At 72.0% G+C, this 94,170-nt stretch carries 73 protein-coding genes, 1 tRNA gene and 3 pseudogenes; 45 read left to right on the top strand and 32 right to left on the bottom strand.

Annotation, left to right across the window (positions count from 1 at the left end):
* The first annotated feature begins 132 nt into the window (after positions 1-132).
* Positions 133-1,470 (top strand): M6 family metalloprotease domain-containing protein, encoded by a 1,338-nt coding sequence (locus AC07FT_RS04385; protein WP_479173842.1) that lies wholly within the window; start codon positions 133-135, stop codon positions 1,468-1,470.
* On the opposite strand, the gene AC07FT_RS04390 is transcribed toward AC07FT_RS04385, so the two are convergent.
* A complete protein-coding gene (locus AC07FT_RS04390; protein ID WP_471194559.1) occupies positions 1,436-2,065 on the bottom strand; it encodes a TetR family transcriptional regulator in 630 nt (209 codons plus the stop codon). The genes AC07FT_RS04385 and AC07FT_RS04390 overlap by 35 nt on opposite strands.
* A gap of 148 nt (positions 2,066-2,213) precedes the next feature.
* Between AC07FT_RS04390 and AC07FT_RS04395 the strand changes: the two genes are divergently transcribed.
* The 8 genes from AC07FT_RS04395 to AC07FT_RS04430 all read left to right on the top strand — a co-directional run bounded on the left by AC07FT_RS04395 (position 2,214) and on the right by AC07FT_RS04430 (position 10,496).
* Positions 2,214-2,369 carry a hypothetical protein gene (locus AC07FT_RS04395; protein ID WP_431774860.1) on the top strand — a complete coding sequence of 52 codons (156 nt, stop codon included), beginning with the start codon at positions 2,214-2,216 and terminating at the stop codon, positions 2,367-2,369.
* A 3-nt stretch (positions 2,370-2,372) separates the two neighbouring features.
* Positions 2,373-2,651, top strand: coding sequence for a DUF4190 domain-containing protein (locus AC07FT_RS04400; RefSeq protein ID WP_479173844.1), 279 nt, complete (start codon positions 2,373-2,375; stop codon positions 2,649-2,651).
* 367 nt (positions 2,652-3,018) lie between these two features.
* Complete coding sequence (locus AC07FT_RS04405; protein ID WP_479173846.1) at positions 3,019-4,047, top strand: ABC transporter substrate-binding protein; 1,029 nt, start codon at positions 3,019-3,021, stop codon at positions 4,045-4,047.
* A 48-nt stretch (positions 4,048-4,095) separates the two neighbouring features.
* The gene (locus AC07FT_RS04410; protein WP_479173848.1) at positions 4,096-4,977 is read left to right on the top strand and encodes a siderophore-interacting protein; all 882 of its coding nucleotides are present in this window, start codon (positions 4,096-4,098) and stop codon (positions 4,975-4,977) included.
* Between the two features lie 196 nt (positions 4,978-5,173).
* Positions 5,174-6,757 (top strand): pyridoxal phosphate-dependent decarboxylase family protein, encoded by a 1,584-nt coding sequence (locus tag AC07FT_RS04415; RefSeq protein WP_479173850.1) that lies wholly within the window; start codon positions 5,174-5,176, stop codon positions 6,755-6,757.
* Between the two features lie 33 nt (positions 6,758-6,790).
* Positions 6,791-8,098, top strand: coding sequence for a lysine N(6)-hydroxylase/L-ornithine N(5)-oxygenase family protein (locus AC07FT_RS04420; protein ID WP_479173852.1), 1,308 nt, complete (start codon positions 6,791-6,793; stop codon positions 8,096-8,098).
* Positions 8,095-8,712 carry a GNAT family N-acetyltransferase gene (locus tag AC07FT_RS04425; RefSeq protein ID WP_479173854.1) on the top strand — a complete coding sequence of 206 codons (618 nt, stop codon included), beginning with the start codon at positions 8,095-8,097 and terminating at the stop codon, positions 8,710-8,712. Before AC07FT_RS04420 ends, AC07FT_RS04425 begins: the two co-directional genes overlap by 4 nt.
* Positions 8,709-10,496, top strand: coding sequence for an IucA/IucC family protein (locus tag AC07FT_RS04430; protein ID WP_479173856.1), 1,788 nt, complete (start codon positions 8,709-8,711; stop codon positions 10,494-10,496). Before AC07FT_RS04425 ends, AC07FT_RS04430 begins: the two co-directional genes overlap by 4 nt.
* 96 nt (positions 10,497-10,592) lie before the next feature.
* Here AC07FT_RS04430 and AC07FT_RS04435 read toward each other — a convergent pair whose 3' ends face one another.
* The 3 genes from AC07FT_RS04435 to AC07FT_RS04445 form a co-directional block, all read right to left on the bottom strand.
* Positions 10,593-11,384: a hypothetical protein gene (locus AC07FT_RS04435; RefSeq protein WP_479173857.1), complete on the bottom strand. Its 792-nt coding sequence runs from the start codon at positions 11,382-11,384 to the stop codon at positions 10,593-10,595.
* A gap of 5 nt (positions 11,385-11,389) precedes the next feature.
* A complete protein-coding gene (locus tag AC07FT_RS04440) occupies positions 11,390-11,905 on the bottom strand; it encodes a SigE family RNA polymerase sigma factor (protein WP_479173858.1) in 516 nt (171 codons plus the stop codon).
* Between the two features lie 138 nt (positions 11,906-12,043).
* Positions 12,044-12,745, bottom strand: a complete 702-nt coding sequence (locus tag AC07FT_RS04445; RefSeq protein WP_479173859.1) for an SMI1/KNR4 family protein — start codon at positions 12,743-12,745, stop codon at positions 12,044-12,046.
* Between the two features lie 111 nt (positions 12,746-12,856).
* Here AC07FT_RS04445 and AC07FT_RS04450 point away from each other — a divergent pair, with 111 nt between their 5' ends.
* The 7 genes and pseudogenes from AC07FT_RS04450 to AC07FT_RS04480 all read left to right on the top strand — a co-directional run bounded on the left by AC07FT_RS04450 (position 12,857) and on the right by AC07FT_RS04480 (position 18,858).
* Positions 12,857-14,008: a serine hydrolase domain-containing protein gene (locus AC07FT_RS04450; protein WP_479173860.1), complete on the top strand. Its 1,152-nt coding sequence runs from the start codon at positions 12,857-12,859 to the stop codon at positions 14,006-14,008.
* Between the two features lie 101 nt (positions 14,009-14,109).
* Positions 14,110-14,182 (top strand) — tRNA-Arg (locus tag AC07FT_RS04455).
* A gap of 445 nt (positions 14,183-14,627) precedes the next feature.
* A pseudogene (locus AC07FT_RS04460) lies at positions 14,628-15,068 on the top strand (hypothetical protein); the annotation flags it as partial.
* Positions 15,069-15,273: 205 nt separating this feature from the next.
* Positions 15,274-15,477 (top strand): cold-shock protein, encoded by a 204-nt coding sequence (locus AC07FT_RS04465; RefSeq protein WP_028799214.1) that lies wholly within the window; start codon positions 15,274-15,276, stop codon positions 15,475-15,477.
* Between the two features lie 232 nt (positions 15,478-15,709).
* Complete coding sequence (locus AC07FT_RS04470) at positions 15,710-17,203, top strand: DEAD/DEAH box helicase (RefSeq protein WP_479173862.1); 1,494 nt, start codon at positions 15,710-15,712, stop codon at positions 17,201-17,203.
* A gap of 209 nt (positions 17,204-17,412) precedes the next feature.
* Complete coding sequence (locus tag AC07FT_RS04475) at positions 17,413-17,727, top strand: SCO5918 family protein (protein WP_479173864.1); 315 nt, start codon at positions 17,413-17,415, stop codon at positions 17,725-17,727.
* 780 nt (positions 17,728-18,507) lie between these two features.
* On the top strand, positions 18,508-18,858 hold the full coding sequence (locus tag AC07FT_RS04480; RefSeq protein WP_471194617.1) for a MerR family transcriptional regulator: 351 nt from the start codon (positions 18,508-18,510) through the stop codon (positions 18,856-18,858).
* Here the strand turns inward: AC07FT_RS04480 and AC07FT_RS04485 are convergent.
* From AC07FT_RS04485 to AC07FT_RS04500, 4 genes are all read right to left on the bottom strand, one after another.
* Entirely contained in the window at positions 18,843-19,157 is a 315-nt protein-coding gene (locus AC07FT_RS04485) for a DUF5994 family protein (protein ID WP_479173866.1), read from the bottom strand. The two genes, AC07FT_RS04480 and AC07FT_RS04485, sit on opposite strands and share 16 nt — an antisense overlap.
* 56 nt (positions 19,158-19,213) lie before the next feature.
* Positions 19,214-20,956 carry a serine/threonine-protein kinase gene (locus tag AC07FT_RS04490; RefSeq protein ID WP_479173868.1) on the bottom strand — a complete coding sequence of 581 codons (1,743 nt, stop codon included), beginning with the start codon at positions 20,954-20,956 and terminating at the stop codon, positions 19,214-19,216.
* Between the two features lie 88 nt (positions 20,957-21,044).
* Positions 21,045-22,958: a P-loop ATPase, Sll1717 family gene (locus AC07FT_RS04495; protein ID WP_479173870.1), complete on the bottom strand. Its 1,914-nt coding sequence runs from the start codon at positions 22,956-22,958 to the stop codon at positions 21,045-21,047.
* Positions 22,959-23,104: 146 nt separating this feature from the next.
* Positions 23,105-23,983: an SDR family NAD(P)-dependent oxidoreductase gene (locus tag AC07FT_RS04500; RefSeq protein ID WP_479173871.1), complete on the bottom strand. Its 879-nt coding sequence runs from the start codon at positions 23,981-23,983 to the stop codon at positions 23,105-23,107.
* Between the two features lie 101 nt (positions 23,984-24,084).
* On the opposite strand from AC07FT_RS04500, the gene AC07FT_RS04505 reads away from it, so the two are divergent.
* The 5 genes and pseudogenes from AC07FT_RS04505 (at position 24,085) to AC07FT_RS04525 (ending at position 28,873) form a co-directional block, all read left to right on the top strand.
* Entirely contained in the window at positions 24,085-24,549 is a 465-nt protein-coding gene (locus AC07FT_RS04505; protein ID WP_471203256.1) for a MarR family winged helix-turn-helix transcriptional regulator, read from the top strand.
* A gap of 613 nt (positions 24,550-25,162) precedes the next feature.
* Positions 25,163-26,056: pseudogene (locus tag AC07FT_RS04510) on the top strand (TetR/AcrR family transcriptional regulator); the annotation flags it as partial.
* 331 nt (positions 26,057-26,387) lie between these two features.
* A complete protein-coding gene (locus AC07FT_RS04515; protein WP_479173873.1) occupies positions 26,388-27,275 on the top strand; it encodes a beta-keto acid cleavage family enzyme in 888 nt (295 codons plus the stop codon).
* Positions 27,276-27,332: 57 nt separating this feature from the next.
* Positions 27,333-28,292: pseudogene (locus tag AC07FT_RS04520) on the top strand (3-hydroxyacyl-CoA dehydrogenase NAD-binding domain-containing protein); the annotation flags it as partial.
* Positions 28,293-28,399: 107 nt separating this feature from the next.
* Positions 28,400-28,873: a thioesterase family protein gene (locus tag AC07FT_RS04525; RefSeq protein ID WP_479173875.1), complete on the top strand. Its 474-nt coding sequence runs from the start codon at positions 28,400-28,402 to the stop codon at positions 28,871-28,873.
* Positions 28,874-28,977: 104 nt separating this feature from the next.
* On the opposite strand, the gene AC07FT_RS04530 is transcribed toward AC07FT_RS04525, so the two are convergent.
* A complete protein-coding gene (locus tag AC07FT_RS04530; RefSeq protein WP_471203265.1) occupies positions 28,978-29,370 on the bottom strand; it encodes a VOC family protein in 393 nt (130 codons plus the stop codon).
* 174 nt (positions 29,371-29,544) lie between these two features.
* Between AC07FT_RS04530 and AC07FT_RS04535 the strand changes: the two genes are divergently transcribed.
* The gene (locus AC07FT_RS04535) at positions 29,545-30,462 is read left to right on the top strand and encodes a 1-aminocyclopropane-1-carboxylate deaminase/D-cysteine desulfhydrase (RefSeq protein WP_479173978.1); all 918 of its coding nucleotides are present in this window, start codon (positions 29,545-29,547) and stop codon (positions 30,460-30,462) included.
* A gap of 248 nt (positions 30,463-30,710) precedes the next feature.
* Here the strand turns inward: AC07FT_RS04535 and AC07FT_RS04540 are convergent, their stop codons facing one another.
* Complete coding sequence (locus tag AC07FT_RS04540; RefSeq protein WP_479173877.1) at positions 30,711-31,652, bottom strand: ATP-dependent DNA ligase; 942 nt, start codon at positions 31,650-31,652, stop codon at positions 30,711-30,713.
* Positions 31,649-32,590, bottom strand: coding sequence for a non-homologous end-joining DNA ligase (gene ligD / locus AC07FT_RS04545; protein ID WP_479173879.1), 942 nt, complete (start codon positions 32,588-32,590; stop codon positions 31,649-31,651). The genes AC07FT_RS04540 and ligD overlap by 4 nt, the downstream gene beginning before the upstream one ends.
* 30 nt (positions 32,591-32,620) lie before the next feature.
* Between ligD and ku the strand changes: the two genes are divergently transcribed.
* Entirely contained in the window at positions 32,621-33,712 is a 1,092-nt protein-coding gene (gene ku / locus AC07FT_RS04550; RefSeq protein WP_479173880.1) for a non-homologous end joining protein Ku, read from the top strand.
* A 39-nt stretch (positions 33,713-33,751) separates the two neighbouring features.
* On the opposite strand, the gene AC07FT_RS04555 is transcribed toward ku, so the two are convergent.
* Positions 33,752-34,570: an NmrA family NAD(P)-binding protein gene (locus AC07FT_RS04555; protein ID WP_479173881.1), complete on the bottom strand. Its 819-nt coding sequence runs from the start codon at positions 34,568-34,570 to the stop codon at positions 33,752-33,754.
* A 164-nt stretch (positions 34,571-34,734) separates the two neighbouring features.
* Between AC07FT_RS04555 and AC07FT_RS04560 the strand changes: the two genes are divergently transcribed.
* The 3 genes from AC07FT_RS04560 to otr(A) all read left to right on the top strand — a co-directional run bounded on the left by AC07FT_RS04560 (position 34,735) and on the right by otr(A) (position 37,903).
* Positions 34,735-35,343 carry a TetR/AcrR family transcriptional regulator gene (locus AC07FT_RS04560; RefSeq protein ID WP_479173883.1) on the top strand — a complete coding sequence of 203 codons (609 nt, stop codon included), beginning with the start codon at positions 34,735-34,737 and terminating at the stop codon, positions 35,341-35,343.
* 10 nt (positions 35,344-35,353) lie between these two features.
* A complete protein-coding gene (locus tag AC07FT_RS04565; RefSeq protein WP_479173980.1) occupies positions 35,354-35,785 on the top strand; it encodes a LysR substrate-binding domain-containing protein in 432 nt (143 codons plus the stop codon).
* Positions 35,786-35,935: 150 nt separating this feature from the next.
* Complete coding sequence (otr(A), locus tag AC07FT_RS04570) at positions 35,936-37,903, top strand: tetracycline resistance ribosomal protection protein Otr(A) (protein ID WP_479173885.1); 1,968 nt, start codon at positions 35,936-35,938, stop codon at positions 37,901-37,903.
* On the opposite strand, the gene AC07FT_RS04575 is transcribed toward otr(A), so the two are convergent.
* The 5 genes from AC07FT_RS04575 to AC07FT_RS04595 form a co-directional block, all read right to left on the bottom strand.
* Complete coding sequence (locus tag AC07FT_RS04575; protein WP_479173887.1) at positions 37,900-40,677, bottom strand: beta strand repeat-containing protein; 2,778 nt, start codon at positions 40,675-40,677, stop codon at positions 37,900-37,902. The genes otr(A) and AC07FT_RS04575 overlap by 4 nt on opposite strands.
* 41 nt (positions 40,678-40,718) lie before the next feature.
* Positions 40,719-41,471 carry an IPT/TIG domain-containing protein gene (locus AC07FT_RS04580; protein ID WP_479173889.1) on the bottom strand — a complete coding sequence of 251 codons (753 nt, stop codon included), beginning with the start codon at positions 41,469-41,471 and terminating at the stop codon, positions 40,719-40,721.
* 322 nt (positions 41,472-41,793) lie between these two features.
* Positions 41,794-43,611, bottom strand: a complete 1,818-nt coding sequence (locus AC07FT_RS04585; protein WP_479173890.1) for an alkaline phosphatase family protein — start codon at positions 43,609-43,611, stop codon at positions 41,794-41,796.
* Between the two features lie 113 nt (positions 43,612-43,724).
* Positions 43,725-45,623, bottom strand: a complete 1,899-nt coding sequence (locus AC07FT_RS04590; protein WP_479173892.1) for an MFS transporter — start codon at positions 45,621-45,623, stop codon at positions 43,725-43,727.
* Between the two features lie 199 nt (positions 45,624-45,822).
* Positions 45,823-48,447: a D-alanyl-D-alanine carboxypeptidase gene (locus tag AC07FT_RS04595; protein ID WP_479173894.1), complete on the bottom strand. Its 2,625-nt coding sequence runs from the start codon at positions 48,445-48,447 to the stop codon at positions 45,823-45,825.
* A gap of 254 nt (positions 48,448-48,701) precedes the next feature.
* On the opposite strand from AC07FT_RS04595, the gene AC07FT_RS04600 reads away from it, so the two are divergent.
* The 3 genes from AC07FT_RS04600 (at position 48,702) to AC07FT_RS04610 (ending at position 51,062) form a co-directional block, all read left to right on the top strand.
* A complete protein-coding gene (locus tag AC07FT_RS04600) occupies positions 48,702-49,451 on the top strand; it encodes a GOLPH3/VPS74 family protein (protein ID WP_254743635.1) in 750 nt (249 codons plus the stop codon).
* 343 nt (positions 49,452-49,794) lie between these two features.
* A complete protein-coding gene (locus AC07FT_RS04605) occupies positions 49,795-50,667 on the top strand; it encodes a helix-turn-helix domain-containing protein (protein WP_254743636.1) in 873 nt (290 codons plus the stop codon).
* A gap of 185 nt (positions 50,668-50,852) precedes the next feature.
* The gene (locus AC07FT_RS04610) at positions 50,853-51,062 is read left to right on the top strand and encodes a DUF397 domain-containing protein (protein ID WP_479173896.1); all 210 of its coding nucleotides are present in this window, start codon (positions 50,853-50,855) and stop codon (positions 51,060-51,062) included.
* Between the two features lie 162 nt (positions 51,063-51,224).
* Here AC07FT_RS04610 and AC07FT_RS04615 read toward each other — a convergent pair whose 3' ends face one another.
* Positions 51,225-52,097, bottom strand: a complete 873-nt coding sequence (locus AC07FT_RS04615; protein WP_479173898.1) for a hypothetical protein — start codon at positions 52,095-52,097, stop codon at positions 51,225-51,227.
* Between the two features lie 132 nt (positions 52,098-52,229).
* Between AC07FT_RS04615 and AC07FT_RS04620 the strand changes: the two genes are divergently transcribed.
* Positions 52,230-53,411 (top strand): aminotransferase-like domain-containing protein, encoded by a 1,182-nt coding sequence (locus AC07FT_RS04620; protein ID WP_479173900.1) that lies wholly within the window; start codon positions 52,230-52,232, stop codon positions 53,409-53,411.
* Positions 53,412-53,511: 100 nt separating this feature from the next.
* A complete protein-coding gene (locus tag AC07FT_RS04625) occupies positions 53,512-54,294 on the top strand; it encodes an SDR family oxidoreductase (RefSeq protein ID WP_479173902.1) in 783 nt (260 codons plus the stop codon).
* Here the strand turns inward: AC07FT_RS04625 and AC07FT_RS04630 are convergent.
* Entirely contained in the window at positions 54,269-55,042 is a 774-nt protein-coding gene (locus AC07FT_RS04630) for a TetR/AcrR family transcriptional regulator (RefSeq protein ID WP_479173904.1), read from the bottom strand. The two genes, AC07FT_RS04625 and AC07FT_RS04630, sit on opposite strands and share 26 nt — an antisense overlap.
* Before the next feature lie 162 nt (positions 55,043-55,204).
* Between AC07FT_RS04630 and AC07FT_RS04635 the strand changes: the two genes are divergently transcribed.
* Together AC07FT_RS04635 and AC07FT_RS04640 are read left to right on the top strand one after the other, a co-directional pair.
* The gene (locus AC07FT_RS04635) at positions 55,205-56,698 is read left to right on the top strand and encodes an APC family permease (protein WP_479173906.1); all 1,494 of its coding nucleotides are present in this window, start codon (positions 55,205-55,207) and stop codon (positions 56,696-56,698) included.
* A gap of 86 nt (positions 56,699-56,784) precedes the next feature.
* Positions 56,785-58,440 carry an amidohydrolase gene (locus AC07FT_RS04640; protein ID WP_479173908.1) on the top strand — a complete coding sequence of 552 codons (1,656 nt, stop codon included), beginning with the start codon at positions 56,785-56,787 and terminating at the stop codon, positions 58,438-58,440.
* On the opposite strand, the gene AC07FT_RS04645 is transcribed toward AC07FT_RS04640, so the two are convergent.
* The gene (locus AC07FT_RS04645; RefSeq protein ID WP_479173910.1) at positions 58,441-59,001 is read right to left on the bottom strand and encodes an N-acetyltransferase family protein; all 561 of its coding nucleotides are present in this window, start codon (positions 58,999-59,001) and stop codon (positions 58,441-58,443) included.
* Positions 59,002-59,202: 201 nt separating this feature from the next.
* On the opposite strand from AC07FT_RS04645, the gene AC07FT_RS04650 reads away from it, so the two are divergent.
* Positions 59,203-60,573 (top strand): glycosyltransferase 87 family protein, encoded by a 1,371-nt coding sequence (locus AC07FT_RS04650; RefSeq protein ID WP_479173912.1) that lies wholly within the window; start codon positions 59,203-59,205, stop codon positions 60,571-60,573.
* On the opposite strand, the gene AC07FT_RS04655 is transcribed toward AC07FT_RS04650, so the two are convergent.
* Positions 60,551-61,693, bottom strand: coding sequence for an ADP-ribosylglycohydrolase family protein (locus AC07FT_RS04655; RefSeq protein ID WP_471203317.1), 1,143 nt, complete (start codon positions 61,691-61,693; stop codon positions 60,551-60,553). The genes AC07FT_RS04650 and AC07FT_RS04655 overlap by 23 nt on opposite strands.
* Positions 61,694-62,027: 334 nt before the next feature.
* Here AC07FT_RS04655 and AC07FT_RS04660 point away from each other — a divergent pair, with 334 nt between their 5' ends.
* On the top strand, positions 62,028-62,285 hold the full coding sequence (locus tag AC07FT_RS04660; RefSeq protein ID WP_471203319.1) for a hypothetical protein: 258 nt from the start codon (positions 62,028-62,030) through the stop codon (positions 62,283-62,285).
* A 79-nt stretch (positions 62,286-62,364) separates the two neighbouring features.
* Here AC07FT_RS04660 and AC07FT_RS04665 read toward each other — a convergent pair whose 3' ends face one another.
* Together AC07FT_RS04665 and AC07FT_RS04670 are read right to left on the bottom strand one after the other, a co-directional pair.
* Complete coding sequence (locus AC07FT_RS04665; protein WP_479173914.1) at positions 62,365-64,968, bottom strand: bifunctional FO biosynthesis protein CofGH; 2,604 nt, start codon at positions 64,966-64,968, stop codon at positions 62,365-62,367.
* Between the two features lie 119 nt (positions 64,969-65,087).
* Entirely contained in the window at positions 65,088-65,963 is an 876-nt protein-coding gene (locus AC07FT_RS04670) for a TIGR03619 family F420-dependent LLM class oxidoreductase (protein WP_479173916.1), read from the bottom strand.
* A gap of 235 nt (positions 65,964-66,198) precedes the next feature.
* Between AC07FT_RS04670 and AC07FT_RS04675 the strand changes: the two genes are divergently transcribed.
* The gene (locus AC07FT_RS04675) at positions 66,199-67,731 is read left to right on the top strand and encodes a CehA/McbA family metallohydrolase (RefSeq protein ID WP_479173918.1); all 1,533 of its coding nucleotides are present in this window, start codon (positions 66,199-66,201) and stop codon (positions 67,729-67,731) included.
* Positions 67,732-67,804: 73 nt separating this feature from the next.
* Here the strand turns inward: AC07FT_RS04675 and AC07FT_RS04680 are convergent, their stop codons facing one another.
* From AC07FT_RS04680 to AC07FT_RS04700, 5 genes are all read right to left on the bottom strand, one after another.
* Positions 67,805-69,547, bottom strand: a complete 1,743-nt coding sequence (locus AC07FT_RS04680) for an N-acyl-D-amino-acid deacylase family protein (RefSeq protein WP_479173920.1) — start codon at positions 69,545-69,547, stop codon at positions 67,805-67,807.
* 36 nt (positions 69,548-69,583) lie between these two features.
* Positions 69,584-70,711 (bottom strand): LLM class flavin-dependent oxidoreductase, encoded by a 1,128-nt coding sequence (locus tag AC07FT_RS04685; RefSeq protein WP_471203329.1) that lies wholly within the window; start codon positions 70,709-70,711, stop codon positions 69,584-69,586.
* Positions 70,712-71,043: 332 nt separating this feature from the next.
* Positions 71,044-71,829, bottom strand: a complete 786-nt coding sequence (locus AC07FT_RS04690) for an SDR family NAD(P)-dependent oxidoreductase (protein ID WP_479173922.1) — start codon at positions 71,827-71,829, stop codon at positions 71,044-71,046.
* A 13-nt stretch (positions 71,830-71,842) separates the two neighbouring features.
* Positions 71,843-72,805 carry a TIGR03619 family F420-dependent LLM class oxidoreductase gene (locus AC07FT_RS04695; RefSeq protein ID WP_479173923.1) on the bottom strand — a complete coding sequence of 321 codons (963 nt, stop codon included), beginning with the start codon at positions 72,803-72,805 and terminating at the stop codon, positions 71,843-71,845.
* A 197-nt stretch (positions 72,806-73,002) separates the two neighbouring features.
* On the bottom strand, positions 73,003-74,229 hold the full coding sequence (locus AC07FT_RS04700) for an amidohydrolase family protein (RefSeq protein WP_479173925.1): 1,227 nt from the start codon (positions 74,227-74,229) through the stop codon (positions 73,003-73,005).
* A gap of 169 nt (positions 74,230-74,398) precedes the next feature.
* Here AC07FT_RS04700 and AC07FT_RS04705 point away from each other — a divergent pair, with 169 nt between their 5' ends.
* The 5 genes from AC07FT_RS04705 to AC07FT_RS04725 all read left to right on the top strand — a co-directional run bounded on the left by AC07FT_RS04705 (position 74,399) and on the right by AC07FT_RS04725 (position 84,276).
* A complete protein-coding gene (locus AC07FT_RS04705; protein WP_479173926.1) occupies positions 74,399-77,020 on the top strand; it encodes an ATP-binding protein in 2,622 nt (873 codons plus the stop codon).
* A gap of 89 nt (positions 77,021-77,109) precedes the next feature.
* A complete protein-coding gene (gene afsR / locus AC07FT_RS04710) occupies positions 77,110-80,064 on the top strand; it encodes an SARP-family global regulator AfsR (RefSeq protein ID WP_479173928.1) in 2,955 nt (984 codons plus the stop codon).
* A 178-nt stretch (positions 80,065-80,242) separates the two neighbouring features.
* Entirely contained in the window at positions 80,243-83,170 is a 2,928-nt protein-coding gene (gene afsR / locus AC07FT_RS04715) for an SARP-family global regulator AfsR (protein ID WP_479173929.1), read from the top strand.
* A 204-nt stretch (positions 83,171-83,374) separates the two neighbouring features.
* Positions 83,375-83,671, top strand: a complete 297-nt coding sequence (locus tag AC07FT_RS04720) for a hypothetical protein (RefSeq protein ID WP_479173931.1) — start codon at positions 83,375-83,377, stop codon at positions 83,669-83,671.
* 407 nt (positions 83,672-84,078) lie between these two features.
* Positions 84,079-84,276: a hypothetical protein gene (locus AC07FT_RS04725; RefSeq protein WP_479173933.1), complete on the top strand. Its 198-nt coding sequence runs from the start codon at positions 84,079-84,081 to the stop codon at positions 84,274-84,276.
* A gap of 158 nt (positions 84,277-84,434) precedes the next feature.
* On the opposite strand, the gene AC07FT_RS04730 is transcribed toward AC07FT_RS04725, so the two are convergent.
* Positions 84,435-86,021 carry a FadD3 family acyl-CoA ligase gene (locus AC07FT_RS04730; protein ID WP_479173935.1) on the bottom strand — a complete coding sequence of 529 codons (1,587 nt, stop codon included), beginning with the start codon at positions 86,019-86,021 and terminating at the stop codon, positions 84,435-84,437.
* A gap of 137 nt (positions 86,022-86,158) precedes the next feature.
* On the opposite strand from AC07FT_RS04730, the gene AC07FT_RS04735 reads away from it, so the two are divergent.
* The 3 genes from AC07FT_RS04735 to AC07FT_RS04745 are packed head-to-tail and all read left to right on the top strand — an operon-like array spanning position 86,159 to position 88,519.
* The gene (locus tag AC07FT_RS04735; RefSeq protein WP_471203343.1) at positions 86,159-87,310 is read left to right on the top strand and encodes a lipid-transfer protein; all 1,152 of its coding nucleotides are present in this window, start codon (positions 86,159-86,161) and stop codon (positions 87,308-87,310) included.
* Positions 87,311-87,314: 4 nt separating this feature from the next.
* On the top strand, positions 87,315-87,755 hold the full coding sequence (locus AC07FT_RS04740) for a Zn-ribbon domain-containing OB-fold protein (protein ID WP_479173937.1): 441 nt from the start codon (positions 87,315-87,317) through the stop codon (positions 87,753-87,755).
* Positions 87,752-88,519, top strand: a complete 768-nt coding sequence (locus tag AC07FT_RS04745; RefSeq protein WP_479173939.1) for an enoyl-CoA hydratase/isomerase family protein — start codon at positions 87,752-87,754, stop codon at positions 88,517-88,519. Before AC07FT_RS04740 ends, AC07FT_RS04745 begins: the two co-directional genes overlap by 4 nt.
* 34 nt (positions 88,520-88,553) lie before the next feature.
* Here AC07FT_RS04745 and AC07FT_RS04750 read toward each other — a convergent pair whose 3' ends face one another.
* From AC07FT_RS04750 to AC07FT_RS04760, 3 genes are all read right to left on the bottom strand, one after another.
* Entirely contained in the window at positions 88,554-89,132 is a 579-nt protein-coding gene (locus AC07FT_RS04750; RefSeq protein WP_471203349.1) for a hypothetical protein, read from the bottom strand.
* 175 nt (positions 89,133-89,307) lie between these two features.
* Positions 89,308-91,932 carry a protein serine/threonine kinase AfsK gene (gene afsK / locus AC07FT_RS04755; RefSeq protein ID WP_479173941.1) on the bottom strand — a complete coding sequence of 875 codons (2,625 nt, stop codon included), beginning with the start codon at positions 91,930-91,932 and terminating at the stop codon, positions 89,308-89,310.
* A gap of 197 nt (positions 91,933-92,129) precedes the next feature.
* A complete protein-coding gene (locus AC07FT_RS04760; protein ID WP_479173943.1) occupies positions 92,130-92,999 on the bottom strand; it encodes a VOC family protein in 870 nt (289 codons plus the stop codon).
* Positions 93,000-93,344: 345 nt separating this feature from the next.
* On the opposite strand from AC07FT_RS04760, the gene AC07FT_RS04765 reads away from it, so the two are divergent.
* Positions 93,345-93,992, top strand: a complete 648-nt coding sequence (locus tag AC07FT_RS04765; protein ID WP_479173945.1) for a TetR family transcriptional regulator — start codon at positions 93,345-93,347, stop codon at positions 93,990-93,992.
* Positions 93,993-94,170: the final 178 nt, after the last annotated feature.

Genomic DNA, 94,170 nt, shown 5'->3' on the forward strand with positions numbered 1-94,170 from the left:
GACTTCCCTTTTTTGTGGGGGGTCTCCCCCACCTTCGCCCGTCCTCCCTCCCCCCCCGGACGAACCGTTTTTTCCCCCCCCCCGTCCGTTTTGGCGTGCGCCCCCCCCCCCCCCGACACACCGTGGTCGGCGATGAGCAAGAGCCGTGAGACCTCTCACCCGCGAATACGCCCGCGAATACGCAGGCCCCGCCGGGGCAGTGCGTTCGCCGCCGCAGCCGTGCTCACGGCGGCGGTGGTGGCCCCGGCGGCGACCCCTCATCCCTCGGCGCCCGCCTCCCCCGAGCGGGCGCCCGCCCTGTCCGCCCGTCCGGCAACCGGCTCACTGGAGCCGTGCACCCTGGCCCCGGCGCACGGCCTCCAGATGTCCGAGGGCATCCCGACCCATCGCGGCTACAGCCGCAGCACCGGGACGGTCCACGCGCTCAACCTCATGATCGATTTCCCCGACGTACACGGCAAGGGCACCGCCCGGGAGCGCTTCGAGGAGTTCTTCCCGCAGACCACGCGCTGGTTCGCGCAGAGTTCGTACGGCCGGCTCGACTACCGTCCCGCGATGCCCATCAAGCGCTGGCTGCGGATGCCGCACTCGTTCAAGTCCTACGGGATCAAGCGCGGCAGTCCGTTCGAGCCCGGTTACCGCAAGCTGGTGGCCGACCTCGCCGAGGCGGCCGATCGCAAGATCGACTTCAGCCGCTACGACCTGGTCAACGTCCTGGTGACACCGAACGCGGGACCGCCCGCCGCCCATGCCGTGCTCTCGGTGACCTACGCCGACAACCAGCGCGCCCCCATCGCCGACGGAGTGCCGCTGGCCAACGTCTCCTTCGTCTACAGCCGCCAGGACGACGGCTCCGGCTCACTGCACCGCACCGGCTACCGGGTGCTGCCGCACGAGAACGGCCATGTCTTCGGACTGCCCGACCTCTACACCCGCGGCGGCGGGGACAAGGTGGGCCACTGGGACGTGATGTCCGAGGACTGGGGCGCCGGCAACGATCTGCTCGCCTGGCACAAGTGGAAGCTGGGCTGGTTCGGTCCCGGCCAGGTGGCCTGCGCCTCCCGGTCCGGCGCCTCGGCCCACACCCTGACCCCGCTGCACCGGGCGGACGGCACCAAGATGGTCTTCGTGCCCGTCTCGGCGTCCACCGGCTACGCCGTCGAGGTGCGGACGGGCGGCGGCAACGACGAGGCGGTCTGCAAACCCGGGGTGCTCATCTCCCGGGTGGACACCCGGGTGGACTCCGGCGGCGGCCCGGTCACCGTCATGGACAGCACGCCCGACGGCCGCGGCTGCACCCGGGAGCGCAATGTCCACCCCGAGCTCAGCGACGCGGCCTTCGGCCCCGGGCAGACCTTCACCGGGACCGCGGGCGGCACCCGGGTCACCGTGCGGGTCACCGGCCAGGACGCCGACGGCGCCTACGGCGTGGAGGTCACCCGTCGCGCCAGTGCCGGCGCCCGAGGCTGATCAGCAGCAGCTGCTTGCGGGCGGTGTCGGCCACCCGGCGCTCCTCCTCCGGACGGTCCGGCGGGACCTCCAGGAACGCGGTCGCGGTCATCACCATGTGGTCGACGTACATCTGGGCGAGGATCCGGACGTCCTCGGCGGACCAGCCCTCCGGCGTCAGCTGCGGAGCGAAGGAGTCCGCCACCTCATCGGCGAACCGGTCCAGTTCGGCGGCGATCGCCTCCCGCACCGGACGGACCCCGCCGTGCCGCTCACGCGCGATGAAGCGGATGTGGGCGGGGTAGCGGCGCACCTGCTCGGCGACCGCCTCGACGGTGGCCTCGATCCGCTCCTGGTCCCCGATCTGGTCGGCGAGTATCGCCCGGATCAGGGCGTGGAGACTGCCCAGCGACTCCTCGACCAGGGCGACGCCCAGGTCGCTCAGATCCCGGAAGTGACGGTAGAAGGCGGCGGGCGCGACCCCCACCACCCGGGTCACCTCCCGCAGCCCCAGACTGCTCAGGCTCTGGTCCTCCAGCAGCCGCAGCCCCGCGTCCAGCAGCGCGCGCCGCGTCTTCTCCTTCTGGGCCTGCCGGACCCCGGACGTGTGACTCATATCATTCAGTAAACAGCTGTTTGCTGACTTTGGCCAGGGGTCCGGGGGGTACTCTGGAAGTCAGTGAACAAGTGTGAATCCAATTGTTCACCGAACGACCACCCGCACGCCATCCGCATCCGGATCCACCCCTTCGAGAGAGGCTCATATGCTCTTCATCGTCGCGGCTCTCGCCCTGATGGGGATCCTGCTGGGCGCGGCGGCACACACCCCGCTCCCGCTGTTCCTCGCCGCATCCGCGGCCATCGGCGTCTGGCTGATGGTCTTCTTCATCCGCGAACGCACCGGGCACAAGGGGAGCTGACCCATGGCACTGACCGCACCCACCCGCACCTCGCCGACCCGGGCACGGAGGGACGCCGACGGCATGGCCGTCGCCTCCTTCATCCTGGGACTCATCGGCACCCTGCTCTTCAACGCCGTCTTCGGGCCGTGCGCCATCGTCCTCGGGACGCTCGCACTCGCCCGGGAGACCGGCCGCCGGGGCCGGGCACTGCTCGGTATCGCGCTCGGCGTCGTGGACGTGATCCTGCTCGTCGTCCTGGTGACCCTGGACCAGTCCGTCTTCTGGCAGTTCGGCGGCTGATCCGCGGCAGACCCGCCCAACACCCCGTGAACGGCACACCACGTGTGCCCGTCGCGGGGTGTTGTGCATGTGATGTCCGTCGCGCTCCGGCGGCGGAAACGGACGGGACGGTTTCACGCCATTGCGGCACGGGCACCGTGCGGAGGAGACCCTCGCGTCCCGCCATGCCCTGATTTGTCGGCCAACTGCCCTGTTTAGCCTGCGAATCAGCCCTGAAAGCCCTTCGGCGCCTCTCGATCACCGGGCGATGAGGGGCCCCGCCCACTGGACAATCTAGTTGGTTAGGCTAACCTAACTACGTCCTCGGGCGGCCGTCCCGTGGTCACGTCCGCTGTGCACCTTGCAATTCGAGAGAAGGCCCGTCTCCATGCGCCACGCCAGAGCACTCCCCCTCTCCCGCCGCGGCCTCCTCGCCGCGGGCGGCGCCGTCGGCCTCGGCGCCCTGGTCACCGCCTGCGGCAGCGAGGACGGTTCGGCTTCCGGCAAGGACGGTAAGGGCAGCGGCTCCTGGTCGTTCACCGATGACCGCAAGAAGAAGATCAGCCTCAAGGGACGCCCCGAGCACGTCGTGGCGTACATCGGTGCCGCGGCCGCGCTCTACGACTTCGGTGTCGACAAGCAGATCACCGGTATCTTCGGTCCCAGCAAGCTCAAGAACGGCAAGCCGGACGTCCAGGCAGGCGACTTCCCCGTGGACCACGCGCAGTCCCTGGGCAACGTCTGGGGGCAGTTCAACGTCGAGAAGTACGCCACGCTCACCCCGGACCTGCTGATCACCAACATGTTCGACCCGGGCGCGCTCTTCTACATCCCGGACGACAGCAAGAAGAAGATCCTGGAACTGGCTCCGAGCGCCGCCATCACCACCGGCCGCGTCTCCATGCTGGAGCCCATCAAGCGCTACGCCGAACTGGCCGAGGCGCTCGGTGCGGACCTCGGCGCCAAGAAGGTCACCGACGCGAAGAAGCGCTTCGAGAAGGCCGCCGAAGAGCTGCGCAAGACGGCCAAATCGCACCGGATCAAGGTCATGGCCTGCTCCGCGAGCGCCGACCTCTTCTATGTCTCCAACCCCGAGGTCAACGCCGACCTGATCTACTTCAGCGAGCTCGGTGTCGACTTCGTCCAGCCCCGCAAGACCGACAAGGGCGGCTACTTCGAGAGCCTCAGCTGGGAGAACGCCGACAAGTACGACGCCGATGTGCTGTTCCTCGACAACCGCACGGCCACCCTCCAGCCCGACGCCCTGACCGGCAAGCCGACCTGGTCCAAGCTGCCCGCCGTCAAGGCCGACCAGATCACCCCCTGGAGCAGCGAGCCGCGGTTCTCCTACGCGGGCGCCGCCCCGCTCATCGAGTCCCTCACCAAGGCGATCCAGGACGCGAAGAAGGTCAGCTGACCCGCCGCCCCGGCCGATCCACGGCAAGCGAAGGGAAGTCCCCCTCCCATGACCACCGCAGCCACCACCACCCCCACCGCCGTCCCGTTCCGCTTCTTCGACGCGCGGGTGGTGCGCACCCGTGTCCTCGGACCGTCCATGGCCCGGATCACCTTCGGCGGCGCGTGTCTGAAGGACTTCGCCACCGGAGGCCGGGACCAGCGCTTCAAACTGTTCCTGCCGCATCCGGGGCAGCCCGCCCCCGTCGTGCCCACCGAGCACGGCGAGGGCTGGTTCGCCGCCTGGCGGGCCATGGACCCGGCCGTCCGCGGGGTCATGCGCTCCTACACCGTGCGCGACCAGCGCCGTGAACCCGACGAGGTCGACGTGGACTTCGCCCTCCACGAGGACGGGGGCCCGGCCGCGCGCTGGGCCGCCCGTGCCGAGGCGGGCGACCGCGTCACCCTGCTCGGCCCCACCGAGGCCGACAACGCGGGCGTGGACTTCCGCCCGCCGCCCGGCACCGACTGGATCCTCCTGACCGCCGACGAGACGGCGCTGCCCGCCGTCGCCGGCAGCCTCCGGTGGCTCCCCCCGGGCACCCCCGCCAAGGTGTGGATCGAGGTCCAGCACGCCGAGGACATCCAGGAACTGCCCACCGTCGCCGACGCCGAGATCACCTGGCTGGTCCGCGACGGCGCCCGGCCCGGCACCCCGCGCCACGCCCTGCTGCTGGACGCCCTGCGCGCCGCGGAACTGCCCCAGGGCACTCCGTACGCCTGGATCGCCGGTGAGGCCGGGACGGTGCGCGAGGTGCGCCGGCACCTGGTCCGCGAACGCGGCTTCGACCGCAGAGCAGTGACCTTCACCGGCTACTGGCGCCTGGGCGCCTGTGAGGAACAGCTCGTCGAGGAAGCCGTGTCGGGCACCGCCCCCGCGGAAGACGACTGACCCCCTCCCGTTCCCCCGCTTCCGCTCCTTCTCGTAATCCCCGTACCCGAGCCCATCCCCCACACCGCTCCCCACCGGCCGACGGACCACTGACCGCCGGTGCGCCCCGGCGCGCCCGGCCCCGCCGGCCGGGGCACCCGCACGCCCGCCCGCAGAGGCACTCCCCCCGCATGCCCGCTTCCAGAAGGGACAGACCGTGAGTTTCCTCGCGCAGACCGCTGAGGACCCCTCGTCGGATTCGATACCCGTGGCGGCGGATGGCAGAGCCCACCTCTTCAACGACCGTACGGCCGAGCGCTACCGCCGCTCCGTGACCGACGGCGTCGATCTGGTGGCCTCCACCGTCGCCCGCACCGACCGCCCGTTCACCGGCGTCACCCCCGCCGAACTGGCCCCGGAGATCTCCGGTATCGACCTGGCACGGCCGCTGGGCGACGCGGACGCCGCGCTCGAGGAACTGAGAAGCGTCTACCTCAAGGACGCCGTCTACTTCCACCACCCCCGCTACCTGGCCCATCTGAACTGCCCGGTGGTGATCCCGGCCCTGCTCGGCGAGGCGGTCCTGTCCGCCGTCAACTCCTCGCTGGACACCTGGGACCAGAGTGCGGGCGGCACCCTGATCGAACGCCGTCTGATCGACTGGACCACCGAGCGCATCGGCCTCGGTGACGCCGCGGACGGCATCTTCACCAGCGGTGGCACCCAGTCCAACCTCCAGGCGATGCTGCTCGCCCGTGACGAGGCGTGCAAACTGGTGGAGAAGGAGGCGGCGGCCACCGGAACCGGTGAGATCCCGCCCAAGTCCGCCATCCTGCCGCGGCTGCGCATCCTCACCTCCGAGGCCAGCCACTTCTCCATCCAGAAGGCAGCCGCCATCCTCGGGCTCGGTTACGAGGCCGTCATCCCGGTCCCCTGCGACCAGGACCGGCGGATGCGCACCGTCGCGCTGGCCCGGGAACTCGACCGCTGCCGCCGGGAGAACCAGGTGGTCATGGCCGTCGTCGCCACCGCCGGGACCACCGACTTCGGCTCCATCGACCCGCTGCCCGAGATCGCCGGACTCTGCTCCCGCTACGGCACCTGGCTGCACGTGGACGCCGCCTACGGCTGCGGACTGCTGGCCTCCCCCACCCGCCGCCACCTGCTGAACGGCATCGAGCGCGCCGACTCGGTCACCGTGGACTACCACAAGTCCTTCTTCCAGCCGGTGAGTTCCAGCGCCGTGCTGGTCCGCGACCGCAGCACGCTCAGCCACGCCACGTACCACGCGGACTATCTCAACCCCGAGCGCAGCGCCAGGAACCTGATCCCCAATCAGGTCGACAAGTCCATCCAGACCACCCGTCGCTTCGACGCGCTCAAACTGTGGCTGACCCTGCGCATCATGGGCGCGGACGCCATCGGCGGCCTCTTCGACGAGGTCGTGGACCGCGCCGCCGAGGGCTGGAGCCTGCTGGACACCGACCCCCGCTACGAGGTGGTCACCCGGCCCCAGCTGTCCACGCTGGTGTTCCGCTATGTCCCGCCCGCCGAGGAGAGTTGCGACCCGGACCTCGTCGACCGGGCCAATCTGCACGCCCGGGAGGCGCTCGCCGCCTCCGGCGAAGCCGTGGTGGCGGGCACCGTCGTCGACGGCCGCCACTACCTGAAGTTCACGCTGCTCAACCCGGAGACCTCACTGGGCGACATCGCGTTCGTCCTGGACCTCCTCGCCGAGCACGCCGGTCAGTACCTGGCCCTGCACATCGAGCCCGAACTCAGCCACTCCCGCGCCAGCTGAGCCGCTGACCGCCGACCCCACTCGGAGACCCCCGTGTCCACCCCGCACACTCTCGACTTCATCGCGGTCGGACTGGGCCCCTACAACCTGGGCCTGGCCTGCCTCACCGAGCCGATCGACGAACTCGACGGCCTGTTCCTGGAGAGCAAGTCCGACTTCGACTGGCATCCGGGCATGCTGCTGGACGGTGTCACCCTCCAGACCCCGTTCATGGCCGACCTGGTCACCCTGGCCGACCCCACCTCGCCGTACTCCTTCCTGAACTACCTGAAGGAGTCGGGGCGGATGTACTCCTTCTACATCCGCGAGATCTTCTACCCGCTGCGCGCCGAGTACAACGACTACTGCCGCTGGGCCGCCGGCAAGCTGCGCAGCGTCCGCTTCGGCCACGAGGTGACCCGGGTCGAGTTCGACGAGGCCGACGGCGTCTACACGGTGCACGCGGTCCGCACCGCCTCCGGTGAGACCGCCACCTACCGCGCCCGCCACCTCGTCCTGGGCACCGGCACTCCACCGTACATCCCCGAGCCCTGCCAGGGCCTGGGCGGCGATCTGCTGCACAACGCGCACTACCTGGAGCACAAGGAAGCCCTCCAGGCCAAGGAGTCCATCACCGTCGTCGGCAGCGGCCAGAGCGCGGCCGAGATCTACCAGGACCTGCTGGCCGACATCGACAGCCACGGCTACCGGCTCAACTGGATCACCCGCTCCCCGCGGTTCTTCCCGCTGGAGTACACCAAGATCACGCTGGAGATGACCTCGCCGGAGTACGTGGACTACTTCCACGCGCTGCCCGAGGACACCCGCTACCGGCTGGAGTCCGAGCAGAAGGGCCTGTTCAAGGGCATCGACGCGGATCTCATCAACGGCATCTACGACCTGCTGTACCAGAAGAGCGTGAGCGGTCCGGTGCCCACCCGGCTGCTGACCAACACCGCGCTCGCCGAGGCCTCGTACGACGAGACGAGCGGGACGTACACCCTCGGGCTGCACCACACCGAGCAGGGCCGGGACTTCTCCCTCACCACCCAGGGGCTGGTCCTCGCCACCGGCTACCGCTATCAGGTGCCCGCCTTCCTGGAGCCGGTGCGCGACCGCATCCGCTGGGACGGCCACGGCCGCTTCGACGTCGCCCGCAACTACAGCATCGACACCACCGGGCGCGGCATCTTCCTCCAGAACGCCGCCACCCACGCCCACAGCCTCACCTCGCCCGACCTGGGCATGGGCCCCTACCGCAACTCGTGGATCATCCGCGAGCTGCTGGGCCGCGAGCACTACCCGATCGAGAAGGCCATCGCCTTCCAGGAGTTCGGCGCCCCGGAAGGAGCCGTGTCATGACCCTCTTCACCCGCGACGACGACCGGCTGGGCGGCTTCGCCCTGCGGCCGCTGGACCCCGCGGCCGACGCGGCGCTGCTGCACGGCTGGGTCACCCACCCCAAGGCGTCCTTCTGGATGATGCAGGACGCCGACCTCGCGGCCGTCGAGCAGGAGTACCGGCGGATCCACGAACACCCGCACCACGAGGCGTTCATCGGGCTGCACGAGGGCCGTCCCGCCTTCCTCGCCGAATGCTACGACCCGGCCCATGTGGACCTGGTGGGGCTCTACGAGCCCCAGGAGGGCGACCTCGGCATGCACTTCCTGTGCGCGCCGACCGAGACCCCGCTGCACGGCTTCACGCTCGCCGTCATCACCACGGTGATGGAGTTCTGCTTCTCCGACCCGGACGTCCGCCGCGTCGTGGTCGAGCCGGACGTCCGCAACGGGGCGGTGCACGCGCTCAACGCCGCCGTCGGGTTCGAGGTCGTCGAGAAGATCGCCAAACCGGAGAAGGACGCCTATCTGAGCGTGTGCACGCGTGAGCGGTTCGAGGCCGTGCGTGCCGCCGGTGCCGCCGACGGCTCCGCCGCCGGAACCCGTCCCCGTACCACCCATGGAGTGACCCGATGAGCCCCCGCGACGCCGTCTCCCACCTCGCACCCGGCCTGTGGGAGCGGGCGGGCCGCCTGCTCATCCGCAAGGCGCTCGCCGAGTTCAGCCACGAGCGGCTGCTGACGCCGGTGCTCGAGGACGACGGCCGCTACGCCGTTCCGAGCGACAACGGCGCCTCGACGTATCGTTTCGCCGCCCGTGTGCTGACGCTGGACCACTGGCTGGTCGACGCCGACAGCATCACCCGCCACGGCCGCGACGGCGCAGAACTCCCCCTCGACGCACTCGACTTCTTCATCGAGATGCGCTCCACGCTGGGGCTGAGCGAGGAGGTCCTGCCGGTCTACCTGGAGGAGATCAGCTCCACCCTGTCCGGCACCGCCTACAAACTGGCCGCCGAGCCGGTGGCCGCCGCGCAGCTCGCCAAGTCCGGCTTCCAGGAGATCGAGACGGGGATGACCGAGGGTCACCCCTGCTTCGTCGCCAACAACGGCCGTCTCGGCTTCGGCGTCCACGAGTACCTCTCCTACGCCCCGGAGACCGCGAGCCCGGTCCAGCTGATCTGGCTCGCCGCCCGCCGCGACCGCTCCACCTTCACCTCCTGCGCCGACCTCGATTACGACACGCTGGTCCGCTCCGAACTGGGCGAGGAGACCCTCGCCCGCTTCGCGGACACCATGACCGGCCTGGGCCTGGACCTGGCCGACTACCACCTGCTGCCGGTGCACCCCTGGCAGTGGTGGAACAAGCTGTCGGTCTCCTTCGCCGCCGAGGTCGCCCGGCAGCACCTGGTCTGCCTCGGCCCCGGCGAGGACGACTACTTCGCCCAGCAGTCGATCCGCACCTTCTTCAACACCAGCGACCCGTCCAAGCACTATGTGAAGACCGCGCTGTCGGTCCTCAACATGGGCTTCATGCGGGGCCTGTCCGCCGCCTACATGGAGGCCACCCCGGCCATCAACGACTGGCTGGCGGGCGTCATCGAGGCCGACGACACCTTCCGCGCGGCGCGCTTCTCGATCATCCGTGAGCGGGCGGCCATCGGCTACCACCACCGGCAGTACGAAGCCGCCACCAACCGCTACTCCCCCTACCGCAAGATGCTCGCCGCGCTGTGGCGGGAGAGCCCCGTCCCCACACTGGAGCCGGGCCAGCGGCTGGCCACCATGGCCTCGCTGCTGCACACCGACACCGACGGCAACTCCTTCGTCAGCGCCCTGATCGAGGAGTCCGGCCGCACCCCGGCCGAGTGGCTGCGCCGCTACCTGGACGCGTACCTCACCCCGGTGCTGCACAGCTTCTACGCGTACGACCTCGTCTTCATGCCGCACGGCGAGAACGCCATCCTCGTCATCGAGGACGGCGCGGTGGGACGCGTGATCTTCAAGGACATCGCCGAGGAGATCGCGGTCATGGACCCGTCCGCGGTGCTGCCCCCGGCCGTCGAGCGCATCCGCGCGGACGTGCCCGAGGACATGAAGCTGCTGTCGGTCTTCACCGATGTCTTCGACTGCTTCCTGCGCTTCCTCAATGGGATCCTGGTCGACGACGGTCTGCTGACGGAGGACGCCTTCTGGCGCACGGTGGCCGACTGCGTCACCGCGTACCAGGAGTCCGCCCCGCAGCTCGCGGACAAGTTCGCCCAGTACGACCTGTTCGCCGAGGACTTCGCGCTGTCCTGCCTCAACCGCCTCCAGCTGCGCAACAACAAGGAGATGGTGGACCTCCAGGACCCGGCCGGAGCCCTCCAGCTGATCGGCACCCTGCGCAACCCGATCGCGCGCTTCCGCCCGGCGGACTGAGCCGGGGGAACGAACGGGCCGGGCCCCGCCCCAGGAACGGTCTCCTGGGGCGGGGCCCGGCTCATGCCCGCGCCCGGAGCGGGGCTCTCGGGGACCTCACCGCCCGGGGAAGACCGCCGTCCGCAGGACGGACCGCGTCTGGGCGAGCGTGACGGCGGACGGGCGGTGGAGACAGGCCGAGGCGAGCACCAGCTCATCCCCCGCGCGCCCCGCGCCCTCCTCCACCGGGCGCCAGCCCGTCAACTCCCGCGTACCGCCCGCCGCCCGGCAGGACCGGCCCGGACCTGTGGCCATGAGCTGCGCCCGCGCACCGCCCTCCCCCACATGGCCGCGCTGCAACCGGAAGACGATCAGGCCCTCCCCGGGCCGCAGCGCCGACCGGCGCACGCAGTACCGCTGGACGTCGGGGCACGGGGTGGCCCCGGAGGACGCGGACGACGCCTCCGATGACGACACCTCCGACGACACCGACACGGCCGACGGCCGCGTACCGGCCAGCCCCACCGGATCGCGCCCCGGCCGCACCGGCAGCGCCCGTCCGCTCCAGCCGTCCGGCAGCCGGACCGTCATCCCCGCCAGCGCGGCGAAGCGGAACGTACCGGCGGTGGCCGCCGAGCGCGGAGCGGCGTTCGGGCGGTAGACGGCCTCGTCCCCGCCCCGGACCGGGGCCACCACATTGATGACCGTCAGGGCGGCGACCGCTCCCCCGGCCAGCCCGGCGACCCGCCGGCGTCGGCGCCGCAGCACCCGTTCCCGCACCCGCAGCATGCGGTCGGCGGGCGCGCCGGGCCGCGGAACGGTCCGTTCGAGCAGCGCCCTCAGCTCCCGCTCGTCATGTGTCGCCCCGTGCCGCACCGGCTCGTCCCGCGCCGGTCGCTCACCACCCACGCCCGTCACCACCCTCGCCCTCCGCCTTCCACCGATTCGGTCCGCGGCACCAGCGACTGCAAGGTGCGCAACGCTTTCGACGCCTGGCTCTTGACGGTGCCCGCGGTGCACCCCAGCACCTCGGCGGTGTCCTCGACGCTCAGGTCCTCGAAGTACCGCAGCACCACCACCGCCCGCTGCCGCCCCGGAAGCAGCCGTACCGCGGCGGCCAGCGACTGTTCCAGGTCCACGCTCTCGAAGGGGTCCGGTACGGCGGTCACGTCCGGCAGCTCGTCATGCGGGACCTCGCTGCGCCAGCGCCGCCGCCACCAGGAGGCGTGCGTATTGACCAGGGCCCTGCGGACGTATGCCTCCGGGTTGTCGGCCGCGATCCGCCGCCACTTCGGCCAGACCTTCGCCAGTACGGTCTGGAGCAGGTCCTCGGCCAGATGGGCGTCCCCGGTCAGCAGCCACGCGACGCGCAGCAGCCGCGGTCCGCGCGCGGCCACGAACTCCTCGAAGCCCGGTGTCGCAGCGCTCACCGCGGTCTCCTCGCCTCGTGCCCGTGTCCGCACCGTCACTTCTCCACATGGTGGACGGCGCGGGGCACGAATCGGGGCGGCCCGGGGCCGGGTGTCCCCCGACCGGCGGTCAAGAACACCCGGCGCGGCGGTCGGACGTCAGTCCACGCCCTCGGCCGGGGCCGCCCACGCCCGGCGTTCGGCCGCCGCGAGCCAGCCGAGGTACCACTCGGCGAAGGTCAGCCGTTCGCTTCCCGCACGCTGGATGGGCTGCACCCCCTCGCCGACGGCCCGGACGTCGTCCCACACGGTGCCGCGCTCGGGGCCGGTGACGGCGAGGAGGGTGTAGTAGGCACAGCCCTGGGAGCTGATGTACAGGGCGCCCTCGGTGAGTTGGTCACGCAGCTCGTCGTCCCGCCGGTCCCAGACGTGATGGGCCGCCCGGAACGTCTCGTCGTCGGGGTAGGCGTCGCGCCGCGGCTCGGCCTCCTCGTGGGCGTCGAGGAGTTCCCCCACGGCGGCGGGCCGGAAGGTCCGCCGCAGCTGTCCGGACGCGGTGGCGGCCTTCTCCGCGCCGCCCTCCTCCGCGCCGGGTGCCGGCAGCGGGAACAGTCCGTAGTCCGGCCCGGCCCCGCCCGCTCCGACCTCCAGCAGGAAGCCGCGGTACTCCTCGGGGAGCGTGACGCCCCACACCCGCTCGGTGGCGAGCAGCTCGGCCTCGGTCAGGGGCGGTCGCAGCTCGAAGCCGTGCCCCGACTTCCCCCACGTCGCCCCGAAGACCTTCGACGCCCCCGGCGCCTCCCGCAGCGCGAGCACGCGCTCGCGGACCCCCGTCCATGTCCCGCTCATGGTTCCGCTCATGGACGCGACGGTATCGCCGCAGCTCGGGGCGGGTCCGATGAATTTCCTCCGCGCCAGGGGTCCACCCTTCACCGGCCCGTCCCAGCCCTGCCCGCACTCGAAGGAGCCCCGATGTCCTCCCTGCGCGACCTCCTCCAGTCCCATGTCGACGACGGACCGCTGCCGGGAGCGGTGGCGCTGGTGGCGCGAGGCGACGAGGTGGAGGCGGCGGCCGTCGGCACCACGGAGCTCGTTGGCGGCACGCCGATGGCCCGGGACACGATCTTCCGGATCGCCTCGATGACCAAGCCGATCACGGCAGCGGCGGTGATGACGCTGGTGGACGAGGGCCGGATCGCGATGGAGGACCCGATCGCGCGCTGGCTCCCTGAGCTGTCGTCCCCGTCGGTCGTCCGCACGCCCGCGAGCCCGGTCGACGACGTGGTCCCGGCCGCCCGGCCGATCACCGTGGCCGATCTGCTCACCTCACGTACGGGCCACGGCTTCCCCGCCGACTTCTCCCTCCCCGCCCTCGCCCCGCTCTTCAGCGAACTGAAGCAGGGCCCGCCCCAGCCCCAGCACGTCGCGCCACCGGACGCCTGGATGGCCGCCCTCTCCCGTATCCCCCTGCTGCACCAGCCCGGCGACGCCTGGCTCTACAACCTCTCCTCCGACCTCCAGGGCGTCCTGATCGCCCGCGTCACGGACCGGCCCCTCCCCGAGTACCTGGCGGAACGGCTCTTCGAACCCCTCGCCATGACCGACACCGCCTTCGCGGTCCCACCCCACGCGCTGGACCGCTTCACCGGCTACTACGGCGCCGACGCGTCCGGCGCCCCACAGCTCCTCGACGCCCCCGACGGCCAGTGGAGCACCCCTCCGGCCCTCCCTTCCGGCGCCGGGGGCCTGGTCTCCACCGCCGACGACTGGCTCGCCTTCGCCCGTATGCTCCTCGCCGACGGCACGGCCCCCGACGGCCGCCGCGTCCTCACCCCGGCCTCGGTCGCCCGGATGACCACCGACCACCTCACCCCGGCCCAGCGCGAGGCGGGCGCCCTGTTCCTGGAGGGCCAGGGCTGGGGCTACGGCGGCTCGGTCGACATCACCCCCGCCGACCCCTGGAACGTCCCGGGCCGCTACGGCTGGGTCGGCGGCACGGGTACGGCGGGCCACCTCATCCCCACCACCGGGGCGGTCACGATCCTCCTCACCCAGCTCCAGATGTCCGGCCCCACCCCGCCCCCACTGACCCGCGCCTTCTGGCACCACGCCGCCACGGCCTGACCCCGCCCATCCGCAAACCCCCGCGGCCTCCCGATCACCACCCGCTACACTGTCTGGCGGCGGCACGGCCCTCACCGGCCACCCTGCCGCCAGACCGTCGGGCCTCCGTAGCTCAGGGGATAGAGCACCGCTCTCCTAAAGCGGGTGTCGCAGGTTCGAATCCTGCCGGGGGCACAGCGAAATGCCTGGCCATAGGCCCTTCCGCCCAACAGGCGGGAGGGCCTTCGCACGCGCCGGAGCAAGCAGAGATGCCCGATGCGGCCGGTCGCCCCCGCGACGTGGTCCGGGACGCCGTCAGTGTGCCGCAGGCCCGGAAACCGTTGGCCACGGCGGAGGGTCACGAGCGCGACGGCACCTTCGGCGAACTCCTCACCCGCACGGCGCCACTGGGCCGCGGAGGCCGCGCCCATCCCTCCGGCGCTCAACTTCTCTCGCTCGTCCCGATGATGCCCAACGCGGGGACGAGCGCCCGCCGAAGCGTGTCGCCATGGCACCCGCAACACCACATGGAGAAGCGCTCGCTGCCCGACCACCACGATGAACTCCCGGCCGGCCGGCAAGAGGTGACCACCACTGTCACCCAGCCGGCAAGGTATCCCGCCGGACCGTCCAAGGACGGGGCCAGTGGGCCAGCGCAGGGCACCCGCCGACGATCCTCGTCCACAACCACCGTGTCGCGGGCCGCCTGGACGCCCCGACGCCCCTCCCTGTCGGCCCGGGCGGTGCGGAGCCGCGGATCAGCGAACCGGGACGTGAGCGCGGGGACCGCGTCCTCTGCTTCAGCGACCGGGTGAGGCCGCGTGCCGCCGCGGCGGTGGCCGACGTGCTGCGGGTGCGGGCGGTCCCGTCCGGCTACCTGCCGGCCACCGGCCCTCGCGCTCTTCGCGGGGGATGTGACCTTCATCGCGATAGTGGAGCTTCGGCGCGTTCGGCGCTGTGCCATCCGCTGACGATGGTGGCAGCGGCACATCTCCCGTCGGCGGAGGTCATGGGGCTGTGGGCGGAAGCGCACGGCAGAAGGGCCGCTCCGCGGCGAGCAATATCTATGTCCGCGACATGAGAAATAGACGCCGGGCACGGCAAGTATTCCTCGACCGTCGACCGGCTCGGAATTATCGACCGCGCAGGGCTGGTTGCACCGTGCTACTGTCGATCTCAGTTGCAGGTGTGGTTGCCAGAAGGTTCATTTCCGACGGGTTAATCATCACGGCGACACGGAATTCGCACAGGGCAAATTCCTGACACCGCCCCGAAGGAGAAATAAAATGGCTACTGGCACCGTGAAGTGGTTCAACGCGGAAAAGGGCTTTGGCTTCATCGAGCAGGACGGCGGCGGCGCCGACGTCTTCGCCCACTACTCGAACATCGCCACCCAGGGCTTCCGCGAGCTGCTGGAAGGCCAGAAGGTGTCGTTCGACATCGCTCAGGGCCAGAAGGGCCCGACGGCCGAGAACATCGTTCCCGCCTGACACCGGCGCTGACGCAGACTTCGCAGCTGGGGCCCGCACCTCTGAGGTGCGGGCCCCAGCTCGCCGCTTTTCAGGGCGCGCGACGGGAAGGCTCCGCCACATCACCGACCCGGTGGAGCATTCCCCGTCGCTCCGACTCGCCCCATATCGACTTCGGCCCGTCTCGAAATTCTCTGCGCCGCTCATCTGCTGCGGGAATTCCTTGCTACGTGCCCGTCAAGGAAGGTTCCGCATGCAGCGTGCCCGTACATCCCGCACAAATGACCGCTTCGGAGGAGGCACCGGCGGCAGCCGATCCGGTGGTCCGCGCCGTTCCAAAGGCTACGGAAATCGACAGCCCGGACGAGCCGTACAGGGCGAGTTCGCGCCCCCGAAGACGATCACACCCCCGCTGCCCGCCGTCGGGGCGTTCGCCGATCTCGCCATGCCTGCACAGCTGTTGGCCGCGCTCGGCCACGAAGGCGTGACCGAACCCTTCCCGATCCAGGCGGCGACCTTGCCGAACTCCCTGGCCGGTCGTGACGTACTCGGCCGTGGCCGCACCGGCTCGGGCAAGACCCTCGCCTTCGGCCTCGCCGCACTGGCCCGTACGGCGGGGCGGCGTGCCGAGCCACGGCAGCCGCTCGCCCTCATCCTCGTCCCCACCCGCGAGCTCGCCCAGCAGGTCACCGACGCGCTCACTCCGTACGCCCGCTCCGTGAGCCTGCGGATGACCGCCGTCGTCGGAGGGATGTCCATCGGCAAGCAGGCCGGTGCGCTGCGTGCCGGGGCCGAGGTGGTCGTCGCGACGCCCGGGCGGCTCAAGGACCTCATCGACCGGGGCGACTGCCGGCTGGGCGACGTCGCCATCACGGTCCTCGACGAGGCCGACCAGATGGCCGACATGGGCTTCATGCCTCAGGTCACCGCCCTGCTCGACCAGGTACGTCCCGACGGGCAGCGGATGCTCTTCTCGGCCACCCTGGACCGCAACGTCGACCTGCTGGTCCGCCGCTACCTGACGGATCCGGTCGTGCACTCCGTCGACCCGTCAGCGGGCGCGGTCACCACGATGGAGCACCACGTACTCCATGTTCACGAAGCGGACAAGCACCGGACGACCACCGAGATCGCGGCGCGAGACGGTCGAGTGATCATGTTCCTCGACACCAAGCACGCGGTGGACCGGCTGACCAAGCACCTGCTGAGCAACGGTGTGCGCGCCGCGGCCCTGCACGGTGGCAAGTCCCAGCCGCAGCGCACGCGGACCCTGGCCCAGTTCAAGAGCGGGCATGTGACGGTCCTGGTGGCCACCAACGTCGCGGCGCGCGGGATCCACGTCGACAACCTCGATCTCGTCGTCAATGTGGATCCGCCCAGCGACCACAAGGACTACCTGCACCGGGGCGGTCGTACGGCCCGTGCGGGCGAGTCCGGCAGCGTCGTCACCCTGGTGACCCCTGATCAGCGTCGCGACATGAGCCGGCTGATGACTGCGGCGGGCATCACCCCCCGGATCGCCCGGGTGCGGTCGGGTGAGGCGGAGCTGAGCCGCATCACAGGTGCCCAGGCCCCTTCCGGTGTCCCGGTCGTCATCACGGCGCCGGACGCGGAACGTCCCCGCGGCACGTCTCCCTCGTCCCGGGGCCGTCGGGGCCGCAGGGGCCGCGCCGGACAGGTCCGGCCCGTCGGCGAAGCGGCGCGCCGCAGGGCTCAGCGGCGGCCCGGCTTCGGCTCGGCCGCCTAGAGCCGCTCTTCCGGCTCGCCGTTCTCCGCGGCAGCCCCACCTGCACGGACCGGATCCGTCTACGGGACATCTTCGTCGGGCCGTTCACCGCACCCGGTGCTCGGCCCGATGCCGTCGGGGAGCATGGCCGGACCCCGGGCGTCCTCACCCCTCGCCCGCTGATCCGCCTCGCCCGTTCGGCCCGTTCCCCTTCTCCTCTGTGAGGCATCATGCGCTGTGTCATCGCCCGGTACCCGTTCGAGCTCACCAGGAACGGGGTGCTGGCCTCGATGAAGGGCATCATTCCCGAGCTCGTCGCGGGTGAGTCCGTGACCATCGGCCGTCGCCGCTACCCGGTCAAGCAAGTGGGCCAGGTCATCACCCGACAGGACCGCCGCGACTTCACCAGCGGCGAAGTCGTCCGGGCCATGACCCGCCTCGGTTTCACCTGCACCGCCCACCCCGACACCGCGCCGGTGTGCGTCCCCACTCCGCTCCAGACCGCTTCGGCGCTGCTCGGAGGCACCGCCACCCCGAAGGTGTGAACACAGGCGGCAAACCGCCATCAAGGACCCGGTGAGGGCCCTGCCGACGCGCGTCGGCAGGGCCCTCACCGTCGTATCGCCGCCCCACCCGTACGAAACTCCTGGTCGAGCGGAGGGGCGAAGCGGCGCCTCACGCCCACCGTGGCCGAGACGAACGCAGCCTGCAGGACCGCAGGGCCCACGACCACGCTCTCGCCGCCCACGACCACGTGTTCCACCCGTCATCGCAGGCCACAGGAGACCTGTGGCTCCCGAGCGCTAAAATCTACTCTTGTCAGAGTAGACATCGACCCCTAGCTCGGTTACTGTTTTTCTCGTTGACACGGTCAAGCGAGACCCGGCAGACACGAACTGGCGGGTAGCAGTATGTAAGTCCGCAGGTCAGTGCGGCTCTGGAGCTCCGAAGCCAAGGTGTTCGCAGAACGGTGACGGGGCTGAGAGCCGGACTGGGCAGCCCGCAGGTCGAGGGGCTGCCGAAAGGATCACCGAGCAGTACCGCAGTGCCCGTTCACCCAGTGGTCGGCAAAAAGGACGGAGGAGCAGACGCCATCAGGATCGCCCGGCCGGGGAAGCTCTCGGTCCGGGTACCGCAAGACCCCGGAATGGATGGTGGTCCCCGGTCACGCAGTCACGATCCCCGCACCCCTCCCCTTGCAGGGCCGGGTAGCGGAAACAGAAGGTCGGCAGAGCATCAGCGCCGACAGATGGTGTTGAATTCCCTTCGGGGCCTTGGTGCCGTACGGCACCAGGGCCCCTCGACGCGTTGCACAACGAGGTGACATGGCAGCAAATACTCCACTCAACGGTCGTCTGGACGATGACGACTACCCCGCATACACCATGGGCCGGGCCGCCGAGATGCTCGGCACCACCCCGGGCTTCCTCCGAGCCATCGGTGAGGCTCGCCTGATCACTCCGCTGCGCTCGGAGGGCGGACATCGCCGCTACTCCCGCTACCAGCTGCGGATCGCCGCCCGCGCCCGCGAGCTCGTTGACAGGGGAACCCCGATCGAGGCTGCTTGCCGCATCGTCATCCTCGAGGACCAGCTCGAGGAGGCTCAGCGCATCAACGCCGAGTACCGCCGTGCCGCGAACGAAGCGGCCGACCGCCCCCGTCACGATTCGAGTTGATCACCTGGCACGGGCAGGGGGAGGAGCCGTTCCTCGCGGGTCTGGACCTGCGTTTTCCTGCGGAGTGCACATGGCGTGCCCGTAGAGGCGGCCACGGCCGCGGTGTCCAGCCCGACGCGGGTCACGGGGCCCAGATGTGTGATGCGGGGACCCAGCGGCGCGGGTAGCTCAGCACCGATGTCGCGTGACCGCGGCCACCACGCACCGTCGAGGACACCCTCGCGTGGTTCGGTCGTCTCCAGCGGCTCGTAGAGCACCTGTACCTTCGGGTGCGTCGTGTCGACCAGGAGGGTGGCCACGTCATCGTCACGTGGCGGCTCCGGAAGCGGCAACGGGGGGCGTCAGCCCCCGGCGGTCACGCCCCGCCGTCGTCCCGGCGGAAGTCCGGGGGCCGGCGCGGGGAGCCCGGGGTCTCGAAGGACTCCAGGGCTTCCAGGACGTCCTGGACCCGGGAGATCTCGGCGTTGATGTCCTCACGGCGGCGCAGCACCAACTGCAGCTCCCGGCGGCCCTGTTCGATCGTGAGCTCGGCCTCGCGCTGCGCTGCGATCCGGAGTTCGGCGGCCTCGCGGAGGGCCGCGGATCGCTTGTCCTCGGCTTCCTTGAGCAGGGTCTCGGCCTTCCTCACGGCCTTGATGCGCACCGAGGCGGCCTCGGTCTCGGCGGCTCGGACGACCGCCTTGGCCTTCGTCTGCGCCTCGGCGAGCTCTTCCTCGGCGGCACGGACGAGGGCGTCGGTGCGGTCGCCGGCCGATCTCAGGGACTTGGCGACCTCCCGCGCGGCCAGTTCGCGCAGTTCGTCGATCTCGGCCTGGGTGCGGAGGAGGGCCGTGTCGTCGGCCCTCGCCCTGGCCGGTTTCGAGGAGGACTTGGCCGCCTCCTCGATCCGCTGGACCGCCTCCTGCCACGCCTCCCCGTGCTGCCTCTGGCTCGCTTCCGCCGCCTCACGGAGCTGCCGGGACTCCCGCTCGGCCGTCCCCACGATCTCGTCGGCGCGCCGCTTCGCCTCGTCGAGCAGGCGCAGCGCCTCGGTCTCCGCCTCCACCACACGGCCGCGGGCCGAGGCCAGCAGTTCCTCGCTCTGTGTCCCGGCCCGTTCCGTCTCGTGGTCGGCCTCGGCCCGGAGGGTGGCGCTGTAGGTCTCCGTCGAGCGCCAGACCTGCCACGCACGTTCCAGGAGGCGGGCGGAGAGGGTGTCGGTGTAGCCGAGTTGGACGATGTCGAGGGGGTTCTGTTCGGGCAGGGTGACGACGTGGTCGACGAGCAGGGTGCTCAGTGCGGCGTGGACGGCCGCGGCGTCCTCGGGGCGGTCCTCGGGGCGTTTGGCCAGCAGGCTCAGGGTGAGTTCGTCGAGGGACCGCGGGAGACCCTCGACGAGATCGGCCGGTGCCACCGGTTCGGCCTCCGCCTGCATCCGCAGGACCGCCAGCGGGCTGGTGCCGGTGAAGGGCGGGCGGCCGGTGAGGACGTGGTAGAGGAGGCAGCCCAGGGAGTACAGGTCACTGCGGTGGTCGATCTCGCGCAGGCCCTCGGCCTGTTCGGGGGACATATAGGGAGGCGAGCCGACCAGGGCGCCGGTGACGGTGAGTTCGTGGATGCTCATGGTGTCGCCCAGGAACTTGGCGACACCGAAGTCGAGCACTTTGACGGCACCTTCGGGGGTGAGCAGGACATTGGCGGGCTTGATGTCCCGGTGGATCACGTCCCGGCTGTGCGCGGCGTGCAGGGCCTGGGCGATCTGCCGGGCCCATCCGACGGCGACCGGCCACGGGGGCGTGGACTCCTTGAGCCGCTGGCGGAGGGAGACACCGCGGACGAGCTCCATCACGAAGTAGAGGGTCCGGCGTCCGCTGATGGGCTCTTCGCCCCAGTCGTGGACGGTGACGATGTTCGGATGGGACAGCCGTCCGGCCAGCCGCACCTCGCGCTGGAACCTGGCCTGTGTCTCGCCCTCCTCCCCCAGGGGCAGCGAGTGGACGAGTTTGACCGCCACATCGCGCCGCATCCGTTCGTCCTGGGCGGACCAGACCTCGCCCATGCCGCCGACGCCGAGTCGTTCGCCGATGCGGAAGCGATCAGCGAGAAGTACGCCCTGCACCCCGTTCCCTCCCTCGCCCGGACCCCACGCCGCCGGACGGCGGCGGCCGGTCCGGGTCGTGCCTCAGATACCAGCTCCCTCGGGCGGTTCAGGTTCCCCCCGAGTCGCCCGAGCTTCCGTATGAGCCTCCCGCGAGCCGTCGCAGCCGACGCGACTCCTCGGTGAGGCGGTGCGCGACACCCCCGGAGCCCGCCGCTCCCTCCAGCCCGCTGTCCAGCAGTTGTGCGGCGAGACCGGTGAGGTAGTGGGCCGCGGTGAGGAGATGGTCGTCCGCGTCGACGGATCCGCCCCGTCCCGCGGACACCAACATGGCGTTGGCGTCGTACAGGACGCGCTGGATCTGCTGGACGATCTCGTCCCTGACGTCATCCGCCATCCCCACCGCACGGCCGGTCTGGCCGAGGGTCGAATGGCAGGCGCGGATGAGCTCGCCCAGCAGCCGGACCTCGCGGGTGACCATGGTGGTCCCCAGGGCCGCGGGGCTGATGTACCCCGTGGCGATGCGGCTGCGCGCCGAGGACGGTTCATAGCGGCGGAGGTCGATCGCGCTGGTCGCGCCGAGCGCGGCGCGGAAGCACGGATGGACGTGGAGCTCGGTCTCGTGCGGCTGCACCGGGAGGTCGTCGCCGCCCGCGAACACCACGTCGTTCCCGCGCCGCACCCCGAGGAAGCCCACCCCGTACAGGACGTCGATGACGCCGGAGGGGGTCAGCGCGTGCGCGTACGCCGGGAACAGCTCGTGGAGCGTCTCGGCCGCCGTCTCGAAACGGGCGTCGAAGGCAGCCCGGGTGACCACATAGCCGGTGTTCTGGAAGAGCGGGAAGAGGCGCTTGAGGAAGGGGTGGGCGACGAGGTACTCGAGGGAGAGGTCATTGAGCTTCCACGCGGAGAACTGGCGGGTCGCCTGGAGGACGTCGTCCTCCGTGATCCGGTCGCGGCCGTTCATCAGCCAGGCCGTCTCCTGGCAGAGGTTGAGGAACTGGATGGCGTCCCGGGGGCGGGGCAGACAGCGGTGGAAGAGGTAGGCCGCGGTCTCCTCACCGTCCACGGTCTCCGGGAAGAGCTCCCGCCACAGCCGCTCGGCGGTGAGTCCGGCTCCGGCCGAGGCGCGTGCGCGCGCCAGGGCGAGGTCGCGCAGGGCCTGGTCGGTCCAGGCGATCCGCAGTTCGTCGCCGTGGAACTTGTCGCCCTCCCCGAAGGACAGCGAGTCGTAGATGTCCGAGCGCAGGAACAGCAGGAACCGGATGGCGCGCCCGTAGAGCCCGGCCGCGTGCTTGGCCGCCAGCAGCAGGCCGATGACCATCGAGTTGCTGTCGGACTCCGCGGACCACACCTGCTCCAGCTGGTCGACCATCAGCAGCAGGGGTCCGTGGGCGCCGTCGCAGCCGAGGTCGGTGAGGACCCTGGCCACGCCCTGCTCCACGATCTCCAACTGCCGGGCGGCGCGGGCGCCTTCCGACGGGGAGGACGCCAGGTCGACAGCGGCCCTGATGCCGAACGCCTCCAGGGAGAGGGAGGTCTGGAGGCCCCGTGCTCCCCGCGCCAGCCGGTCGTCCAGCCGTCCGCTGTCGAGTTCGCCGTTCTGCTTCAGGAAGCGGGCCAGCGCCTTGACCGAGCGGGGTCTGTCGGCGTGCGTCCCCCTGGCGTGCGCGACCAGGTGGCGGGCCGCGTGCACGGCGAACACGTACCGCCAGATCAGCGCCTTGGCGGAATCGGCGGGGAGTCCCTGGAGCTCGAACCGGCGGATCTCCTCCCCCGCGGTTTCATCCGGGGTGACGAGGACCTTGCCGTCGGTGTGGACTCCGTCCGCCATCAGCTGCATGCAGATGGCGCTCTTACCGGATCCCTTCCGCCCGATGATCAGCATCTTCCGCCCGGTCACCGCCCCGCGGTAGGCGGCGGTGGGCAGGAAGGCCCCGCGTAACAGCAGTCCGTCGGTCACGTCCCGTTCGGCGTCCTCGCGCCCGAAGTGCAGGTCCGCGAGGAGCGGTCCGTCAGCCATCCCTACCAACCCCCTGGTGTCAGCCCGTCGATGAGCACGGGCCTGCCTGACCCACGGTATCCGTACGGACACTCATCAGGGTCACGAACGCCGGGGACACGGGCGTCCGGGGGTCAAGGGGGCCGCGTCGAGGCGGCGGGGAGCCGTCAGGCGATCCAGGTGCCGGTCAGCCCCTGCACCGCCGAGCCGTCGCCGTCCGCCAGCTTCGTGGCGGTGAAGGCACGGGCCCAGTCGGAGGTCTGGAGACGGAAGGCGGGGGCGTCGGCGGTGAGGGCCTCGAGGACGGTGCCGGCCGCTTCGGCCGGGGTCTGGGCGCCGTTGAGGAACTGGGCGGTGGTGCGCTCCAGGTAGGCGCGCAGGGTGGGGGCGTACGCGCCCGCGGCGGCGACCTCCGCCTCCAGGTCGAGGCTGATGTTGTTGACGAACTCGGTGGCCACCGCGCCCGGTTCGACGACCGAGACCGTGACGCCGAGGGCCCGCGCGACCGGGGCCAGGCTCTCCATGTAGCCCTCGACCGCGAACTTGGCGGCGCAGTACGCCTCGTTGAAGGGCTGGCCGATGACCCCGCCGACGCTGGTCACGGTGATCAGGCGGCCGCCGGTGGCGCGCAGGTGCGGGAGGGCGGCCTTGGAGAGGTGGAGGACGCCGAAGAAGTTGACCTCCATGACCTCACGGACATCGGCGACGGTCTCGTTCTCCAGGGTGCCCAGGTGACCCGCGCCGGCGTTGTTGACCACGGCGTCCAGACGGCCGTAGTCGGCGATCACGGCGTCGACCAGGGTGGTGGCGGCGGTCTCGTCGGTAACGTCGAGACGGCGGATGTCGAGCTCGACGCCCGCGGCCGAGGCCGCCTCGCGCAGGGCCCCGGCGCGGGACGGGTCACGGAGGGTGGCGACGGTACGCCAGCCGGCCTGGGCCGCGGCCACGGCGGCGGCCAGGCCGATACCGGAGGAGGTGCCGGTGATCACGACGACCTGGGAGCCGTCGGTGTGGTGGGAGCCGAGGGAGGGGGTGGAGGAGGACATGGGGGCCTTTCCTTGGGGGCGCTGACGCGACCCGTTTATGTGCGTGCACACACACTTTAAGCATTGTGTGCGCGCACACGCAACCCGGGTATGCTCGGGCCATGGCACAGCGCAAGCTCACCCAGGCGGAGATGCCCGTCGCGGACCACGCCTTCTACGGCCTGGTCTGGGCCGGGACCGTACTCACCGACCGTGTGGACCGCGCCCTGATCAAGGCACACGATCTGCCGGTCTCCTGGTTCGAGGTGATGCTCTGGCTCGCCTCCAGTCCCGATCCGGTCCCCGCCTCCGTACTCGGCAACAGCACGATGCTCAGCCGCAGCCAGGTCTCCCGGGTGATCGACGCCCTGCGGAACCGCGGGCTGGTCACGCGCACGCCCGCCGCGCACGACGCCCGCTCCGTGGAGATCAGCCTCACCCCCGAGGGCCGCACGCTCTTCGAGGAGGCCGACGCCACCCGCCGCGCCTGCCTCGCCCCGGTCTTCACCGACCTCCTCGACGAGGACGACCTCACGGCGCTCAGCCGGGTGTGGAGCAAGCTCAAGGAGAAGAAGGGCGAGGTCTGAGCGGACCGGCCACGCCGTACCGCGCGGCCGCGGGGAAAACGCCTGGAGGACGGCCTGCGGCGGATCTACGCTCGACCCCACGCCGCCGGCGAAATCCTCATGGGTCTGCCTCCCCTGCCGGGCCTCCTACAAGCAGCCAGGGGACTCCCGTCATCCGGAGCGGCGCTGTCCGCGCTGCGCGGAGCCGCTGATCCACGTCGGGGCCGCGTTCGCACCGCCCCCGCGCCGGGACACCGCGGGGTGGCGCACGCTCGCGCTGCTGCTCCGGGAAGGCATCCGCTTCCCCATGGGCTGCAGTTGCGGACCCGGCTACCGGCCACGCACCACGGCCGAGGTACGGGAGCGGATGGCGTACGCGCGGTACAGCGGTGAGCCGTTGGCCGTCGCGCTGCTGCGCGCCGAGGTGCCGTGGCCCGCGCCGAGCGGCACAGCGGGGCGGGGACGGAAGCGCCGGAAGCGGGGACGGTGAGGGGCGGACCCGATAGAACTGATCATTGAGTCAGTCGGGGTACGAACGGCCACCGACGTCAATTAGCTGGCATTCTTCTTCCCGGCACACATAGGCGACACTCGTCCATTGCGCTTATCTCAACACGTCCGTACGGTGACGGCCATGCAGGAGCAGTCCGGCGCCGAAGTGGCCGCACGCGTCCGCCGGGTGATCGACGAAGTCGGTTGCAGCCAGCGGGAGTTCGCGCGGCGGGTCGTGATGGACCCGTCCAAGCTGTCGCGCTCGCTCGGCGGCAGCCGCCGGTTCACCGTCGCCGAACTGGCCCGGATCGCCGACACCGGGAACGTGGACGCGGGATGGCTGCTGGGCACCGCCACGGCCGTCGAGTCCACCGGCCTCGTGGAGACGGCCCCGCCCGCCGGTACCGCCTCCACCGCGCGGCGGTCCGCCGTCGCGCCCGAGGGCGGACGGCCGTTGCAGATCGTGCGGGAGACGGTGCGGCTCATCGCCGAGCACGGGTTCCACGCCGTACGCGTCGCGGACATCGCCGCCGCCTGCGACACCAGCACCGCCGCCATCCACTACCACTTCCCCGGCCGCGCCGAACTGCTGGAGGCCGCGGTGCGCTGGTGCATGGACGAGGACACCGCGCGCCGCTCCGCCCGGATCGCGGACGCCGACGACGCGTACGAGGAGCTGCGGCAGCTGATCGCGCTCCAGGTGCCGTACACCGCGCAGCAGCGCGGACAGTGGCTGGTGTGGATGGACCTGTGGGCCGAGGCCGCGCGGTCCACGGCGATCGGACGGCTGCACGCCGACTTCTACCGGCAGTGGCGGCAGACCGTCGCCGAGGTCATCCGGCGCGGGATCGGGCAGGGCGTCTTCCGCGGTGTGGACCCGGAGTCCACGGCGGTCCGGCTGACCGCCCTGATGGACGGACTCGCCGCGCAGGTGCTGGCCGCAGCCCCCGGTGAGGGCGGTGCGGCGGGGGTCGGGATGACCGCCGAGGCCATGCACACGGCCTGTGTGGACTACGTGGACACCGAGTTGACCGCCGGTGCGGGTGCCGGGCGAGCCTACGGCACGGGTACGGGTGCCGGCGCCGGGTCCGCCCGCGGCACCGGTGCGGGGTCCGTCGCGGCCGCGCCCACCGGTGCCGCAGGCGCCACCGGTGAGCGGACCGCCACGGAGACCGAGGGCGCGGCCCGGGCCACGAAGGACATCAGGACCACCACCGGCCGGGGCACCGGTGCCGGAGCCGGCGGCGGCCCAGCCGCGTCCGCACCGCATGTATACGCCCCGGAGACATCCGAGCCGCACCACCACCCCGCCGACGGGCCCTAGGTTCCGGTTCCGGTTCCGCAGATTCGGAGTGATAGCCATGCCCATGAACGACAGCGTCATCATCACCTGCGCCCTCACCGGCGCCGGTGACACCGTGGGCCGCAGTCCCCATGTCCCCGTCACCCCCGCCCAGATCGCCCGGTCCGCCGCCGAGGCCGCCGAGGCCGGGGCCGCCGTGGTCCACATCCACGTCCGGGACCCCGGGACCGGCGCTCCCGCCCGCGATCCGCGGCTGTACCGCGAGGTCGTGGAGCGGGTGAAGGAGACCGGGACCGACGTGGTCATCAACCTCACCGCGGGCATGGGCGGTGACCTGGTCATCGACCCGGAGGAGCCGCTGCGGCAGCTTCCCGGTACGGATCTGGTGAGCGGGCTCGAGCGGCTGCCGCACGTCGAGGAGCTGCTGCCGGACATCTGCACCCTCGACTGCGGTTCGCTCAACTTCGGCGACGGCAGCAACCTCTACGTCTCCACGCCCGACATGCTGCGCACCGGCGCCCGGCGCATCCAGGAGCTCGGTGTGCGGCCCGAGTTGGAGATCTTCGACACCGGACAGCTGTGGTTCGCCAAGCAGCTGCTGGCCGAAGGGCTGCTCGACGACCCGACCGTCTTCCAGCTCTGCATGGGCATCCCGTGGGGCGCCCCGGCCGAACCCGGCGTCCTCAAGGCGATGGTCGACCTGCTGCCGGAGGGCGCGCAGTGGGCCAGCTTCGCGCTGGGCCGGATGCAGATGCCCTGGGTGGCGCAGTCGATCCTGCTCGGCGGCAACGTACGCGTCGGACTGGAGGACAACCTCTACCTCAGCCGCGGGGTCAAGGCCACCAACGGCCAGCTCGTGGAGCGCGCCGTCCAGATCACCGAGCTGCTCGGCGCCCGTGTCGCCACGCCCGATGAGGCGCGGCAGCGGCTGGGGCTCAAACCCCGCGGCTGAGCCACCGCCGGGCCACTCCCCCCACCCCCGTCCCCCATCGTGAGGAACCTCGCCCCCATGCCCCCTCCCCCCTGCCCGCCCGAGGACGTCCGGCGGGTCGCCTGCATCGGCGCCGGAGTCATCGGCGGCGGCTGGGTCGCCCACTTCCTGGCGCGCGGCTATGACGTCACCGCCTGGGATCCGGCCCCCGACGCCGAGGACCGGCTGCGCCGGCTGGTGACGGCCGCCTGGCCCGCGCTGGAACAGATCGGTCTCGCCGAGGGCGCCTCGGCCGACCGGCTGGCCTTCGCCCCGACGCTCGACGCGGCCGTGGCCGACGCGCAGTTCGTCCAGGAGAGCGCTCCCGAGAAGCTGGAGCTGAAGCGGCGGCTGCTGGCCGAGCTCGACACCGCGACGCCCGCGGGGGTGGTCATCGCGTCGTCCACCTCCGGCTATCCGATGACCGATATGCAGACGGAGGCCACCGACCCCGGCCGCCTCCTCGTCGGCCACCCCTTCAACCCGCCCTATCTCATCCCCCTCGTGGAGGTCGTGGGCGGGGAACGGACGGACACCGCGGCCGTCGACTGGGCCTCGCGCTTCTACGCGGTGGCCGGGAAGTCCGTGATCACCATGGAGCGGGAGCTGCCCGGCTTCATCGCCAACCGGCTCCAGGAGGCGCTGTGGCGGGAGGCCCTGCACATGGTGGCCAACGGCGAGGCGACGGTGCGGGAGATCGACGACTCGATCACCGAGGGGCCGGGGCTGCGGTGGGCCTTCATGGGCCCCTGTCTGACCTTCGCCCTCGCGGGCGGCGAGGGCGGGATGGCCCATATGCTCGACCATTTCGGGCCGTCGCTGAAGTCGCCCTGGACTCGGCTGGAAGCGCCGGAGCTGGACGAGGCGCTGCGTACGGCGATGGTCGAGGGCTGTGACGCGGCAGCCGAGGGCCGCGACATCGCCCAGCTCGTGGCCGAGCGCGACCAGGGCGTCATCAACGTACTGCGGGCCACCGGACGCCTTCCGGGGCGGCGCGGCGACGGCAGCACCACCGCCACCAGCACTACCGGCATTTCCAGCACCACCGACCCCAGCAGCCCGCTTCCGCGGCAGAGCACCATCCACACGCCCCAGGGAGGCGACTCATGAGCACCCCGCTCCCCGACTACCAGCAGACGGTCCGGCCCGAGTGGATCGACTACAACGGCCATATGAGCGAGGCGTTCTACGTCCTCGTCTTCGGCCACAGCACCGACGAGATGATGGTCGAGACCGGGCTCGACTCCAGCTATCGCGCCAGGACCGGCTGCTCGCTCTACACCGTGGAGTCGCATATCCGGTACGTGCGCGAGGTCGCCGAGGGCGCCGAGCTCACCATCCGCACGCGGGTGCTGGGCGTGGACGAGAAGAAGGTGCGGTTCTCGCACGAGATGCACGTGGGCGAGCCGGACGGGGCGCCGGTCGCCACGACCGAGCTGCTCTCCGTGCACACCGACCAGAAGGAGGGGCGCGCGACCCCCTTCCCGGACGACGTCCGGGAGCGGCTCGCGGCCCTGGTCGAGAGGGCACCGGAATGGGCCGGACGGGCCATCGGCCCCGTCCCGCGCGAGGCGGAGTGACCCGCCGACCCCGGCCGGCCCCGGCCGCCCCGCCCGGACGCCCCGGAACCGGCACCCCGCCGGGCCGGGGCGTCCGGCGCTCCGGGCGCCGCGGTCCCTGAACGTCAGGGGCAGCGGCTGGCCAGGACGCAGAACTCGTTCCCCTCGGGGTCGGTCAGCACGACCCAGCTCGCCTCTCCCTGGCCGACGTCGGCGTGCCGGGCGCCGAGGCCGAGCAGACGGCGGACCTCCTCGTCCTGCTCCCTGTCGGTGGGATTGACATCGATATGGAGCCTGTTCTTGACGGTCTTGCCCTCGGGCACCCGCGCGAAGGTCAGCGCCGGTGGCACCGGACCACCGCGCTCCCTGCCCTCGGGCACCAGAGGGGAGCCGATGGTGACGATGCCGTCCTCCTCGTCCTCGTCCCGCACCTCGTAACCGAGGACCGCGCACCAGAACCGGGCGAGGCCCCGGGGATCGGCACAGTCGATCGCGAGCTCGGTGAACTTGCTGGCCATTGCAGGACCTCCCAGTCGAGTCGGGCGCACCCCGGCCATCCTTCCCGGCCGCCCGGCGCAGCGCCCCGCCGGAAAGCCCGGCCTCACTCCACGCATTCAATCGAACGCCTGATCGGGCACGCAACCGCTGTGGACAACGCCCTGTGGACAACCGGTCCGTACACTTCCCCGGTGATGCCGACCCCCGTCCTCCCCTCCCCCCTGACGCCCCTCGACGACCCTGTCATGGCGCGCGCCGGTGTGGAGCTGAGGCTGAAGCGGGACGATCTCATCCATCCGCTGGTACCGGGCAACAAGTGGCGCAAGCTCACGCCCAATCTGCGGGCGGCCGTCGAGCACGGCCACACCCGGCTGCTCACCTTCGGCGGTGCGTACTCCAACCACCTCCGCGCGGTGGCCGCGGCCGGTGCCGCGTACGGGCTCTCCACCGTGGGGCTGGTCCGGGGCGACGAACTGGCCGACGCGCCGCGCAACTGGTCGCTGGCGCGGGCCGAGGCGCAGGGCATGGAGCTGGCGTTCCTGGACCGCACCGGCTACCGCGAGACCCTGCGCACCCTCGGCGACCCGGCCACCCGGGCCGAGCTGGAGGAGCGGTGGGGGCGCTGCTGGGTGCTGCCGGAGGGCGGTACGAACGTCCTGGCCGCGCGGGGCGCCGCGGAACTGCCCGCCGAGCTGCCGGACCTGGGCGGCCGCGACCTCCTGTGCTGCGCGGTGGGCACCGGCGGCACCCTCGCCGGGATCGCCGCCGGGCTCCCCGACGGCGCGCGGGCCCTGGGGGTCGCGGTGGTCCGGGGCGCCCGGTACCTGGACGACGAGGTGACACGGCTGCACACGGAGGGCTGGGGACGGACGTTCGCCAACTGGCGCATCGACCACGACCACCACGGGGGCGGTTACGGCCGGGTCCCCGCCGGGCTGGAAGCCTTCGCGGCGGGGTTCGAGGAACGGCACGGGATCGCGGTGGAGCGGCGGTACGTGGCCAAGATGCTGTGGTGCGTGTACGACGCGGCGGAGCGCCGGGCGCTCCCGCCCGGCACCCGTGTCACCGCCGTCATCACCGGCCCCCCGGACCCGGTCCCTTCGGACGGGTAGCCCGTCACCCGGGGACGGTGACGCCCGGACGCCGCGTCACGCCGCCGCGGGCCCCGGGCTCAGCCGATGCGCCGCCGCCAGGCGGCAAGGGGCAGCGGCCCGCGACACACGGGCCGCGAGGCAACGGCCGGCACCGACACGGTGGAGCGCCGGGCGTTCCGACCCGGCGGCGGGCGCCGCGTCGCGCGGGGTGCCGGTCCGTACTACGGCCTACGCGGCGTTGGGGCGGTGGGCGGCGCCCGGTGGTGTCACTCGCCGCCGCGCAGGCGGATCACCGTGGTCGCCGCGTGCCGCGTCCGGCTCTCCTGGCGGACCTCGACCGTGAGTTCCGGGGCGATCGGGCGGTAGGCGATACGGGTGCCGACCGTGTCGAGGGCGGTGGGGAGGTCGTCCGCCGGGGGCGGGGGGCCGGGTTCCGGCAGGTCGCGCAGGGCGACGGCGAGCTGGGCGCGGACCGCCGGGGACAGCGGGCTGGAGACCAGCGGGGCGTCGTCCCCCGGCAGCACCAGCGCCAGCGAGCGCGGGCGCAGCCGGGGCCCGACGACGCCCACGACCACCGCGTCCCGGGTCTCCGCATGCCGCACCTTCCGCCAGTGGCGGCCCACGCGGTAGGGCTCGTCGAGGCTTTTGACGACCAGCCCCTCGACCCCGATGGCCGTGAGCGACTCGTACCAGGTGGCGGCGAGTTCGGGGTCGGTGGTCATGGGGACGGCCTGGAGTGGTGGGCCGAGCGGTTCCAGGAGGGCCATCAGCCGGGCGCGGCGCTGTTCGTAGGGCAGCGGCCGCAGGTCCGCACCGGCCAGGGCCAGCAGGTCGAACGCCGCGTAGGAGGCGGGGAGTTCACGGGCGAGCCGGGCGGCGCGGGAGTCGGTGGCGGCGAAGGCGCGCTTCTGGACGGAGGCGAAGTCGGTGCGGCCGCCCGCCCACACCACCACCTCGCCGTCCAGGACGGTGCCGGGCGGCAGCGGCCGGGCGGCGGCCTCCAGGTCGGGGAAGGCGCGGGTGACGATACGGCCGGAGCGGGACTGCATTCGCACGGCGTCGTCCAGCCGGAAGATCACCAGCCGGTGGCCGTCGAACTTCGGTTCGTACGCCAGCCGCCGCCCCTCCGCGGGGAGGGGCAAGGAGGGAACGGGGCGGGCCAGGGCCACCTCCACCGGCGGCAGCAGCGGCGGCGCTGGGGAGGTCATCGGTCGTCACCCGCGGGCAGCGGACGGGCCTCGCCGGGGTCGAGGAGCGGGGCGAGCAGATCGCCGTGGCGGTCGAGACGGGAGGGGATGTCGTCGATCCGGAAGACCAGCGGCCCGGCCCCGCCGGAGCCGTCCGCGCCGTCCACCGCCGGCCCGGCCTCCGCCGTCCGGTCGATCTCGTCCCAGGTGACGGGGGTGGAGACGGTGGGTTCGGCGCGGGCACGGGCCGTATAGGGGGCGGCGGTGGTCTTGGCGGCCGCGTTCTGGCTGAAGTCGACGTACACCTTCCCGGTCCGCAGCGAGCGGGTCATCTTGCGGATGACCAGGCGGGGCAGGGCCGTGGCGGCCTCGGCGGCGAGCCGCCGGGCGTAGGCGGTGGCCTGCCGGGAGGGGGTCGGCTCCAGCGGGACCAGCAGGTGCAGCCCCTTGGAGCCGCTGGTCTTGGCGTAGGCGGTGAGCCCGTCGGCGCCCAGCCGCTCGCGCAGCCACAGGGCGACGGCGCAGCAGTCGACGATGGTCGCGGGCGGTCCGGGGTCGAGGTCGAACACGAGCCGGTCGGCGATGCCCTCGCCCGGGTCGATCCGCCACATGGGGGCGTGGAACTCGACGACCAGGTTGGCCGCCCACATCAGCGAGGGCAGGTCCTGGACGAGCACCTGGCGGGCGGTCTCGCCCTCGTGGCGGGTGACTTCGGCCGTCGTCACCCAGGGCGGGGTGCCGGGTGGCGGGTTCTTGGTGAAGAACATCTGGCCGTCGGGGCCGTCCGGGTAGCGCAGGAACGCCAGCGGCCGCCCGTGGAGGTGGCCGAGGAGCGCGTCGGCCACCGAGGCCAGGTAGTGCAGCAGCTCGCCCTTGGTGGTGCCGGTGGCCGGATGGATGACCTTGTCGAGGTTCTTGAGCGCGATCCGCCGCCCCTCCACCTCCGCGATCGGGGACATAGGATAAGAATCTCACGAAAGGGATCAAGCATGCGATCTATCTGGAATGGGAACATTTCCTTCGGTCTGGTGAGCATCCCGATCAAGATGTACCCGGCGACCGAGGACCACTCCGTCTCGTTCCGGCAGATCCACACCGCCGACGGCGGCCGCATCCGGTACCGCAAGATCTGTGAGCTGGAGGAGAAGCAGGTCGAGACGGGCGAGATCGGACGGGCGTACGAGGACGCCGACGGTGCGCTGATCCCGATCACCGACGAGGATCTGGCGGCCCTTCCGCTGCCCACCACCCGCTCGCTGGAGATCGAGGCGTTCGTCTCCGCCGCGGAGATCGATCCGCTGCAAATGGGTGACGCCTACTACCTGGGGGTCAACGGCACGGCCGCGGCCAAGCCGTACGCACTGCTGCGGGAGGCGCTCAGGCGCAGCGAGAAGGTGGCCATCGCCAAGTACGTACACCGCGGGCGGGAGCGGCTGGGGATGCTGCGGGTGGTGGGTGACGCCCTCGCGATGCACCGGCTGCTGTGGCCGGACGAGGTGCGGGACGCCACGGGGGTGGCACCCAAGGAGAAGGTGAAGGTCAGGCCCGCCGAACTGGACCTGGCCGACACCCTGATGGCGACGCTCGGCGAGGTGGATCTGAGTGAGCTGCACGACGAGTACCACGAGGCGCTGGAAGCCCTGGTGGCGGCGAAGGTCTCCGGGACCGCGCCCGTCGCCGGACCCGGTGAGGAACCCGGGGGCGCACAGGTCGTCGATCTGATGGCGGCCCTGAAGGACAGCGTCCGCAGTGCCCGGCAGGCGCGGGGCGAGGCGGCCGGCACGGAAGAGGCGGCCCAAGGAGGCGAGGAGGCGACCGTCACCGAGCTGCGCGGACGCAAGAAGGCAGCGGCGAAGAAGGCTCCCGCGGCCAAGCGGGGCGCCTCCTCGGCGGGCGGCAGGACGGCGAAGAAGACGGCGGCGGGGACGGCACAGAAGAAGACGGAGAAGAAGACGGGTTCGAAGAAGGCCGCGACCAGGACGACGGCGAAGGCGCCGACTGGGAAGTCGGCGAAGAAGACCACCGCCAAGACCACCGCGAAGAAGACCGGGACCAAGCGGGGCCCCCGGGCCGCGTCCTGAACACCCCCGCTCCGGCCCCGCCGCCGTCCGCCGCCCCCGTCAGCTGAAGTCGGCCTTGTGGTCCGCCGCCCACTGGGCGAACGTCCGCCCCGGGTGACCGGTGATCCGCTCGGTCTCCGGCGAGACCTCGGCCGGAACCCCGACCCCCGCCTCGAACATGTCCAGCAGGGAATCCGCGATCTCCGGGGTGGCGAAGCCCCGGAGCATCCCCTCGCGCACCACCTCGCGCGGCAGCTCCTCGTACCGCAGCGGCCGCCCGATGGCCTCGCCCACGATCCGCGCCTGTTCGGCGAAGCTCAGCGACTCGGGCCCGGTCAGCACCGGAGCCCGGCCGACGAGGTCGTCCCCGAGCAGCGCACGGGCGGCGATCTCGCCCATGTCGGCCTCGTGGATCGGCGCGGTCCGGCAGTCCGCGTAGGGGCCGTGGACGACGTCGCCGGACGTGATCTCGTCCGCCCACTGGAGCGAGTTCACCGCGAAGGCACCCGGCCGGATGAAGGTCCACTCCACGTCCAGGGCCTCGATCGCGAGCTCCAGATCGCGGTGGTGGGTGCCGATGGGGTTGCCGGGACCGGGGTCGAGGGCGGCGGACGAGGACAGCAGCACGATCCGCCGCACCCCCTGCTCCGTGGCGCGCCGGAGCAGCGCGTCCGCGCCGTTCCACGCCACGGCGGGGTTGAGGAAGAGCGCCTCGGCGCCGTCGAAGGGCAGGTCCTCGGTACGAGCCGCGGTGACGCCCGAGGGCAGCCGGGCGTTCTCCGGGTCGCGGGTCAGCGCGCGGACCTCCGCACCCGCCTCGGCCAGCTCCTTCACCACGTACCGGCCGACGTTCCCGGTGGCTCCGGTGACCACGATCATGACGAATCTCCTTGCTCGGGTGCTCCGTTGGGATGACGTTGATCCCGCACCGCTAGATTCAACCAACCGGATGAACTTGTCAAACATATAGATGGATGATTGTGTGACCACCACCGTTAGCCTGGTGCGGCCGGTCAGCCGACCCGTCCGGCCGAGCAGAGGAGATGAGCGAGATGCAGGGGACGCCGAAGAAGCCCCGTCGTGCCCCCGCGCCCGAGGAGCGCAAGCTGGACCCGGAGCGCTCCCGGCGGCTGCTGCTGGAGGCGGCCATGGACGAGTTCGCCGAGAAGGGGTACGCGGGGGCCCGCGTCCAGGACATCGCGGACCGCGCGGGCGTCAACAAACAGCTGATCAACTACCACTTCGGCGGCAAGGAGGGGCTCTACAAGGAGCTCGGCCGCGAATGGCTGCGGCGCGAGGCGGACTTCAACGACCCCGGACTCCCCTTCGACGAGCTCATCGTCCGCTATCTCCGGGAAGGGTTCGCCGACCCTCGGGGCAACCGTCTCAAGGCGTGGTCGGGACTGACCGGAGGCACGCCGGAGGATGAGCCCGAAGACCTCTCCGACATGCGGCGGCGCCAGGCGAACGGCGAGATCGGCGAGGACATCGACCCGGCCATGGCGATGCTGCTGTGCGTCTGCCTGGTCTCCGCGCCGCACACGATGCCGCACGCCGTACGCCAGCTCTTCGACGCCGACCCCGGGTCGTCGGAGTTCCGCGAGCACTACACCGAGCAACTGCGGCGGGTGGTGCGCCGTCTGGCGACCTGAGGCGCCGCGCATCGCCACCGGCCCGGTCACCCACACCTCGCCGATCGTGCTGATGATGTCCGCCGACCACCCCTACGCCGACCGCGCATCGGTATGCCTGGAGGACTACGGCGATCTGACCTTCGTATCCCACCGCTCGCCGATTCCGGCCTCCATGGAAGAGGTCTTCCAGCCCTTCCGCACCCCCTCGGGGCACCCCGTGGCCCGGGGACCCGAGATCGCCAACTGGGACGGCCAGCTGAAGGCGGCCGGCGCCGGGCAGTCCGTCTCCGCGGCCGCCGCCGAGGCCGCCCGCTTCTACGCATGGCCCGGCCTGGTCTATGTCCCCGTCCGCGACGCGGCGCCCGTCCGCTGGGCGTTCGCCTGGCTGACCGAGAACCGCAACCCTCTGGTCCGCGCTCTCGCCAGAACGACCGGCGGCAGCCGGCAGGACAGGGCCTAATTCGGTTGCGCCCCCGCACCACCGCGCCCAGGATGTCCGCGACCGGCATCGGTCCCTCATCCGTCACCCGACAGGAGCATGCGATGCGCCGATCCCTCGGAACGAACCAGCGCCCCCACCGGACGACCGTTCTCGAGGACATCAGCATCCATGCCCAGCTCTCCCCGGGTCTCGCGGACCCTGAACATCGGCGTGCTCGCACACGTCGACGCCGGTAAGACCAGCCTCACCGAGCGACTGCTGTACGACGCCGGGGTGATCGACCGGCTCGGCAGCGTCGACACCGGCGACACCCAGACCGACACCGGAACCATCGAGCGGCAGCGCGGGATCACCGTGCGCACCGCCGTCGCCTCCTTCACCACCGGCACCACCCAGATCAACCTCATCGACACCCCCGGACACTCCGACTTCATCGCCGAGGTCGAGCGGGCACTCGGAGTGCTGGACGGTGCCGTCCTGGTGCTGTCCGCCGTCGAGGGCGTCCAGGCGCAGACCCGGGTGCTGATGAAGACGCTGCGGCGGCTGCGGCTGCCCGTGCTGGTCTTCATCAACAAGATCGACCGCGCGGGCGCCCGGGACACCGCGCTGCTCGCGGACGTCCGGCGGAGCCTCGCCCCGCTGCTGGTCCCCCTGACGGCGGTCCGGCGGCCGGGCGCCCGGGACGCCCGGGTCCTCCCCCGCTCCCTCGACGACACCGCGGTACGCACCGAGGCCGCGGAGGTACTGGCGGAGACCGACGACACGATGCTCGCCCGGGTCGTCGACGGACCGCTCCCCTCCCCCGGCGAGGTGTGGACGGCGCTCACCGCCGCCACCGCGGCGGGCACCGTCCACCCGGTGTTCTTCGGCTCCGCGCTGAGCGGTGAGGGGGTCGGGGCCCTGACCGAGGGGATCGCCCGGCTCGTACCGGCCGCGCCCGGCGGCGAGGAACCGCGCGGGACGGTCTTCGCCGTCGAACGCGGAAGGGGTGGCAGGGGCGGTGGCCCCAGGACCGCCTATCTGCGGCTGTTCTCCGGTGAGGTGACCGCGCGCCGGCGGGTGACCCTGTACCGGCGCGAGGCGGGTGGCGGCCCGGTCCGCGAACTCACCGGGCAGATCACCTCGCTGGAGGTCGTCGGACGGGCCGGGGAGACACCCGGCCCGCTCACCGCCGGGAACATCGCCAAGGTCCGCGGGCTCTCCGGCGTCCGCGTCGGCGACCGGCTGGGCCCGCCCGGGGACCCGGAGGACACCGGTGACCACGACCGGCCGCACTTCGCCGCGCCCAGCCTCCAGACCGTCGTCCGCGCCCGTGAGGAGGGCTCCGCGGCGGCGGCCCGGCTGTACGGCGCGCTGCTCGATCTCGCCGACCAGGACCCGCTGATCCACACCCGGGCGCTGCCCGGCGGCGACACCTCGGTACTGCTCTACGGCGAGGTCCAGAAGGAGATCATCGCGGCCACGCTGGCCCAGGACTACGGTGTGGAGGCCGACTTCGAGCCCAGCCGCCCGGTGCTGGTCGAGCGGCCCGCGGGGGTCGGAGAGGCGTGCCACGAGATCGCCCGGTTCGACCACGACGGGCTGTGGGCCACGGTCGGGCTGCGGGTGGAACCGGCCCCCGTGGGCACCGGCGCCGTCTTCGCCTACGAGACCGAACTCGGCGCGCTGCCCCGCGCGTTCCACCACGCGATCGAGGAGACGGTGCACACCACACTGCTCCACGGCTTCCGCGGCCGTACGGTGACCGACTGCCGAGTGGTCCTGGTCCGCTCCGGATTCATCGGCCCGATGAGCACCGCCGCCGACTTCCGCGGTGTCACCCCCGGGGTGCTGCGCGAGGCCCTGGACCGGGCCGGGTGGCGGATCTACGAGCCGTACCACGCCTTCGAGTCGGAGGTTCCGGCGGACGCGCTCGCAGCGGTCACCGCCCACCTCTCCGCCGCCGGGGCGGACATCACGGAGAGCGTGGACGGTGACACGGGCTGGCTGGTCCGGGGTGAGATCCCGGCCCGCCGGGCGCACGGCGTCGAGCGGGCACTGCCCGGTCTGACGCACGGCACGGGAGTGTGGTGGTCCCGGCCGTGCGCCGACCGTCCGCGGTCCGCCACGCACCAGGGGCGGCTGCCGCGGCCCTAGATTCCGGGCCCGGAGACCCTGGTGTAGGTGACGGCATTACTGGTCCCGCCGGGCGAGGTCACCGTGATGGAGACCGGCCCGGGAGACCCGCCAGGGTCCGTCGCGGTGACCAGGCCGTCGGACACCACCGTGAAGGCGACGAGCGTGGAGCCGAAGAGCGCCCCGTTCGTCGCCGCCAGACCGGTTCCGAGCAGCGTGACCGTCGACCCCGGGGTGGTCGGTCCCTGGACGGGGATCACGGACGTCAGCACCGGCACCGGCACATAGGTGTACGGCACTCCGTTGCTCGTCCCGCCCGGTGTCACCACGGTGATCTGGACGGTGCCGGTCCCCGGCGGCGCGACCGCGCCGATCTGGGTCGCGGACACCACCGTGAACGACGTGGCGGGTGTCGAACCGAACAACACCGCCGTGGCGCCGAGGAACCCACTGCCCGTGAGGGTGACCGTCGTGCCGCCCGTGGTCGGCCCCTGGTTGGGGACGACGCTGGTGAGCGCGGGGATGGCCAGATAGATGTAGGTCACGCTGTTACTGGTGCCGCCCGGGGTGGTCACCGTCACCGGTACCGCCCCGGCGCTGCCGGGCGGGACGACGGCGGTGATCTGGGTGGACGAGACCACGGTGAACGAGACGGCCGGCTGGAAGCCGAACGTCACCGCGGTGGCCCCGGTGAACCCGGAACCCGTCAGCGTCACCGTGTTGCCGCCGTTGACCGAACCCTGGCTGGGCGAGATCGAGGTCAGCACGGGCGCGGAGGTGTAGGTGTAGCTCACCCCGTTGCTCGTGCCACCCGGCGTCGCCACCGTGATCTGGACCGTACCGGTCCCGGCTGGAGCGGTGACCGTGATCTGCGTCGGGGACACCACCGTGAAGGAATTGGCGGCGGTCGAACCGAACAGCACCGCCGTGGCCCCGGTGAACCCGGACCCGGTCAGGGTCACCGTGTTGCCCCCGGTGGCCGGACCCTGCGTCGGCGACACGGATGTCAGCACCGGAACGGAGGTGTAGGTGTAACCCACCCCGTTGCTGGTGCCACCCGGTGTCGTCACCGTGATCTGGACCGTGCCGGTGCCCGGGGGCGCGATGGCCACGACCTGGGTCGCGGACACCACGATGAACGACGTGGCCGGGGTGGACCCGAACATCACCGACGTGGCACCGGACAGCCCGGAGCCGGTCAGCGTGACGTTGTTCCCACCGCCCGCGGGGCCCTGATTGGGCACCGCCGAGACCAGTGACGGCACCGCGAGATAGGTGTAGGACACCCCGTTGCTGGTACCACCCGGAGTCACCACCGTGACCTGAACGGTGCCGGTGCCGGGCGGGGCGGTGGCCGTGATCTGGGTCGCCGAGTTGACCGTGAACGACGTGGCAGGCGTCGAACCGAACAACACCGCCGTCGCACCCGCGAACCCGGAACCCGTCAGGATCACCGTGTTGCCACCGGCGGGCGGACCCTGTGGCGGCGACACCGACGACAGCACCGGAGCGGAGGTGTACGAGTACCCCACCCCATTGCTCGTGCCACCCGGAGTGGTCACCGTGATCTGGACCGTGCCGGTGCCGGGCGGGGCAGTGGCCGTGATCTGGCTCGCCGAATTGACCGTGAACGACGTGGCAGGCGTCGAACCGAACAACACCGACGTCGCACCCGCGAACCCGGAACCCGTCAGGATCACCGTGTTGCCACCGGCGGGCGGACCCTGGTTCGGCGACACCGACGACAACGACGGCGCCACCACATAGCCGTACGACACCCCATTACTCGTCCCACCCGGCGTCACCACCGTGACCTGCACCGTGCCGGTGCCCGGGGGCGCGATGGCCACGACCTGGGTCGCGGACACCACGATGAACGACGTGGCCGGGGTGGACCCGAACATCACCGACGTGGCACCGGACAGCCCGGAGCCGGTCAGCGTGACGTTGTTCCCGCCGCTCGCGGGGCCCTGGTTGGGCACCGCCGAGGTCAGCGACGGCACCGCGACATAGGTGTAGGACACCCCGTTGCTGGTACCACCCGCTGTGACCACGGTGACCTGGACGGTACCGCTGCCCGGTGGAGCGACGGCGGTGATCTGGGTCGGCGAGACCACGGTGAACGACGTGGCGTTCGTCGAACCGAACCGCACGGCCGTGGCGCCGGAGAACCCGGAACCGGTGACGGTCACCGTGTTCCCGCCCGCGCCCGGGCCCTGGTTCGGCGACACCGAGGACACCGCCGGGGCGGGGAGGAAGGCGAAGGGCAGACCATTGCTGGTTCCGCCCGGGGTCGTCACCGTGACCAGGACCGTGCCACTGCCCGCGGGGGCGACGGCCACGATCTGGGTCGCCGAGACGACCAGGAACGAGGCGGCGTTGGTGGCGCCGAAGCGCACCGCCGTGGCCCCGGACAGGGACGTCCCCGTGATCGTGACCGCGGTCCCGCCGGCGGCGGGGCCCTGGGTCGGCGTCAGGGACGTCAGCACCGGCGCCGGGGACCCCACGAAGCTGAACGGCACACCATTGCTGGTGCCGTTCGGCGTGGTGACGGTGATCTGGACCGAACCGGTCCCCGGCGGGGAGACGACCGTGATCTGGGTCGCCGAGTTGACCGTGAACGAGGTGGCGATCGTGGCGCCGAACCGTACCGCGGTCGCCTGCTGGAAGTTGGTCCCGGTCAGTGTGACGAGGGTCCCGCCGCCGGGTGCACCGGCGGCGGGACTCACGGAGCTGATCACGGGAGGGGACGCCAGGGCCGCCGTGGGGCCGGTGTCCGCACCTGCAAAGGACATGCTCAACGTGCTTCTCCTTCGGCGGGTCGTCCCACTCGTGATCAGATGCCGGGACCGGCGAGGTAGGTGAACTGGGTCGGGGCAGTGGCGCTGCCCGCCGCGTTGGTGACGGTGACGTTGGCCGGACCGGGCTGCCCGTCCGCCGTGGGCGGCGTCACCGCGGACACGGTGGTGGAGTTGACGACGGTGAACGGCGCGGCGATCCCGCCGAAGGTGACCGACTGGGTGGTGCCGAAGTTGGTGCCGGTGATGGTCACCGCGGTGCCACCGCTGGCCGGACCCGAGGTCGGGGCGAAACCGGTGACGGTCGGCACGTCCACGTAGGTGTACGTCAGACCGTTGTTGCTGCCGCCCGCGGTGGTCACGGTCACCGGAACCGAACCGGCCACGGCGCCCGCGGGGACCGCGACGGTGAGGGTGCTGTCGGACACCACGGTGGGCGTGGCGTTGTTGGCGCCGAAGGACACCGTGGTCGCGGTGGACAGCCCGGTGCCGCTGAGGGTGATGGTGTTGCCACCGACCAGCGGGCCGGAACTGGCGCTCAGGGACGCCTTGAAGGGGGCACCCACGTAGAAGAACTGGAGCGGGTTGCTGGTGCCGCCCGGCGTGGTCACGGTCACGTCGACCACCCCGGTACCGGAGGGCGAGGTGACGGTGACCGAGGTGGGGGTGTTGGCGGTGATGGTGGCCAGCTTGCCACCGAAGCGCACGGCGGTGGCTCCGGCGAGATTGGTCCCGGTGATGGTGACCGTGGTACCGCCACCGGTGGATCCCTGGTTCGGTGAGATGGGCATGACGGTGTCTCCTCGAAGACGGCGTCCGGGGGACGCGGTGCCGAAGGGGATGGGTGACTGACTGCCCGCTCGTCGTGCACCTGGCGCCCGGGACCGACGAGGGATGCGGCGGCCGTCCCCTCGCCGGCATCACCGGCGGGGACCTGCCGCGCACATTCAGTAATCCATCTGACGTAGTCCGCGACAAGAAGGGTGACGGTACGTCACCCGAATGGCCGGGCGCGCGACGCGCGGAGCCCGTCGCGCCGGGTGCTCCGGGTCCGTCGCACCGCCTCTGGTCACCGCCGTCGCGCCCTACCCCGTGGACAACACCCCACCGGGGTCACTTCTTCGAGGGCTTCTCCGAAGGCTTGGCGGACGGCTTGGGGGACGGCTTGGGGGTGCCGTCCGGTCCGTAGGCACGCAGGAAGCGGTCGCGGAAGGAACTCATCTTCCACACCGGAGCCTTCGCACCGGGCTTCAGACCGTCATCCCAGTGCCAGTCGGAGATCCGGTCCAGCACCTTCTTGTCATGGGCGACGATCGCCACCGGTACGTCCCGGCTGGCGTTCTCACCGCTGACCCGGGCCAGCGGCTGGTGGTCGCCGAGGAAGACCAGCACGGTGTTCTTGCTGCCGTACTTCAGCACGTAGTCGATGAGGCTGTTGACCGAGTACTGCACCGAACGCCCGTACTCCGTACGCACCTTGGTGGAGTCGGTGAACACGTCCTTGGGGTCCTCGCCCGCCTTCTCGATGGAGTCGTAGACCGAGCCGTCGCCGACCTCGCTCCAGGGCACGGTCCTGGGGATGGGCGCCCAGGGCTGGTGGCTGGAGGTCAGGATGATCTCCGACATCAGCGGCTTGTCGTGCTTCCTGCCGTGCTCCAGCCGCTCGAAGGCGCTCAGCGCGTACTGGTCGGGCATGGTGGACCAGCTGAACTTGGGCCCCTGGTAGCCCATCTCACGCGAGTCGTAGACGTGGTCGAGGCCGTAGAACCGGGCCTCCGGCCAGCCCTTGGTGACCCCCGGCATGATGCCGACGGTCCGCCAGGCACCGGTGCGCTTGAAGGCGCGGGTCAGGCTGAGGTGGTCGCCCGCGGTGACGGTGCGGTAGCGGCTCTGGTTGTCGATCCACAGACCGGAGAGGAAGGTGGAGTGGCCCAGCCAGCTGCTGCCGCCGTAGGTCGCGGAAGTGAGCCAGCCGCTCTTGGACGCGAAGCCCGCCTCGCGCAGCCGCTCGGTCTGCCGGTCGAGCACCTTGCCCACGCCGGGGGCGATCAGCGGGTCCTCGATGGCCGCGCGGCCGTAGCTCTCGATGAAGGTGAAGATGACGTCCTTGCCGCGCAGCCCGGTCAGCAGCTGGTCACCCGGGGTGCTGCCATAGGCGTCGACCTTGGCCTCCTTGGCGAACTTCCGCTCGTCCTCCAGGGTCTTGTTCACCCGCTCCGCGCGGTCCTGGACGCGCGCGACCGTGGTGCGGGACGCGAACGCCTGGCCCCCCGCGGACTGCACCCCGAACGCCGCGCAGACCACCCACACGGTGCCGAGCACCAGGGTGCCCCGGGTCGCCACGGCGCTGTTGCGGGCCATGACGGTGCTGAGCCGGACGACCGCCAGCGCCATCAGGACGACCACCAGGGCGGCGAGCACCACCGCGCCGATCGAGACGGCGGTGGCGGTCGTCGGACCGAGCGAGTCCTTCATGTACGACTGGGCGTCATCCAGCAGGATCCAGTCCAGCACCACGTTGAAGCCGCGGCCGAGGAACTCGTTGAAGCCGATGTCCAGGGCGTTCAGGATGGTCAGCGCTCCGAGGACCGCGCCGCCCAGCGCCGCCACCACCCGCCGGGGCAGTGGCGGCAGGAGCAGCAGCAGCGCCGCTCCGAAGATCGCCTCCACGGGTATCCGCAGGAAGGTCTCGACGGTGAGCGCGGACAGCGTGGTGGGCATCAGCAGGGCGAGGAACACCAGCGCGGCCGAGAGGCCGGTGACCGTCCAGGCCACGGCCTTCGCCACGGCCGGGTACCGCCGCCGCCAGCCGCCGGGCCCCGTCCGCCGCGGCCGGACACCGCCGGTGTCCGCCGCGGCGCCGTCCGGGCCGGCGGAGGTCGTCTCGTCGGGCGTGGGCCGCTGACGAGAGCGCGAGAAGAGCGGCAGCATGCCGAAGGTCCTTCCGTGCGGAGCCCGGTGGTGGCACGGCGGACCAGGCACGGGAGGTCGGGCCGCCATCATCCGTTACGGCCCGGCGGCGGTCCGCGTTCAATCCCCCGGCGTTACGGAACCATCTCGTCCGGACAGGGCGTGCCACGCGGGAGCTGGTACTTGCCCGCTATCCGGTACGTACCGGCGCGCGGGGCGTGCAGCACGGTCCACTCGTCCTCCGGCTGCCCCTCCTCCACATGCTGGACCTGCTTGGTCAGACAGCCCTGGCGGTTCACCGGGAGCCTGTCGTCGCTCTCCGCCTTCGGGGCGTGGACGCTCTTCCCGTCCTTGTCCACCAGGCCGAGCCACGGCGAGTACGGCACGCGGATCAGCACCGGGCCCCGGGCACGCACCTTGAGCACCAGCTGTTCGGCACCCGCGTGCTCCACGGTGGCCGGCGGCTCGGCGATCGGGGTGGGGTCCTTGACCTCGTACAGCTTCCAGTTGTCGTCGGACCAGACCTTCCGCAGATAGGGCAGGTCGGTGGCGAGGAGCTCGGCCTCCTCCTCGGCGGCGGTGTCCGGGTCGTCGGCGGGCAGCACCACGTAGTGCACGGCCCAGCGCTTGAGCCACCCGTGGTAGCTGGCCGCGTTCAGGGTGTCGTCGTAGAAGAGCGGGTTGCGGTCCAGGTCCCGCTGGCGGTTCCAGCCGCGGGCGAGGTTGACGTACGGGGCGAGCGCGGAGGACTCGCGATGGCTGCGTACCGGGACCACCTCGACCCGGCCCCGGTCGGCCTTCTCCCGCTTCAGCGCGTCGACCAGCGGCGCCAGCTCACGGGCCCAGGACGCGGAGGGGGTGGTGTGGATGATGTCGTCGGCGGTCTTGACCCCCTGCCAGACGGTGACCGTGGTCAGGGCGAGCACCAGGGCCGTCCACCGGCGCCCGGAGGCGGTGGAGCGCAGCTCGGCCCGGGGCGGCCTGCGCAGCGACGGCAGCATCGCGATCAGCACCACACCGCCGAAGATCATGCCGAGCCGGGAGATGTTGGTGCCGATCTGCGAGGGGATCAGCCAGGTGAGCACCACGGCCAGGGAATAGAGCCCGGCACCGACCCGGACCGTCGTCCAGGCCTTGGGCGCGCACAGACAGACCGTGGCGCCCGTGATGAAGGGGAGTATCACCGAGCCGATGCCCATCGGCTGCTCGCCGGAGAACGGGAACAGCCAGGCGGACAGGCCCACCACGACGGCCGGGGTGATCCCGAGCGCGTACGCCGCGGGACGCCGCTTGGTCAGCCACAGCGCGGCGGCCACGAACCCCACGAACAGCCCGGCCACCGGGCTGGACATGGTCGACAGCGCGGCCAGCGCCGCGGCCAGCAGGAACCGTCCGGTCCGGTGGTGCCAGCGGCGGGAGCGCCACTTCGCGGGCCAGGCGAAGATCACGGCCACCGCCGCGAGTCCGAACATGGCTCCGAGGCCGAAGGTCACACGGCCCGAGATGGCGTTGCAGGTGAGCGCGAACGCTCCGTACAGGGTCGGCCACATCGGCCGCCGCACGACACGGCTGCGCACCAGCAGCAGGGCCAGCAGCCCCGCCGACAGCGTCCCGGCGATCATCATCGTGGAGCGGACGCCGAAGACCGCCATCAGATACGGAGAGATGACGCTGTACGACACCGGGTGCATCCCGCCGTACCAGGCCAGGTTGTACGCCGAGTCGGGATGCTGGAGCGCGAACTCCGCCCACGCGTCCTGCGCGGCGAGGTCACCGCCGCTGTTCGCGAGCAGCGCCACCCACATCAGGTGCAGCAGCGCCGCGACGGCCAGGGCCGCGGGCACCGGATGACGCAGGGCCCGCCAGGCGCGCCCGAACGGTCCTCTCCCGTCGGGGCCCCGGCTTCCGTCTGCGGCCCCCGCCGGGCCGTCCGGCTCGGCCGGCCAGCGCTGCGCGGGTACGCGTATTCGCGAGGCGGTGCTCTCCTCCGAGCTCCCGCCTTTGTCGGCCCGTGTCGGATCCACGGTGGTCACTGTGGCTCTCCCCGTCTTCCCCCGAAGTCTGCCCCCATCGTCTGTCAACCCTGTACCGGCATCCCCGGGTTCGCCACGGGCGGGTACAGGCCGGGGACGGAGCGACGCTAGCACGCGTGGCGCGCGGCGAACCGTTTCGGGCCCCGGCGCGCTTCCCGCGCCGGGGCCACTCCGCTGCCTCCGGACCGGCCCCGCCCGGTCAGCCGATACGGGTCAGCTTCGAGGCGAACGACGGCTCGGAGAGATCGTCCTGCAACGCCACCGGCGCCTTCAGCTGCCCCGGACCGGTGCCGACGGTGATGTCACCGACGACCGTGCCCGCCTTGGCCGAGTGCGGAACGGTCTTCCCGCCGTCGGTCAGCTTCAGGTCCACGGTCAGTCCGGACCAGCCGACCGCCGTGAGGTCCTTGGTGGCGACGACCGGGGTCGTACCGCCCAGGCCGTCGTCCACGTGACCGACGACGTCGCCCTTCTTCACCACCGTGGCCGAGGTCAGCCCGTTCTGCAACGCGGTGATGAGCTTGTAGCTGTTGGTCTGCACGAGCTGGAGGCTCTCGTCCAGGGTGCCGCCGCTGCGCTGCTCCAGCACCACACCGAGGATCCGCTGCTTCTTGCCCGCGACGGTCTTCTCGGCGCCCCACATCAGCGCACCGCCCGCCGGGGTGCTGGAACCGGTCTTGATCCCGATCACGCCCGGCTTCACCAGCAGGTTGTTGTTGTTGTAGATCCGGTCGTCGAGACCGGGGATCTCGGTGTTGGGCGTGGCCACCACGGCGCGGAACGCCTCGGACTGCATGGCCGCCTTCGCCAGCTTCAGCTGGTCCTCGGCGGTGCTCTTGGTGCTGGACTTCAGACCGCTGGGGTCGGTGTAGATGGTGTTCTTCATGCCCAGGTCCTTGGCCGCGTCGTTCATCTTCACGACGAACTTCTCCAGCGACCCCGCGTCCCAGCGGGCCAGCAGACGGGCGATGTTGTTGCTGGAGTTGATCAGCAGCAGCTGGACCAGCTGGTGCTGGGTGAAGGTCTGCCCCTCCTTGACCGAGGCGCGCGACTCGTCGGCGGAACCGGACTCATCGGCCGCCGTCTTGTCGATCTTGATGGGCGGGCCCTCGCCGTTGGCCTTCAGCGGGTGGTCCCTGAGCACCACATAGGCGGTCATCACCTTGGTGACGCTCGCGATCGGCACCGGCTTCTGCGCACCGGAGGTGCCCAGGCTGCCCACGCCCTCGACCTCGACGGCGGACTGGCCCTGGCCGGGCCAGGGCATGGAGAGCTTGCCGCCCTTGAAGGAGTAGGTGGCGTCGGCGGTGAGCTCCAGCGCCGGTTCCGGCAGCGGCCGCACGGCCTGGGCGACACCCAGGACGACCACGAGCAGCAGGAGCAGCGGCGTCCAGATCTTGACCCGGCGCACGGCCGTGCGCATCGGGGTCTCGGGCTTGGGCGGCGTATTGGTCAGCTGGGCCAGCAGGTCGAGCGGCGCGGGCTGCTTGCCGTCATCCGTCAGCGGCGGCAGCGGCTGCTGCTTGGTCCGCTCGGCCTCCGTGAGCGCGGGCGGCGGGGCGGAGCCGTCGGCGGCGGGGGCGGACGGCGCTTCGGCGGACGCGCTCGCGGGCTCGGCGGGCTCGGCGGATTTCGTGGACTTGGCGGGCGGTGCGTCGGCCGAGCGGAGCGGTACGAACTTGCTGGTCCGCTCGTTCTCGGACTCGGCGGGCCTCTTGGTGCCGGACTTGTCGGCACCGGACTTCCCGGCGTCCTTCTTGTCGGGGTCCTTCTTGTCGGGGTCCTTCTTGTCGGGGTCCTTCTTGTCGCGGTCGAGCGCCTTGAAGGTCGTGGTCGGCCGGTCGACGGGGTTCGCGCCGTCCTCGCCGCCCTTGCCGTCCTCGCCGTCCTTGGGGGTGCGCTTGCCCGGCAGCACGCCGAAGGCGGCCGTGGCGCGGTCGACGGGCTGGTCCTCGTCGTCCCCGGCCTCGTCCTTGGCCTCGTCCTTGGCGTCGTCCTTGGTCTCCTCCTTGGCGGTGGAGGTGGACTTCAGCGTGCGGAACACCGCGGTCCGCTGATCGACCGACGGAGCGGACGGCTGGTCGCCGGATGTGTCGGCGTCGTCACCGTCGTCCGCGTCGCCGTCTCTGGCGTCCGTGGCGTCCGTGGCCTCGGCGTCCGTGGCGGCGTCCGCATCGTCGTCCGCATCGGAGTTGGCGACCCAGGCCGCCACCGCCTGGCGCAGCCGGGCGTCACGCTCCTCGGGCGCGGCGTCAGTGGCAGCCGCTTTGCCGGAATCATCCGATTTGCCGGATTCGCTGTCCGACGTTGCGCTCTCCGGCCCGGCCGCCCCGGCCTTGGGGCGGGTGGGCAGCCCCGAAGCCGTGGCCCCGGCTTCCGGTTCGGCCTCCGGCCCGGACTCCGCCCGCTCCTCGTCCGTGGCGTCGCCGTCTTCGCCGGATTCGCTATCGCGAACGTCGGACGCCTCGCCGTCACCGTCGTCGGAGGCGTCATCGGCCGTCGCGCCGTCCGCCCCGGCATCCGGTCGCTTGGATTCCGCTTCAGGTTCCGCTTCGGCGTCCGAGGAGCCCTCGGCACCGTCCGCATCCTTCGCGTCCCGCGTGGTGCGGAAGACCGCCGTCGCCCGGTCCGCCTGCGGCGAACCGGTTTCCTCGGGAGCCGACTCGGGCTCGGCCTCCGGGTTGTCGGACGCGACGGCGACCGCCGACGCGCCCCCGGCCGCCTCCCCTTCCTGGAAGACCGCGAGCCGTGGATCACGCTCTCCCCGAGCCGTCTCCCCCGACGACTTCTGCTGCTCCGACTTGCCGGGGGACTCGCCCGCCACCGATGCCTCCTCGTACGTCTCGCGGGACGTACGGCGCCTCCTGGCCCCGCGTCCCGCAGCCCAACCTCTACCAGTGTCCTGTGTGTCCGGCACGCAGCCGCGCAGCGTCACCGTCGGAGAGCGCCTTCAGGGGCCCGCCCACCTGCTAGACGAGAACGACATACCTACTGGTTCCCACCTAAATCCACCAGGCACTCTCGACAGACCAATGTGAGAGGGGTCACCCTGTCATTCATCCACGCGGGGAGGCATGGATGGGCAGGAGCCGCAGAACAATTCCGGAGGAGCTTCTGCTGCTCGCTTTGGACCCGACCACGGGTACCACGGCGCAGCCGCAGTCGCTCGACCTCGGTCTTGCCGGAGCGCAGCTAGTAGAGCTGGCTCTGGCCGGACGGATAGCCCCTGACGGGGATCGTATCGCCGTGGTGCTGCCACGGCCGACCGGAGATCCGACTCTGGACTCCGCACTGGAGCTGTTGCGCCGACGCGGCAGCCCGGTCCGGGCTGTCCACTGGATCGGCGGGCCCCGGCTGGGGCTGCGCCAGACGTACCTCACGCACCTGGAGCGTTGCGGCATGGTGCATGCCGTGGCGGGCCAGATGTGCGGGGTGCTGCCGACCACTCGCTACCAGGCGACGGACACGGCGATCAGCCGGGAGATCAGGAACCGGCTGGACAACGCGATCCGCACCGGCGTACCGCCGGACCCGCGGACCGCCGCGCTTGCCGCCCTGGCCCACGCTGTCGGGCTGGGCAAGCACCTGTATCCCGGGAACGAGGGGCGCTCCTCGCGCTCCCGGCTCCGGGATCTGATCCGGCACGACCCGATGGGCGGTCTCGTGGCGCACGCCGTGATGGACGTGCAGAACGGTGTCGCGGCGCAGCCGCGGCGCGCACCGGCCGGAGGCCGACAGCCCGGGGCACGGTCCGCGGCGGAGCCCGCGGCCGGCGTTCCGGCCCAGCCGTCCCGTCGCGCGGGCATGGCCCGCGTCGGAGCGCGCTGACGCCCCTCGGGGCACCGCGACGCCGCGGACCCGCCAACAGGGCGGCGGGCGCCGTCTCCGGCACCACCGGGCCGTTTCCCGGCAGCGCCGGGGCGTCGAGTGACAACCGCACCACAACGAGCACCACATCCGCTCCACCGACCGCACCGCAGTCCCCACCGACCGGTTCGGGAGCCGCTGAAGCGCGCGGGGTGGTGGGACGGCCGACCCGGACGACGGCCGCCCCACCGCCCCGCGCGTGCGTTCGGCCGCCCCTGTGGAGCCATTTCCCAGCGCGGCACCGGCCGGTAGTGGCAGGCTGAACAGCAGATATCAGCGCTATGAAGCCGGAGGTGCACGTCCCGTGACATCGAACGTCGGGCCCACTGTCAGGCGACGCCGGTTGGGGCAGGAACTGCGCAGACTCCGCCAGGAGAAGGGCATGACGGCGGAGGAGGTGGCGGAGGAGCTGATGGTCTCCCAGTCGAAGATCAGCAGACTGGAGAACGGACGGCGCAGCATCAGCCAGCGCGATGTGCGCGACCTCTGCCGGACCTACAAGGTCGAGGACAAGGCCCTGGTCGATTCCCTGATGCAAATGGCCAAGGAGTCGCGCCAGCAGGGCTGGTGGAACGCGTTCGGTGACGTTCCGTACAGCGTCTACATCGGATTCGAGACCGACGCGGCGTCGCTGAGGGTCTACGAACCGCAGGTGCTGCCCGGCCTGTTGCAGACGCCGGACTACGCGGAGGCGGTCATCAGCGGAGCGCTTCCGGAGGCACCGCCGGACCAGATCGCCCAGCGCGTGCAGGTACGGCTGCGGCGGCAGGAGCGCATCACCGATCCACTGGCGCCGCTGCGGCTGTGGGCCGTGGTGGACGAGGCCGCGATGCGGCGGGTGGTCGGGAGTCCGAAGGTCATGAGCGACCAGCTGGACTATCTGGTGCGGATGAGCCACGAACCGCATGTGACGGTGCAGGCGCTGCCGTTCGGCATGGGCTCGCATCCGGGTATGAGCGGACAGTTCACCATTCTCGAGTTCTCCGACGAGTCGGACACCAGCGTGGTCTATCTCGAGGGGGTGACCAGCGACCTCTATCTGGAGAAACTCAGCGATGTGCAGAGCTACAGCATGATGTACGAGCATCTGCGCGCCCAAGCGCTCAATGTGGACCAGAGCCGTCAGTTCATCAGCGAGGTGGCCCAGGACCACGCGCGTCGGCACGGGGAGGGCTGACGACGCGGCTCCCGGCGGTTGAAGCGAGCGGAGGTTACACCTCCACACCGCCCCGAGGAAGGGGCCAGGGGAATATGCCATCCGGTCGAGTGAACGGCCCCCTGGGCGGACGATGTTGCCGAGTAACGTCGTTCTCGCCTCGGAACTCGGGGTGCACTTCCTCAACACATCGCATCGGAGCAATTGTGTCCATTCAGCAGGGAAAGACGAGTATGTGGGTGAAATCCTCGTACTCCGCAGGAAACGGCGCGTGCGTGGAAATCGCCTCCCCGATCATGGGCGAGATCGCGGTGCGCGACTCCAAGGACCCGCAGGGACCGACGCTCGGCTTCGCTCCCGCGTCGTGGTCGTCGTTTGTGTCCGACGTCCGTCGGGGCGCCTTCGACCTCGACTGATCTCCGCTGCGCACGGCCGCGACAGAGCGGTCGGCGGTGCGGATCCACCGTATTGCCTCCGAGCCCTCTCGACCGGCCGCCGTCCCTGCCGAGAGGGCTCGCGGCATTTCCGGTTTCCGTTCCGGGTTTCCGCTCCGGTTTCCCTCCGGTTCCACTCCGGGGTCAGCGGAGCCGGTCGACGAATTGGTCCGTACCGGGAATCGTCGGAATGAAGGGGGCCACGAATTCCACGCGGCCGAGCCCGGACTCCGCCACCTCGGTGTCGAGTCCGGTCAGACAACTCTCCCAGCATTCGCGTGGATCACGTTCCAGGAACCAGAGCAGGGTCAGCCGGGTGTCGACGCCCTCGACCTGCCGGACGTAGGACATCCGGTCCCCCGGCAACGGGGTGGGAAAAAAGACGGTGACCATCGCGGCGGGTGAGCCCGTCAGCCGCCGCGGCAGATGGCGCGAGCCGAGCCAGTCGAGCAGCTCGGCGCGCCGCCCCGGGCCCTCGGTGTCGATGACCTCCAGGACCAGCCCGGCGTAGGGGTGGTCCAGGGCGTGGTGATCGCGCGGACCGGCCGCGCCGTCGCGGTAGACGGTGAGCGCGTGGTCCTGGAACGCGGTGAACACATGGGTGCGCTCGCGGTGCACCCGCCCGTCGCGGTTCAGCCGCTTGTTGATCGCCACCGTCCACCGCATGTGCTCCGCGTAGCGCCCCTCTGTGATCCAGTAGACGCTGAGGTAGCAGCCCGCGGTGACGGGCCGGGCGACCGCCGAGGGCTCCGGATAGCGCAGCAGCTGGAGATCGCGGGTGGCCACCCAGCGGCGCCCGGCGAAGATCCACGGCATGGCCATCGCGCCCGCGATGTAGTGGTCGTCCTCGTACCAGCGGTTGTAGGCGTACTCATGGCCCGGATGCGGTTCGACCATGGTGATCAGGGCGTGGCCGGGACGTGTCCCGTACGGGCCGGTGGCGGCCAGTTCCGCGTACCGGTCGGGGTGCGCGTCCCCTCCGGCGGCCTCCCGGGAGTCACTGGAATCGCTTCTCATTCCCCCAGGTTTAGCTGACGATCCGTCAGTTGTGGAGGGGGTGCGCGACCGGATCGCGGACGGACCGGCCGCGCACGGCCGGTCCGCCGTAGGCTGCGCGGACCTTCCCCGACGAGAAGTCCGGAGAGTCCCATGCGCGCCGATGTCCCCGCCCTTGCCGCCCGTGCCGCCTCCGTGGCCGGATCGCCGGTACGCGACATCCTCGCGCTCACCGCACGCCCCGAGGTGATCTCCTTCGCGGGCGGACTGCCCGCGGCCGATCTCTTCGACACCGAGGGCATCGCCGCCGCCTTCGGCCGGGTGCTGGCCGAGGAGCCGCACACCGCGCTCCAGTACTCCACCACCGAAGGCGACCCCGGGCTGCGCGGCGCGACCGCCGCCCGTCTGACCGCGCGCGGACTGTCCACCGGGGCGGACGACCTGCTGGTCACCAGCGGTTCGCAGCAGGCACTGACCCTGCTGGCCACCGCGCTGCTGGAGCCGGGCGACACGGTGCTGGTGGAGAGCCCCACCTATCTCGCGGCCCTCCAGTGCTTCGCGTTCGCCGGGGCGCGGGTGGTGCCGGTGCCCGGCGACGACGACGGGCTGGACCCGGACGCGCTCGCCGAGCTCGTCCGGCGCGAGCGGCCGAAGCTGCTCTACACCATCCCCACCTTCCAGAACCCCACCGGACGCACCCTGCCCGCAGCCCGCCGGGAGGCGGTGGCCACGGTGGCCGAGCGCCACGGTCTGTGGATCGTGGAGGACGACCCCTACGGGGAGCTGCGGTTCGCCGGTGAGCCGGTGCCGTGGATCGCGGCCGCCGCGGCCGCCGCCGACCGCACCGTACTGCTCGGCAGCTACTCCAAGATCATGGCCCCGGGGCTGCGGCTGGGCTGGCTGCGCGCACCGGCCGCCCTGCGCCGCGCCTGTGTGATCGCCAAGCAGGCCGCGGATCTGCACAGCCCGACGGTCAACCAGCTCGCGGCGGCCCGCTATCTGGCCGACGCCGATCTGGACGCCCATCTGTCCCGGGTGCGCCTGGCCTACCGGGACCGCCGGGACGCGCTGCTCGACGGACTGGCCGAGGCACTGCCCGAGGGGTCCCGCTGGAACCGGCCGGAGGGCGGGATGTTCGTCTGGGCGTCGCTGCCCGAGCGGTACGACGCGACCGAGCGGCTGCGGACGGCGGTCGCGCACGATGTGGCGTTCGTCCCCGGGGCGCCGTTCTTCGCGGCCGATCCGGATCCGGCGGCGATGCGGCTGTCCTTCGTGACCCACACCCCGGACGAGATCGCCGAGGGGCTGCGCCGGCTGGGCAAGGCGCTGCGCTGACACCACTGCGGCGGCCATCGCGGCCGGCCCCTGGTCTTCTCCGGACGGCACCTTTAATCTGACGCTCCGTCAGAGACATGTCGCCCCGGGGAGGTACGCCATGCTGCTGCGCGGCAAGACCGTGGTCGTCTCCGGAGTCGGCCCCGGTCTCGGGCACCAAGTGGCCGCCGCGGCCCTCCGCGACGGGGCCAACGCGGTGCTCGGCGCCCGGACCGCCGACCGGCTGGCCCGGGCCGCCGCGGAACTGGACCCGGACGGCGGACGCACCGCCTGGCGGGCCACCGACATCGCGGACGAGGGCCAGTGCGACGCGCTGGCGGCCCTGGCCGTCGAGCGGTTCGGCGGTATCGACGCCGTGGTCCACGTGGCCGCGCTGGACGGCCACTTCGGTGGTCTGGAGGACGCCGACTTCGCGGCCTGGACGCAGGTGGTGGACATCAATCTGCTCGGCACCCTGCGGATGACCCGCGCCTGTCTGCCCGCACTGAAGGAACGGGGCGGAGCGGTCGTCCTGATCGGCACCCAGTCGTCGGTCGCCGCCCCCAGCGAGGTACGGCAGACCGCGTACGCCGCCTCCAAGGGCGCGCTGGTCTCGGCGATGTACGGCCTGGCCAGGGAACTGGGCCCGCACCGGATCAGGGTCAACACCGTGCAGCCGGGCTGGATGTGGGGGCCGCCGGTCCAGGGGTACGTCTCCTTCACGGCGCGCTCCGAAGGCGTGTCCGAGGAGGTGGTGCGGGACCGGCTCGCCCGCCGGATGGCACTGCCGGAGCTCGCGACGGACGGCGAGGTGGCGGAGGCCGCGGTCTTCCTGGCCTCCGACCGGGCACGGGCGATCACCGGGCAGTCGTTGCTGGTCAACGCCGGTGAGCTGATGCGCTGACGGGGGCGTCCCCGCTCACCGGCGGCCGGGTCCGCTGCCCCGGCGGGGCACCCGGGGCCTGCGCCACCAGCGCGGACAGTACGAGATCGAGTGCCTCCTCGAAGGAGCTCTCGGCCAGGACGTCCAGTTCACCGCGGACCGTCGCCAGGGTCGGGTACGCGGCGGCGTCGACCGACCGGTAGGCCAGGGTGGACGCCCGCCCGTCGGCCTCCCGCTGGGCCGCGGGCAGCGCCAGGGTGGCCGCGTCCAGGGCGGCGTGGCCGAGCACGGTGTCGACGAAGGCCAGGTAGAGCCGCAGCGCGCGGGCGGGTTCGAAACCCGCCCGCAGCAGGATGCCCACCCCGGTCTCGACCGCGTGGAACTCGTTCTCCCGCCGGGTCACCCGGTACGAGGCCAGGGCGGCGGCCCGGGGGTGGGCGAGATAGCCGTTCCGCACCCGGTGGGCCATCTCGCGCAGCGAGGCCACCCAGTCCGGCCCCGGGACGAAACCCTCCATCGAATCGCCGATGATCCGGTCCGCGACGGCCAGCAGCAGATCGTCGGTGTTGCGGAAGTAGCGGTAGACCGCGCTCGGATCACAACCCAGGGCCGAGCCGAGACGGCGCACGCTCAGTGCCTCGGGGCCGTGCTCCCCGATCAGCCGCAGGGCACAGTCCACGATCAGCCCGGCGGACAGCAGGGTGCCCGAGCGGGTGGGCCGACGGCGTCTGCGCTCGTGGGGGACGCGTTCGCCCGCCGTACCGGTCATGGTGAGCCCCTTTCCACGGCTGCCGCCCGCTCTCGTCCTGGGCAGTGAAGGCCGCGCCCCGCCTTATGTCAACACCATTGACGCAACTTCGGAGACCGTTGTTCGATGCGTGGCACCCGTACGGCTCTTCCCCGTCCCCCTGTCCTCCGTGAGGAGCCCGCCATGTCCCATCCCCCCGCCGAGCTGCGCCGCTCGCTCGGTGTCATCGACGGTGTGGCCATCGCCGCGTCCAGTACGGCCGCCACCACCAGCATCGCCATCGGCATGGGAACGCTCGCCGCCACCGTCGGGCTCCAGGCCCCCGTCCTGCTGCTGCTCGCCTTCCTTCCCGTCCTCGGCATCGCCTGCGCCTACGCCCGGCTGAACCGGTCCGAGCCCAACTGCGGCAGCGGCTATGTGTGGGTGGGCACCTCCCTCGGGCCCTGGCCGGGGTTCCTCGTGGGGTGGGTCAACGTGGTCGGCGTGATCATCTTTCTCGCGTACACCAGCGCGGTGACCGGTTCGGTGATCCTCCAGTTCGCCAACAAGGCACATCTCACCAGCGTCGCGGGGATCACCCTGGACCCCGACTCCACCGCCGTGACCACCGTCGTGGGGCTGGTGGTGCTCACCGGGGTCACCGTCATGGCGGTCACCGGGGTGCGCAGCGCGACCCGTCTCCAGGCGTGGCTGCTGGTCTTCGAATACACGGTGCTGCTGGTCTTCTGCGGCTGGGCGCTGATCACCGGTGAACACTCGGTGTCCCTTTCCTGGTTCAACCCGTTCGCGATCGAGAGCGGTACGGCGTTCGCCCAGGGGCTGGTGCTGGCGGTGTTCTTCTTCTGGGGCTGGGACGCGTCGTTCAGCGTCACCGAGGAGACCCAGGACGTCGGCGACTCGGCGCGCGGCGGCTTCATCGCGCTCTTCGCCATGCTGGGGCTCTTCATCTTCGCCTCGGTCGCCTTCCAGCGGGAGATGAGCCTGCCCGAGCTGATCGAGCAGGGCCCGCAGGGCTTCACCTACCTCGGCGCCAAGCTGGCGGACGAGCCCTGGGCGAGTCTGCCGCTGCTCGCCCTGATGTTCTCGGCAGTGGCCTCCGTCCAGTCCTCCGTCATCCCGACCGCCCGCGGACTGCTGGCCATGGGCCGGGACCGGACCATGGGCCGGGTGTGGACGCGGATCCACCCGCGCTACGGCACCCCCGCCGCCGGCACCGTGCTGGTGATGGCCATCGCCACCGGCTTCGCCCTGCTCGCCCTGGCCATCCCCAGGCTCAACGACATGATCCTGGCCGCGGTGAACTCCATCGGCCTGGTCGTCGCCCTCTACTACGGCCTGACGGCGATCGCCTGTGCCGTGCGCTTCCGCTCCGCCCTCCGCCAGGGGCCGCGCGAGGCGGTGCTCGCGGTCGGGGTGCCGGGGGCGTCGGGGGTGGCCCTGCTCGCGATCGGCGGCTACCTCGGCTACTCGTATCTGACCGGGACCGACCACTTCGAACTCAGCCCGGACAACGGCTGGTTCATGTTCTCCCTGCCCTGCGCGATCGTGGCCAGCGGGCTGGTCATGGCCGCGTGGGCGAAGTACCGGCGGCGCTCGCCGTACTTCGTCACCGGGCGCGGTACCGACGGCGACCGGCTGCGGCTGCCGGTGGACCGCCCGGCCGGATCCGCGCCCTGAGCAACCCCACGGCCGCCGGGCCCCCGGCCGCGCAATGACCTCCCGACCTCCCCCGACCGTCCGACCAACCCCCTGGAGCGCTTCTGATGTCCGACCCCACCGCCGACCTCGTCTTCACCGGTGGCCCGGTGCACACCGGCGATCCGGCACTCGGCCGGGTCACCGGCGTCGCCGTGCGCGACGGCCGTGTCGTCGCCGTCGGCCAGGACGCGGTGGACGAGCTGACCGGGCCGCGTACCGAGGTGGTGGACCTGGCCGGGCGGCTGCTGCTGCCCGGCTTCCAGGACGCCCACGTCCATCCGCTGGGCGCCGGGCTGGAACTGGCACAGTGCCACCTCGGCGACTCCACCGACGCCCACGGCTACCTGTCCACGATCGCCGCCTACGCCGACGCGCACCCCGACGCCGCCTGGATCACCGGCGGCGGCTGGTCCATGGAGGCGTTCCCCGGCGGCACCCCGACCGCCGCGATGCTCGACGCCGTCGTCCCGGACCGGCCGGTCTACCTGCCCAACCGGGACCACCACGGCGCCTGGGCCAACACCCGCGCCCTCCAGCTCGCGGGCATCGACGCCCGCACCCCGGACCCGGTCGACGGCCGGATCGAACGGGACGAGCACGGCAACCCCACCGGCATGCTCCAGGAGGGCGCCGCCGACCTCGTCGGCTCACTGCTGCCGGAGGCCACCCACGACGAACAGCTCGCCGCCCTGCTGCGCGCCCAGTCCCTCCTGCACTCGCTGGGCATCACCGCCTGGCAGGACGCCATCGTCGGCGGCTACGCCAACCTGACCGACCCGACCCCCGCGTACCACGCGGCCATCGACGGCGGGCTGCTGACCGCCCGGGTGGTCGGCGCGCTGTGGTGGGACCGGGCGCGCGGCGCGGAGCAGATACCGGAACTGATCGCCCGCCGGGAGGCCACCGGACGCGGCCGGGCGCTGCGCGCCTCGACGGTGAAGATCATGCAGGACGGGATCGCCGAGAACCACACCGCGGCGATGCTCGGCCCCTACCTCACCGGCTGCGGCTGCGCCTCCGACAACTCCGGGATCAGCTTCGTCGATCCGGGCGAGCTGCCGGGTTATGTCACCGAGCTGGACGCGCACGGCTTCCAGGTCCACTTCCACGCGCTCGGCGACCGCGCGGTACGGGAGGCGCTGGACGCGGTCGAGGCGGCGCGGACCGCGAACGGCCACCGCGACACCCGGCACCACCTCGCCCATCTCCAGGTGGTGGACCCGGCCGACATCCCGCGGTTCCGCGCCCTGGGCGCCACCGCCAACATCCAGCCGCTGTGGGCCGCGCACGAACCGCAGATGGACGAGCTGACGCTGCCGTTCCTCACCGCCGAGCGCGGTGCGCGGCAGTACCCCTTCGGTGCGCTGCTGCGGGCCGGTGCCACCCTCGCGGCGGGCAGCGACTGGCCGGTCAGCAGCCCCGATCCGCTGGCGGGCATCCATGTCGCGGTCAACCGGCGGCTGCCCGACGCGGCGGCCGGGACCGCGGCGTTCCTGCCGGAGCAGCGCATCGGTCTGGCGGCGGCGGTGGCCGCGTACACCTCGGGCAGCGCGTATGTGAACCACGCCGATGACACCGGCACCGTCGCCCCGGGGCAGCTCGCCGATCTGGTCGTGCTGGACGGCGATGTCTTCGACGGTCCGCCGGAGGCGATCGCCGAACGGCGGGTGCTCCAGACCTTCGTGGGAGGTGAGCGGGTGTACGCGGCGGCTGACGCCTGATCAGCCGGTGGGGCCCCCGGCCGCCGTACCGGGTCCGGCCGCCGTCAGGTCGCGCTGCATCAGCACGGTGTCGATCCAGCGGCCGTGCTTGTGGCCGACGGCGGCCAGCCGGCCCGCCGGGGTGAAGCCGAGTCGCCGGTGCAGCGCGACCGAGGACGTGTCACCGCCGTCGGCGATGACCGCCACGACCTGGCGCACCCCCGCCCGCGCGCAGCGGGTGAGCAGGGGCTCGAGCAGGGCGCGGCCCAGACCGGCACCGGTGCGGCCGGGCGCGAGGTAGATGGTGTCCTCGACGGTGTGGCGGTAGGCGGGCTTCGGCCGGTAGGGCGCGGCGTACGCGTAGCCCGCGATACCGCCGCCCGCGCCGCTCCCGGTGTCCGCGACGAGGAACGGCAGTCCGCGCCCGGTCAGTTCGGCCATCCGTCGCTCCCAGTCGGCCACGCCGGGCGGCACCTCGTCGAACGTGGCGACGGTCTCGGTGACGTAGTGGGCGTAGATGGCCGCCACGGCGCCGAGGTCGTCGGGGGTGGCATCACGTATCTCCGCGGCGGGTGCGCTCATGCGGTCACTCTAGGCCGCGGGGCCACTTCGCGCCGGTCAGGCCAAGATCGGCTCATTCCGCGTGAGTGAGCAACCTCTCCTCTGGCCAAGTCGTCCTCCAGAAGGTATTAGGGTCGGCCCTCCGTGCCGACCGCCGCCGATCCGCCGGTCCTGCGACCGCCGTCCCGACCGTCCCCACGGCCGCCTCTGGAGCCTCCCCCCGTGACCTCGACACAGACGCGCCCTCCCGCCGGTGTCCATCCGGCCCGCACCTTCGTCCTGCGCCGTCCGACGCTGTGCGCGGCGGTGCTGTGTCTGCTGTCGTTCACGGGGTTCTGGATCGCCCAGCAGGCGGCCCAGGTGTCCATGGTCGACCTGCTGGTCTACCGGGCCGAGGGCTGGACGGTGCGCAATGCCGCCGACCTGTACGACATGCGGGCCACGGTCCACGGGCTGCCCAACACCTACCCGCCGTTCGCCTCACTGCTGTTCACCCCGCTGACCCTGATGGGGACGGGCACGCTGCGGGCCTTCGGCACCGCGTCGAACCTCGGCCTGATGGTCGCCCTCGCCCACCTCTCGCTGCGGCTGACCGGACTGCCGCGCACCCTGCCGCGCCCCGCGGCCGTACTGGCCCTGGCGGCGGTGGCGGTCTGGTGCGAGCCGGTGTGGACGACCCTGCGCTACGGCCAGATCAACCTGCTGGTCACGGTGGCGGTGCTGTGGGACCTGACCCGCCGGGCGGGCCACCGCGGGGCCGGGCTGGGGACCGGGTTGGCCGCCGGCATCAAGCTGACCCCCGGGCTCTTCGTGGTCTTCCTGGCGCTGGCCGGGCTGGTGGCCGGGGTGCGGCGGCTGCGGATGTCCGTGGGGCCGCTGACCGCGTTCCGCAACGACCACCTGCGCCGCGCGGCCGTGGCCACCGCCGTCTTCGCGGCCACGGTCGGGTTCTCGGCGCTGGCGCTGCCGCGTGACTCGCGGCGGTTCTGGACCGAGGTGCTGTTCGCGACCGACCGCCCCGGGGCGGTCGAGGGCGCGGGGAACCAGAACCTCCGCGGGGTCCTCGCCCGGGTGCTGCACACCACCGACCCGGGACCGTGGTGGGTCGTCGCCGCGGCGCTGATCGGCTGTGCGGGGATGACCGCGGCGGTCCTGGCCCAGCTCATGGACGACCGGCGGCTGCCGCACGCCCGCGCCTGGGCGGCCCTGGCCTGCGCGGTCACCGCCCTCCTGATCAGCCCGGTCCCCTGGTCGCACCACTGGGTCTGGGCGGTGCCGATGGCGCTGCTGCTCGCCCTGGAGGCGGCGCGGCGGCGCACCGGGGTGTGGATCGCCGGGGCGGTGGTGACCTGGCTGCTCTTCTGCTCCTTCATGATCTGGTACGTGCCGCACGCCCTGCCGACCCGGGTCGAGTTGCACCAGAACCCGGCCCAGATGCTGCTGAGCGCGGTCTATCCGCTGATCGGCGTGGTCTTCCTGGGCGTCGCGGCCCGGCTGGCCCTGCGCGCCGCCCGCACCCCCGCCACCGCACCGGACCTCCCCGTCCGGCCGGTGCCCGGCGCGCTGCGCGCTACGCGCGCGGGTAGCGGGTGAGCCAGGCCGCGGAGGAGCCGCCGGGGCCGTGCAGGGCGGGGCCCTGCGTCATCTCCATGGCGAAGTCGTCGGCCAGTTCCAGGATGGTGCCGCGCCCCTCGACCTCGGCCAGCCAGGCGGGCGGCAGCGCCGTCTCACCGTGCAGGACGCCCAGGAGGTTGCCGCAGACGGAGCCGGTGGAGTCGCTGTCCCCGCCGTGGTTGACCGCCAGCAGCAGCCCGTGCCGCACGTCCTCGGCGACCAGCGCGCAGTACAGGCCCATCGCCAGGGCCTCGTCGGCGGTCCAGCCCTCGCCGAGGGAGGCGACGCGGTCGGCGGTCGGCAGTCCTTGGCGCACGGCGCCGAGCGCCTGCCGGAGCGCCTGGGTGGTCTCCTCGTGGCCGGGCCGGGTGGCCAGCTGGGCCAGCGCCCGCTGGACCGCGCCGTCCAGCCCCTCACCGCGGGCCAGTCCGTGCACGATCAGCGCGAACGCCCCGGCCGCGAGATAGCCGGTGGGGTGGCCGTGGGTCTGGGCGGCGCATTCGATGGCGAGCTGGAAGACCAACTGGGGCTCCCAGCCGACGAGCAGTCCGAAGGGCGCGGAGCGCATCACCGCGCCGCAGCCCTTGGAGTCGGGGTTCTTGGGGGCGTCGAGGGTGCCCATCGCCTCGTCGGCCAGCCCGTTCAGACAGGCCCGGCCGGGGGCGCGCTGCGCGTACAGCCACTCCTCGCGCGCCAGCCAGCCCGCGTCCTCGCGGCGCTCGTCCGGGCCCCAGTCGCGCTGGGTGGCGTACCAGCGGCGGTGGGCGGCGTGGATGTCGGTGGGCGGATGCCAGGCGCCGGTGTCCCGGCGCACCTGGGCGCGTATCAGCCCGTCCACGGTGAACAGCGTCATCTGGGTGTCGTCGGTGACCCGGCCGCGCCGCCCGTAGGCGGGCAGGAAGTCGGTGACGCCGTCGGTGCCGTGCTCCGCCCGTATGTCCTCCAGGGAGGAGAACTCGACGGCCGCCCCCAGCGCGTCCCCGATGGCGCCCCCGAGCAGACAGCCGCGGACCCGGCTGCGGAAATCCTGTTGCTCGGCGCGGCCCCATACGCCGGTCGCTGCGCTGGCGGTTGCGGTCACGACCTTTCCCCTTTTCATTCCGTCTGGTGTGTACGGCCCCGGACTGCCATCGCACTGTAATGGACACGGAATGATCGCCTCGTGCCCGCGTCCGAGGTGAAACCGAATGTGAAGGCGTCAGCACGCGGAAACCGGCGGACCAGCTCATTCCGAACCGTGCCCGGCACCGCTATTTCCTCCGCCATATCCGCGCGATTTCCTCACCGTTGGCCATCCCGGGGCCGGAGTGTTCGGAATGCGGTACGGCATGTGTGCGAATAGCGCGCCGCCGTTCCGTGTTCCTCCCGGTCTGCCGGACCGGTGGCATGGACGACAGGGGGCGCTCGCGGCGGCGGGCGGTATCGTCCCCGCCATGGCTGACGGGGTACTGCGATGCGGAGTGTGTGGATCCGGCCGGTTGACCCCGGTCGCCGAGCTCAGGTCCAACGACGGCTGGCACGACAGACTCCGGCTGCGCTTCGCCCGCCGGGGCGCGCTGCGTCCCCGCCCGACCTTCCACGCCGAGTACGCCCGCGCCTGCCGTGACTGCGGTGCGGTGATCCCCTTCCTGGGCGAGGAGGAACGCCGCGGTCTGGCCGATGACGATCTGGCGGGCCACGACGCCCTCTGACCGGACGGCGTCCTCGGACAGCACGGCGGCCGGACAGCGCCGGCGGGCCCGGGCGCCCGCGGGCTCGGCCCGCCGGGGGTCAGTCCCCCAGCACCGGCAGCAGCTCCGGCAGATGGCCGTCCGAGGCGAGCGCCGCGGTACGGCGTTCCTCGGGGACGGGGCCGTAGGTCGTGGTGCGCGGGCGGGCCGGGCGGCCGGCCAGGTCGGCGATGGCGACCAGGTCCTGGATGGAGCGGTAGGAACCGTAGGAGGAGCCCGCCATCCGGGAGATGGTCTCCTCCATGAGGGTGCCGCCCAGGTCGTTGGCGCCGGAGCGGAGCATCTCCGCGGCGCCCTCGGCGCCGAGTTTGACCCAGCTGGTCTGGATATTGGGGATATGGGGGTGCAACAGGACCCGGGCCATGGCCGTGACCGCCCGGTTGTCCCGGGTGGTGGGTCCGGGGCGGGCGATGCCCGCGAGGTAGACCGGTGCGTTGGTGTGGATGAACGGCAGGGTGACGAACTCGGTGAAACCGCCCGTCTCCTGCTGGATGGAGGCCAGCAGCCGCAGATGGCCCAGCCAGTGGCGCGGCTGGTCCACATGCCCGTACATCATCGTCGAGGATGAGCGGATGCCCAGTTCGTGGGCGGTCCTGATGACCTCGACCCAGGTGGCGGTCGGCAGCTTGCCCTTGGTGAGGACCCAGCGCACCTCGTCGTCCAGGATCTCGGCGGCCGTCCCCGGAACGGAGTCCAGCCCCGCCTCCTTCGCGGCCGTCAGCCACTCGCGGATGGACAGCCCGGTACGGGTCGCCCCGTTGACGACCTCCATCGGGGAGAAGGCGTGCACATGCATCCCGGGCACGCGCTCCTTCACCGCGCGGGCGATGTCGAAGTAGGCCGTGCCGGGCAGGTCCGGGTGGATACCGCCCTGCATGCACACCTCCACCGCGCCCACGTCCCACGCCTGCTGGGCGCGGTCGGCGACCTGGTCCAGCGAGAGGGTGTAGGCGTCGGCGTCGGTGCGGCGCTGGGCGAAGGCGCAGAAGCGGCAGCCGGTGTAACAGACATTGGTGAAGTTGATGTTGCGGGTGACGATGTAGGTGACGTCGTCACCGACGGCCGCCCGGCGCAGATCGTCCGCGATCCGGCACAGCGCGTCCAGCGCCGGTCCGTCGGCGTGCAGCAGGGCCAGCGCCTCGGGGTCGGTCAGCCGGGTCGGGTCGTCGGCCGCCCGCGCGAGCGCGGACTTCACATCGGCGTCGATCCGGGAGGGGGCCATACCCGGGGCCGCCGCCTCGCGCAGCGCCTCCCAGTCGCCGTACACCTCGTCGAAGTCCTCGCGGCGGTCGCCGGTGCGGCCCTCGGTGTCGATGGTGTGGTGCAGATCGGTGCGGCCGGAGGAGGTGAACGCCTCCTCCGGCTCCTGCCAGGGCAGCCCGGCCGGAAGGGCGTCCTCGCGGGCCAGTCCGGTGTCCGGGTCGGCCAGCGCCCGGACGTGGGGCAGCAGCCGCGGATCCAGCCAGGGTTCGCCGCGCTGGAGGTACTCGGGATAGACGCACAGCCGCTCGCGCAGGGCGAAGCCCGCGGCCGCCGAGCGCTCGGCCAGCTCGTCGAGCTGGGGCCAGGGGCGCTCGGGATTGACGTGGTCCGGGGTGAGCGGGGAGACCCCGCCCCAGTCGTCGATCCCGGCGCCGATGAGCTGCTCGTACTCCGCGTCGACCAGGTTGGGCGGGGCCTGGATGCAGGCGGAGGGGCCCAGGATGTGACGGGCGACCGCGACCGTGGCCACCAGGTCGGCCAGTTCGGCGTCGGGCATCCCGCGCATCGCGGTGTCCGGCTTGGCGCGGAAGTTCTGGATGATGACTTCCTGGATGCCGTGGTAGGCGCGGGAGACCCGGCGCAGCGCGAACAGCGAATCCGCGCGTTCCTCATGGGTCTCGCCGATCCCGATCAGCAGTCCGCTGGTGAACGGGACGGAGCTGCGCCCGGCGTCCTCCAGGACCCGCAGCCGCACGGCGGGCTCCTTGTCGGGCGAACCGTAGTGCGGACCGCCGGGCTCGCTCCACAGCCGCTCGGCGGTGGTCTCCAGCATCATGCCCATGGAGGGCGCGACCGGCTTGAGCCGCTGGAAGTCGGTCCAGGTCATGGCGCCGGGGTTGAGGTGGGGCAGCAGCCCGGTCTCCTCCAGGATGCGGATGGCCATGGCCCGCACATACGCGACGGTGTCGTCGTAGCCCTCGGCCTCCAGCCACTCGCGCGCCTCCGGCCAGCGGTCCTCGGGGCGGTCGCCGAGGGTGATCAGCGCTTCCTTGCAGCCGAGTTCGGCGCCGCGGCGGGCGATGGCGAGCACCTCGTCGGGGGACATGAACATCCCGTGCCCCGCGCGGCGCAGCTTGCCGGGGACGGTGGCGAAGGTGCAGTAGTGGCACCTGTCCCGGCACAGCCGGGTGAGCGGGATGAAGACGCTGCGCGAGTAGGTGATGATCCCGGGGCGGCCCGCGGCCTCCAGCCCGGCGTCACGGACCCGGGCGGCGGAGGCGGTGAGGTCCTTCAGGTCGTCACCGCGCGCCTGGAGCAGCACCGCCGCCTCGGCCGCGTCCAGCGCGACGCCGTCACGGGCCCGTTTGAGCGCGCGGCGCATCGCGTTGGCTGCGGGGCCGTTCGGGGCGGGCGATGGGGTTCCCTGCGCGCTGGTGGTCATCCTCCGAGGATACGAGCGGTGCGGAGCACCGCCAGACCGCCCGTGCCTGCGGTTTTGTGGGTCTGATCACGGAGGCTCCGCACGGCGGGCGGGAATACGGGGCGGCGCGGCGGGGGCGCTCACAGGTACTGGGCGTAGTCGTCGAGGGTGCGCAGGATCTCGGCGCCGTCCGCCGCACCCGCGGTCCCCGGTCCGGGCGCCGGAAGCTGGACGACGACCTCCTCGATCCCGAGCTCGGCGTAGTGGGCCAGCTTGCCGGGCGAGGGCAGCACCGCGTACGGCACCACCTCCAGCGCCGCCGGGTCCCGGCCCGCCTCCTCCCACACCCGGCGCAGGGCGGGGATCGCCTCCGTCAGTCCGCGTCCCCCGGTGGGCATCCAGCCGTCGCCGTACGCGGCGACATGGGCGAACAGCTTGGGCCCGGCGGCCCCGCCGACCAGGGTGCGCGGGCCGGTGAGCGGATCGGCCGCGGAGCGCCGCCGCACCGGTTTGGGGTGGGCGAGGCTGGCCCGCACCGATCCGAACCGGCCCTGGTAGGCAGTGGGCTCGGGGGTCCACAGGGCGCGCATCAGCGCCATCCGGTCCTGGACGAGATCGCGGCGGTCGGACCAGGAGACGTTGTGATCGGCCGCCTCCTCGACGTTCCAGCCGTAGCCGATGCCGAAGGTGAACCGGCCGTCCGACAGGTGGTCGAGGGTGGCGACGCGTTTGGCGAGGCTGACCGGGTCGTGCTGGGCGACGAGGGTGACACCGGTGCCGACGCCGAGCTGTTCGGTGACCGCGGCCGCCTGGCCGAGCGCCACGAACGGGTCGAGCGTGCGGCCGTACTGACGCGGCAGCGGCTCGCCCATCGGGGCGGGGGTGTCGCGGCTGACCGGGATGTGGGTGTGCTCGGGCAGATAGAGCCCGGCGAACCCGCGCTGTTCCAGCTCCCGGGCGAGCCGGGCGGGGCGGATGGATTCGTCGGTGAGGAAGACGGTGGTCGCGATGCGCATGGGGCTGCACCTCCGCGTCGGCCGGTGGGGCTGCGCGTATGTTCCCCCGTCGCCACGAGGTTATCCACAGGGCTTTCCGTGGGAGTCACCCACGCGTACAACGGTGTCACGCGGGTGTCGGACGGCACCGTGCGGCACGACCGGCGCGACGGCAGGGCAGGGCAGGGCAGGGCAGGGCAGGGACGAAACGACAGGGCACGTTCCGACGGTGGGGGCGATGACGGTGGGGGCACGTATGCAGCGACGCGACGTACTGAGGCTCTCCGCGCTTGCGGGCGCGGCGGGGGTGCTTACGCTCGATCCCGTGACGTTCGCACAGGCCGATGAGCGGGACGACGGCGGTGGTGGCCACGGTGACGGCGAGAAGACGCGGACCGTCTCCGGCCATCTGCCCACCGGGGCACCGGACTTCGTCTATCTGCCGGTCGAGGTGCCCGGCGGGGTCCGCGAGATCGCCGTGTCCTACGGCTACGACAAGCCGTCGGTCCCGGCCGGGACCCAGGGCAACGCCTGTGACATCGGCATCTTCGACGAGCGCGGCACCGATCTGGGCGGACGCGGCTTCCGCGGCTGGTCGGGCGGGGCGCGCACGGAGTTCGCCATCAGCGCCGAGAAGGCGACCCCGGCGTATCTGGCGGGGCCGGTGCGGGCGGGCACCTGGCATGTGGTGCTCGGACCGTACACGGTGGCCCCACAGGGGATGGACTACGAGGTCACCGTCACCCTGCGGTTCGGCGAGCCGGGCGAGACACCCGAACCGGTCTATCCGCCGCAGCGGGCGAAGGGGCGCGGCCGGGCCTGGTACCGCGGCGACTGCCATCTGCACTCGGTGCACTCCGACGGCAAGCGCACCCCCGCCGAGATCGCCGCCGCGGCCCGCGCGGCCGGCCTCGACTTCATCACCACCACCGAGCACAACACCACCTCCGGACACGGTGCGTGGGACGGGCTGTGGGGCGATGACCTGCTGATCCTCACCGGTGAGGAGGTCACCACCCGCAATGGCCACGTGGTGGCCCTCGGCACCGACCCCGGTGTGTTCATCGACTGGCGCTACCGCGCCCGGGACAATGCCTTCGGACGCTACGCCCGCAAGATCCGGCAGGCGGGCGGTCTGGTGGTCCCCGCCCATCCGCACGGCACCTGTGTCGGCTGCAACTGGAAGTTCGGCTTCAACGAGGCGGACGCGGTCGAGGTGTGGAACGCGGACTTCACCCCGGACGACGAGGCCAGCGTCGCCGGGTGGGACAACACGCTGGTGGCCGCCGCCCGGGGCGACGGCCGCTGGCTCCCGGCCATGGGCAACAGCGACGCCCACCGCGAGGGGCAGATCGTCGGACTGCCGCAGACGGTCGTGCTCGCCGACGAGCTGTCCCGCACCGCGATCCAGGAGGGCATCCGCACGGGCCGCAGCTGGATCGCCGAGTCCTCCGCGATCGAGCTGGCCTTCGAGGCGGTCGGCGGCCGGGGCCGGCACGCGGGCATCGGCGGGCGGCTGGCGGTGGACCGCGACGAGGAGGTCACGGTCCGGCTGAAGGTCTCGGGCGCCGGGCCGGACTGCTCGGTGCGGTTCATCACCGACCAGGGCCAGTTGTACGCGACGGCGCTGCCGGGTTCCGGAGCGGGCACCGCGGAGTGGCGCACCACGCCCTCGTACGCCGCCTACGTACGCGCCGAGGTGCGCCACGCCCCGGCCGACGGCGGGGCGTCCGGCCTTCCCGGCCGTATGGCGGCCATGACCAACCCCATCTGGCTCGGCAGACCCTGATGCCCCGCTCCCGGCCCGGGGCTCGCGCCCGGGCCGGGGCCGGGGACGGGTCAGGTCCAGGGCCGGGGACGGGTCAGGTCCGGGTGCTGACGGTGCGGGTGTCGCGGCCGGAGCGGAGCACCGTGCCGGGGACCGCGCCGGTGACGGTGTCGTCCCGGAGCGTCTCCACCCCGCCCACCCGGACGCTCACCACGCCCACCGCCCGCGAGTCCAGCCGCGGACTGTCCCCGGGCAGGTCGTGGACGAGCGTGGCCTGGCCCGCGTCGATCCGCTCGGGATCGAACAGCACCAGGTCGGCGTGGTAGCCCTCGGCGATCCGGCCGCGTCCGCGCAGTCCGAACAGCCGCGCCGGATCGTCGGTCAGCATCCGCACCGCCCGCTCCAGACCGACCAGCTTCCGCCCCCGCAGACAGTCGCCGAGGAAGCGCGTGGTGTACGGCGCACCGCACATCCGGTCCAGATGGGCCCCGGCGTCCGAGCCGCCGAGCAGGACATCCTCGTGCTCCCAGGTCTGCCGCCGCAGCTCCCAGCTGCCCGGATCGTTGTCGGTCGGCATCGGCCACAGCACGGTCCGCAGTGAGTCGGCGGCGCAGATCTCCACCAGGGCGTGGAAGGCGTCCTGTCCGCGCTCGGCGGCGATGTCACGGACGACCCGGCCGGTCAGTCCGGCGTTGGCCTCGCTGTAGGTGTCGCCGATGACGTACCGCTCGAAGGTGGCGAGCCGCCGGAAGACCCCGGCCTCGGGGCTGTTCGCGCGGCGCAGCATCTCCTCCCGTACGGCGGGTTCACGGAGCCTGGCGATCCGCTCGGGGACCGGCAGCCGGAGGACATCGCCCCAGCCGGGGATGAGGTTGAGCGCGCAGAAGGTGCCCAGCGACATGTTCATGGGGGTGAGGATCGGCATGGTGAGCGCGACGATCCGGCCGCCCGCCTTGCGGGCGCGTTCACTGGCCTGGAGCTGGCGTGGCACCCGCTCCGGCACCGCCGCGTCGACGGTCAGCACGTTCCAGTTGAGCGGACGTCCGGCGGCGGCGCTCATCTCCACCAGCAGGTCGATCTCCTCGTCCGCGAACCGGTCCAGACAGCCCGCGACGATCGCCTCGAGCTGTGTCCCCTCGTGGTCGGCGACGGCCCGGGACAGCGCGATCAGCTCCTCGGGCCGGGCGTGCCGGGAGGCGACCGGCTCACCGTCGCCGTCGGCGTGGGTCGAGGACTGGGTGGTGGACAGACCCCATGCCCCTTCGTCCATCGCCTCGTGGAACAGCCGCAGCATCGCCTCCAGCTGGGCCCCGGTGGGCTGACCGCCGATCGCGTCGGGGCCCATCACATGGCGGCGCAGGGCGCAGTGGCCCACCATGAAGCCCGCGTTGACCGCGATCCGGCCCTCCAGCGCGTCGAGGTACTCGCCGAAGCCGTGCCAGTTCCAGGGGGCGCCCTGCTCCAGCGCGACCAGTGACATCCCCTCGACCCGGCTCATCATCCGCCGGGTGTAGTCGGCGTCAGCGGGGCGCTCGGGGTTGAGCGGCGCCAGGGTGAAGCCGCAGTTGCCGCCGACCACGGTGGTCACGCCGTGGTTCATGGACGGGGTGGCGTAGGGGTCCCAGAACAGCTGGGCGTCGTAGTGGGTGTGCGGATCGACGAACCCGGGGGCGAGCACCAGCCCGGTGGCGTCCTCGGTGGACCGGGCGGGCTCGGTGACCGTCCCCGGCTCCGCGACGGCGACGATCCGCCCGTCGCGGAGGCCGACATCGGCGGTGCGGGACGGCGCGCCCGTGCCGTCCGCCACGGTGGCGCCCTTGATCAGGTGGTCGAGCACGGGTGCGTCCCTTCTGGTGGGTGCGGTGTGCGTCGGTCAGTTCCGCCCGGCCTGCCGGAAGCGCGTGGTGCGGTGCACGGGATCGGTGTCGATCTTCGGGATCACATGCTCACCGATGAGCTTGATCGTGTTCATGGTGTCCTCGGAGCCGATGCCGATCGGCAGTCCGAACGAGAGCTGGTCGGCGCCGGCCTGCTCCCACCGCTTGCACTGCCGGAACACCTCGTCCGGATCGCCGCAGATCATCAGCTCCTCGGCGATGAGGAGTTCGATGATCTCCTCCGTGTAGTCCGGCAGCAGTTCCGGCCACTCCGGGATGCCCTCGGGCCGGGGGAAGGTGTCGTGGTAGCGGAAGAGCAGCGACTGGAGGTGGTTGAGCCCGCCGCCGACCGCGATCTCGACCGCCTTGGCGTGGGTCTCCGCACAGATCGCGGTCGAGGTCACCATCACGTTGTCGTTGACGAACCCGCCGACGGGCTCGGCCCGTTCGACGGCGGTCTTGTAGGAGTCGAGCACCCACTCCATGTCGGAGACCTTCTGGATGGAGAAGCCGAGGACTCCGAGCCCCTTCGCACCGGCCATCGCGTACGAGGAGGGTGAGCCCGCCGCGTACCACATGGCCGGGTGCCCGGCCCCGTACGGCTTGGGCAGCACCTTGCGCGGCGGCAGTGACCAGTGCCTGCCCTCGAAGCCCGGGTACTCGTCCTGGAGCCACATCTTGGCGAACTCGCCGATGGTCTCCTCCCAGATCTCCTTGGTGTGGTTCATGTCCGTCACACCCGGGATGAATCCGAGGATCTCGTGGCTGCCCGCGCCGCGTCCGGACCCGAACTCGAACCGCCCGCCCGAGAGGTGGTCGAGCATCGCGACCTTCTCGGCGACCTTCACCGGATGGTTGACCTGCGGCAGCGGGTTGAAGATCCCGGAACCGAGGTGGATGCGTTCGGTGGCGTGGGCGAGGTAGCCGAGGAAGACGTCGTTGGCGGAGAGGTGGGAGTACTCCTCCAGGAAGTGGTGCTCCGAGGCCCAGGCGTACTTGAAGCCCGACCGGTCGGCCTGGATGACGTACTCGGTCTCCTCGATCAGCGCGTGGTGCTCGGCCTCGGGGTCGGCACGGCGCCGCCGCTCCGGTACGTACCCCTGCACGAACAGTCCGAATTCCATGGAGGTTCACCGCCTCTGGCATCGCCCGCATGCGACTATCTGACGGACCGTCAGATTTTGACTGACTCTGACACCGCGGAGGTGGAGCGTCAAGGGTGGAGCCTGGAACGCGGCGGCCAGGCCCTGCCCTGCCGGTCTTCGTGGGCCCGCGACGCCTGGCACGCCCGCTCGCCGCGTGCTCGGGATCATCCGAGGAGGCCCTCCCCGGACTCCGTCATGGGACGCCCCCGGGAGGACGACCCTCCGCCGTGCGATCGCACGCTCCCCCGGCTACCGCCGGGAGGTGCCCCCTGACGCCGCGGGCCGATCCGACGCGACGTCGCGGACACGCCCTAGAACACCGACACCCCGGACAGCCAGCCGCCGTCCACCACGAACGGCTGGCCGGTGATGTACGAGGAGTCGTCCGAGGAGAGGAACAGCGCCAGCCGCGCCACCTCCTCCGGGCGCCCGATCCGCCCCATCGGCACCAGCTTCCGGTACAGCTCGTCCACCGCCGCCGACGCCTCCGCGGGATCCGCGTCGGGGTCGAGCTGGGCGGGGTTGGTCATCGGGGTGTCGATCGCCCCCGGACACATCGCGTTGACCCGGATCCCCCGGTCCGCCAGCTCCATCGCCGCCACCCGGGTCATCCCCACGATGGCCGCCTTGGTGGCGGCGTACGAGGTGAGGAAGGCCATCCCGGTCAGTGCGACGTACGAGGCGGTGTTCACGATCGTGCCGCCGCCCGCGGCCGCCAGCTCCGGGGCGAGAGCCCGCATCCCGAGGAACGCCCCGACCTGGTTCACCCGCACCACGGCCAGGTACTCCTCCAGCGGAGTGCCGGTCAGCTCGTTGAAGCGGAGGATCCCGGCGTTGTTGACCAGTCCGTCCACCGCGCCGAAGGCGTCCTTGGCTGCGGCGACGGCGGCCGCCCAGTCCTCCTCGCGGCCCACGTCCAGCCGGACGTAGCGGGCCCGTTCCTCACCCAGTTCCTTCGCGAGCGCCTCACCCCGCTCGTCCAGTACGTCGCCGAGCACCACCCGCGCGCCCTCCTCGGCGAACAGCCGTGCCTCCTGCTCGCCCTGGCCGCGCGCCGCACCGGTGATGATGACGACCCGCCCGTCCAGCTTGCCCACTTCTGCCTCCCGGTCAGTCGTTGAGGTGCGGAGCGACATCGGCGGCGAACGCCGCCATCTGGTCCAGGAGTTCGGCCCGGCCCCGGCTGCGGAACCGCACCTGGATCTGGTCGACCCCCATGGCCGCGTACGCGCGCAGCGACTCGGCCAGCCGGTCCGGGACGCCGCTCAGCGTCCGCCGCCCCACCTCCCAGCCGGGCGGGCCCACGTACAGCGGTTCGGTGATGGCCCCGATCTCCAGCGGCTCCGCGCATTCGGGATCCTCCTCGGCCGCCCCCTCGCGCAGCACGCGCAACCGGGCGATCTGGCCCGGCAGCAGTTCCCGGGGGTCGCCCTGCGGCAGCCAGCCGTCACCGCGGACCGCTGCCCGGCGCACCGCGGCGGGCGAGGAGCCGCCCACCCAGATCGGCGGACGCGGGCTCTGCACCGGACGCGGCGCCACCGCGAGACCGCTGAAGGTGAACCACTCACCGCGGAAGTCGGGGAACTCCTCCGGCCCCAGCAGGGCCTTGAGCGCGTCGATCGACTCGTCCAGCAGCGGTCCGCGCGCGGCGAAGTCCACGCCGAGCGCGTCGAACTCCTCCCGTACGTGTCCGGCGCCGACCCCGAGGACCAGCCGTCCGCCGGAGAGGTGGTCGAGCGTGGCGTACTGCTTGGCGTTGAGCAGTGGATGGCGCAGCGCGGCCACCGCGACATGACTGAGCAGCCGGATCCGCTCGGTGGCCGCGGCGAGCGCGCCGAGGGTGGCCACCGGGTCGTACCAGACGGTGCCCATCACCCCGGCCAGCCGGCGCGGGATCGCGACGTGGTCGCAGACGGCGAGATAGGCGAAGCCGAGCCGGTCGGCGGCGCGGGCGAGCGCGAGCAGATCGGCCGGGCCCGCCGCCGCCTCCCAGGGCTCGGCGTAGAGAGTGCTCTGCGACTGGACCGGAAGCTGCATTCCGTAACTGAGCCGCCCCGAGGGCAGGACGCGCATGGCGTGCCTCCTTGTCGGTGGACCGCCATCGTCGTATCTGACGGTCCATCAGACAAGGCCCCCGCCCGCACCGGGACGACGGGGGGGCGGTGCCGCCACCGCGACGGGGGACGCCGCCACCGCCGTGGCCGGGACGCCACCGGCCGCAACCGGCCGCGCCCGGCCGCGCCCCGGACCGGGCTCACCGGCTCATCGGCTCAGGAACCCGGCCCCACCCACAGCCCCTCGTCCGTCAGCCCCAGCAGTTCGATGGCATTGCCGCGGACGATCCGCTCGACCACGTCCGGCGCCAGATGGCCCATCTGCGCCTCGCCGACCTCGCGGGACTTGGGCCAGGTGGAGTCGGAGTGCGGGTAGTCCGTCTCGTACAGGACGTTGCCCACCCCGATCGCGTCGAGGTTACGCAGCCCGAAGGCGTCGTCGAAGAAGCATCCGTACACATGCTCCGCGAACAGCTCCGACGGCGGCCGCAGCACCTTGTCGGCCACCCCGCCCCAGCCGCGGTTCTCCTCCCAGACCACGTCGGCGCGCTCCAGGATGTACGGGATCCAGCCGATCTGACCCTCGGCGTACATGATCCGGAGGTTGGGGAAGCGCTCGAACTTCCCGCTCATCAGCCAGTCGACCATCGAGAAGCAGCAGTTGGCGAAGGTGATGGTGGACCCGACCGCCGGGGGCGCGTCCGCGGAGGTCGAGGGCATCCGCGAGGACGAGCCGATGTGCATGGCGATGACCGTGCCGGTCTCGTCGCACGCGGCGAAGAACGGATCCCAGTCGTCGGTGTGGACGGAGGGCAGCCCCAGGTTCGGGGGTATCTCCGAGAAACACACGGCCCGCACCCCGCGCGCCGCGTTCCGCCGCACCTCGGCCGCGGCCAGTTCCGCGTCCCACAGCGGGATGATGGTGAGCGGGATCAGCCGCCCCCGCGCCTCGGGGCCGCACCACTCCTCCACCATCCAGTCGTTGTAGGCCCGCACCCCCAGCAGCCCCAGCTCACGGTCCCGGGCCTCGGTGAAGGTCTGCCCGCAGAAGCGGGGGAAGGTGGGGAAGCAGAGCGCGGACTGCACGTGGTTGACGTCCATGTCCGCCAGCCGGTCGGGCACCGAGTAGGAGCCGGGCCGCATCTGTTCGTAGGTGATGGCCTCCAGCCGGACCTCGTCGCGGTCGTACCCGACCGCCGTGTCCAGCCGCGTCAGCGGCCGCCTCAGTTCCTCGTACACCCACCAGTCCGCGAGTGGTCCGTCGTCCCCGGGCGCGCCCATCTTCGGCGCGAACCGGCCCCCGACGAAGGTCATTTCCTTCAGCGGCGCGCGGACGATGCGCGGGGCGGTGTCGCGGTACTTCGACGGGAGGCGGTCCCGCCAGACGTGAGGGGGTTCGACCGTGTGGTCGTCCACCGAAATGATCTTGGGGAAGCTCTCCATGGATGTCACGGTAGCGCCGATCTGACGGATCGTCAGCTATGCCGGAGAGGTGCCCACCGGCGCACGGGCGCGCGCCACCCGGCACGCGCACAAACCTCCCTTTGCTGACGATTGAGCCACCGACACGGCAGACTGGCTGTACAGCGAGCACGTACGCGGGGGGCACACCATGGTCGGCGACAAGCGACTGGGGCGGCGGGGGGAAACAGCCGCGCCGGGACCGGACAGCTCCTGGCCCCGCGGGGAGTCGGACCTCGCCCTCGTCGAGGACAGGATCGAACTGGAGTTGGAGAGCGGGCGCCACACCGAGGTCGTCTCGGAGCTGACCGCCCTCTCGGCCACCCACCCCCTTCGGGAGCGGCTGCGCGAGCTGCTGATGCTGGCCCTGTACCGCGGCGGACGCCAGGCCGAGGCGCTGGCCGTCTACGCCGACACCCGGCGGCTGCTCGCCGAGGAGTGCGACCGACCCCCGGGAGAGTCCCTGGCCCGGCTCAAGCAGCGCATCCTCGACGGCGACGACGGGCTGGCCGTCCCGACGGGCAAGAGCCCCGGCACCGCCCACGGAAGCGGAGCCTCCGTCGTGCGCCCCGCCCAGCTCCCCGCAGCGGTGGCCGACTTCACCGGCCGCGCCGAAGTGGTCCGGGAGATCGGCGGACGACTCACCGCACCCCCCGGCACACCCTCAGCCGTACTGGCCGTCGCGGGCACCGGAGGGATCGGCAAGACCGCGCTGGCCGTCCATGTCGCCCACGGCGCGCGGTCTCACTTCCCCGACGGCCAGCTGTACGCGGACCTCCGGGGAACCGGCGGCGCCCCGGCCGACCCGGAGTCCGTCCTGGGCGCCTTCCTGCGGGCGCTGGGCACCCCCGACTCCGCGATCCCCGACGGCGTCGAGAAGCGCTCCGCCCTCTACCGCGCGGCCCTCGGCACCCGCCGGGTCCTCGTGCTGCTCGACAACGCCCGCGACGCCGCCCAGATACGCCCGCTGCTCCCGGACGGGGCACCGGGCTGCGCCGCCCTGATCACCGGACGTGCGCGGATGGCGGGGGTGCCGGGAGCCCATCTGATAGACCTCGATGTACTGAACCCTGCGGAGGCGTTCACCCTCTTCGCCCAGATCGTGAGCGAGGAACGCGCCACGGTCGAGCGCCCGGCCGTCATGGAGGTGGTGGCGGCCTGTGGCTTCCTGCCGCTGGCGATCCGGATCGCCGCCTCCCGGCTCGCCTCCCGCCGCACCTGGACCGTCTCCACCCTCGCCCGCAAACTCGCCGACGAACGCCGCCGCCTGGACGAACTACGCGCCGGAGACCTCGCCGTCAAAGCCACCTTCGAACTCGGCTACGGACAACTCGAACCCCAACAAGCCCGCGCCTTCCGCCTCCTCGGCCTCGCCGAAGGACCCGACATCTCCCTCACCGCCGCGGCAGCCACCCTCGACCTGGACGCCGGGCCCACCGAGGACCTGCTGTCCTCGCTCATGGGCATCTCACTCCTGGAGTCCGCGGTCCCCGGCCGCTACCGCTTCCACGACCTCGTACGGCTCTACGCGCGCGAGTGCGCCGGCCGGGACGCCCGTCCGCCGGAGGAGGGGGACACCGCGCTCTCCCGGCGGCTGGACTTCTACCTGGCCACCGCGGCACGGGTCTACGCCCTGGAGCGCCCCGGCGACCGCACCGTCGACCACCTCGCGCACACCGACCACCCCGGGCTCTCCTTCGACTCCTCGGCCACCGCACTGGACTGGCTGTTCACCGAGGCCGACTGTCTGATCGCCTGCGCCCGGCAGTGCACCGGAGAGACCACCCGGGGCCGTGCGGCCGACCTGCTCATGGCCACCCTCGACCTCGCCGAGTCCGGCGCCAAGTCGCCGCAGTACGAGGCCGCCGCCCGGACGATCAGCGAGGCGGCCCACGCGGCGGCCGACTCGCGCACCGAGGCCCGCGCCCGGTCGGCGCTGGGCCATCTCTACAGCTTCACCGGCCGGTTCGACCAGGCCGTGCTGGAACTGCGAAGGGCCCTGGAGCTGCTCGGCCGGGATCCGCTGGTGGCCTGCCGCGCGCCGAACCGGCTCGGGATCATCAGCATGGGCGAGGGCCATCACGAGGACGCCGAGAGGCTGATGTACCAGGCGCTCGACGCCTTCCGCGCGGACGCCAACGAACCCGGCGAGGCCAGCGCCCTGTCCAACCTCGCCCGTCTCCACCTCAACACCGGTCGTACCCAGGCCGGGGTGGAACTGGCCGAACAGGCACTGTCGATCTACCGGCGGCTCGGCGCCCCGCTGCGCCTGGCCAACGGCATGTACGTCCTCGGGATCGCCCTCACCCGCACCGGCCGGACGAACGAGGCCCTGACCCTGCTGAACCAGGCGCTGGAGCTGTTCCGCAAGGCGCGGCAGTCCCTGTGGGAGGGGATGACCCACCTCCGGCTGGCCGAGGCCCTGCTGGCCGCCGACCGGCCCGCCCGTGCGGCCCAGCACGCCGAACGTGCCCTGACCCTCGGCGGCCTCGGCGGTGAGTGGCGGCGCGCCTCCATCCTGACGGTGCTGGGAAAGGCCCTGATCGCGACCGCGCAGACCGACCGCGCCCGCGAGTGCTGGCGCGAGGCCGGAGCAATCTACGAGCGGCTGCGCTCCCCGGAGCTGACCGAGATACGCCGGCTGCTGGGCGCGTGCGTCCCGCTGCTGCCGCCCGGGGCGGGGAGCGGGATCCCGATGACCCGGGATCCGCTGCGGGAGGCCGCCCCCTGGTCCAGCGGCCTCGGCCGTCCCGACGGGCCGGCTCCGCTGTGACCCCCGGCGGCACGGGACGCGACCGCCGGGCGGAGTCCCGGGCACGGCAGACTGGCCCCGCGGGGTCGAGAACGGCAGGCAGGGAGACCATGGCCGGTGACAACGGGCAACTGCACGAGCGGCCCTTACGGTTCGCGGTGCTCGGACCCGTCCGGGCCTGGCGCGGTGACGAAGCGCTCACCACCGGTTCACCGCAGCAGCGCGCGCTGCTCGCCGCGCTCCTGCTGCGCGGCGGACGCACCGCCACGGCGGCCGAGCTGGTGGACGGACTGTGGGGGGACGATCCGCCGGACGCGGCCATCGCCACCCTGCGCACCTACGCCTCCCGGCTCCGCCGGGCCTTCGGGCCGGACGCGGAGATCCTGGTGAGCGAATCCGGCGGCTACGCGATCCGGGCCGACGCGGACGCGCTGGACGCGGCGCGTGCCGAGCGCCTGGCCACCGAGGCGGAGCGCGCCCACCACCGCGGCGACCGCGCCCGCGCGCACGGCCTCATCACCGAGGCGCTCGCCCTCTGGGACGGCCAACCGCTCATCGGGGTGCCCGGCCCGTTCGCGGAGACCCAGCGGGTACGGCTGGAGGAGCGGCGACTGTCCTTCCTGGAGACCCGGCTCGACCTCGATCTCGCCCTGGGCCACCACGCCGAGGCGGTCTCCGAGCTCACCGGCCTCACCGCCGCCCATCCGCTTCGGGAGCGGCTGCGCGAGCTGCTGATGCTCGCCCTGTACCGCGGCGGACGCCAGGCCGAGGCGCTCGCCGTCTACGCCGACACCCGGCGGCTGCTCGCCGAGGAGCTGGGTGTGGACCCCCGTCCCGAACTCAGCGAGCTGCACTCGCGCATCCGCCGGGCGGACCCGGGGCTCACCCCGCTGTCCGGCGTCGATGAGCGGTCGGCCGGGCCCACCCTGCTCCGGCCCGCCCAGCTCCCCCTCGTCACCCCCGAGTTCACCATGCGGGCGACCTTCGCCACCCAGCTGCGCGAGCAGCTGACCTGCGGGAGTGTCATGGCCGTGTCAGCAGTCGCGGGGATCGGCGGGGTCGGCAAGACCACACTCGCCGTCTACGTGGCCCACCACACCCGTCACCACTTCCCCGACGGCCAGCTCTACGTCGACCTCCAGGGCACCGACGCCGACCCCACCGAACCGGAGGCCGTGCTCGGCGCCTTCCTGCGCGCCCTCGGCATCCCCGACACCGCCGTCCCGGAGGGCCTGGACGAGCGGGCCGCGCTCTACCGCTCCACCCTCGACGGCCGCCGCGTCCTCACCCTGCTCGACAACGCCCGCGACGCCGCCCAGGTACGCCCGCTCCTCCCCGGCACCGAAGGCTGCGCGGCTCTGATCACCAGCCGCACCCGCATGGTGGACCTGGAGAGCGCCCACCTGCTCGACCTGGATGTGATGAGTCCCGACGAGGGGCTGCTCCTCTTCACCCGGATCGTCGGCGAGGAACGGGTGGAAACCGAACCCAAGGCCGCCACGGACGTGGTGGCGGCCTGTGGCTTCCTGCCGCTCGCCCTGCGCATCGCCGCCTCCCGGCTGGCCTCCCGGACCGGCTGGACGGTGGCCACCCTCGCCCGTGAACTGGCCGACGAGCGCCGCCGTCTGACCGAGCTGCGCGCCGGGGATCTCGCCGTCGAGGCCACCTTCGAGCTGGGCTACGGACAACTCCACCCCGAACAGGCACGCGCCTTCCGCCTGCTGGGGATCGCGGAAGGGCCCGACATCTCCGCCGCCGCGGCGGCGGCCCTGCTCGACCTCGACCCGTACGACGCCGAGGAGCTGATCGAGGCCCTCGTCGACACCTCCCTGCTGGAGTCCCCCGCGCCCGGCCGCTACCGCTTCCACGATCTGGTCCGGCTCTACGCGCGCGACCGCGCCGAGCGCGACCAGCCCGCCGCCGACCGGCACGCCGCCCTCGCCCGGCTGATGGATTTCTACCTGGCGACGGCGGCACGGGTCTACGCGCTGGAGCGGCCCGGGGACCGCACCGTGGACCATCTGGCGCCGACCGGCCACCCGGGTCTGACCTTCCCCGGCCAGGACGCGGCACTGGACTGGCTGTTCGCGGAGGCCGACGGGCTGATCGCCTGCGCCCGGCAGTGCGTCGGGAACAGCCTGCGCGGCCGGGCCGCCGACCTGCTCATGGCCACCCTCGACCTCGCCGAGTCCGGGACCAACTCCCGGCAGTACGAGGTGACCGCACGGGCGATCGCTGAGGCGGCCGGCGCGGCCGGGGACACCCGTACCGAGGCGCGCGCCCGCTTCTCGCTGGGGCACCTGTACCACTCCACCGGCCGCTTCGACCAGGCCGAACAGGAGATGCGCCGGGCACTGGAGCTGGGCACGCTGGCCGGGGACCCGATGCTGGCGTCCCGCGTCCCCAACCAGCGCGGCATCATCGCCTGCTACCAGGGCCACTTCGCCCGTGCCGAGGACCATCTCGTGCAGGCGCTCGACGCCTTCCGCGCGGACGCCAACGAACCCGGCGAGGCCAGCGCGCTGTCCAACCTCGCCCGCCTCCACCTCGACACCGGCCGCACCCGGGCCGGGGTGGAACTGGCCGAACAGGCACTGTCGATGTACCAGCGGCTCGGCGCCCCGCTGCGGCTCGCCAACGGCATGTACGTCCTCGGGATCGCCCTCACCCGCACCGGCCGGACCGACGAGGCGCTGAGCAGGCTCACGCACGCGCTGCGGATTTTCGGCGAGAATCGTCAGCCGTTGTGGGAAGGGATGACACATTTCCGGCTGGCCGAAACCCATCTCGCCGCGGAGCGCCCGGCCCCGGCGGCGGAGCACGCCGAACGCGCCCTGGCCCTCGGCGGCCTCGGCGGCGAAGGGCGCCGCGCTGCCTTCCTCACTCTGCTGGGGAAGGCGCTGAACGCGATGCGACAGCGGGACCGGGCGCGGGAGTGCTGGCGGGAGGCGCGGACCATCTACGAACGGCTGGGCTCATCGGAGATCCACGAGGTGGACCGCCTGATGGCCGGAGGAGGGAACCCAGGGGCCGATCGATCGGACGTCATTCTCGGCCAGGGGTAGCCCGGTTGATCACGGTGCAGCATGGCTGAAACACCCAGCACGATCTGATGGAACGGCAACTGAGGTCAGGCCGCCAACTCTGGCAGACCCTGTGGAGAGGACAGGCCCCTACTGACGTAAGGGGCGCCGACAAGGCAAACTGACCCGTGCGACCGGGAAGCACAGGCAGGGGGAGACCATGGCCGGCGGCAAGGAGCAGGTGCGGGAGCAGCCCTTGCGCTTCACCGTGCTCGGACCCGTCCGGGGCTGGGAGGGCGAGGAGCCGCTCACCACGGGTTCACCGCAGCAGCGTGCGCTGCTCGCCGCGCTGCTGCTGCGCGGCGGCCGCACCGTCACCGCCCCGGAGCTGGTGGACGGGCTGTGGGGCGAGGACCCGCCGGACGCGGCCATCGCCGCCCTGCGCACCTACGCCTCCCGGCTCCGCAAGGCGTTCGGCGGTAACGCGGACATCCTGGTGAGCGAATCCGGCGGTTACGCGATCCGGGTCGGCCTGGGTGCCCTCGATATCGATGTCGCCGAGCAGCTGGCCACCGAGGCGGAGAAGGCACAGCACTCCGGGGACCGCGTACGCGCCCGCGAACTGCTCGCCCAGGCCCTCGACCTGTGGGAGGGCGAGCCGCTGGCCGGGGTACCGGGTCCGTACGCCGAGACGCAGCGCGTCCGGATCTCGGAATTCCATCTGGGACTCATCGAGGCCCGGCTGGAGCTGGACCTCGAACTCGGCCACCACACCGAGGCGGTCTCCGAACTGACCGCGCTCACCGTCGCCCATCCGCTGCGCGAGCGGCTGCGCGAGCTGCTCATGCTTGCCCTGTACCGCGGCGGACGCCAGGCCGAGGCACTCGCCGTCTACGCCGACACCCGTGCGCTGCTCGCCGAGGAACTCGGGGTCGATCCCTGCCCGGAGCTCTCCGAACTGCACTCCCGCATCCTCCAGGCCGACGCGGCGCTGGCCGCCCCGGTGGAGACGGCCGAGACCCAGCTGACCGGGGCGGTCTTCGTACGTCCCGCCCAGCTGCCCGCGACCGTGGCCGACTTCACCGGCCGCACCGCCTTCGTCGATGAACTGAGTGAACATCTGACGACCGATGAGGGACGCGTCATGGCGGTGTCGGCCGTCGCGGGAATCGGCGGCGTCGGCAAGACCACGCTCGCCGTTCACGTGGCCCACACCGCCCGCACCCGGTTCCCCGACGGTCAGCTGTACGTGGATCTCCAGGGCGCGGGCCCCGTACCCGCCGAACCGGACGCCGTGCTCGGCGCGTTCCTGCGCGCCCTCGGCATCCCCGACACCGCCATTCCGGACGAACTCGAGGAGCGGGCGGCGCTCTACCGCTCCACCCTCGACGGCCGCCGCGTCCTCACCCTGCTCGACAACGCCCGCGACGCCGCCCAGGTACGCCCGCTCCTCCCCGGCACCGAAGGCTGCGCGGCTCTGATCACCAGCCGCACCCGCATGGTGGACCTGGAGAGCGCCCACCTGGTGGACCTGGATGTGATGAGCCCGGAGGAGGCACTGCTCCTCTTCACCCGGATCGTCGGCAGGGAGCGGGTGGACGCCGAGCGCAAAGCGGCGATGGACGTGGTGGCGGCCTGTGGCTTCCTGCCGCTGGCGATCCGGATCGCCGCCTCCCGGCTCGCCTCCCGCCGCACCTGGACCGTCTCCACCCTCGCCCGCAAACTCGCCGACGAACGCCGCCGCCTGGACGAACTACGCGCCGGAGACCTCGCCGTCAAAGCCACCTTCGAACTCGGCTACGGACAACTCGAACCCCAACAAGCCCGCGCCTTCCGCCTCCTCGGCCTCGCCGAAGGACCCGACATCTCCCTCACCGCCGCGGCCGCCCTGCTCGACCTCGACCCGTACGACGCCGAGGAGCTGATGGAGGCCCTCGTCGACACCTCGCTGCTCGAGTCCGCAGCGCCCGGCCGCTACCGCTTCCACGATCTGGTCCGGCTCTACGCGCGTGACTGCGCCGAGCGCGACCAGCCCCCGGCCGACCGCCAGTCGGCACTGTCCCGGCTGCTGGACTTCTACCTCGCCATGGCCTCCCGGGTGTACGGGATGGAGCGCCCAGGCGACCGGATGGTGGACCACCTGGCGCCCACCGAGCACCCCGGGGTGGACTTCGCCTCCCAGGACGCCGCCCTCGACTGGCTGTTCACCGAGGCCGACTGCCTGCTGGCCTGTGCCCAGCAGTGTGCCTCCGGGGCCACTCTGCGCCGGGCGGCCGACCTCCTGATGGCGGCCGCCGACGTCGCCGAGTCCGGGGCCAACGCGCGCCGCTACGAACTGGTCGCCACGGTGGTGAGCAAGGCCGCCCACGACGCCGGGGACCACCAGGCCGAGGGACGGGCGCAGACCTCGCTGACCCATGCGCTCAGTCTGGGGGCGAAGTACGCGCTCGCGGAGGAGGAGGCCAAGCGGGCCATGATGCTGGGGATGGCCACGAAGGACCCGGTCCCCACCACACGCGTGCCCAACCAGCGCGGCATCATCGCCCTCAACCTGCGCCGGTACGAGGAGGCGGAGGCCCATCTCCTCCAGGCCATCGGCGGGTTCCGCGAGGACCGCAACCGGCCGGGCGAGGCGAGCGCGCTGTGCAACCTCTCCCGGGTGCACACCGCGCAGGGCCGCACCACCACCGCGGTCGAACTGGCCCAGCAGGGCGTGGACATCTACCAGGCACTGGGGCATGTGCTGCGGCTGGCCAACGGCAAGTACGCGCTGGGCATGGCGCTCACCCGCGCCGACCGCTCCGTGGAGGCCGTGGAGCGGCTGACCGAGGCGCTCGCCCTCTTCCGGGAGACCCGTCAGCCGCTGTGGGAGGGCATGGTCCACCAGCGGCTCGCCGAGGCCCATCTGGGAGCGCACCGGCCCGACCGGGCGGCGGCCCATGCGGAGCAGGCCCTGGCCCTGCGGGGTATCGGCGGGGAGTGGCGGCGGGCCATCGTGCTCACCGTGCTCGGCCGTGCCCTGCTGGAGATCGGGCAGACCGGCCGCGCCGAGGCGTGCTGGCAGGAGGCGCTGGCCATTCACGAGGGGCTGGGCACCGCCGAGGCGGACGAGGTGCGGGTGCTGCTGGCCCCCGCTCCGACCGCATAACGGCTCGACGCGCCCCCGTTCATCAATCGTTTATCGCCGGACGCCAGGCTTAGTGCAGTCGATCCGTCCCCGCGGGGGGCAGGCGGGTCGGTTGTCAGGCCCCCACCGTAAGGTGAGCGGCTCTGAGGCGCCTGTCCGGCGACCCACGGGGGAGTCGCCGGGCGGGCGTCGCACACCCCGCCAACCAAGAGGAAGTTGAGTGCGATGAGCGAATCCAAGAAGCCCGAGTCCGACGCCTACCGGCCCATGGACGAGCACTCGCCGGTTCCGAAGCCCTTGACGACCAAGGACGAGCACTCTCCGGCGCCTCCACAGCTGGCCACCAAGGACGAGCACTGGCCCGCCCCGCCCAAGCTGGTCGCGGGTGACGAGCACTCGCCGGCACCGCCGAAGGTCACGGCCGCCGGTGGCGAGGGTGAGGGTGAGGGTGCCGATCCCAGCGCCATCCGAACCCAGGACGAGCACTCGCCCACTCCCCCGCCGCTGGCGGGCAAGGGGTAGAGCGGCACACGAGGAGCATCACCACGAGACCTCAACCACCGCTTCTCGGAGCGGTGGTTGACGGGAGCGGCCGTTGAGGGGGGCGGTCGCACCATGCAACACAGCACCACCACGGGGGAACAACGGGGGAACAACGAGGGGGGACAACGGGGGAACCACCAACGGGGGATTCACCACGGGGGACACGACGGGGGCCGGGCGCCGACGACGGGGAGGGGATGCCGTCGGCGATCGGTCCCCTTCGCGCGCGCCGGAATATGCACGTCCGCAAACCGCGTAGGCCGGGACACCTCTTTTCGCGCCAGACTTCTGGCCGTTTCCTGCCACTTGGCCGAACATGAGTACGTCCCGGCCATTCATTTGCATTATGGAATGGCAATTTGAGCCCCGCACGGAGGTGCCTGGAAATGTCTCGTACCCGCAAGACCTTTGTCATAGCTGCCCTTTCGGCAGCACTGGCCGCAGGATTCGCCGCACCGGCGATGGCCGGCACGATGACCCTCGCCGATGACCACGCCCCGGTGATCAGCGCCTCGGCCGGGAACGGTGCGGATGTCGCGTTCTCCCCCATGGACGACCACGCCCCCGCCCCCGACCCCCGCTGACGCACCCCGCGTCCGCACCGCTCTCTCTCCCGGCCGGCTCGGCCCTGGCACCGACACCGGTGCCACGGTCCGCGAAGGGCTCTCGAAGCGCCGGAAACAGCCGGCCGTGAGAGGAGTCCCGTACGCGACCGCATACGGCCTTCCCGGCGCGCCCCGTCTCAGCGCGCCCGCAGTGCCGTCTTGAGCACCTTCCCGCCGGCGTTGCGCGGCAGGGCGGCCAGGAACTCCACCTGCCGGGGCACCTTGTAGTTCGCCATCTCCCGTCGCGACCAGGCGATCAGATCGTCCGCGGTCAGCGTGGCCCCGGGGCGGCGGACGGCGTACGCCTTGGCCACCTCGCCCAGCCGGGGGTCAGGGATGCCGATCACGGCCACGTCGGCCACATCCGGGTGGCGCGCGATCAGCCGCTCGATCTCGGCGGGATAGGCGTTGAAGCCGCCGACGATGAACATGTCCTTGATCCGGTCGGTGATCCGGAGATTGCCCCCGGGGTCCAGCACCCCGATGTCACCGGTCCGCAGCCAGCCGTCCGGGGTGATCGCGCGGGCGGTGGCCCTCTCGTCCTCGAAGTAGCCCCGCATCACGTGGTAGCCGCGGACCAGGACCTCGCCCGGGGTGTCCGGCGGCAGCGCGGCACCGTTCGGCCCGACCACCTTGATCTCGGTGTCCGGGATGGCACGTCCGGAGGTGCCCGAGACGGTCTCCGGGGGATCGCCGCGACGGCACATGCTGACCGTGCCGGACGCCTCCGACAGCCCGTAGGCGGTCAGTACGGTGGCGATGCCCAGTTCACCGCGGAGCCGGTCCACCAGTTCCCGCGGGACGACGGAGGCGCCGGTCACCACCAGGCGCAGCGCTGACAGGTCATGGGCCGCGCGCGCCGGATGGTCCAGGAGCGACTGGTGGAGGGTGGGCGGTCCGGGCAGCACGCTGATGCGTTCGGCCGCGATGTTGGCGAGCGCTGTCTCCACGCCGAACACCGGCTGCGGCACCATCGTGGCGCCGCGCAGCAGACAGGCGATGATCCCGGCCTTGTAGCCGAAGGTGTGGAAGAACGGGTTGACGATGAGGTAGCGGTCGCCCGGCACCAGCCCGGCGATCTCGCTCCAGTGGCGGTAGACCCGTACGGTCTGGGCGTGGGTGATCACCACACCCTTGGGTTCGCCGGTGGTGCCCGAGGTGAAGGTGATGTCGGAGGGGTCGTCGGGGCGTATCGCGTCCGCCCGGTCCCGTACCGCCGAGTCCGGCACGCCGGCACCGGTGGCCAGGAACTCCTTCCAGGTGCGGAAGTCGTCCGGGGCGTCATCGGCGAGGACGACCACCTCCCGCAGTTCCGGGAGGCCCGGGAGCGGACCGTCGCCCGGCCCCTGGCCGGCCGCCCTGCGCAGCGATGCCACGTAGGAGGTGCCCAGGAAGGTACCGGTGACGAACAGATGGGTGGCGCGGGTGCGGCGCAGTACGTACGCGGCCTCGGCGCCCTTGAAGCGGGTGTTGACCGGGACCAGCACCCCGCCCGCGGTGACCGCGCCCAGCGCCGCCACGATCCAGTCGGTGGTGTTGGGTGCCCAGACCGCGATCCGGTCGCCGGGTGCCACGCCCGAGGCGAGGCAGGCCGCGGCGGCCCGTTCGATCCGCGCGCCCAGCTCCGCGTAGGAGATCCGGGAGCGTCCCTCGACCACGGCCTCGTCCGTGCCGTACCGACCGGCCGCCGTCCGCACCAGCGCCGGGATGGTGTCCTCCGCCATGAGCCGCCTCCCGCCGGGCCGCGCCCGGACCTCACCAGCAGACCGATAGCTGACTGTCCGTCAGATTAGCGGTACCCTTCCCCGCTGTCAGCACCGGTGACCGCGGGCACCGGGGAACCTCGACCACGGAGGTGGCGATGGCGGCGACCCTGAAAGACGCGACGGCGATAGCCGGGATCGGCCGGACGCCCTTCGCCAGACGGCTCCCCGAGTCCGAGAAGGCCCTGGCCTGCCGGGCGATCCTCGCCGCGCTGGACGACGCCGGGATCGCCCCGTCCGAGGTGGACGCCTTCGCCTCGTACACCATGGAGGAGACCGACGAGGTCGAGGTCGCCAAGGCGATCGGCGCCGGGGAGGTGACCTTCTTCGCCAAGGCCGGTTACGGCGGCGGTGGTTCCTGTGCCACCGTCGCCCATCTCGCCGCCGCCATCGCCACCGGACAGGCCGAGGTCGGCGTGGCCTGGCGCTCCCGCAAACGCGGCAGCGGACCGCGGCCGTGGACCAACACCCGGGCCCAGCTGCCGACCCCGGGACAGTGGACCCGGCCGTACGGGCTGCTGCGCCCCGCCGACGAGATCGGGATGCTGGCCCGGCGCTATATGCACGAGTACGGCGCCACCCGCGACCACTTCTTCAACGTCGCCCTGGCCTGCCGCAACCGGGCCAACCAGAACCCGGCCGCGATGATGTACGAACGCCCCCTGACCCGCGAGATGTATATGACCGCGCGCTGGATCAGCGAACCGCTGTGCCTGTTCGACAACTGTCTGGAGACGGACGGCGCACTGGCCTGCGTGGTGGTCTCCGCCGAGCGGGCGCGCGACTGCCGGCGGCGCCCCGTCTACGTCCACTCCGTCGCACAGGGGCTGCCCGCCCAGCACCACGGGATGGTCAACTACTGGAACGACGACCCGCTCTCCGGCCCTTCCTGGACCGCCGCCCGCCGACTGTGGAAGAGCGCCGACTTCGGACCGCAGGACGTGGACGTGGCCCAGATCTACGACGCCTTCACCGCCCTGATCCCGCTGTCGCTGGAGGGGTACGGCTTCTGCGGGCGGGGCGAGGGCGCCGCGTTCACCGAGGGCGGCGCGCTGGAGATCGGCGGACGGCTGCCGCTCAACACCGGCGGCGGCGGGCTCAGCGAGGCGTACGTCCACGGTTTCAACCTGATCACCGAGGGGGTCAGCCAGTTGCGCGGCACCAGCACCGCACAGGTCCCCGGCGCCACCACCTGCCTGGTCACGGCGGGTGAGGGGGTTCCCACATCCGCCCTGCTGCTGAGGAGTTGAGCGTATGTCGGCCGAACTGCTCCAGCCCGTCCCGGACGAGGACGGCGCACCCTTCTTCGACTACGCGGCGCGCGGCGAACTGCGCGTCCAGACCTGCGCCGGCTGTGCCGTGCCGCGGTTCCCGCCACGGCCCTGCTGCCCGTCCTGCCAGTCCTTCGAGCACCGGTGGAAGCGGACCAGCGGCCGTGGCCGGATCTGGTCCTATGTCCTGCCCCATCCGCCGCTGCTGCCCGGCTATGCCGCGCAGGCCCCCTACAACGTGGTGCTGGTGGAGCTGGCCGAACATCCGCGGATCCGGCTGGTGGGAAATGTCGTCGCGTCCGCCGACGCCCCGCTGGACTCGGTGGACCCCGGGCGGATCCGGATCGGCGCCCCGGTCAGGGCGGTCTTCCACCGGCCCGCGGACGGACCGGCCATGGTGCGCTGGCTGTTGGAGCGGCCGTGACGGTATGTGTCAGGACCGGGGAGGACGGTGTCGCGGTGGTCACCCTGGACCGCCCCGCACGGCACAACGCCATCGACCTGGAGACCGCCGGTGAACTGATCGCCGTCTGGCGCCGCTTCCGCTTCGAGGAGTCGGTCCGCGCCGTGGTGCTCACCGGCGCGGGCGGCCGGGCCTTCTGCACCGGGATCGACCGCTCGGCCGAGGTGCCGCAGCCGCCGTCGCCCTACGCCCTGGACGATCCGCTGCGCACGGTCGGTCCGAAGACGAACGACCTGTGGAAACCGGTGGTCGCGGCGGTGGCCGGAATGGCCTGCGGCGGGGCGTTCTACCTGCTGGGCGAGGCCGAGTTCATCGTCGCCGACGAGACCGCGGCCTTCTTCGACCCGCACACCAGCTATGGCATGGTCAGCGCCTACGAGGCCGTCCTCATGGCCCAGCGGATGCCGTTCGGCGAGGTCGCGCGGATGGCGCTGATGGGCACCGCGGAGCGGGTCTCGGCCCGGCGGGCGTATGAGACGGGCCTGGTGAGTGAGGTGGTTCCGGCCGGCGAGGCCACGGCGGCGGCCGTGCGCGCCGCCTCCGTCCTGGCGTCGTACCCGACGGAGGCGGTGCAGGGGACGGTACGGGCGCTGTGGACGGCCAAGGAGGCCGCACTGCACCAGGCGCTCGCCCACGCCCCGCAGCTGATCGCGCTGGGGAACCTGCCGCCGGAGCGCCAGGCCGCGCGGTTCGCGGCCCGTACGCCCGGCTTCCGGCTCCGCTGACGCGGCGGTCGGACCGATGGCCGGTCCACCCGGTTCAGCTGGCCGGGGACTTGCTGGCCGAGCTGACCTGGCAGGTGTACTGGGTCCGCTTGGTGATGGTGTAGCTGTCGCTGGCGGTGAGGGTCTCGCTCTGGCCCGGCAGCACGGTCACATAGGTGCTGTCGTAGCCGAGCAGCCCCTCGCCCACGTACTCGTTCCAGCTCACGCTGACCGAGTAGCGGAAGCTGCGGCTGGGGTCGGTGTTGGTGACCTTCACGTCGTACTTGAACTGCCCGGTGGACTGGTCGTAGCGGCAGTTGGAGCCGCTGGTCTCGGTCGTGGCGTCCGGGTTGTAGGTGGCCGGCGGGGAGTAGCTGTACGAGCTGGACGGGGACGGGTAGCCCGGGGAGTACGACGATCCGCCCGACGAGATCCCCGAGGGCAGGTCGGTGGGCACACCGCTGGGCAGACCGCTGGGGTCGGACGCCGGGGAGTCACCGCCGCTGCCACCGGAGCTGAAGCCGCCCAGCCCACCGCCGTGGCTGCTGCTGCCCCGGCCCTTCTTCCCGCATCCGGTGAGCGCCATCAGCCCGATGAGGGTGACGGCGAGCAGGCGTACAGAACGGCGTTGCATGGAATTCTCCCCCGTTGAACGGCACAAACAAGCCAACCGGACGTCAGTTGACAAGTGCACGCCACCCTAGCAACGGCACTTCCTACCCCAAAGTCACATCGGGGTCCGGCCCGGCTCCTGGTAGGCGGAGACGATCTCGTCCGTCACTGCGGTTCCGGGCGGACGAGACCGTTCCTCAGGGGCGGTTGGCCGGAGGCCGGGACTGCCCGGTGCCCTTCACCGCGTCCAGCGCGTAGACACAGCGGTCCTTGCTGCACGCGTACACCACACCCCCGGCGGCCACCGGGGACCCGGTGATCTCACCGCCGGTGGCCAGTTTCCAGCGCAGCTGCCCGCCCGCCGCGTCCACCGTGTAGAGACAGTGGTCGGCCGAACCGAAGTGGACGCGCCCGTCCGCGACGACCGGGGAGCCGATGACCTCGCCGCCGGCGGCGAACCGCCACTTGGGGGTGCCGGTGACCGCGTCGAGGGTGTACAGCGCGCTGCCGCTGCCCAGATGCACCGAACCGTCGGCGACCAGCACCGGTTCGATCGACTGGCGCGACTCGGTGGCGATCCGCCAGCGGTCGCGGCCGTTCGCCGCGTCCAGCGCGTAGACCGTGCCGAGGTAGTCGGCGATGTAGATACCGCCGCCGGTCACCGCGGGCCCCGGTGCGTACGCGGGCGCGCACAGGAAGACGGCGGGCGCCTCGAAGCGCCACCGCACCTCGCCGCGCGCGATGTCGATGGCCAGCACCCGGGTTCCGGCGGTGACGTAGACGACGCCGTCGGGCGCCGACAGCAGCCGCATCGGCACCCCGCCACAGGACGCCGCGTCACCGATCGGGTAGGACCAGCGCTCCGCGCCGGTGCGCGCCTCCAGGGCGCGCAGCCGCGCGTCCGCCCACACATAGACCGTGCCGTCGTGGATGACCGGCCCGGACTCGGGCGTCTCGAAGTCCGTCTGGAGGCCCTGCTTCTCCCACAGCAACTCGCCGTTGGCCGCCTCCCACGCCTGGACGCCGCCGCCACGGGTGCCGGTGATCACCGTGCCGCGGTCCACCGTGAGCGAGTAGACCCAGCCGTCGGTGGACAGCCGCCAGCGCTCGGCGCCGTCCTCCGCGTCCAGCGCGTAGAGCGTCGGACCGTCGGAGGCGTGGATCCGGCCGTTGGCCACGGCCATCGCCCAGGCCACGTCACGGGTCTTGAACTGCCGCCGCCCGGTGCCCACATCCAGCGCGTGCACCTCGAAGGAGGTGACATAGAGCAGATTACCGGCGACGGCCGGAGTGCCCCAGACGTCATTGGACATCCGGAACCGCCAGGGCCGCCAGCGCCCGGGGGCACCCGCGCCGCCCGGTCCGTCGGCCGCGTCGGCGGACGCCGCGTGGGACGGCGGCGGCACGGCGGCCGTGGCCGCGGCCTCCCCGCCGTTCACCCCGCCGGTGGTCATACCCTCGGGCGGGCGCACCCAGCCGGTGGCGGGGCCGGTGTCCTGCCGCGCCTGCGGATCGCGGGTGTCGGCGGCCCGCAGGCCGGGCCCGATCGGCACCTGTGAACCGGGCAGCCGCACCGCGCCGTCGGTCGCGGCGGGCAGGGGCGCGGACGGTACGGCGGAGGACGGTCCGGCGGGGGCGGCGTGCCGCCCGGGGCCGATGGAGCCCAGCGCGCTCGGCGGGCTCGCGGCCTCCGGGGCGCGCAGCCCACCGCGCGGGTCCCCGACGCCCACCGGCTCCCAGCCGCCCGCGCCGCCGGGCGACGCCGCTCCGGCTCCGGCGGACTGGGCGTAGGAGGGCGGCGGTGCGGGCGGACGCTCCGGTGGCAGCGGAGCCGCGGCGCGCCCGGCACCACCGCTGCCACCGCTCGGGGCGGACCGGCCGCCACCGGCCGCGGGGCGCGCGACGGAGCCGCCGCGCACCTGGTTGCGCCCGCTGCGCTTGCGCTCGATGAGCGCGACGGCGCCGCCGGGCAGCCAGGCCGAGGCCGTACCGCTGTCATCGGCGTTGGAGGCGAAGAGGTGTGGGGCCAGCTGCGACTGGAGGTCCGCCGGGGAGGGCCGGCGGTCCGCCTCCATCTGCATGCACGACTCGATCAGCGGCCGCAGCTCATCGGGGAGTCCGGTCAGGTCCGGTCCCTCGCGCAGCAGCATGAACACGGTCTCCACCGGGTTGGCCCCGTGGAAGGGGGCGTGTCCGGTGGCCGCGAAGGTCAGGGTCGAGCCGAGCGAGAAGATGTCGCTCGCGCCCGTCACACTGCGTGAGTCACGCGCCTGCTCGGGCGACATGTAGGCCGGGGTACCGACGGCGACGTTGGTCATCGTCAGCCGGGTGTTCGAGACACCGGAGGCGATACCGAAGTCGATCACGCGCGGGCCGTCCTCGACGACCAGGACGTTCGACGGCTTCAGATCCCGGTGGACCAGCCCCGCGCCATGGATGGACTGCAGCGCCTCGGCGACTCCGGCCGCCAGCCAGCGCACCGCCTGGGCGGGCATCGGTCCGCACTCGTTGACGATCTCCTCGAGGGAGGGCGCGGGGACGTAGGCCGTGGCCAGCCAGGGCACCGCCGCGCGCGGATCGGCGTCGACCACCGCCGCCGTGTAGAAGCCGCTGACCGCGCGGGCCGCCTCCACCTCGCGGGTGAACCGGACGCGGAACAGCTGGTCCTCGGCGAGCTCGGTCCGCACCGTCTTGATCGCGACCCGTCGGCCCGATGCCGAGCGGGCCAGATAGACCAGCCCCATGCCGCCCGCGCCGAGCCGACCGAGCACCTCGAAAGGGCCGATCCGCCTCGGATCGTGCTGCGTCAGCTGCTCCACCACTTGCCTGCCACCTCCCCGTGGGGGCTTGGAAAAGTACAGCCCCGTGCAGCGTCTCACCGACAAACCGTCCGGCGGCACGCATCCTGCATTCTCTCTGGCGAAGGCGGCGGTTGCGAACCCGGGGGCGAATCGTCGTGTCATCGGGCGATACGGAGCCGGGCACCGCCCCGTTCGACGGCACGGCCGCCACCTCGCTCTCAGCCCGGTCCCGCCCTGCTCTCCGGGTCGGAGGGGCCGGTCGCCGAGGTGTCGATCACGGCGAAGACCGCGCCCTGATTGTCCGCAAGGACCGCGAAACGCCCGTACGGCGTATCTTCGGGGTCATTGAGAACTCGCCCGCCCAGCCGGTGGGCCGTGCGCAGCGCCTGGTCGCAGTCCGCCACCACAAAGTACGTGAGGAAATGTGCGGGCAGTTCGGCCGGGTACCGCTCGCCGATCACGACCCGTCCGCCGATCGCGTGCCGGGCCCCGGTGGGCTCACCGCGCGGGGACCAGAGGACGAGATCGGGAGCGGCGGCCGGGGCATGGGCGTCCCGGGGCTCGCCGGGGCCGGTGTCGCGGGCCCCGCGCACACTGACGGGCTCCATGCCGTACCCGAAGACCGCCCGGTAGAAGGAGTCGACCGGCCTGGGCTGCCGGGTGTGGACCTCGGTCCAGCCGTACGAGCCCGGGGTGCCGCGCCGTGCGAAGCCGGGGTGGCTGCCCGCCTGCCACAGTCCGAAGACCGCGCCGCCCGGGTCCGCGGCGGTGGCCATCACACAGGAGTCGTCGATCCACACCGGCGGGGCGATCACCCGGCCGCCCGCCTCGCGGATCCGGGCGGCGGTCGCGGCGGCGTCCCTGGTGGCGAAGTAGATGTTCCAGACGGTCGGCATCCGCCCGTCGGGCTTGGGCACGAGCCCCGCGACGTCCTTCCCGCCGAGCAGGGCGCGGGTGTACGAGCCGTAGTCCGTGGTCCGCTCGTCGAAGGTCCAGCCGAACAGTCCGCCGTAGAACCGCTTGCCCGCCTCGAGGTCGGGAAGCATCGCGTCCGCCCAGCAGGGCACGCCTTCGGCGAATGCGGCCATGTCCCGGATCCTCCCGCGTCCTCCTGTGGGGAGCGTTCTTCCCCTCTTGCCACGCTAACGGGGGATCGCTCCCCGCGCCCGCTCCGGAATTCTCACCTTTCGGCCAATCCCGGACCGCCGCCGCCGGATTCCGCGCAGCTCATCCACCATCGTTATCCACAGGCTGTTGATAACACGAATCACTCGTGTGGGTGAGCGGCTTCTCCGGGGGGTCTCCCGACGGAAAGCGACCGGAATAAGCCATTCCGACCTGCTGAGGAGGCCCGACAAACCCTCTCATCCCTCGCTAACCCCATTTGCACGCAGCCGAATCGCGCTCTGATCACCCCTCGGTAAGCTGACGGCATGACAGGACAAGTACGCACCGTCGACGGGCGGGTGGCCGGTCGCCGCGGGCAGGCGACACGGCAGAAGCTGCTCGACTGCCTCAGCGAGATGCTCAGCTCATCCCCGTACCGAGATGTCAAGGTCATCGATGTCGCACGCAAGGCAGGGACCTCGCCGGCGACGTTCTACCAGTACTTCCCCGACGTCGAGGGCGCCGTCCTCGAGCTCGCGGAGGAGATGGCCAAGGAGGGCGCGGGGCTGACCGATCTGGTCGCCGGTCGCTCCTGGGCCGGGAAGTCCGGCGCACAGGCGGCGGAGGACCTGGTCGACGGCTTCCTCTCGTTCTGGCGCAAACACGACGCCATCCTGCGGGTGGTCGACCTGGGAGCGGCCGAGGGCGACAAGCGGTTCTACAAGATCCGCATGAAGATCCTCAACGCCGTGACCAACTCCCTGACGGACGCCGTCAAGGACCTCCAGGCCAAGGGCCGGATCGACAAGAGCGTCAGCGCCGCGGCGGTCGCGGGCACGCTCGTCGCGATGCTGGCCGCCGTCGCCGCGCACCAGAAGGGCTTCCAGAGCTGGGGCGTGAAGCAGGCCGAGCTGAAGCCGAACCTGGCCTATGTCGTCCACCTCGGTATCACCGGCCGGAAGCCGGCCAAATAGCCGTCTGATGCACCGCGCGCCGGTCCGGCCGACCGGCGGGCCAGCACGTCCTGTCACGCCGCGGGGGGGGGGGGGGGGGGGGGGGGGGGATGCCGCCGCTTCCCCCATGTCTCCAGATGGAAAGGGGGGGGCAAGACGGCAGAGGCCCCCCAAGCATCTGTCCGCTATCTCGGGAGGC

The organism is Streptomyces sp. NPDC045899 (assembly GCF_056431485.1).

Bases quoted from the DNA above. Each gene is read 5' to 3' on its own strand.
- AC07FT_RS04685 (WP_471203329.1), bottom strand. From the start codon at position 70,711: ATGGAATTCGGACTGTTCGTGCAGGGGTACGTACCGGAGCGGCGGCGC.
- AC07FT_RS04445 (WP_479173859.1), bottom strand. From the start codon at position 12,745: ATGAGCGGAACCATGAGCGGGACATGGACGGGGGTCCGCGAGCGCGTG.
- AC07FT_RS04655 (WP_471203317.1), bottom strand. From the start codon at position 61,693: ATGAAAAGGGGAAAGGTCGTGACCGCAACCGCCAGCGCAGCGACCGGC.
- AC07FT_RS04575 (WP_479173887.1), bottom strand. From the start codon at position 40,677: ATGTCCTTTGCAGGTGCGGACACCGGCCCCACGGCGGCCCTGGCGTCC.
- AC07FT_RS04725 (WP_479173933.1), top strand. From the start codon at position 84,079: ATGTCTCGTACCCGCAAGACCTTTGTCATAGCTGCCCTTTCGGCAGCA.
- AC07FT_RS04500 (WP_479173871.1), bottom strand. From the start codon at position 23,983: ATGTCCTCCTCCACCCCCTCCCTCGGCTCCCACCACACCGACGGCTCC.
- afsR (WP_479173929.1), top strand. From the start codon at position 80,243: ATGGCCGGCGGCAAGGAGCAGGTGCGGGAGCAGCCCTTGCGCTTCACC.
- AC07FT_RS04730 (WP_479173935.1), bottom strand. From the start codon at position 86,021: ATGGCGGAGGACACCATCCCGGCGCTGGTGCGGACGGCGGCCGGTCGG.
- AC07FT_RS04675 (WP_479173918.1), top strand. From the start codon at position 66,199: ATGCAGCGACGCGACGTACTGAGGCTCTCCGCGCTTGCGGGCGCGGCG.
- AC07FT_RS04475 (WP_479173864.1), top strand. From the start codon at position 17,413: ATGCGCTGTGTCATCGCCCGGTACCCGTTCGAGCTCACCAGGAACGGG.
- AC07FT_RS04645 (WP_479173910.1), bottom strand. From the start codon at position 59,001: ATGAGCGCACCCGCCGCGGAGATACGTGATGCCACCCCCGACGACCTC.
- AC07FT_RS04450 (WP_479173860.1), top strand. From the start codon at position 12,857: ATGTCCTCCCTGCGCGACCTCCTCCAGTCCCATGTCGACGACGGACCG.
- ligD (WP_479173879.1), bottom strand. From the start codon at position 32,590: ATGTCCCCGATCGCGGAGGTGGAGGGGCGGCGGATCGCGCTCAAGAAC.
- AC07FT_RS04555 (WP_479173881.1), bottom strand. From the start codon at position 34,570: ATGATCGTGGTCACCGGAGCCACCGGGAACGTCGGCCGGTACGTGGTG.
- AC07FT_RS04765 (WP_479173945.1), top strand. From the start codon at position 93,345: ATGACAGGACAAGTACGCACCGTCGACGGGCGGGTGGCCGGTCGCCGC.
- AC07FT_RS04430 (WP_479173856.1), top strand. From the start codon at position 8,709: ATGAGCCCCCGCGACGCCGTCTCCCACCTCGCACCCGGCCTGTGGGAG.
- AC07FT_RS04480 (WP_471194617.1), top strand. From the start codon at position 18,508: ATGGCAGCAAATACTCCACTCAACGGTCGTCTGGACGATGACGACTAC.
- AC07FT_RS04525 (WP_479173875.1), top strand. From the start codon at position 28,400: ATGAGCACCCCGCTCCCCGACTACCAGCAGACGGTCCGGCCCGAGTGG.
- AC07FT_RS04405 (WP_479173846.1), top strand. From the start codon at position 3,019: ATGCGCCACGCCAGAGCACTCCCCCTCTCCCGCCGCGGCCTCCTCGCC.
- AC07FT_RS04630 (WP_479173904.1), bottom strand. From the start codon at position 55,042: ATGACCGGTACGGCGGGCGAACGCGTCCCCCACGAGCGCAGACGCCGT.
- AC07FT_RS04660 (WP_471203319.1), top strand. From the start codon at position 62,028: ATGGCTGACGGGGTACTGCGATGCGGAGTGTGTGGATCCGGCCGGTTG.
- AC07FT_RS04620 (WP_479173900.1), top strand. From the start codon at position 52,230: ATGCGCGCCGATGTCCCCGCCCTTGCCGCCCGTGCCGCCTCCGTGGCC.
- AC07FT_RS04410 (WP_479173848.1), top strand. From the start codon at position 4,096: ATGACCACCGCAGCCACCACCACCCCCACCGCCGTCCCGTTCCGCTTC.
- AC07FT_RS04670 (WP_479173916.1), bottom strand. From the start codon at position 65,963: ATGCGCATCGCGACCACCGTCTTCCTCACCGACGAATCCATCCGCCCC.
- AC07FT_RS04465 (WP_028799214.1), top strand. From the start codon at position 15,274: ATGGCTACTGGCACCGTGAAGTGGTTCAACGCGGAAAAGGGCTTTGGC.
- AC07FT_RS04735 (WP_471203343.1), top strand. From the start codon at position 86,159: ATGGCGGCGACCCTGAAAGACGCGACGGCGATAGCCGGGATCGGCCGG.
- AC07FT_RS04580 (WP_479173889.1), bottom strand. From the start codon at position 41,471: ATGCCCATCTCACCGAACCAGGGATCCACCGGTGGCGGTACCACGGTC.
- AC07FT_RS04665 (WP_479173914.1), bottom strand. From the start codon at position 64,968: ATGACCACCAGCGCGCAGGGAACCCCATCGCCCGCCCCGAACGGCCCC.
- AC07FT_RS04720 (WP_479173931.1), top strand. From the start codon at position 83,375: ATGAGCGAATCCAAGAAGCCCGAGTCCGACGCCTACCGGCCCATGGAC.
- AC07FT_RS04390 (WP_471194559.1), bottom strand. From the start codon at position 2,065: ATGAGTCACACGTCCGGGGTCCGGCAGGCCCAGAAGGAGAAGACGCGG.
- AC07FT_RS04625 (WP_479173902.1), top strand. From the start codon at position 53,512: ATGCTGCTGCGCGGCAAGACCGTGGTCGTCTCCGGAGTCGGCCCCGGT.
- AC07FT_RS04585 (WP_479173890.1), bottom strand. From the start codon at position 43,611: ATGCTGCCGCTCTTCTCGCGCTCTCGTCAGCGGCCCACGCCCGACGAG.
- AC07FT_RS04535 (WP_479173978.1), top strand. From the start codon at position 29,545: ATGCCGACCCCCGTCCTCCCCTCCCCCCTGACGCCCCTCGACGACCCT.
- AC07FT_RS04640 (WP_479173908.1), top strand. From the start codon at position 56,785: ATGTCCGACCCCACCGCCGACCTCGTCTTCACCGGTGGCCCGGTGCAC.
- AC07FT_RS04425 (WP_479173854.1), top strand. From the start codon at position 8,095: ATGACCCTCTTCACCCGCGACGACGACCGGCTGGGCGGCTTCGCCCTG.
- AC07FT_RS04695 (WP_479173923.1), bottom strand. From the start codon at position 72,805: ATGCGCGTCCTGCCCTCGGGGCGGCTCAGTTACGGAATGCAGCTTCCG.
- ku (WP_479173880.1), top strand. From the start codon at position 32,621: ATGCGATCTATCTGGAATGGGAACATTTCCTTCGGTCTGGTGAGCATC.
- AC07FT_RS04505 (WP_471203256.1), top strand. From the start codon at position 24,085: ATGGCACAGCGCAAGCTCACCCAGGCGGAGATGCCCGTCGCGGACCAC.
- AC07FT_RS04705 (WP_479173926.1), top strand. From the start codon at position 74,399: ATGGTCGGCGACAAGCGACTGGGGCGGCGGGGGGAAACAGCCGCGCCG.
- AC07FT_RS04395 (WP_431774860.1), top strand. From the start codon at position 2,214: ATGCTCTTCATCGTCGCGGCTCTCGCCCTGATGGGGATCCTGCTGGGC.
- AC07FT_RS04530 (WP_471203265.1), bottom strand. From the start codon at position 29,370: ATGGCCAGCAAGTTCACCGAGCTCGCGATCGACTGTGCCGATCCCCGG.
- AC07FT_RS04495 (WP_479173870.1), bottom strand. From the start codon at position 22,958: ATGGCTGACGGACCGCTCCTCGCGGACCTGCACTTCGGGCGCGAGGAC.
- AC07FT_RS04740 (WP_479173937.1), top strand. From the start codon at position 87,315: ATGTCGGCCGAACTGCTCCAGCCCGTCCCGGACGAGGACGGCGCACCC.
- AC07FT_RS04560 (WP_479173883.1), top strand. From the start codon at position 34,735: ATGAGCGAGATGCAGGGGACGCCGAAGAAGCCCCGTCGTGCCCCCGCG.
- AC07FT_RS04635 (WP_479173906.1), top strand. From the start codon at position 55,205: ATGTCCCATCCCCCCGCCGAGCTGCGCCGCTCGCTCGGTGTCATCGAC.
- AC07FT_RS04540 (WP_479173877.1), bottom strand. From the start codon at position 31,652: ATGACCTCCCCAGCGCCGCCGCTGCTGCCGCCGGTGGAGGTGGCCCTG.
- AC07FT_RS04470 (WP_479173862.1), top strand. From the start codon at position 15,710: ATGCAGCGTGCCCGTACATCCCGCACAAATGACCGCTTCGGAGGAGGC.
- AC07FT_RS04385 (WP_479173842.1), top strand. From the start codon at position 133: ATGAGCAAGAGCCGTGAGACCTCTCACCCGCGAATACGCCCGCGAATA.
- AC07FT_RS04760 (WP_479173943.1), bottom strand. From the start codon at position 92,999: ATGGCCGCATTCGCCGAAGGCGTGCCCTGCTGGGCGGACGCGATGCTT.
- AC07FT_RS04600 (WP_254743635.1), top strand. From the start codon at position 48,702: ATGGGCAGGAGCCGCAGAACAATTCCGGAGGAGCTTCTGCTGCTCGCT.
- AC07FT_RS04615 (WP_479173898.1), bottom strand. From the start codon at position 52,097: ATGAGAAGCGATTCCAGTGACTCCCGGGAGGCCGCCGGAGGGGACGCG.
- AC07FT_RS04515 (WP_479173873.1), top strand. From the start codon at position 26,388: ATGAACGACAGCGTCATCATCACCTGCGCCCTCACCGGCGCCGGTGAC.
- AC07FT_RS04400 (WP_479173844.1), top strand. From the start codon at position 2,373: ATGGCACTGACCGCACCCACCCGCACCTCGCCGACCCGGGCACGGAGG.
- afsR (WP_479173928.1), top strand. From the start codon at position 77,110: ATGGCCGGTGACAACGGGCAACTGCACGAGCGGCCCTTACGGTTCGCG.
- AC07FT_RS04700 (WP_479173925.1), bottom strand. From the start codon at position 74,229: ATGGAGAGCTTCCCCAAGATCATTTCGGTGGACGACCACACGGTCGAA.
- AC07FT_RS04750 (WP_471203349.1), bottom strand. From the start codon at position 89,132: ATGCAACGCCGTTCTGTACGCCTGCTCGCCGTCACCCTCATCGGGCTG.